The 112,626-nt window shown below is 69.0% G+C and carries 108 protein-coding genes (2 of these 108 cut by a window edge); 38 read left to right on the top strand and 70 right to left on the bottom strand.

The genetic code is table 11. From position 1 onward, the window contains the following. From ACZ7SW_RS22030 to ACZ7SW_RS22015, 4 genes are all read right to left on the bottom strand, one after another. On the bottom strand, positions 1 to 1,538 hold the 5' portion of the coding sequence (locus tag ACZ7SW_RS22030; protein ID WP_470232276.1) for a hypothetical protein. The gene continues 208 nt to the left of window position 1, outside the view; 1,538 of the gene's 1,746 nt are visible here — the first part of the coding sequence; it begins with the start codon at positions 1,536 to 1,538; its stop codon lies beyond the left edge, outside the window. A 182-nt stretch (positions 1,539 to 1,720) separates the two neighbouring features. Beyond that, positions 1,721 to 2,863 (bottom strand): bifunctional RNase H/acid phosphatase, encoded by a 1,143-nt coding sequence (locus ACZ7SW_RS22025; RefSeq protein ID WP_470232275.1) that lies wholly within the window; start codon positions 2,861 to 2,863, stop codon positions 1,721 to 1,723. Next, positions 2,860 to 3,597, bottom strand: a complete 738-nt coding sequence (locus ACZ7SW_RS22020; protein ID WP_470232274.1) for a zinc ribbon domain-containing protein — start codon at positions 3,595 to 3,597, stop codon at positions 2,860 to 2,862. The genes ACZ7SW_RS22025 and ACZ7SW_RS22020 overlap by 4 nt, the downstream gene beginning before the upstream one ends. Positions 3,598 to 3,614: 17 nt before the next feature. Then, positions 3,615 to 4,433 carry a Nif3-like dinuclear metal center hexameric protein gene (locus ACZ7SW_RS22015; protein WP_470232273.1) on the bottom strand — a complete coding sequence of 273 codons (819 nt, stop codon included), beginning with the start codon at positions 4,431 to 4,433 and terminating at the stop codon, positions 3,615 to 3,617. 326 nt (positions 4,434 to 4,759) lie between these two features. On the opposite strand from ACZ7SW_RS22015, the gene ACZ7SW_RS22010 reads away from it, so the two are divergent. From ACZ7SW_RS22010 to ACZ7SW_RS22000, 3 genes are all read left to right on the top strand, one after another. Further along, positions 4,760 to 5,221, top strand: coding sequence for a low molecular weight protein-tyrosine-phosphatase (locus tag ACZ7SW_RS22010; RefSeq protein WP_470232330.1), 462 nt, complete (start codon positions 4,760 to 4,762; stop codon positions 5,219 to 5,221). A 48-nt stretch (positions 5,222 to 5,269) separates the two neighbouring features. Beyond that, positions 5,270 to 6,100, top strand: coding sequence for an SURF1 family cytochrome oxidase biogenesis protein (locus tag ACZ7SW_RS22005; RefSeq protein ID WP_470232272.1), 831 nt, complete (start codon positions 5,270 to 5,272; stop codon positions 6,098 to 6,100). 67 nt (positions 6,101 to 6,167) lie between these two features. Next, positions 6,168 to 6,776: an FMN-binding negative transcriptional regulator gene (locus tag ACZ7SW_RS22000; RefSeq protein ID WP_470232271.1), complete on the top strand. Its 609-nt coding sequence runs from the start codon at positions 6,168 to 6,170 to the stop codon at positions 6,774 to 6,776. Between the two features lie 4 nt (positions 6,777 to 6,780). Here ACZ7SW_RS22000 and ACZ7SW_RS21995 read toward each other — a convergent pair whose 3' ends face one another. Both ACZ7SW_RS21995 and ACZ7SW_RS21990 read right to left on the bottom strand, forming a co-directional pair. Continuing rightward, entirely contained in the window at positions 6,781 to 7,680 is a 900-nt protein-coding gene (locus ACZ7SW_RS21995; RefSeq protein WP_470232270.1) for a cobalamin biosynthesis protein CobD/CbiB, read from the bottom strand. Between the two features lie 25 nt (positions 7,681 to 7,705). Then, the gene (locus ACZ7SW_RS21990; protein ID WP_470232329.1) at positions 7,706 to 8,389 is read right to left on the bottom strand and encodes a FadR/GntR family transcriptional regulator; all 684 of its coding nucleotides are present in this window, start codon (positions 8,387 to 8,389) and stop codon (positions 7,706 to 7,708) included. Positions 8,390 to 8,515: 126 nt separating this feature from the next. Between ACZ7SW_RS21990 and ACZ7SW_RS21985 the strand changes: the two genes are divergently transcribed. The 4 genes from ACZ7SW_RS21985 (at position 8,516) to ACZ7SW_RS21970 (ending at position 11,325) form a co-directional block, all read left to right on the top strand. Then, positions 8,516 to 9,010: a gluconokinase gene (locus tag ACZ7SW_RS21985; protein ID WP_470232269.1), complete on the top strand. Its 495-nt coding sequence runs from the start codon at positions 8,516 to 8,518 to the stop codon at positions 9,008 to 9,010. Then, complete coding sequence (locus ACZ7SW_RS21980) at positions 9,007 to 10,374, top strand: GntT/GntP/DsdX family permease (RefSeq protein ID WP_470232268.1); 1,368 nt, start codon at positions 9,007 to 9,009, stop codon at positions 10,372 to 10,374. The genes ACZ7SW_RS21985 and ACZ7SW_RS21980 overlap by 4 nt, the downstream gene beginning before the upstream one ends. A gap of 109 nt (positions 10,375 to 10,483) precedes the next feature. Beyond that, positions 10,484 to 10,825, top strand: coding sequence for an ArsR/SmtB family transcription factor (locus ACZ7SW_RS21975; RefSeq protein ID WP_470232267.1), 342 nt, complete (start codon positions 10,484 to 10,486; stop codon positions 10,823 to 10,825). Beyond that, positions 10,822 to 11,325: an SRPBCC domain-containing protein gene (locus ACZ7SW_RS21970; protein WP_470232266.1), complete on the top strand. Its 504-nt coding sequence runs from the start codon at positions 10,822 to 10,824 to the stop codon at positions 11,323 to 11,325. The genes ACZ7SW_RS21975 and ACZ7SW_RS21970 overlap by 4 nt, the downstream gene beginning before the upstream one ends. Before the next feature lie 433 nt (positions 11,326 to 11,758). On the opposite strand, the gene ACZ7SW_RS21965 is transcribed toward ACZ7SW_RS21970, so the two are convergent. Then, a complete protein-coding gene (locus ACZ7SW_RS21965) occupies positions 11,759 to 12,328 on the bottom strand; it encodes a Pycsar system effector family protein (protein WP_470232265.1) in 570 nt (189 codons plus the stop codon). Between the two features lie 146 nt (positions 12,329 to 12,474). Here ACZ7SW_RS21965 and ACZ7SW_RS21960 point away from each other — a divergent pair, with 146 nt between their 5' ends. Next, positions 12,475 to 12,942: a TIR domain-containing protein gene (locus tag ACZ7SW_RS21960; RefSeq protein ID WP_470232264.1), complete on the top strand. Its 468-nt coding sequence runs from the start codon at positions 12,475 to 12,477 to the stop codon at positions 12,940 to 12,942. A gap of 346 nt (positions 12,943 to 13,288) precedes the next feature. On the opposite strand, the gene ACZ7SW_RS21955 is transcribed toward ACZ7SW_RS21960, so the two are convergent. The 12 genes from ACZ7SW_RS21955 to ACZ7SW_RS21900 all read right to left on the bottom strand — a co-directional run bounded on the left by ACZ7SW_RS21955 (position 13,289) and on the right by ACZ7SW_RS21900 (position 27,712). Then, positions 13,289 to 14,269: an N-acetylglucosamine kinase gene (locus ACZ7SW_RS21955; RefSeq protein WP_470232263.1), complete on the bottom strand. Its 981-nt coding sequence runs from the start codon at positions 14,267 to 14,269 to the stop codon at positions 13,289 to 13,291. Next, positions 14,266 to 15,531, bottom strand: coding sequence for a 6-phospho-beta-glucosidase (locus tag ACZ7SW_RS21950; protein WP_470232262.1), 1,266 nt, complete (start codon positions 15,529 to 15,531; stop codon positions 14,266 to 14,268). The genes ACZ7SW_RS21955 and ACZ7SW_RS21950 overlap by 4 nt, the downstream gene beginning before the upstream one ends. After that, positions 15,528 to 16,418: a carbohydrate ABC transporter permease gene (locus tag ACZ7SW_RS21945; RefSeq protein ID WP_470232261.1), complete on the bottom strand. Its 891-nt coding sequence runs from the start codon at positions 16,416 to 16,418 to the stop codon at positions 15,528 to 15,530. Before ACZ7SW_RS21945 ends, ACZ7SW_RS21950 begins: the two co-directional genes overlap by 4 nt. Continuing rightward, positions 16,415 to 17,404, bottom strand: coding sequence for a carbohydrate ABC transporter permease (locus ACZ7SW_RS21940; protein WP_470232260.1), 990 nt, complete (start codon positions 17,402 to 17,404; stop codon positions 16,415 to 16,417). Before ACZ7SW_RS21940 ends, ACZ7SW_RS21945 begins: the two co-directional genes overlap by 4 nt. Continuing rightward, the gene (locus ACZ7SW_RS21935) at positions 17,401 to 18,777 is read right to left on the bottom strand and encodes an extracellular solute-binding protein (protein ID WP_470232259.1); all 1,377 of its coding nucleotides are present in this window, start codon (positions 18,775 to 18,777) and stop codon (positions 17,401 to 17,403) included. Before ACZ7SW_RS21935 ends, ACZ7SW_RS21940 begins: the two co-directional genes overlap by 4 nt. A 25-nt stretch (positions 18,778 to 18,802) precedes the next feature. Then, positions 18,803 to 20,032, bottom strand: coding sequence for an ROK family transcriptional regulator (locus ACZ7SW_RS21930; RefSeq protein WP_470232258.1), 1,230 nt, complete (start codon positions 20,030 to 20,032; stop codon positions 18,803 to 18,805). Positions 20,033 to 20,490: 458 nt separating this feature from the next. After that, positions 20,491 to 21,498, bottom strand: coding sequence for an NAD(+) diphosphatase (gene nudC / locus ACZ7SW_RS21925; protein WP_470232257.1), 1,008 nt, complete (start codon positions 21,496 to 21,498; stop codon positions 20,491 to 20,493). Continuing rightward, positions 21,498 to 22,889 (bottom strand): M16 family metallopeptidase, encoded by a 1,392-nt coding sequence (locus ACZ7SW_RS21920; protein ID WP_470232256.1) that lies wholly within the window; start codon positions 22,887 to 22,889, stop codon positions 21,498 to 21,500. Before ACZ7SW_RS21920 ends, nudC begins: the two co-directional genes overlap by 1 nt. Beyond that, positions 22,886 to 24,178, bottom strand: a complete 1,293-nt coding sequence (locus ACZ7SW_RS21915; protein WP_470232255.1) for a M16 family metallopeptidase — start codon at positions 24,176 to 24,178, stop codon at positions 22,886 to 22,888. The genes ACZ7SW_RS21920 and ACZ7SW_RS21915 overlap by 4 nt, the downstream gene beginning before the upstream one ends. Before the next feature lie 9 nt (positions 24,179 to 24,187). Further along, positions 24,188 to 25,708 carry a DUF2207 family protein gene (locus ACZ7SW_RS21910; protein WP_470232254.1) on the bottom strand — a complete coding sequence of 507 codons (1,521 nt, stop codon included), beginning with the start codon at positions 25,706 to 25,708 and terminating at the stop codon, positions 24,188 to 24,190. Continuing rightward, entirely contained in the window at positions 25,705 to 26,859 is a 1,155-nt protein-coding gene (locus ACZ7SW_RS21905) for a DUF2207 domain-containing protein (protein ID WP_470232253.1), read from the bottom strand. Before ACZ7SW_RS21905 ends, ACZ7SW_RS21910 begins: the two co-directional genes overlap by 4 nt. A gap of 4 nt (positions 26,860 to 26,863) precedes the next feature. Further along, a complete protein-coding gene (locus ACZ7SW_RS21900) occupies positions 26,864 to 27,712 on the bottom strand; it encodes an RDD family protein (RefSeq protein ID WP_470232252.1) in 849 nt (282 codons plus the stop codon). Between the two features lie 66 nt (positions 27,713 to 27,778). Between ACZ7SW_RS21900 and ACZ7SW_RS21895 the strand changes: the two genes are divergently transcribed. Further along, positions 27,779 to 28,783 (top strand): stage II sporulation protein M, encoded by a 1,005-nt coding sequence (locus ACZ7SW_RS21895; RefSeq protein WP_470232251.1) that lies wholly within the window; start codon positions 27,779 to 27,781, stop codon positions 28,781 to 28,783. A 708-nt stretch (positions 28,784 to 29,491) separates the two neighbouring features. Here the strand turns inward: ACZ7SW_RS21895 and ACZ7SW_RS21890 are convergent. Genes ACZ7SW_RS21890 through ACZ7SW_RS21870 form a run of 5 tightly spaced genes read right to left on the bottom strand, consistent with a single transcriptional unit; the run spans position 29,492 to position 34,996 of the window. Further along, positions 29,492 to 30,772, bottom strand: coding sequence for a DUF58 domain-containing protein (locus ACZ7SW_RS21890; protein ID WP_470232250.1), 1,281 nt, complete (start codon positions 30,770 to 30,772; stop codon positions 29,492 to 29,494). Next, positions 30,773 to 31,723 (bottom strand): AAA family ATPase, encoded by a 951-nt coding sequence (locus tag ACZ7SW_RS21885; RefSeq protein ID WP_470232328.1) that lies wholly within the window; start codon positions 31,721 to 31,723, stop codon positions 30,773 to 30,775. A gap of 11 nt (positions 31,724 to 31,734) precedes the next feature. After that, positions 31,735 to 32,874, bottom strand: a complete 1,140-nt coding sequence (locus tag ACZ7SW_RS21880; RefSeq protein ID WP_470232249.1) for a DUF4350 domain-containing protein — start codon at positions 32,872 to 32,874, stop codon at positions 31,735 to 31,737. After that, positions 32,871 to 33,506, bottom strand: coding sequence for a DUF4129 domain-containing protein (locus ACZ7SW_RS21875; RefSeq protein ID WP_470232248.1), 636 nt, complete (start codon positions 33,504 to 33,506; stop codon positions 32,871 to 32,873). Before ACZ7SW_RS21875 ends, ACZ7SW_RS21880 begins: the two co-directional genes overlap by 4 nt. Then, positions 33,500 to 34,996 carry a DUF7847 domain-containing protein gene (locus tag ACZ7SW_RS21870; protein WP_470232247.1) on the bottom strand — a complete coding sequence of 499 codons (1,497 nt, stop codon included), beginning with the start codon at positions 34,994 to 34,996 and terminating at the stop codon, positions 33,500 to 33,502. Before ACZ7SW_RS21870 ends, ACZ7SW_RS21875 begins: the two co-directional genes overlap by 7 nt. Positions 34,997 to 35,194: 198 nt before the next feature. Here ACZ7SW_RS21870 and ACZ7SW_RS21865 point away from each other — a divergent pair, with 198 nt between their 5' ends. After that, positions 35,195 to 36,382 carry a neutral zinc metallopeptidase gene (locus tag ACZ7SW_RS21865; protein ID WP_470232246.1) on the top strand — a complete coding sequence of 396 codons (1,188 nt, stop codon included), beginning with the start codon at positions 35,195 to 35,197 and terminating at the stop codon, positions 36,380 to 36,382. 145 nt (positions 36,383 to 36,527) lie between these two features. On the opposite strand, the gene ACZ7SW_RS21860 is transcribed toward ACZ7SW_RS21865, so the two are convergent. Together ACZ7SW_RS21860 and ACZ7SW_RS21855 are read right to left on the bottom strand one after the other, a co-directional pair. Then, entirely contained in the window at positions 36,528 to 36,998 is a 471-nt protein-coding gene (locus ACZ7SW_RS21860; RefSeq protein WP_470232245.1) for a hypothetical protein, read from the bottom strand. A 407-nt stretch (positions 36,999 to 37,405) separates the two neighbouring features. Beyond that, positions 37,406 to 38,488 carry a potassium channel family protein gene (locus tag ACZ7SW_RS21855; protein ID WP_344288523.1) on the bottom strand — a complete coding sequence of 361 codons (1,083 nt, stop codon included), beginning with the start codon at positions 38,486 to 38,488 and terminating at the stop codon, positions 37,406 to 37,408. A 106-nt stretch (positions 38,489 to 38,594) separates the two neighbouring features. Here ACZ7SW_RS21855 and ACZ7SW_RS21850 point away from each other — a divergent pair, with 106 nt between their 5' ends. Then, entirely contained in the window at positions 38,595 to 38,978 is a 384-nt protein-coding gene (locus tag ACZ7SW_RS21850) for a DoxX family protein (protein WP_470232244.1), read from the top strand. Between the two features lie 3 nt (positions 38,979 to 38,981). Here the strand turns inward: ACZ7SW_RS21850 and ACZ7SW_RS21845 are convergent, their stop codons facing one another. Both ACZ7SW_RS21845 and ACZ7SW_RS21840 read right to left on the bottom strand, forming a co-directional pair. Next, on the bottom strand, positions 38,982 to 42,380 hold the full coding sequence (locus ACZ7SW_RS21845) for an ATP-dependent helicase (RefSeq protein WP_470232243.1): 3,399 nt from the start codon (positions 42,378 to 42,380) through the stop codon (positions 38,982 to 38,984). Further along, on the bottom strand, positions 42,377 to 45,550 hold the full coding sequence (locus ACZ7SW_RS21840) for an ATP-dependent helicase (RefSeq protein WP_470232327.1): 3,174 nt from the start codon (positions 45,548 to 45,550) through the stop codon (positions 42,377 to 42,379). Before ACZ7SW_RS21840 ends, ACZ7SW_RS21845 begins: the two co-directional genes overlap by 4 nt. A 116-nt stretch (positions 45,551 to 45,666) precedes the next feature. Between ACZ7SW_RS21840 and ACZ7SW_RS21835 the strand changes: the two genes are divergently transcribed. After that, entirely contained in the window at positions 45,667 to 45,996 is a 330-nt protein-coding gene (locus ACZ7SW_RS21835) for an MGMT family protein (RefSeq protein ID WP_067585909.1), read from the top strand. 369 nt (positions 45,997 to 46,365) lie between these two features. Next, positions 46,366 to 47,187, top strand: coding sequence for a siderophore-interacting protein (locus ACZ7SW_RS21830; RefSeq protein WP_470232242.1), 822 nt, complete (start codon positions 46,366 to 46,368; stop codon positions 47,185 to 47,187). Here the strand turns inward: ACZ7SW_RS21830 and ACZ7SW_RS21825 are convergent. Both ACZ7SW_RS21825 and ACZ7SW_RS21820 read right to left on the bottom strand, forming a co-directional pair. Continuing rightward, a complete protein-coding gene (locus ACZ7SW_RS21825; RefSeq protein ID WP_470232241.1) occupies positions 47,184 to 47,990 on the bottom strand; it encodes a uroporphyrinogen-III synthase in 807 nt (268 codons plus the stop codon). The genes ACZ7SW_RS21830 and ACZ7SW_RS21825 overlap by 4 nt on opposite strands. Next, positions 47,983 to 48,960: a helix-turn-helix transcriptional regulator gene (locus tag ACZ7SW_RS21820; protein ID WP_470232240.1), complete on the bottom strand. Its 978-nt coding sequence runs from the start codon at positions 48,958 to 48,960 to the stop codon at positions 47,983 to 47,985. The genes ACZ7SW_RS21825 and ACZ7SW_RS21820 overlap by 8 nt, the downstream gene beginning before the upstream one ends. Positions 48,961 to 49,022: 62 nt before the next feature. Between ACZ7SW_RS21820 and ACZ7SW_RS21815 the strand changes: the two genes are divergently transcribed. From ACZ7SW_RS21815 to ACZ7SW_RS21805, 3 genes are read left to right on the top strand one after another with little or no spacing between them, the layout of a single operon-like run. Next, positions 49,023 to 49,418, top strand: coding sequence for a DUF3224 domain-containing protein (locus ACZ7SW_RS21815; protein WP_470232239.1), 396 nt, complete (start codon positions 49,023 to 49,025; stop codon positions 49,416 to 49,418). A 10-nt stretch (positions 49,419 to 49,428) separates the two neighbouring features. Continuing rightward, positions 49,429 to 50,547, top strand: a complete 1,119-nt coding sequence (locus ACZ7SW_RS21810) for a winged helix DNA-binding domain-containing protein (RefSeq protein WP_470232238.1) — start codon at positions 49,429 to 49,431, stop codon at positions 50,545 to 50,547. Between the two features lie 21 nt (positions 50,548 to 50,568). Beyond that, positions 50,569 to 51,519 carry a squalene cyclase gene (locus ACZ7SW_RS21805; protein ID WP_470232237.1) on the top strand — a complete coding sequence of 317 codons (951 nt, stop codon included), beginning with the start codon at positions 50,569 to 50,571 and terminating at the stop codon, positions 51,517 to 51,519. Here the strand turns inward: ACZ7SW_RS21805 and ACZ7SW_RS21800 are convergent. The 11 genes from ACZ7SW_RS21800 to ACZ7SW_RS21750 all read right to left on the bottom strand — a co-directional run bounded on the left by ACZ7SW_RS21800 (position 51,516) and on the right by ACZ7SW_RS21750 (position 65,816). Beyond that, a complete protein-coding gene (locus tag ACZ7SW_RS21800) occupies positions 51,516 to 52,121 on the bottom strand; it encodes a formylglycine-generating enzyme family protein (RefSeq protein ID WP_470232326.1) in 606 nt (201 codons plus the stop codon). The two genes, ACZ7SW_RS21805 and ACZ7SW_RS21800, sit on opposite strands and share 4 nt — an antisense overlap. 16 nt (positions 52,122 to 52,137) lie before the next feature. Beyond that, on the bottom strand, positions 52,138 to 53,265 hold the full coding sequence (locus ACZ7SW_RS21795; RefSeq protein WP_470232236.1) for a uroporphyrinogen-III synthase: 1,128 nt from the start codon (positions 53,263 to 53,265) through the stop codon (positions 52,138 to 52,140). Next, positions 53,262 to 53,594 (bottom strand): nitrite reductase small subunit NirD, encoded by a 333-nt coding sequence (gene nirD, locus ACZ7SW_RS21790; RefSeq protein ID WP_470232235.1) that lies wholly within the window; start codon positions 53,592 to 53,594, stop codon positions 53,262 to 53,264. The genes ACZ7SW_RS21795 and nirD overlap by 4 nt, the downstream gene beginning before the upstream one ends. After that, complete coding sequence (gene nirB / locus ACZ7SW_RS21785; RefSeq protein ID WP_470232234.1) at positions 53,591 to 56,095, bottom strand: nitrite reductase large subunit NirB; 2,505 nt, start codon at positions 56,093 to 56,095, stop codon at positions 53,591 to 53,593. The genes nirD and nirB overlap by 4 nt, the downstream gene beginning before the upstream one ends. A gap of 1 nt (position 56,096) precedes the next feature. Further along, the gene (locus ACZ7SW_RS21780) at positions 56,097 to 57,434 is read right to left on the bottom strand and encodes a nitrate/nitrite transporter (RefSeq protein ID WP_470232233.1); all 1,338 of its coding nucleotides are present in this window, start codon (positions 57,432 to 57,434) and stop codon (positions 56,097 to 56,099) included. A 26-nt stretch (positions 57,435 to 57,460) separates the two neighbouring features. Next, on the bottom strand, positions 57,461 to 58,885 hold the full coding sequence (locus ACZ7SW_RS21775) for an FAD-dependent oxidoreductase (RefSeq protein ID WP_470232232.1): 1,425 nt from the start codon (positions 58,883 to 58,885) through the stop codon (positions 57,461 to 57,463). Then, on the bottom strand, positions 58,882 to 60,918 hold the full coding sequence (locus ACZ7SW_RS21770; protein ID WP_470232231.1) for a molybdopterin oxidoreductase family protein: 2,037 nt from the start codon (positions 60,916 to 60,918) through the stop codon (positions 58,882 to 58,884). The genes ACZ7SW_RS21775 and ACZ7SW_RS21770 overlap by 4 nt, the downstream gene beginning before the upstream one ends. A 115-nt stretch (positions 60,919 to 61,033) precedes the next feature. After that, complete coding sequence (locus ACZ7SW_RS21765; RefSeq protein ID WP_470232230.1) at positions 61,034 to 61,831, bottom strand: TIGR02569 family protein; 798 nt, start codon at positions 61,829 to 61,831, stop codon at positions 61,034 to 61,036. Between the two features lie 456 nt (positions 61,832 to 62,287). Further along, the gene (gene moeZ, locus ACZ7SW_RS21760) at positions 62,288 to 63,469 is read right to left on the bottom strand and encodes an adenylyltransferase/sulfurtransferase MoeZ (RefSeq protein ID WP_470232229.1); all 1,182 of its coding nucleotides are present in this window, start codon (positions 63,467 to 63,469) and stop codon (positions 62,288 to 62,290) included. A 98-nt stretch (positions 63,470 to 63,567) separates the two neighbouring features. Beyond that, positions 63,568 to 64,749 carry a DUF3152 domain-containing protein gene (locus ACZ7SW_RS21755; RefSeq protein WP_470232228.1) on the bottom strand — a complete coding sequence of 394 codons (1,182 nt, stop codon included), beginning with the start codon at positions 64,747 to 64,749 and terminating at the stop codon, positions 63,568 to 63,570. Between the two features lie 80 nt (positions 64,750 to 64,829). Beyond that, complete coding sequence (locus ACZ7SW_RS21750) at positions 64,830 to 65,816, bottom strand: alpha/beta fold hydrolase (protein WP_470232227.1); 987 nt, start codon at positions 65,814 to 65,816, stop codon at positions 64,830 to 64,832. A gap of 108 nt (positions 65,817 to 65,924) precedes the next feature. Here ACZ7SW_RS21750 and ACZ7SW_RS21745 point away from each other — a divergent pair, with 108 nt between their 5' ends. Next, the gene (locus tag ACZ7SW_RS21745; RefSeq protein ID WP_067585865.1) at positions 65,925 to 66,548 is read left to right on the top strand and encodes a TetR/AcrR family transcriptional regulator; all 624 of its coding nucleotides are present in this window, start codon (positions 65,925 to 65,927) and stop codon (positions 66,546 to 66,548) included. A gap of 4 nt (positions 66,549 to 66,552) precedes the next feature. Then, a complete protein-coding gene (locus ACZ7SW_RS21740) occupies positions 66,553 to 67,227 on the top strand; it encodes an alpha/beta fold hydrolase (RefSeq protein WP_470232226.1) in 675 nt (224 codons plus the stop codon). 1 nt (position 67,228) lies between these two features. On the opposite strand, the gene ACZ7SW_RS21735 is transcribed toward ACZ7SW_RS21740, so the two are convergent. From ACZ7SW_RS21735 to ACZ7SW_RS21725, 3 genes are all read right to left on the bottom strand, one after another. After that, complete coding sequence (locus tag ACZ7SW_RS21735) at positions 67,229 to 68,809, bottom strand: ATP-binding protein (RefSeq protein ID WP_470232225.1); 1,581 nt, start codon at positions 68,807 to 68,809, stop codon at positions 67,229 to 67,231. Positions 68,810 to 68,908: 99 nt separating this feature from the next. Next, a complete protein-coding gene (locus tag ACZ7SW_RS21730; RefSeq protein ID WP_470232224.1) occupies positions 68,909 to 69,811 on the bottom strand; it encodes an alpha/beta fold hydrolase in 903 nt (300 codons plus the stop codon). Between the two features lie 34 nt (positions 69,812 to 69,845). Then, positions 69,846 to 70,754, bottom strand: coding sequence for an AurF N-oxygenase family protein (locus ACZ7SW_RS21725; RefSeq protein ID WP_470232223.1), 909 nt, complete (start codon positions 70,752 to 70,754; stop codon positions 69,846 to 69,848). A gap of 115 nt (positions 70,755 to 70,869) precedes the next feature. Between ACZ7SW_RS21725 and ACZ7SW_RS21720 the strand changes: the two genes are divergently transcribed. Together ACZ7SW_RS21720 and ACZ7SW_RS21715 are read left to right on the top strand one after the other, a co-directional pair. Further along, positions 70,870 to 71,667, top strand: a complete 798-nt coding sequence (locus tag ACZ7SW_RS21720; RefSeq protein ID WP_470232222.1) for a TetR/AcrR family transcriptional regulator — start codon at positions 70,870 to 70,872, stop codon at positions 71,665 to 71,667. 14 nt (positions 71,668 to 71,681) lie between these two features. After that, entirely contained in the window at positions 71,682 to 72,002 is a 321-nt protein-coding gene (locus tag ACZ7SW_RS21715) for a DUF4873 domain-containing protein (protein WP_470232221.1), read from the top strand. 70 nt (positions 72,003 to 72,072) lie between these two features. Here the strand turns inward: ACZ7SW_RS21715 and ACZ7SW_RS21710 are convergent, their stop codons facing one another. After that, entirely contained in the window at positions 72,073 to 72,303 is a 231-nt protein-coding gene (locus ACZ7SW_RS21710) for a DUF3107 domain-containing protein (protein WP_009072973.1), read from the bottom strand. Positions 72,304 to 72,406: 103 nt separating this feature from the next. Then, positions 72,407 to 73,096: a ferritin-like fold-containing protein gene (locus tag ACZ7SW_RS21705; RefSeq protein ID WP_470232220.1), complete on the bottom strand. Its 690-nt coding sequence runs from the start codon at positions 73,094 to 73,096 to the stop codon at positions 72,407 to 72,409. Between the two features lie 502 nt (positions 73,097 to 73,598). Here ACZ7SW_RS21705 and ACZ7SW_RS21700 point away from each other — a divergent pair. Both ACZ7SW_RS21700 and ACZ7SW_RS21695 read left to right on the top strand, forming a co-directional pair. Next, positions 73,599 to 75,224 carry a DEAD/DEAH box helicase gene (locus ACZ7SW_RS21700; protein ID WP_470232219.1) on the top strand — a complete coding sequence of 542 codons (1,626 nt, stop codon included), beginning with the start codon at positions 73,599 to 73,601 and terminating at the stop codon, positions 75,222 to 75,224. 777 nt (positions 75,225 to 76,001) lie between these two features. Next, positions 76,002 to 77,327, top strand: coding sequence for an Rv3212 family protein (locus ACZ7SW_RS21695; protein WP_470232325.1), 1,326 nt, complete (start codon positions 76,002 to 76,004; stop codon positions 77,325 to 77,327). Position 77,328: 1 nt separating this feature from the next. Here the strand turns inward: ACZ7SW_RS21695 and ACZ7SW_RS21690 are convergent, their stop codons facing one another. The 6 genes from ACZ7SW_RS21690 to ACZ7SW_RS21665 form a co-directional block, all read right to left on the bottom strand. Beyond that, positions 77,329 to 78,117, bottom strand: coding sequence for a hypothetical protein (locus ACZ7SW_RS21690; RefSeq protein WP_470232218.1), 789 nt, complete (start codon positions 78,115 to 78,117; stop codon positions 77,329 to 77,331). A 158-nt stretch (positions 78,118 to 78,275) separates the two neighbouring features. Beyond that, complete coding sequence (locus tag ACZ7SW_RS21685) at positions 78,276 to 79,124, bottom strand: RecB family exonuclease (RefSeq protein ID WP_470232324.1); 849 nt, start codon at positions 79,122 to 79,124, stop codon at positions 78,276 to 78,278. A gap of 78 nt (positions 79,125 to 79,202) precedes the next feature. Beyond that, complete coding sequence (locus ACZ7SW_RS21680) at positions 79,203 to 79,832, bottom strand: MarC family protein (RefSeq protein ID WP_344288575.1); 630 nt, start codon at positions 79,830 to 79,832, stop codon at positions 79,203 to 79,205. Position 79,833: 1 nt separating this feature from the next. Next, positions 79,834 to 80,697: a PHP domain-containing protein gene (locus ACZ7SW_RS21675; protein WP_470232217.1), complete on the bottom strand. Its 864-nt coding sequence runs from the start codon at positions 80,695 to 80,697 to the stop codon at positions 79,834 to 79,836. A 65-nt stretch (positions 80,698 to 80,762) separates the two neighbouring features. Continuing rightward, positions 80,763 to 81,323, bottom strand: a complete 561-nt coding sequence (locus ACZ7SW_RS21670; protein WP_037353298.1) for a PH domain-containing protein — start codon at positions 81,321 to 81,323, stop codon at positions 80,763 to 80,765. Positions 81,324 to 81,345: 22 nt separating this feature from the next. Next, positions 81,346 to 81,516 (bottom strand): hypothetical protein, encoded by a 171-nt coding sequence (locus tag ACZ7SW_RS21665; protein WP_470232333.1) that lies wholly within the window; start codon positions 81,514 to 81,516, stop codon positions 81,346 to 81,348. A gap of 182 nt (positions 81,517 to 81,698) precedes the next feature. Here ACZ7SW_RS21665 and ACZ7SW_RS21660 point away from each other — a divergent pair, with 182 nt between their 5' ends. After that, entirely contained in the window at positions 81,699 to 82,100 is a 402-nt protein-coding gene (locus ACZ7SW_RS21660) for an NUDIX hydrolase (RefSeq protein ID WP_470232216.1), read from the top strand. Positions 82,101 to 82,382: 282 nt separating this feature from the next. On the opposite strand, the gene ACZ7SW_RS21655 is transcribed toward ACZ7SW_RS21660, so the two are convergent. Next, a complete protein-coding gene (locus tag ACZ7SW_RS21655) occupies positions 82,383 to 83,486 on the bottom strand; it encodes a DUF2332 domain-containing protein (protein ID WP_470232323.1) in 1,104 nt (367 codons plus the stop codon). A 30-nt stretch (positions 83,487 to 83,516) separates the two neighbouring features. After that, on the bottom strand, positions 83,517 to 84,020 hold the full coding sequence (locus ACZ7SW_RS21650; protein WP_037815874.1) for a MaoC family dehydratase: 504 nt from the start codon (positions 84,018 to 84,020) through the stop codon (positions 83,517 to 83,519). 329 nt (positions 84,021 to 84,349) lie between these two features. On the opposite strand from ACZ7SW_RS21650, the gene corA reads away from it, so the two are divergent. The 4 genes from corA (at position 84,350) to ACZ7SW_RS21630 (ending at position 87,524) form a co-directional block, all read left to right on the top strand. Then, the gene (gene corA / locus ACZ7SW_RS21645) at positions 84,350 to 85,438 is read left to right on the top strand and encodes a magnesium/cobalt transporter CorA (RefSeq protein WP_470232215.1); all 1,089 of its coding nucleotides are present in this window, start codon (positions 84,350 to 84,352) and stop codon (positions 85,436 to 85,438) included. A gap of 195 nt (positions 85,439 to 85,633) precedes the next feature. Beyond that, a complete protein-coding gene (locus tag ACZ7SW_RS21640; RefSeq protein ID WP_470232214.1) occupies positions 85,634 to 86,287 on the top strand; it encodes a metallophosphoesterase family protein in 654 nt (217 codons plus the stop codon). Continuing rightward, complete coding sequence (locus ACZ7SW_RS21635) at positions 86,284 to 87,123, top strand: chromosome partitioning protein ParB (RefSeq protein ID WP_470232213.1); 840 nt, start codon at positions 86,284 to 86,286, stop codon at positions 87,121 to 87,123. Before ACZ7SW_RS21640 ends, ACZ7SW_RS21635 begins: the two co-directional genes overlap by 4 nt. 53 nt (positions 87,124 to 87,176) lie before the next feature. Then, entirely contained in the window at positions 87,177 to 87,524 is a 348-nt protein-coding gene (locus ACZ7SW_RS21630) for a ClpX C4-type zinc finger protein (protein WP_370940258.1), read from the top strand. A 103-nt stretch (positions 87,525 to 87,627) separates the two neighbouring features. Here the strand turns inward: ACZ7SW_RS21630 and ACZ7SW_RS21625 are convergent, their stop codons facing one another. After that, complete coding sequence (locus ACZ7SW_RS21625; RefSeq protein ID WP_378308481.1) at positions 87,628 to 87,822, bottom strand: PspC domain-containing protein; 195 nt, start codon at positions 87,820 to 87,822, stop codon at positions 87,628 to 87,630. Positions 87,823 to 88,610: 788 nt separating this feature from the next. Here ACZ7SW_RS21625 and ACZ7SW_RS21620 point away from each other — a divergent pair. After that, positions 88,611 to 89,516: a hypothetical protein gene (locus tag ACZ7SW_RS21620; RefSeq protein WP_470232212.1), complete on the top strand. Its 906-nt coding sequence runs from the start codon at positions 88,611 to 88,613 to the stop codon at positions 89,514 to 89,516. A 64-nt stretch (positions 89,517 to 89,580) separates the two neighbouring features. Here the strand turns inward: ACZ7SW_RS21620 and ACZ7SW_RS21615 are convergent, their stop codons facing one another. The 6 genes from ACZ7SW_RS21615 to ACZ7SW_RS21590 all read right to left on the bottom strand — a co-directional run bounded on the left by ACZ7SW_RS21615 (position 89,581) and on the right by ACZ7SW_RS21590 (position 95,911). Beyond that, positions 89,581 to 90,756 carry an ABC transporter ATP-binding protein gene (locus tag ACZ7SW_RS21615; RefSeq protein ID WP_470232211.1) on the bottom strand — a complete coding sequence of 392 codons (1,176 nt, stop codon included), beginning with the start codon at positions 90,754 to 90,756 and terminating at the stop codon, positions 89,581 to 89,583. A gap of 3 nt (positions 90,757 to 90,759) precedes the next feature. Then, entirely contained in the window at positions 90,760 to 91,602 is an 843-nt protein-coding gene (locus ACZ7SW_RS21610; RefSeq protein ID WP_470232210.1) for a carbohydrate ABC transporter permease, read from the bottom strand. Continuing rightward, positions 91,602 to 92,549 (bottom strand): carbohydrate ABC transporter permease, encoded by a 948-nt coding sequence (locus ACZ7SW_RS21605; protein ID WP_470232209.1) that lies wholly within the window; start codon positions 92,547 to 92,549, stop codon positions 91,602 to 91,604. Before ACZ7SW_RS21605 ends, ACZ7SW_RS21610 begins: the two co-directional genes overlap by 1 nt. After that, positions 92,546 to 93,865 carry an ABC transporter substrate-binding protein gene (locus ACZ7SW_RS21600; RefSeq protein WP_470232208.1) on the bottom strand — a complete coding sequence of 440 codons (1,320 nt, stop codon included), beginning with the start codon at positions 93,863 to 93,865 and terminating at the stop codon, positions 92,546 to 92,548. Before ACZ7SW_RS21600 ends, ACZ7SW_RS21605 begins: the two co-directional genes overlap by 4 nt. Before the next feature lie 249 nt (positions 93,866 to 94,114). Further along, positions 94,115 to 94,642 carry a YflT domain-containing protein gene (locus ACZ7SW_RS21595; RefSeq protein ID WP_470232322.1) on the bottom strand — a complete coding sequence of 176 codons (528 nt, stop codon included), beginning with the start codon at positions 94,640 to 94,642 and terminating at the stop codon, positions 94,115 to 94,117. 78 nt (positions 94,643 to 94,720) lie between these two features. Then, complete coding sequence (locus tag ACZ7SW_RS21590) at positions 94,721 to 95,911, bottom strand: acyl-CoA dehydrogenase family protein (RefSeq protein ID WP_378405902.1); 1,191 nt, start codon at positions 95,909 to 95,911, stop codon at positions 94,721 to 94,723. A 169-nt stretch (positions 95,912 to 96,080) separates the two neighbouring features. Here ACZ7SW_RS21590 and ACZ7SW_RS21585 point away from each other — a divergent pair, with 169 nt between their 5' ends. Then, on the top strand, positions 96,081 to 96,416 hold the full coding sequence (locus ACZ7SW_RS21585) for a DUF4190 domain-containing protein (RefSeq protein ID WP_470232207.1): 336 nt from the start codon (positions 96,081 to 96,083) through the stop codon (positions 96,414 to 96,416). Between the two features lie 58 nt (positions 96,417 to 96,474). Next, complete coding sequence (locus tag ACZ7SW_RS21580) at positions 96,475 to 97,056, top strand: DUF4190 domain-containing protein (protein ID WP_470232206.1); 582 nt, start codon at positions 96,475 to 96,477, stop codon at positions 97,054 to 97,056. Here ACZ7SW_RS21580 and ACZ7SW_RS21575 read toward each other — a convergent pair. Further along, positions 97,041 to 97,922, bottom strand: a complete 882-nt coding sequence (locus tag ACZ7SW_RS21575) for an SPFH domain-containing protein (protein WP_470232205.1) — start codon at positions 97,920 to 97,922, stop codon at positions 97,041 to 97,043. The genes ACZ7SW_RS21580 and ACZ7SW_RS21575 overlap by 16 nt on opposite strands. A gap of 95 nt (positions 97,923 to 98,017) precedes the next feature. Here ACZ7SW_RS21575 and ACZ7SW_RS21570 point away from each other — a divergent pair, with 95 nt between their 5' ends. Genes ACZ7SW_RS21570 through ACZ7SW_RS21555 form a run of 4 tightly spaced genes read left to right on the top strand, consistent with a single transcriptional unit; the run spans position 98,018 to position 101,943 of the window. After that, positions 98,018 to 98,914 carry an aminoglycoside phosphotransferase family protein gene (locus tag ACZ7SW_RS21570; protein ID WP_470232204.1) on the top strand — a complete coding sequence of 299 codons (897 nt, stop codon included), beginning with the start codon at positions 98,018 to 98,020 and terminating at the stop codon, positions 98,912 to 98,914. Positions 98,915 to 98,971: 57 nt separating this feature from the next. Then, positions 98,972 to 100,282, top strand: a complete 1,311-nt coding sequence (locus ACZ7SW_RS21565) for a magnesium transporter MgtE N-terminal domain-containing protein (RefSeq protein WP_470232203.1) — start codon at positions 98,972 to 98,974, stop codon at positions 100,280 to 100,282. Beyond that, positions 100,275 to 100,772 carry a DUF1003 domain-containing protein gene (locus ACZ7SW_RS21560; protein WP_470232202.1) on the top strand — a complete coding sequence of 166 codons (498 nt, stop codon included), beginning with the start codon at positions 100,275 to 100,277 and terminating at the stop codon, positions 100,770 to 100,772. The genes ACZ7SW_RS21565 and ACZ7SW_RS21560 overlap by 8 nt, the downstream gene beginning before the upstream one ends. A gap of 25 nt (positions 100,773 to 100,797) precedes the next feature. Next, positions 100,798 to 101,943 (top strand): Mrp/NBP35 family ATP-binding protein, encoded by a 1,146-nt coding sequence (locus ACZ7SW_RS21555; RefSeq protein ID WP_470232201.1) that lies wholly within the window; start codon positions 100,798 to 100,800, stop codon positions 101,941 to 101,943. 57 nt (positions 101,944 to 102,000) lie between these two features. Here the strand turns inward: ACZ7SW_RS21555 and ACZ7SW_RS21550 are convergent, their stop codons facing one another. The 5 genes from ACZ7SW_RS21550 to sigE form a co-directional block, all read right to left on the bottom strand. Next, on the bottom strand, positions 102,001 to 102,507 hold the full coding sequence (locus ACZ7SW_RS21550; protein ID WP_470232200.1) for a hypothetical protein: 507 nt from the start codon (positions 102,505 to 102,507) through the stop codon (positions 102,001 to 102,003). A 516-nt stretch (positions 102,508 to 103,023) separates the two neighbouring features. Further along, a complete protein-coding gene (gene tatB / locus ACZ7SW_RS21545) occupies positions 103,024 to 103,449 on the bottom strand; it encodes a Sec-independent protein translocase protein TatB (RefSeq protein ID WP_470232199.1) in 426 nt (141 codons plus the stop codon). Positions 103,450 to 103,547: 98 nt separating this feature from the next. Then, positions 103,548 to 105,080: a S1C family serine protease gene (locus ACZ7SW_RS21540; RefSeq protein WP_470232321.1), complete on the bottom strand. Its 1,533-nt coding sequence runs from the start codon at positions 105,078 to 105,080 to the stop codon at positions 103,548 to 103,550. A 343-nt stretch (positions 105,081 to 105,423) separates the two neighbouring features. Next, entirely contained in the window at positions 105,424 to 106,095 is a 672-nt protein-coding gene (locus ACZ7SW_RS21535) for an anti-sigma factor family protein (protein WP_470232198.1), read from the bottom strand. Then, a complete protein-coding gene (sigE, locus tag ACZ7SW_RS21530) occupies positions 106,092 to 106,706 on the bottom strand; it encodes an RNA polymerase sigma factor SigE (RefSeq protein WP_470232320.1) in 615 nt (204 codons plus the stop codon). The genes ACZ7SW_RS21535 and sigE overlap by 4 nt, the downstream gene beginning before the upstream one ends. 235 nt (positions 106,707 to 106,941) lie before the next feature. Here sigE and ACZ7SW_RS21525 point away from each other — a divergent pair, with 235 nt between their 5' ends. Beyond that, entirely contained in the window at positions 106,942 to 107,598 is a 657-nt protein-coding gene (locus tag ACZ7SW_RS21525; protein WP_470232197.1) for an O-methyltransferase, read from the top strand. Positions 107,599 to 107,619: 21 nt separating this feature from the next. Here the strand turns inward: ACZ7SW_RS21525 and ACZ7SW_RS21520 are convergent, their stop codons facing one another. After that, positions 107,620 to 108,810, bottom strand: a complete 1,191-nt coding sequence (locus ACZ7SW_RS21520) for an MFS transporter (RefSeq protein WP_470232196.1) — start codon at positions 108,808 to 108,810, stop codon at positions 107,620 to 107,622. Positions 108,811 to 108,873: 63 nt separating this feature from the next. On the opposite strand from ACZ7SW_RS21520, the gene ACZ7SW_RS21515 reads away from it, so the two are divergent. Both ACZ7SW_RS21515 and map read left to right on the top strand, forming a co-directional pair. Then, the gene (locus ACZ7SW_RS21515; protein WP_470232195.1) at positions 108,874 to 109,770 is read left to right on the top strand and encodes a LysR family transcriptional regulator; all 897 of its coding nucleotides are present in this window, start codon (positions 108,874 to 108,876) and stop codon (positions 109,768 to 109,770) included. Between the two features lie 82 nt (positions 109,771 to 109,852). After that, positions 109,853 to 110,641, top strand: coding sequence for a type I methionyl aminopeptidase (gene map, locus ACZ7SW_RS21510; RefSeq protein ID WP_470232194.1), 789 nt, complete (start codon positions 109,853 to 109,855; stop codon positions 110,639 to 110,641). A 38-nt stretch (positions 110,642 to 110,679) separates the two neighbouring features. On the opposite strand, the gene ACZ7SW_RS21505 is transcribed toward map, so the two are convergent. Then, positions 110,680 to 112,119 carry a leucyl aminopeptidase family protein gene (locus tag ACZ7SW_RS21505; RefSeq protein ID WP_470232193.1) on the bottom strand — a complete coding sequence of 480 codons (1,440 nt, stop codon included), beginning with the start codon at positions 112,117 to 112,119 and terminating at the stop codon, positions 110,680 to 110,682. 88 nt (positions 112,120 to 112,207) lie between these two features. Then, positions 112,208 to 112,375: a DUF3117 domain-containing protein gene (locus ACZ7SW_RS21500; protein ID WP_005155393.1), complete on the bottom strand. Its 168-nt coding sequence runs from the start codon at positions 112,373 to 112,375 to the stop codon at positions 112,208 to 112,210. A gap of 202 nt (positions 112,376 to 112,577) precedes the next feature. Here ACZ7SW_RS21500 and ACZ7SW_RS21495 point away from each other — a divergent pair, with 202 nt between their 5' ends. After that, a protein-coding gene (locus ACZ7SW_RS21495; protein WP_470232192.1) for an enoyl-CoA hydratase-related protein crosses the window boundary here: on the top strand, positions 112,578 to 112,626 show its start. 746 nt of this gene lie beyond the right edge of the window; 49 of the gene's 795 nt are visible here — the first part of the coding sequence; the start codon lies at positions 112,578 to 112,580; its stop codon lies beyond the right edge, outside the window.

Raw genomic sequence — 112,626 nt, 5'->3', positions numbered from 1 at the left:
TAGTCGCGGTCGATGCGCGGGTCGATGCTGATCTCGTTGCCGTCCGCCCACGGGCCCCACGAGTGGATGAAGGTCGGCTTCACCGTGTCGAAGACGTAGTCGCGCAGGCCGGCGATGTCTTCCTTGTGCGTGAGGTCCGCGATCGGCGCGTTGACCAGGCCCGCCATGTCGACCAGTTCGAGCCGGCTGGTCATCGACGAGCCGCCGAGGTCCGGCAGCAGCAGCGACGCGTGCTGCAGGCCGAGCATGTCCGCGTAGGTGTTGAAGCCGCGGCCGAACCGGTCGGCGATCAGGCAAGCCGGCACGGTGGGGCTCTTGATGAACTCCTCGTCGTGCTGCACGAAACCGATCGCCGACGGGACGGACGCGGCCACGAGCACGAGCGCTGCGAGGGCCCGCCAGCGCACCTGCGTCAGCGAACGCAGCAGCTCCGCGACGGCCATGACGCCACACAGCGTGCCGAGCACCCACACCGGCGTCGCGAAGCGGTACTGCGCCATCCAGTCCGGAACCATCACGCCGTACGCGATGACGCCGAGCGCGAGCGGCGTGACCAGCCCGATCAGCGGACGCCGCCACGGAGCCTTGACCAGCGCCCAGACGACCACGGCGAGCAGCACGAGCGTCAGCGCGATGCCCGCGTACTCCACCAGCTGGTGCGGCCGGATGATCGAGGCGAAGGTGGGCAGGCCCTGCTTCTTGGCGACCGACGGGTTGGCCAGCAGCCGGTGGAATTCCGTGTAGCGCCAGACGACGTAGCCGCCGAACAGCACGGCGAAGGCCGCGATGGAGACCAGTGCGGACCGGAGGCTGGGCCAGAAACCCTCGCGCTTCACGCCGAACAGCAGGACGATCGGGTACGCGCTGGCGTAGATCAGGCCTTCCGGCCGGGTCAGCGCGGCGGCCGCGACGAGCACGCCCGCGACGATCGCGACCTTGAACGACAGCGAGTTTTCCTTGCGCAGCGCGGTGAACAGCAACGCGGCGAGCGCGGTGGTGAAGAACGCGAACAGCGAGTTCTCGAGGCCGGAGACCACCCAGATCACGAACGACGGGATCGCCGCCAGCCCGAGGCCGGTGGCCAGCGTGATCGCCCACGCGTGCCTGCGGAACACCTGCCGGGCCACCAGGTGGCACAGCACCAGGATGCCCGCGGCGAAGAACAGGCCGAGCAGCTTGGGGAACAGCACGTAGTCCGGGATGCCGAACAGCAGGCCCTTGTCGAAGAGGCCGGCGACCTTGCCCAGCGCGAGCAGGATCATCCAGGTCGGGTCGGAGAAGCCTTCCACCGGCGGCGCGCCGGGGGCCAGCACCGGGCCGAGCCCGTCGGCGACGCTGCGCGCGTAGGAGAACGTGATGGCCGCGTCGTCGACGATCCAGTGCCCGTAGCGGGTGGCGTGCCAGGCGAGGGCGGCCACGCCGGCCAGCACCGCCAGCGTCGACGCCAGCCAGCTGAGCTTGAACCGTGCTGGCGGGTCGGTCGTCTCGTCCCCCGGCAGGTCGGGCTCGGATACTGCGGTGAGTGCGCTAGCCGTCATGTCCTCGTCACTGTTTCCACTTGCGGATTCTGCCGAAGAAACGCACGAGCCTGCGCCCCCCTTGAAGTCCCGGCCGGGACCTGCGCCGCGGCGCCGCGGTCGACACCGCACTCTAGCCAATACCTCATCCGGGGCGTTTCACACGTCATCCCCGACCGTGATCCACCTCACATCAGCCCTGTTCAGGACAGATGCGAGATGTCGTTGACCAACCGGACCGAGGCGTTGCCGTCCGGATAGAACTCGACGATCGACAGCGACGCCAGGTCGAGGTGCAGCCGGAACAGCAGCGACGGTCCGGCGTCGAGCCCCATCCGCAGCAGGGTCTTGATCGGCGTCACGTGGCTGACCACGAGGACCGTGCGCCCGTCGTACTGCTCGACCAGGTCGCGGCGGGCCGTGCCGACCCGCTTGTGGACCGCGTCGAAGCTCTCGCCGCCGGGCGGCGGGCAGGACGAATCGCTCAGCCAGCAGCGGTGCAGTTCCGGATCCCGTTGCGCGGCCTCGCCGAAGGTGAGGCCCTCCCATTCGCCGAAGTCGGTCTCGATGAGGCCGGGGTGCGTCTCGACCCGGCCGCCGAGCGCGTCGGCGACCGCCTGCGCGGTCTGCTTCGTGCGGATCAGCGGCGACGAGACGATCGGAGCCGGTTCGCCGTCCTCGCCGATCAGCCCCGGCATCGCGGCCAGCCGTTTGGCGGCCGCGGCGGCCTGGCTCCGGCCGTGTTCGGTGAGCGGGACGTCGCCGCGCCCGGAGTAGCGGCGGTCGACCGACATCTCGGTCTGGCCGTGGCGCAGCAGGAGCAGTTTGGTGGGCGTGCCGCGGGCTCCGGTCCAGCCCGCCGGGGACACCCGGTCCGATTCGGCGGCCTTGGCCTTCGGCCGCGCCGCGGCGACCGGGGCGGGCGAGGTGGCGCCGGACCCGGCGCTGTCCATCGCGACGTTCGCGAGCCGGTCGGCGTGCGAGTTCTCCGCGCGCGGGATCCAGGTGTAGTCGACCCGCTCGAAGCCCGCCGCGATCTCGCGCGCCTGCGCGGCCAGCGGCTGCAGCGCGGCGTGCTTGATCTTCCACCGCCCGGACATCTGCTCCACGACGAGCTTCGAATCCATCCGGACGTCCACAATGGACACTCCGAGTTCGGCGGCAGCGGCGAGCCCGGCGACGAGCCCGGAGTACTCCGCGACGTTGTTCGTGGCGATGCCGAGGTATTCGTGGCGCTGCGCGAGCACCTCTCCGGTGGCCGCGTCCTTCACGACCGCGCCGTAGCCCGCCGGACCCGGGTTGCCCCGGGATCCGCCGTCCGCCTCGACGATCGCCCGTTCGGTCACAGGCCCGACTCCAGCGTGCGGACCAGGATCGCGCCGCAGTTCTCGCACTGCACGACGCTGTCCTCGGCCGCGGTCTTGATCTCGGAGATGGCGTTGCGGTCGATATCCAGCTGGCACGCGCCGCACCGGCGGGCCCGCAGCAGCGCCGCGCCGATGCCCTTGTGATCGTAGACGCGGGTGTACAGCTTGAGCAGCGGCTCCGGGAAACGCGGCAGCAGCTTCGCGCGGTCTTCCTTGCGCCGCGCCTCGGTGGTGTCGAGGTCCTTGAACGCCTCGTCACGACGGGCCTTGGCCGCCTCGACCTCCTGCGCCGCCTTGTCGACCTCGGCGCTGGTGCGCTGCGCGTCCAGGCCCAGCGCCTCGCGCTGCTCCATCAGCTCCAGCAGGTCGTCCTCGAGCGCGCCCTTGCGGCGGCCGAGCGTCTGCAGCTCGTGCTCGACGTCGGTCATCTGCTTGGCGCTGACTGACCCGGATTCCAGCAACTTGCGGTCGCGGTCCTCGCGCGCCCGCACCGATTCGATCTCTTTCTCCTGCCGGGCGATTTCCCGGTCGAGGTCCGAGGACGCGGTCTGGACGGACACGAGCGCGTCGCGCTTCTCCCGGACGGTCTTCTCCCCGGCCTCGATCTCGGCGAGCTCGGGCAAGGTGCGGCGGCGGTGCGCGACGCGCGAAAGCTCGGCGTCCACCTTCGCGAGTTCGAGCAGCTGACGCTGGACGGCGGGGTCGGCCTTCACTGTGCTCCCTGATTTAGTTACTGGGCGGTAGCGCGGATGGTCCACGGGTCGGTGCACCGCGTGGAGACGTGAGCTTCGACGGTACCCGCAAAGGCCGCGCCGACAAGGGCCGAGGCCTGTCCGCACCACGGCCACTCGCTGGCCCAGTGCGTGAGACCGACCAGCGCGGGCACGGTTCCGGCGGATGCGAGGTGTTCGCCGGCCGGATGGTGGCGCAGATCCGCGGTCACGTACGCCTCGACGCCCTCGGCCGTCGCCTTCGCGAGATAGGAGTCGCCCGCGCCGCCGGACACCGCGACGGTGCGGATCGGCCGGTCCGGGTCTCCTGCCCCGAGAACCCCCGGCACGGTGGCGGGCAACGCGTCGGCGACCCGCTGGACGAACTGCGCGAACGGCTCGGCGGCGGGCAGGTGCCCGATCCGGCCGATCCCGGTGGCACCGCCCGGTTCGTGCGGGTCGAGCGGCCGGTCGACCTTGAGTCCGATGGCCTCCGCGAGCGCGTCGGACACACCGGGGTCGGCCGAGTCGGCGTTGGTGTGCGCGCAGTAGAGCGCGATGCCGCCGCGGATCATCCGATGCACGAGCGAGCCCTTGGCGGTGTCCGCGGGGACGCCGTGCACGCCGCGCAGCAACAGCGGATGGTGCGCGACGATCAGCTGCGCGCCGATTTCCTCGGCCTCGGCAAGCGTCTCCTCGACCGGGTCGACACAGAACAACACGCGACGCACGTCCTCGGCCGGGTCTCCGCAGACGAGCCCGACCGCGTCCCAGCTTTCCGCCAGACGGGGCGGGTAACTGCGTTCGAGGACAGCGATGATCTCGGCTAATGCAGGCACCTGGGGATCCTCGCACGATCGCTCTGGGGGACTGCGAAGCATGCCCGCGCCCTCCCACCGATGCTCGCTGACCCCGACGGGGTCAACCCTCCTGAGGTCTAGTCGGCGGTCAACGAGATTGAAGCCGAAGGCACGGCTGCTGAACCTGACCCTCGCAAACTTCGTCGGTCAGGAACGCGATCGCCGCAGCGTCGGGCTGAGCGTCGCGGCCATCGCCAGTTGCCTCGGCGAACCGCTGCAGTACCAGGGCCATTTCCCTTGCTCCCCACAACGACCAGGCGTTCAGCGACCCCACAGCTACGCTCCCGTGCGTGACGACCGAAAAAGTGCCCACGCTGGTCTTTGTCTGCTCCGGAAACATCTGCCGCTCCCCCATGGCCGAACTCGTCTTCCGCGAGAAGCTCGCCGACGCGGGTCTCTCCGACGCCGTGCGCGTGTCCAGCGCGGGCACCGGCCCGTGGCACGTCGGCGAATCGGCCGACCGCCGGGCGCGCGCCACGTTGAAGGCGCACGGCTACCCCACCGAGCACATCGCGGCCGAGGTCAGCGATGAAGAGCTCGAAGCCGATCTGCTGCTCGCCGCTGACGAGAGTCACCTGGGGTTCCTGCAGTCCCGCGTCGAAGACCCTTCGCGGGTGCGGCTGCTGCGCTCCTTCGACCCGTCCGCTCCGGAGGGCGCCGAGGTGCCGGACCCGTATTACGGCGGTGACGACGGCTTCGAGGACGTGCTCGGAATGATCGAGCGGAGCGTGCCGGGACTGCTCGACTGGGTCCGCGAACAGGCGTGACGTCCGGTCCGGGTGCGCGCACGGAACGCGACGGCCTACCGTAGAGGGGTGCGGTTGCGGTTTCTGCTCCGGCCGGGATGGCTGGCGTTAACAGTGGTGGTGTTCACCTTCGCCATCTGCTGTTACACGCTGCTGGCCCCCTGGCAGTTCCGCCGCGACGGCGAGCAGGTCACCCAGAACAACGCGCTGACCACGTCGTTCACCGCGAAGCCCGCTCCCGCGGCACAGCTGTTGCCGCCCGGGACGAAGCCGGACAAGAACACCGAGTGGCACCTGGTGTCGATCACCGGCACGTACCTGCCTTCAGCCGAGGTTGTCGCGCGGCTGCGCACTGTGCAGGGCCAAGGCGCGTACGAAGTCCTCACGCCGCTTCGCGCCACCGACGGCACTGTGTACCTCATCGACCGCGGCTACGTCGGGCTCAGCAGTGACTCCGGCGTGCTCCCGTACGCAGCAGCGCCGGGTGGACAGGTGACGGTCGTCGCGCGCGTGCGAAGCGACGAAACGGACCCGAAGAACCGCGAAGCGTTCGCCGACGCGTCGACGAACGGGAAGCTGCAGAGCTACACCGTCGACTCGCGCGTGGTCGCGAAGTCGTCTGGCCTCACCATCCGGCCCGGCTACTTCCAGCTCGACCAGAACCAGCCCGGCGTGCTCAGCCCGCTGCCGCTGCCGCAGCTCGAATCGGGCCCGTTCTTCTCGTACGCGCTGCAGTGGCTGGCGTTCGGCACGATGGCGTTGCTGGGCTGGCTGTACTTCACGGTCCGCGAGCTGCGTCCGGGCGGTGCGCTGACGACCGAGCGCCCGAAGGGCGGCCGGCGCAAGTCCGTCGCGGAGATGCTCGCCGAAGACGAGGACGAGTACACCCCGACCGCCTGAGTGGCCTGGTCGTTTCGCCGGAAAATGGCCCTTTGTGCGGGCCACTCGCGGCGCTGATACTGGTGGCATGCTGATCCACCCCTGGGACACCGCGGACGAGAGCGAATGGCGGGACTGGCTCGCCGGACACGACTTCGGCGAACTGGTCGCCGGCGGCCGCGGCCGTGATCTCCCGGTGGTGGTGCCGACGCACTTCGTCTTCGACGGCGACGCGACCGTCCGCCTGCACCTCGCCCGGCCGAACCCGGTGTGGCCGCTGCTGGAGGAACACCCGCGCGCCCTGCTGACAGTGACCGGCGATTACACCTACATCCGGTCGGACTGGAACACCGCCGACGACCCCGCGCTCGGCGTGCCCACTTCGTACTACGCGAGCGTCCAGCTGGCCTGCGACGTCCGGCTCGTCGACGATCCGGAGGAAAAGGCGGCGCTGCTGAACCACCAGCTGGCGCACTTCGAGCCGGACGGCAAGCGCACTCCAGTGTCCGCTGTGGACGCTCCGGATCGGCGGCTGCTGCCCGGGATTCGCGGCATCGAGCTGACGGTGACCGAGGTGCGGGCGAAGTTCAAGTACGGCGGGAACAAGAAATCCGAGGACCGGCAGCGGATCGGCGCACTGCTGTCCGAAAGGGACGGTTTCAACGACGCGGAAGCCATCGCCCACCTGAAACCCTGACGGCTCAAGGGTTTCGGCGGCGCACTCCGGTCAGGACCGCCAAAACCACCGACGTCCCGGCGGCCAGCCAACCGACCACTCGGGACAGCTCCACCGCACGCATCACATGCCCGGCGTCCGGATTCCGGCCCACCCCCAGCACCGGCAACTCCACGACGCCCTGCGGATACTCAGTCCGCCCGCCGACGCGAATCTCCAACGCCCCAGCGAAAGCCGCCTCGACCCGACCGGCGTTCGGGCTCGGATGCGCGATCGTGTCGCGCCGCCAAGCCCGCCACGCGCCACCGGCGGAACCGCCGACAACTGGCGCGCCCAAAACGGTCAACGCAGCCGCCACGCGGGTCGGCAGAAGGTGGACGAGTTCGTCGAGCCGGTCGATCGCCCAGTGCCCGGGAAGCAGACGGCGCAGCAGACCGATCGTGCGCGCCGCGAGCAGTCCAGGCACGCCAGCGACCGCGCCCCACAGCAGCGGCGTGACGACCACTTCGGACGTATTCTCGGCCAGAGTTTCCACGGACGCCCGGGAAAGCCCGATCGTGCTGAGACCATCGGTGACGCGCGGGTCCAGTTCGGACAGTGTGTCGCGCGCGGGCTCCAGACGGCCCTCTTCGAGATCGCGAGCCAGTTCCGTGCCCTGCGTGGCCAACCCCGCCGCGCCGACGACCGCCCAAGTCGCGACCGCCGTCGCCGTCGCCTGCAGCACCGGGCTGCGTCGGCCGCTGCGCTCGACCAGCACTCCGGCGGCCACTGCGGCACCAGCGATTCCCAAACCGGCCGCGCGCCGGGAACCGGTGGCCGTGACCACCTGGCGGAAGGCGGTGACGGGCGGCCGTCGCCGCGGATCGCCGAGTGCTCCGTCGGCGGCCAAACCGAGAATCAAGCCGATCGCGCGCGCCGCGCTCACCTGTAGCCCCCCGAACGTGGACGATTCAGCCGCCGAGATTACTCGACACCGCGGCGGCGATTTCGTCGCGTGCCTGCTCCACGATGTCGCGCATCGCGCGTTCGGCGCGCACCGGCTCGGCCAGGTCGATCGCCTCCGCCACCTCGATGTGCAGCGCGACCGCCTCGGGCTGCGGTTCGTCCGGCATCAGACCGTGCTCGGTACGGCCGGCGAGCACTTCGGCGACCACTGAGGACAGCTGCGCGAACATCGGATTCCGCGAGGCGGACAGCAGCAGATCGTGGAAGGCGACGTCGTGGCCCAGGAAGGTGTCGAGATCACGGGCGCGCGCCGTTCGCTGAAGATGCACCGCCAGCGCGCGCAGCCGCCCGCGCTCCTCCGGGGTCGCCCGGATCGCGGCGAACCGGGCGGCGCACGGCTCGACGGCGGAGCGGAGTTCGGTCAGCGTGCGCAGCGCGGTCGCCCGGTCAGCGCCGTCGAGCTGCCAGCGGATCAACCTCGGGTCATAGTGGTTCCACTCGGCCGGCTCGCGGACGGTGACCCCGACGCGGCGGCGGCTGCTGGTCAACCCCATCGTCTCGAGGACCCGGACCACCTCGCGGGCCACCGTCCGCGAAGCCCCGTACCGCTCCTGCAGCTCCTCCGAGCGCAACACCGCGCCCGGCGGCAGCTCGCCGCTGGCGATGGCCGCGCCGAGCTCGTCGAGCATCTCCTCGTGCCGATCATTCCCCACTGGCTTAACTTAACCCTCTGACTCGATTAAGTACTACTTCTTCTTGATTAAGTAGTACTTTTGAGTTTGACTCTCCAAGGCACAAAGACGTGGGAGGTGCGCATGGCAGTCATCGTGGTGATGGGCGTATCGGGCTCGGGCAAGACGACGGTCGGCAAGGCGGTCGCGGAGGAGCTCGGCGTCGAATACGCCGAGGCGGACACCTTCCACCCGCGAGCCAACATCGAAAAAATGACCGCGGGCCATCCGCTCACCGACGAAGACCGGGAGCCGTGGCTGGCCGCGATCGCGTTGTGGATCGCCGAGCACCAGGACAGCGGCGGCGTGGTCAGCTCGTCCGCGCTGAAGCGGCGTTACCGCGACGTGCTGCGCGGCGGCTGGGACGTGTGGTTCCTGCACCTGAACGGCACGCGCGACGTGCTCGCCGAGCGGATGAAGACCCGCACCGGCCACTTCATGCCGGTCTCGCTGCTCGATTCCCAGCTCGCCGACCTCGAACCGCTCGAGCCGGACGAGCCGGGCGAAACATTCGACATCAGCCGTCCCCCCGCCGACCTCGTCAAGTCGGCTCTCACCGCGTACCGGGAGCGCGCATGAGCACCCTCGCCGCCGGCTGGACCGGCCACGACACCCGGCTGATCCTCGCCACGGTGCTCGCCATCGCCGTGATCGTGGTGCTGATCAGCAAGGTCAAACTGCATCCGCTGCTCGCGCTCACGCTGGGCTCCGGCGTGCTCGGCCTGGTCGCCGGGATGCCGGTGGACAAACTGCTGAAGAGCTTCACCAACGGCGTCGGCAGCACCGTCGCCTCCGTCGGCGTGCTGATCGCTTTCGGGGCGATGCTGGGCAAACTGCTCGCCGATTCCGGCGGCGCGGACCGGATCGTCGACACCGTGCTCGGCCGGGTCCGCGGCGGCGGGCTGCCATGGGCGATGGCGCTGGTGGCCGCGCTGATCGGGTTGCCGATGTTCTTCGAGATCGGCCTCGTGATGCTGATCCCGGTGGTGCTGCTGGTCGCCAAGCGCAGCGGGAAACCGGTGCTGCTGCTGGGAATCCCGGCACTGGCCGGACTGTCGGTGCTGCACGGCCTGATCCCGCCGCACCCCGGCCCGCTGGCCGCCGCCGGTTCGCTGAACGCCAACGTCGGCCTCACCTTGGGGCTGGGCCTGCTGGTCGGCCTCCCCACCGTGATCATCGCCGGTCCGCTGTTCGGCCGCCTGGCCGCGAAGATGGTGCCCGACGCCGAACCGCCCGCCCGGCTGGTCCCGGAATCCGAGGGCACCGACGAAAAGCACCGTCCGAGCTTCTTCGCGACGCTGTGCACGGTGCTGCTGCCGGTCGTCCTGATGCTGGCCAAGGCACTCGCGGACATCTTGGCGGACAAGGGAAACCCGGTCCGCCGAGTCCTCGACTTCATCGGCGACCCGCTCGTCGCGCTGCTGCTGGCGGTCCTCGTCGGCATGGTCGTGCTGGGCCGCCCGGCGCGGCTGAACCGGGAACGGCTGTCGTCGATCATCAGCGATTCCCTCGGCCCGATCGCCGGGATCATGCTGATCGTGGCCGCGGGCGGCGGGTTCAAGCAGACCCTCGTGGACGCCGGCGTCGGCGACGTGATCACCAGCCTCTCCAAGGGCGCGCACCTGTCCCCGCTGCTGCTCGGCTGGCTGGTCGCGGTGGCGATCCGCCTGGCGACGGGTTCGGCGACGGTCGCGACGGTCTCCGCCGCGGGCATCGTGGCCCCGCTGGCCGCGACGCTGGACCCGACGCACAACGCGCTGCTGGTGCTGGCCATCGGCGCCGGGTCGCTCTTCTTCTCGCACCTGAACGACGCCGGGTTCTGGCTGGTCAAGGAGTACTTCGGGATGTCGGTCGGGCAGACGCTGAAGAGCTGGTCGGTGATGGAAACGGTGATCTCGGTGGTGGCGATCGCGCTGATCCTGCCGTTGGGAGCGCTGCTTTAGCGCTCCGCACCAGCGCTCGGACCTCCGGCCGCCGGGCTTCACCTCGCGTGGAGCCCGGCGGCCGTTCGCTTGGTTGACATGTGACCTTTTGGTCACCTATTCTCGGTGCGTGCCCGACGAGGACCTGGTTTTCAAGGCTCTGGCGGATCCGACCCGCCGGTTCCTGCTCGACCTGCTCTACGCGCGTGACGGCCGCACGCTCACCGAGCTGGAGTCCGAAGTGGACATGTCCCGGTTCGGGGTGATGAAACACCTCAAATTGCTCGAGGAGGCCGAGCTGGTCACCTCGCGCAAGGAGGGGCGGGAGAAGCGGCATTTCCTGAACCCGATCCCGATCCGGCAGATCCACGACCGCTGGATCGACAAGTACACCGCACACCACACCTCGGCGCTGCTGGACCTCAAGGCCCGGCTCGAAGCCGAAAATCCCCAGAAGGAGCCAGAAAAATGACCGAGACCGTGCAGATCAACCGCGTCTACATCAAGGCGACCCCGCAGGCGGTGTGGGACGCCATCACCAAGCCGGAGTGGACGCAGAAGTACGGCTACACCGGATTGGCCGAATACGACCTCAAACGCGGCGGCAAGCACCGCACCAAGCCGACCCAGGAGTTCATCGACTCCGGCTTCACCAGCGATCTCCTTGACGGCGAAGTGCTCGAGGTCGATCCGCCGCGCAAGCTGGTGGTCACGTGGAAACTGCAGATGGACCCGAGTCTCCTCGCCGAGCCGTACACCACGGTCACCTACGACATCGAGCAAACGCAGACCGCCGGCACCCGGCTGACCGTCACCCACGACGTCACCGGCGCGCCGAACCACGCGGCGCTCGTTTCCGGCCAGCACGAGGACGTCAACGCCGGTCCGGGCGAGAACGCGGGCGGCGGCTGGGCATGGATCCTGTCCGACCTGAAGTCGGTTCTGGAGACCGGCAAGGGAATCGCGGCCTGACCCGAGGTGGGGGTGGCTGCTCGCTTGGGCAGCCACCCCACAGCAAGGCAGGACCCTTGCTTCCGCAATGCTGGAGCGCGCTTGCTCGCCTGACACGACTAAAGCACCCGGGGTTTGCCATCGGGAAAATGACTGTCCGTCAGCCAATAGCCCACGCCTAGACCCTGTTGAAGTCACGCCGGTTGCTGGTGAAACCGAAGCCGGAGCGTGGCCGTGGCCGTGGCCGTGGCCGTGATAACGACTACGCAAGACTGGACCGATATTGTTGCCACACAGACGGGTCAGCCATTCATCTGCACAAGATCGCCAACCATGAACCACCCTCAACCACACTACGACGCTTCCGCCCGGGTCGACAACAGGAAACAAACACATGGAAGCTGTCGACAAACGCCTAAGTCGCTAATTCGCGCCTGTTACCCGCAGCATCGATTTATTTTTGGAAGAACAGCAAAACCACAGCGATGCACAGGAAGAGCAAAGCGCCAGCCCTGAACGAATGTATTCCATGCCTCAGGTATTTATGTCGACGCTTATGCTGAAGTATCGCAGTCCACAGCTCAGCTGTCGCATTACTGCAAATCTCTTCACGCTCGAGCGAGTCAAGCTTACTTGCAAAGTCGCTAAATCCATCAACCGAACGCAGCGTGTCGCCCCAATTGAAGGCGAACCGGCTTGGTATTTCCTTCACGTGCAGCTGTCGCGTTGTCCGCCATGCAGCAACAGCATTAGTGCAAGATGCTACCGAGATCGCGTTTGACACGATAGAAAAAGTCGCGAGAATTCTCATAGCCCAAGCGGCCGGTTGGGCAACACCTGAATTTTGCAGCAAACTATTCACGAGCAGAATAGTTCCAGCCAACAGTGCAGCATTGGCACTCAGGAGAACGGCAGCCCGCGAGGACGTTGAAGACCGGAGGCGGTCATAGCGGTCGATGTGCCACTGCAGCAGTAGCAACCTTTCATCGACCCCTGGAGGCGTGGGGGCCGTCGATTCGGTCATCAGTCGTCCATTCGGCCGAGGCGCTAGCAGTACGAGTCTTCCAAGTTTGGGACGGGCTCCTGCGAGCTGAGATCATACCGTAGGCTCAAGCTAGTGTGTACACTCTATTCAACCCGATGCGACCGACAAGCGATTGGCCTATTTCTTTGACGAAGATATTCATCAACTATCGACGGCTTGATGACGCTTATGCGGCAGCTTTTCTCGATGATGCACTTTCGCGAATATTTGGTGAAGACAGGGTCTTTCGCGCAGGCAGATCAATACCCGCAGGGGCGGACTATGAAGAATACATAAATGCTGCCGTTGACGAATGTGTGGCGATGCTGGTCGTTGTGGGTCCGGGGTGGACTGGCAAGTTCTCCGAGGACGGCAGCCTTGACTGGGTGCACACCGAGATAGCCAAGGCGCTAGCGCGAAAGATTACGGTGATACCGATCTTGCTGTCAGGAGTGTCGAGAATAGATGCAGAAGATTTACCAGGTGATGTTTCCAGAATTTCCAGGTTTCAATACATGCGATTCGACTATCGAAACACCAAGCAAGATATCGAATATGTTGCTTCCGAGCTTCGCAGGGCAATACCGGCATTGAATGACAAGGCTTCAATATAGGATATTGTTCCAGCTTCACGAGCTAGCTAGCGGATTAGTGCTGTCGCGGCTTCGGACTCTTCCGGGCGGAAAATCTTCGATTGCGGTGACGTTCCTGCCGCAGCTTCTACGGGACGTGTTTCTGAACCGCACCGCGTCGAAGCTTGCGGCGGGCCGAGAGGGCGAAAGACGTCTCGGCCAGTGGTCACCCAGCTAAGCAGCACAGCCCAAGACTCCTGGCGAGTTGCCGGATAGGAGCAGGAACTGATTAAAAAAAGCCGCTTAACCTGGTCCCTCACCCCAAGTCAAGCGGCATCTGCCGGTTAGCAGGACTGACAGGTTTTCATCTGCGCCCATTGGTCTTCGATCACGCGCGTTGCGTCGCGGCCTTCAGCGCAGCTTTGGCCGACTCCGACGCACCGAGTTTGTCCAAACCGAACAGTGCGGCTCCGACCACCGGGTTCACCTCCACCACGCGCACCTGCGCCCGCGGTGCCACCTTCAGGCAGCGCCGTTCGATGTCCGCGATCACCGGCTCGCCGACGCCGGTCAGCACGCCGCCGCCGAGGATGACCTCGGGAGCGGACGTCGTGAGGTCCAGGCGGCGCATGATCGCCGCCACCAGCAGGCTCACTTCTTCGGCGAACCGCGTCACCACGTCCTGCGCGACCTCGTCACCGGACGCGGCCACCTCGAACAACAGCGGGCAGAGACCGTGGATCGAGGCGGCGTCGATCTCCTCGAAGTGCAAGCCCTGCACCACATCTAGCAGCGTCGAGGCGCCGAAGTACTCCGCCACCGCCGATTCCAGCGCAGTTCGCGGACCGCGACCGTCTTCCGCGCGGACCGCCCACCACAGGGCCTCCTCGCCGAGCCGGTAACCGCCGCCCCAGTCGCCGGAAACCTTGCCCAGCGCGGGAAATCGATACGAACGGCCGTCCGCGGCGAAGCCAGCACCGTTGATACCGGCGCCGCACACCACTGCAACCCCGGTGCCGTCGGAACTTCCGGCTCGCAGCAGCGCGAGCACGTCGTTGCCGACGTCCAAAGTGGAACTCCAGCCGCGGGCCGACAAAGCCCGGTGCAGCGCCTCTTCTTCCCGGGGGAAGTCGAGGCCGGCCAGGTAGGCCGAGGTGTGCACGGCGAACGGCGGCTCGGTCGGCAGCCCGTCGGCGCGGAGGGCTTCCTGGACGAATTCCTCCAGTGCGGCAACGCATCCGTCGACACCGACGCGCTGGGGAGAAACGCCGGGGCCGCGAGAGGCGCCGAGCACGACGCCGTCCCGCGAAACCACCAGCACCTCGGTCTTGCTGTTCCCCCCGTCGATCGCGACGACGGTGTCGCTCATGCCCGCGCCCAGGGCAGGAAATCCCGGTTGCGTGCGACGAGTTCGTCCGCGAGCTGGTCCGCCTTGGTGTACTGGCCGACCAGCGGGTGCGCGAGCAGCGCGTCCGCGACCCGGTCCCGGCCGCCCTTGATCGCGGCGTCCAAAGCCAGGTACTCGTACGCCGTGACACCGGCGATGAGTCCGGCGAACCGCGGGTCGACCGGGGTCTGCGGGATCGGGGTCGCGCCAGCCGAATCCACAGTGGACGAAACCTCGATGACCGCGTCGTCCGGCAGGAAATCGAACGTGCCGTTGTTGCGGACGTTCACCACGTGCTCCTCGGCGCCACCCCCGGAAGTGAGCGCGTGCACGAGCTGCACCGCCGCCTCCGAGTAGTACGCGCCGCCGCGCTTCTCCAGCGACTCCGGCTTCGTGACCTGCTCCGGGTCGAGGTAGATCTTCAGCAGTTCTTCCTCGACGTCGCTGACCACCTCGGCGCGCGGACGCTCGGCCTGCTGCTTCGCGACCTGCGCGTCGTGCGAGTAGTAGTACTTGAGGTAGTACGACGGCACGGCCTGCATCCGCCGCATCCACTCGACCGGCACGCTGACCTCTTCGCCGAGGTATTCCGCGTGCTGCGCGAGGAGTTCCGGCAGCCGGTCGACGCCGTCGACCAGGACACCGCGTTCCCAGCTCAGGTGGTTCAGTCCAGTGTGGACCAACTTGACGTCGCCGGTCGAAGCGCCGAGCAGCTTCGCGAACTTGCGCTGCAGGTTGATCGCCACGTTGCACAGGCCGACCGCCCGGTGGCCCTCCTGAAGCAGCGCGCGGGTGACGATGCCGACCGGGTTGGTGAAGTTGACGATCCAGGTGTCGTCACCGGCGACCTTGCGCACGCGTTCGGCGATGTCGAGCACCACCGGCACCGTGCGCAGCGCCTTCGCCAGGCCGCCCGCACCGGTCGTTTCCTGGCCGACACAACCGCACAGATGCGGGAACGTCTCGTCCGAGGCGCGGGCTTTCTGCCCGCCGACGCGCAACTGGATGAGGACCGCCGACGCGCCGTCGACGCCCTCCTCCAGATTCGCGGTGGTGCGCACGCGGGCCGAATGTCCCGCGTGGTTCAGCAGCCGCTGGCTGAAATCGCCGACCGCTTCGACCCGGTAGGCGTCCGGGTCGATCAGCACGATCTCGTCGACGTCGAGCGAGGCCCGCCGCCCGGCGATGCCGTCGATCAGCTCCGGCGTGTAGGTGGACCCACCGCCGACCACTGCCAGTTTCATCCCTTGACTCCCGTGAACGTGATGCCCTTGACGAACGACTTCTGCGCGAACACGAACAGCACGATCACCGGCAGCATGATCAGCGCGGTGGCGGCCATCGTGAGGTTCCATTCGACGTGGTGCATGCCTCGGAAGGACGCGATCGCCAGTGAAAGCGGCCAGTTGTCTTTGTTCTCGCCGGTGTAGAGCAGCGGCCCGAAATAGTCGTTCCAGGTGAACAGGAAGCAGAACATCGCGGTGGCCGCGATCCCCGGCTTCGCCATCGGGATCAGCACCCGCGTGAGCACCCGGAACTCGTTGCAGCCGTCGATCTTCGCCGCTTCGAGGTAGTCCTTCGGAATGGTGAGGAAGAACTGCCGAAGCAGGAAGATCGAGAAGGCGTCGAAGAAGAAGTACGGAACGATGAGCGGCACCAGCGTGCCGGTGAACCCGAGCCGCACCCACAGGTCGTACAGCGGAACGACAGTGACCTGCGGCGGCAGCATCATCGCGACGACGACGAGCATGAAGCACAGGTTCTGCCCGCGCCACCGCAGTTTCGCCAGCCCGTACGCCGCCGGGATCGCCGAGAGCAGCGCCCCGACCGTCGCCAGCGCCGAGTACAGCAGGCTGTTGCCGAAGTACTCCAGCAGCGGGGCCTTCTTGAACACCTCGATGAAGTTCTCGAAATGCCATTCCGTCGGCCACAGGCTCGACGTCATCGCCTGGTCGCTCTTCATCACCGAGGTGAGGAAGACGAACAACAACGGCAGCATGAAGATCATGCCGAGCGCGATGCCGACCGCGTGGGTGGCCACAAAGGACAGTTTCTTGTCCCAGCGCCGCTTGAACTTCTCCCGCGGATGCACCGGAGCGGCCGGACGCGGCGGTGCCGAAAGCGTCGTCATGCCCCGTCCTCCTGATGTTGCGTCTTACGCATCTGCCGCACCAACAGCCAGGTGAACCCGGCGGAAACCAGGAGCAGCAGCACGGCCATCGCCGCCGCGTAACCCATGTTGAAATACCGGAAACCCTGTACGTACAACCAGATCGGATACGTCAGCGTCGAGTTCTCCGGCGCACCGATCAGTTTCGAGTTCCCGGCGACGTCGGCCGTTCCCGCCGAAGCGGACGACGCGACGATCGCCTGGGTGAAGAACTGCAGCGCGTAGATCATCGAATTGACCACGCCGAACAGCAGCACCGGCGAGATCGACGGCAGCGTCACGTGCCAGAACCGGCGCACCGGACCGGCCCCGTCGAGTTCCGCGGCCTCGTACTGCTCCTGCGGAACGTCCAGCAACGCGGCCAGGATGATGATCATCAGTTCGCCCGAACCCCACAGCGCGAGCAGGGTCAGCGCGGGCTTCGACATTTCCGGGCTGTTGAACCACAATCCGCCCTCGATGCCCACCAGCCGCAGGAATCGGTTCACCGGACCGAATTCCGGGTTGAACACGAAGACGAACGCGAGCGTCGCGGCCGCGGGCGGGGCGAGCGCGGGCAGGTAGCAGAGCGTGCGGACGAGGCCGACGCCCGACTTCAGCCGCGAAATCACCGACGCCACGCCGAGCGAGAACAGCACCCGGCAGACGGTCAGGATGATCACCAGCCACAACGTGTTGTACGCGGCGGTTTTCACCAGCGGTTCGCTGGTGAACATGCGCACGTAGTTGTCGAACCCGATCCACTGTGGAGGGTTGATCAGGTCGTAGCGGGTGAACGAGTAGAACAGCGTCGCGCCGAGCGGGTAGGCGAAGAAGATGAGGAACCCGAGCGTCGCCGGCGCCATGAACCAGAACACCGTGCGCCTGCGCTTGGCCCGGGGAGACCCCCTCCGCGCCTGGTTCGGCGCGGAGGGGGTTCCGGGTTCCGCCGCGGTCAGCGTGGTCATCCGCCGGCGCCCTTCTGCGCCAGTTCGTCGTTGATCTGCGCGTCGACCTTCTTGAGGCCCGCGTCCAGATCGGGAACCGACCCGGCCTGCCACTTCTCGGCGAAGTCGTTGACCGCCTTGAGGAACGCGTCGCCGATCGGCGTGGTCGGGTTGGCGACCAGCTTGCCGCTGTTGTAGATGTCGGTGAAGGTCTTGAACTGCGGCGGCATCTTCAGATTCGGCGAGTTCAGCGAATCCTTGGTGCTGGGCACGTTGTTCAGGCCGTTGGCCATCTCGACGAGGGTGTCGGTGTCGAGCGAGGCCTGCTTGATCAGCTCCCACGCCGCGCCGGGGTTCTTCGCGCCCTTCGGGATCGCGATGATCGTGCCGGTGCCGAACCCGCCGCCGTACTGGCTGGCCAGGCTGTCGAGCACGGGCGCCGGGGCGGTGCCGTAGTCGAGCGAGGGCACCTGGTCCTTGATGAACGCGGTCCGGAACTCGCCGTCGTAGATCATCGACAGCTTGCCGGTCTGGAACCCGTTGTCCTTCGAGTACTCGTCACCGAGGCCGGCCTTGAACTTCTCGACCTTCTCGTGCCCGCCGTAGAAGTCGATGAGCTTCTTCTGGAATTCGAACATCTCCTTCCAGCCGGGGCTGGAAGCGAGCGACGATTTGCCGTCCGGACCCATGAACTTGGCCCCGAAGTTCGGCGCCCAGTACTGCGCCTGGTTGGCGTAGAACGGCATCGACGGCAGGAAGCCCGCGGTCTTGATCGAACCGTCCGGGTTGAACTCGGTGAGCTTCTTGACGTCCTCGAACAGTTCCGTGGTGTTCTTCGGCGGGCCGGCGATGCCCTTGGCCGCGAACTGCGTCTTGTTGTAGAAGAATCCGTACACGTCGGCGAGCATCGGCATCGCGCACCGCTTGCCCTGGTACGACGTGTAATCGCGGACCGCCTGCGGGATCTGCTCGAGATCGACCTTGTCCCGCTCGATGTAGGGTTTCAGGTCCTGGAAGCTGCCGGTCGAGCACCACGCGCCGAGGTTGTCGGTGTAGAACGAGATCGCCACGTCCGGCGGGTTTCCGCCGCGGATCGACTGGGTGAGCTTGTCGTCGTCCTGGTTCCCCTCGTGCTTGATGGTGATGTTGGGGAACTTCGCCTTGAGCTTGTCCAGCGCCTTCGTGACCACGCCGTATTCGCGGTCGGTGAACTTGCTGTAGACGGTGATGGTGAGCTTGTCGTCCTTGTTCGGCGGGGCGGCGGCGTCACCGCCGCCGGCGGGCGCGGCGGCACCGCACGCGGCGGTCGCCAGCAGCGTGCTCGCCGCGACGGCGCTGAGCAGCAGAGAACCGCGCCGGCGCGGGATCCTCCGGATGCGGGTGGGAGCGGACATGAACCCTCCTGTCCTTCGGGTGGGTCTACTCGGTCGGGGACGGGGCTTGCTCTCCGGCGGACCGACGCGGCCCGAGGAGCGTGGGGGTGACGACGCCGAAGACGTCTTCACGGGCGGTGGCGAGCGCGGACTGCAGCGCACCAGCGCGCACCGCGTTGCCCTGCACCGAAGCGACGCCGACGGGCGTGCGCGGCAGGACCAGTTCGTGCAGTTTTTCCGCGACGATCCCGGCGAACTCGTCGCCGCCGGCGCGGCTGGTCTCGCCGCACAGCAGGATGAGCTGCGGGTCGGCGACCGCGACGAGGCTGGCGACTCCGCTGGCGACGCGGCGCGCGAGATCTTCCAGAAACCCTTGGTGTGCCGTGTGTCGTGCCTGAGTGACGGCGTCCCATCCGCTGTCCGCGGAGATGCCGTGCGCCTTGGCGAGCCGGATGATCGCGGACGAATCGACGAGATTTCCGTACCGCGCACCGGCGGTCGGCCAGCTGTCGCCAGTGTCCACAGTGGCCGGATCGGGAACGCGCATCCAGTCGATCTCGCCGCCGCCACCGGTCGCGCCGCGCAGCAGCCGCCGTCCGATGACGACCGCGCCGCCGACGCCCTCGGACAACCAGACCAGCACGAAGTCGTCGACGTCCTGCGCGTTGCCGACGGTCATTTCCTCAACCGCGACAAGGTTCACGTCGTTTTCGATCTTGACCGTGACGCCGAGTTCGTCGCTCAGCCGCGCCGGTACGTCGAACCCGAGCCAGCCCGGGATGTGCGGGGCCGAGGACAGCAATCCGGTGCGCGGATCGAACGCGCCCTGCGCACCGATGACCACATTGGCCAGATCGTCGAGCTGCATGCCCGCGGCCTTGGTGACCCGGCGCAGCGCCTGCCCGAACGAACCGACCACGTCCGCGCCCTCGGCCACCGGAAGCTGCACGCGGTACTCGGCGAGCACCGCCCCGGCGACATCGGCGACCACGAAGTCGGCGACCTGCGGGGTGAGATCGACGGCGGCGACGTGCGCGAGACCGCCGTTGACCGCCCACAGCTGAGCGCGCGGTCCGCGGCCGCCGCCCGCGCGTTCTCCGGCTTTGCCGACGAGATTGTCCTGCTCAAGCCGGGTGAGCAGCTGCGCGGTGGCGGGTTTGGACAGCCCGATGGCGGCCTCCAGTTCGGCCCGCGTGAGCGGCCCGTTCCGCAGCAACGCCTCGATCGCCGCGCGGTCGTTCATCTCGCGCAACGTTCGCGGACTGCCGGCTCGCACCTGGCTGCTCCTTTATTAGGAAACTTTACAGACGGTTTTCCGGGACTGTAGTGAGCGCGGACACACGCCGTCAATGGGCTAGAGAAACGGCGGGGTAACGGCTTGATACCGCGGGATGTCGGCGACCGGCACAGGGTGACCGGGCGAGCGCGGACCGTACGCGGTCCAGACCAGCCGAGAGGGGTGGTCCGGGATTTTCCGGGACGCGGCGGCTCGGAGCCAGCTACGCGTTCAGGCTGCGCGGCGAAGGCCGACGGCAGCTACGTGGTTGAGCAAAACTTTCCCGGCCAGCTGCGGGGCCCGTGCGTCGGACCAGCGGGCAGCGATGGTCCGGGAATCCCGGGACGCGGTGGCTCGAAGCCAGCTACGCGACCAAGTCGTGCGGCAAAACCGACTGCAGCTAAGCGATGTTTCCGGGAGCAGGTGCGGGCCCAGCGATCCAGGCCCGCACCTGTCCGTCATTCCTCGGCTTCCGCCCAGGCCTTCAGCATCACCCGGGCGATCGACGAATTCCCCGGCAGCAACAGATTCGACGCGCCGCCGGCGATCGGCGTCGGCACTCCGGTCCCGGCGTTCCGGAACGCGGTCCGGACCTCCTCCCGGGACACCCACAGCGCTTCCTCGATCTCGCCCTCGGCCGGGACCAGCGGCGCGTCGCGGTCCGCGCGCGCGGTGAAGCCCAGCATGATCGAGCGCGGGAACGGCCACGGCTGGCTGCCGAGATACCGCACGTCCCCCACCTCGATCCCGGCCTCCTCGCGGATTTCGCGGACGACGCAGCCCTCCAGGGACTCCCCCGCCTCCACGAATCCGGCGAGCACCGAGTACCGGTCCGGCGGCCAGATCGGCTGCCGGGCGAGCAGCACGTGCGAGCCGTTGACCCCGTCGAGGTCGTGTACCAGGCAGATCACCGCCGGGTCGGTGCGCGGGTATTCCTCGTGTCCCTTGGCTTCGCAGCGGCTGGCCCAGCCGAACTGGATCAGCTGCGTCGGCGAACCGTCGCGGGTGCAGAAGCGCGACTGCCGCCGCCAGTGCCGCAGGGCCTGCGCGGTGGTGAACAGCCCGGCCGACGTGTCGTCCAGCTGTTCGCCGTATCCGCGCAGCTCGACCCAGATTTCGCCGTTGGCGCGCGGTACTTCTTCGATCACGCCCCAGCTGCCAGCCAGCCGCACGGTGTCGACGTCGCCTTCGATGCTGCCGGGCAGCGACCAGTAGTCGACGTCTTCCCATTCGCCGAGAAACACCGCGTCGGCGGGCGGTTCGGTGCCGAAGTCCATCGCCTTGCGGGTGGCCAGCGCGGAACCGCCCTCGACGACCGGCGTGCGGCCGGTGTCGTCGAGCAGCACCACGCGGGCTTCCGACCATTTCGCGGCGAGCCGCTCCGGGTTGGTGCGCAAGGTTTCCTGACGGTCCACTGTGGAACGCGACAGGGTCGGCAGTGCCCCCAGTTCGAACCGAACGCTCATCAGTCCTTCTCGCTTGCCGAAACTCCGAGCGCGGCCAGCTTCGGCGCGAGCAGGTCCGCGTCGCCGACCACGACGCCGGTGAACCGGCCCGGCGCGAAGAACTCCGCCGCCGCTTCGGCGATCTGCTCCGCGGTAACGGCCGCGAGCCGCTCCGGGTGGCTCTGCAGCCACTCGATGCCGAGGCCGTTCGACGCCAGCGCCATCAGCTGCCCGGCCAGCCCGCCCTGGGAGGACGTGCCGGTGACCAGCGAGCCCATCGCGTACTGCCGCACCGATTCGACCTCTTCGGCAGTCGGCGGCACGGTGCCGAGCCGGAACAGCTCGTACCGGGTTTCCAGGTACGCCGCCGCGGTGACCTCGTTGGCCGTGTCCGCGTCCACATTGACCACCGCGCTGTCGCCGGTGAACTCGAAGCCCGAGTGCGCGCCGTAGGTGTATCCCTTGTCCTCGCGGATGTTCTCGACCAGCCGGGAGGAGAAGTAGCCGCCGAACGCCAGGTTCGCCAGCTGCAGCGCCGGGTACCGCGGATCGGTGCGCGGCACCGTCTGGGCGGACAGCCGGATCTGCGACTGCACGGCGCCGTCGCGCGGAACCAGCAGGACGTTGCCGCCGGTCAGCGCGGGCAGCGGCGGCAGCACCACGGCCGAACGGTCGGACTTCCAGCCACCGAGCGCGCGCTCCAGTTCGGCCGGAATCGCTTGCGGGTCAAGGTCTCCGACCAACACGAGCACGGCACCGCGCGGCAGCACCGAAGCGTTGTGCAGCGCGCGCACCTGCTCGGCGGTCACCTCGGCGACGTCCTCCGCCTGCGGAACCTCGCGGGTCACCGGGTGGTCGCCGTACCGGTGCTTCTGCAGTGCTTCGCGCGCGATGGTGCGCGGCTGCGTCCGCGACACCGCGATGCGCTCGATCAGCCGCTCCCGCTCGCGCGCGACCTCCGCGTCGCCGTACGTGGCGCCGGTGAGCACGTCACCGAGTACGTCCAGCAGCGTCGGCAGGCCGTCGGACAGCGCGGTGCCGCCGAAGTACAGCCGCTCCGGGTCCACGCCCGCGCTGAGGTCGCCGCCGATCAGCGCGACCTCGGCGTCGATTTCCACCCGGTCGCGCCGCGCCGTGCCGGTGAGCACGGTCTCCGCGAGCACCTCCGCGGTGGCCGCGTGCATCCGGTCCTCCCCCGCGAAGGGGATCCACAGCCGCAGTTCGACCATCGGGACGCTCGCCTTGCGCACCGCGAGCACGCGCAGCCCGTTGGAGAGCGTCGTGTCCACATGGGACAGATCGGCGGCGGCGCGCTGGTGGCCCAGTTCGGGCAGCGGACGCGGTCCGGTGGCGGTGCGGCCGATCTCCTCGGCGCTGCGGTGTGCGGCTTTGACCTGTTCAGCCGAGGTCACTGTTCCGTCCCTTCGGTGCTTGCGGGCTTCACGACGAGCACGGCGCGCGCGTCCGGGCGCAGCGCCTTCGCCGCCGCCGACACAGCCTCGCCGGAGACCGCGGACAGGCGGTCGGCGAGCTGGTAGACCAGCGACGCGTCGCCGTAAAGCAGTTCGAACGCGCCGAGCGCCAGCGTGCGCGACACGAGCCGGTCGTGCTCCGCGTGCAGGCTCGCCGCCCAGCGCGCGGTGACCTTCTTCAGTTCCTGCTCGTCCGGCGGCGTGGACGCGAGCTTCTCCAGCTCCTCGTCCAGCGCGGCGAGCACGCGCTCGCGCGGCACCTCCGGCGGGTGGATCGCGGTGATGGTGAAGGTGTCCGGGTCGCGCGCCTCGAACGGGCCGAACAGCCCGGCCCCCGCGCCGATGTCGACCACCAGCGGTTCGACGTGCACGAGCCGCTGCTGCAGCCGCGAGCCGTCACCGTCGGTGAGGACGCCCGCCAGCACCAGGTACGCGAGGTAGCCGTCGAGGTCGTTGATCGGGTCCGGCATCCGGTAGCCCACCGCCAGCGCGGGCAGCGGCGCGTGCGCGTCGGTGTGCTCGCCGAGCAGCTGCGTGGTGGGCAGCGGTTCGGCGAACGACGGACGGACTGGAGCCGGCCGGTGCGGGACGTCGCCGAAGTGCTTCTGGACGAGCGCCTTCGCGTTCTCCACCTCGAAGTCGCCGGCGACGGTCAGCACCGCGTTGGCCGGGGAGTAGAAGGTGTCGAAGAAGGCGGCGCAGTCGTCCAGCGTCGCGCCCTCGAGGTCTTCGAAGGCGCCGTAGCCGTCGTGCGCGTTGGCGAAGGTGGAGTACAGCACCGGCGGCAGCAGGATCCACGGGAATCCGCCGTACGGCCGGTTGCGCACGTTCAGCCGGATTTCCTCCTTGACGACCTCGATCTGGTTCGCCAGGTTCTCCGCGGTCAGCTTCGGCGCGCGCATCCGGTCGGCTTCGAGGAACAGCGCGCGTTCCAGCGCGGCCGCGGGCAGCACCTCGTAGTAGTCGGTGTAGTCCGGGTGCGTGGAACCGTTGAAGGTGCCGCCGCTGGACTGCACGTGCCGGAAGTGCGCCAGTTTCTCCAGGCTTTCGCTGCCCTGGAACATCAGGTGCTCGAAGAGGTGCGCGAAACCGGTCAACCCCTCCGGCTCGGAACGGAAGCCCACGTCGTAGTGCACGCTGACCCCGACCACCGGCGCGGTCGGGTCAGGAGCGAGCACCACGCGCAGACCGTTGTCGATCGTGAAACGGAAGAGCTCGGGATCGGCCATGCCTCCACCCTACGCAGGCGCGGGCGTCTTGGGCTCGTCCGGTCGGAGGTGCCTCGCGCTCTCGAACGCGACCGTCAGTGCGGCCACGAATCCCCTGGTCCGCACCAATGGCACAGCGTCCTCGCCGGAGGCGCCGTACCAGTACGCCGACAGCGAACAAGCGTTAACTAGCCAAGCGTCTGCTTCGCCCAGCGCGTACGCGTACGGGAGCGCGCGAGAGGCGAGCAGCTCGTCGTCCGGAGCCTCCATCGTGCGCAGCTGTGCGTTGAGACCGAGAAGGCGGTCTCGGAGGTCTAGGCCTGTCTTCGTCCGCTCCGGTAAGAGGTGGGCAGCTGCCGTCACCGCGACGCCGGTGGCGAGAAGCACCAACCCGAGTTGTGCGTAACCGACGGTGAAGGCCAGCAGGATGGTGAGGAAGACGCCGTACCCGCATAGCCGCGGACTGATCTTCGACAGTCGCTTCGGAAAGAGCCAGCCTCGACGGACCGTGTCGGCGACTAGCTCGCGTACGCCTGCTTCGCGGACTTCGGCGAGCGTCGCGGCTTCGCCCGGCACAGCGGCTGCGTACACCGCGCGCTCGAAGACGGTCAGGTGTTCGTCGGGCGGGTTGCGGCGTACGAGCACCCAGCTGTGTGGGCCGTCCTCGGTGACCCATAGATAGTTACGGACGCATAGGTCGAGCACTGTCGCGGCTAGGTCGACCGAACTGACGCGTCCGGTAAGAAGCAGTCCTACGTGTCCGGGGAGCACGCCTTCCGGAGAAGAGAAGCGGCCGTTGTCGAGTAGCTGCACGGGGGCGGCGCGACCGGGCTGTTGGTCGCGTCGGCGACGTACGAACACCGCGATGGCACCGGCGATCGACAGCACGGCGAAGGCCAGCCATGCCCACCACACTGGTGCGGTCGCGGCGAAGGGGCCGGTGGGGATGAGCTTCTCTGTCGCGGCGACTGTGCCGCCAGGGAGTTCGGCGGTCAGCTGTACGCGTGAGCCGGGCGGAAGGTTCGGTACGGAGACGCGGGTCAGACCGGAGTGGTCGATTTGCGCGGCGCCGCAGCGTGACGTCGAGTCGGGCGGACCGGCGAGGCAGCTGAGCGCGTCCGGAATGGCGGGCGCGGCGAAGGTCGCGCGGACCAGTTCGAGGCGGGTGTCCCAGCCGCCAGCGACGTCCCAAGTGACGTGCTCGACGCCGAGGCTCGTGCCGACCGCACCGTCCACTGTGTACCGAAGCACGGACGTTCCGCCGCGCAGGTAGAAGGTCACCTGGTCGTTTCCTGATTCGGCATTGCCCGCGCCTTCGATGCTGATGTCGCGGATGCCGAGCACGCGGGCGTTGGCGCGCAACGGGATAGTGCGGGTCATCGAGGTATCGCGCGGCACTGAGACTGCCTCGGTGACGGACAGACTGCCGTCGCGCTGGGCCTTCAGCGCGACTTCGACACTCTGCGGCAGACCTGGCAGCGACGGTTGGTCCTGTGCCGAGGCTGGACTTGCGCAGAGGAATGGGATCGTCAGCAAGGCGGCGAGTTTCATTGCGCGGACACCACCGAGCGCCGTTCGGCGATCGCTTGGATCGCGTCGATCTCGGTCGCCAGCGAGGATTCGACGCGTTCGCCCGGAGTGCCCAGCGCTCGGCCGCGGCGGGTTTGGGGCGGAACCAGCGGAGCGGCGGCGAAGGTGGCGAGCCCGGCGATCAGGAGCGCGACACCGATCAGTGCCTCGCCGACCGTGCTGACCAGGACGACGGTGAGCACGATGCCTGCGGTGGCCAGGATGAGCCCGGCTCGGCGGACGTAGGGTCGCCGCTCGGACAGCCAGCCTTGCCGGTGCGCTTCGGCGTCGAGAAGGGCTTGCAGCTCAGCCTGATCCGGCCGCGCGGCAGCGAGCGGACCTGGCGGGAAGGCGGCTTTGACGGCTTGCTCGAACGGCGTGAGCGGATCGGCTTCGCCGTGGGCGACCTGGCCGTCGTCGATGTGCAGATGACCGCGGGCGACAAGATCGAGAACGGTGCCGGTGAGGTCGAGTTCGCCGCGCGCGACATACGCGAGGTACGCAGGCGGCACCCCGGGAGCGGGCTGACCGGTGCGGCGGCGCAGCAAGCTGGCCCCGATGAGCAGGTACAGCACCAAAACCAGGCCACCGAGGACAGTCGGAAATCCGGGTGCGAAGACAGCCAACGGCCCAGTCGGCACAAACCGGGCATTCTCCGGCAACGGCCCGGTTTGGACGGCTAGGTCGATTCGATCCCCTTGGCGCAGGACATTCTGTTCCGCATGCGCTCCCCCGCCGCGCAGTTCGGAGAAAGTGCACTGCCGGGACGAACCCGGCTGACCGGCGTAACAGTCCGCTGTGGACACTCCAGGCGCGCTGAAGGCGGCGGTGACCCGGTCGAGCGCCCGGTCCCAGCCGCCAGTGAGCTGAAACCGCACCTGTCCGCCAGCGGCGACCGCACCGTCCACTGTGTACGTCACGGTGGCTGGACCGGTGACCGTGACCGTCGTTCCGTTGGCACTGGCGGCCCCGGAAACATGCAGGTCAGTGACCGAGTAGAGCCGATCTTCGTCGTCGGTGACGGGCACGCGCTCGGCGATCCGATGGACGGCGCGAGCGTCGGTGACGACGCGCTCGATGACCGTGAGCTGACCGTCCTGGGCGGTGGTGACGGTGACGTCGTCGGCGAGCATGCCCTCAGCTCGGCGGGGTGAAGGGATTGTCGGACCGCGGCGGTGCCGGAGGCGGAACCGGCGGCGGCGCGTAGGCAGGCGGGCCGTACTGCATCGGCGCGAGCCGGGCGTGGTCGCGGTTGCGGCGTTCGGCCAGCACCGCGGTGAGGAAAATCCACGGCGGCATCCCGTGCGGCAGCGGCACCCCGATCTCCGCCGAAATCTGCTGTGCCAGGCCGAAGCCGAGCGACGCGGCCGCTTCCGGGCGCAGGTCGTGGTAGCGGCCGAGGTACTGACGGGCGGCCATGGCGAGGTCGTCGGTGAGTCCGCTGAGGTCGAAGTGCGCGGCCCACGCTTCCAGACCGGGCGGCACCACGAGAATCGCCTGCGCGGACTGCGGCACGCGTTCGCGGATCACCAGGGTGCCCGCGAGGTAGTCGCCGACACGGCGGCCGTTCGACGACGTCAGCGACACGATGACGGCCACCGCGCCGAGGAAGCCGAGCGCCCAGAAGTCGACGAAGAAGCCGGCGAGCGCGCGGGTCAGCGCGTGCCGGAAGCTGATCGGGCCGCCGTCGAGGCGCACCACGCGCAGGCCGAGCGCGAGTTTGCCGAGCGAACGGCCGCGGCTGAGCGTTTCGAACAGCACCGGGTAGCCAATGACGACCAGCACGAACGCGGTCAGCATCAGCGCGACGGTGAGCGCGGAGTCGAACGACCCGGCGGTCAGCATCAGCATGACGAGCACCAGCAACAGCAACGCGGCCTGGACGAGGACGTCGAGCAGCATCGCGACCGCGCGGCTGGCGAGCTTCGCCACCCGCAGATCGAGGACGACGGCCTCACCGGTGACGAGATCGGACTCTTCTTGCACGAGGCCAGCGTAGAGCGCGGGCGCGCATGCCGGTGCCTCTATCCTGACGGACGAGGGAGGTGGCCGGTGGACGTCGATGTGTTCGTCGCGGCGCACAGTGCCGAATGGAGCAGGCTCGGCGAGCTCGCCGGACGGCGCAGGCTGACCGGCCAGGAGGCGGACGAGCTGGTCACGCTGTATCAACGCGCCGCCACGCACCTGTCGATGATCCGCTCGACCGCGCCCGACCCGGCCCTGCTGGCCAGGCTGTCGGCGCTGGTCGCCCGCGGCCGTTCGGCGGTCGCCGGCTCGCACAGCCCGGCGTGGCGCGAGGTCGGCCTGTTCTTCACCCACCGGTTCCCGGCCGCGGTGTACCTGAGCCGGCGCTGGTGGATCCCGGCGGCGCTGCTGTCGGTCGCGGTGATGGCGGTGCTGGGCGTGTGGATCGCCGGCGACCCGCAGGTGCGCGCGTCGCTGGTGTCGCCGGACGAGGTGCACGCGATGACCGCGCCGGGCGGCCAGTACGAGACGTACTACTCGACCGGCCCGGCGGCGTCCTTCGCGGCGAAGGTCTGGACGAACAACGCGTGGGTGGCGGCGACGTGCCTGTTCCTTGGCGTCGCGCTGGGGCTGCCGGTGATCGCCGCGCTGTGGATGAACTCGCTGAACGCCGGGATCGCGATCGGCCTGATGTCCTCGGCCGGACGCGGCGATGTCCTGCTGGGCCTGCTGCTGCCGCACGGTTTGCTGGAACTGACGGCGGTGTTCATCGCGGCCGGGACCGGGCTGAAGCTCGGCTGGACGGTGGTGGACCCGGGACGGCGATCGCGAAGCGCGGCGCTGGCCGAGCAGGGCCGGTCGGTGGTGGTGATGGCGCTGGGGCTGGCGTGCGTGCTGCTGGTGTCGGGAGTGATCGAGGCGTTCGTGACGCCGTCGGGCTGGCCGACGTGGCTGCGGATCGGGATCGGGGCGGTGGTGGAGCTGCTGTTCCTGACGTACGTGTTCACGCTGGGCCGGCGAGCCGCGCTGGACGGCGAGACCGGGGACGTGGACCGCCGAGCCGCTGGAGACGCGCTGCCGGAGGCTGGGTAACGGTCAGCGGCCAGTCGCGCGGGATCGTCGGGAGGGATCAGCTCGGCGGCTTGGACGTCGTTGAGGTTCTCGACCGAGTCCAGCAGATCGTCGGGCACCGGGTGTTGCGCGACGAAGGCCATCGCCTGTTCCTTCGCCGCCGGGTCCGCGGATTCGAGCTGGCCGATCAGGGCGCTGCTTTCGCGCATCACCCGAAGCGCCAGCTCGTGGCGGCGCGCGTGGAGGTCGAGTTCCGCCCTGGCCAGCTCGAGCCGGTGCTGCTGCCAGGTCATGACCATCTTGAGCAACTGCTGCAACGCGATGAGCGCGGCACCGGTGTAGGCGACCGGAGAGGACGCCCGCGCCACCTCGGCGAGCACCACCTGCCACGGGCTGGCCATGGACATCCGGGCCACCCGCAAATCCGCCGCCCAGCCCTCCTCGCTCCGCGGCACCGCGCCGCGCCACAACTCAGCCCGGCGCGGTATCCGATCCTGCCGGTAATAGAGGTAGCGCTCGGCGTTCGGCATGCTCGGCAATGCCACCAGCATCCGGGCCTGTCTCGTCAGCGCCCGCAAGGCGACGGTATTCCGCTCCACCGCTTCCAAAGCGGGCTGGGCCCCGAGGTCGACCGCGACGAACAACAGCTCAGCGCCGGTGCGCGCCCCGGAGTCAGCGTCGATAGTCACTCGCTTCATCCTGCCGCACCCAATCGCGGCCGGGTACCGCTTACAGGCGTCCCGCCGCCTTCAACGCCAGGTAGCGGTCGGCGAGAGCAGGCGGCAATTCCTCCGGAACCGCATCCACCACGCCGACCCCGTGCCGCGTCAGCCAAGCCACCGACGACTCCCGGCCCGCCAGCGCGCGTTCCGCCGCGGCAGCGTCGTAAACCGCCTCCGCCGAGCCCCGCGAAGCCGCCATTTCCGCGACCCTCGGATCCGCCACCGACGCGACCAGCACCTCGTGCCGAGCCGTCAACGAACCCAGCACCGGGAACAGGCCCTCCTCCAACGGCGCCGGTTCCAGCCCGGTCAACAGCACCACCAACGCCCGCCGCCGGGTCCGCCGCAGCACCTCCGCCACCATCCCCCGCGCGTCCGTCTCCACCAGTGACGGTTCGATCGTGGCCAGGGCGTTCACCAAAGACGGCGTCGAAGCGTTCGGGACGGAAGCCCGCACACGACGGTCGTAAGCCACCAGATCGACCCGGTCCCCGGCCCGGGAAGCCAACGCGGCCAGCAAAAGCGCCGCGTCCATCGCCGCGTCCAGTCGCGGTGCGTCGCCGACCCGTCCAGCCGAGACACGGCCGGTGTCCAGCACCAGCACCACTTGCCGGTCGCGTTCCGGACGCCACGTTCGCACCATCACGTCCGAAGCGCGGGCCGTCGCACGCCAGTCGATCGACCGGACGTCGTCGCCGATCACGTATTCGCGGAGGGAGTCGAATTCCGTTCCCTGGCCCCGGATCAACACGGCATTGCGGCCGTCCAGCTGCTGCAGCCGAGCGAGCCGCGAAGGCAGGTGTTTGCGGCTGTGGAACGGAGGCAGCACGCGAACCGCCCACGGCACCTCGTGCGAACCCTGCCGCGCGGCCAATCCCAGCGGGCCCACCGCGCGCACGGTCACCCGCGCTGCGATGCGGTCGCCGCGGCGGGTCGGGAGCAGTGGCGTGACGAGAGCACGCCGTTCGCCCGACGGAACCACCAACGCGTGCCGGTCGTCGGCACCGGCGCTCGGCGGCCAGGCGTCGCGCAGGGAGCCGCGAACGGTGCGCCCGCCGGGGTTCGTCACGGTCAGCGTGACTTCGGCAGGTTCCCCCAGCCGGACGGAAGTGGTGCCACTGCGCGAAAACCGCAGCGCTCGCACACTCCCGGCCAGCACGAGGTCCACGACGACCAGCACCAGCAGCACCGCGAGCACAATCGCGACGCCGGTGCCGGACGGGAACAGCAGCCCGACCACCAGCGCCCCGAGGAGCGCCAGCAGCCCGAGCCGCCCGGTGACTGCCATCTAGCGCGGCACCGGCACGGAGGCCAGCACCCGGTCGAGGACGCCGTCCGCGGTCACGCCTTCGAGTTCGGCTTCGGGCCGCACGTCGAGACGGTGCCGGAGCGCAGGACGGGCGAGCGCTTTGACGTCGTCCGGCGTCGCGTAATCCCGTCCGGACAGCCAGGCCCACGCGCGCGTCACGGCGAGCAAAGCCGTTGCGCCACGCGGAGAAACACCGATGCGCACCGCCGGGAGTTCACGCGTCGCGCGGCAGAGGTCGACGACGTAGCCGATCACTTCCGGGCCGACTGTCACCTTCGCGACCGCTTCCCTCGCGGCGGCGAGCTCCGCCGCGCCAGCGACCGGACGCACACCTGCGGCGGTGAGGTTTCGCGGGTCGAAACCCTGTGCGTGCCGCCAAAGAATGCCGATTTCGTCCTCACGCGACGGTGCCGGCATGGTCAGCTTCAACAGGAACCGGTCCAGTTGCGCCTCGGGCAACGGGTAGGTGCCTTCGTACTCCACCGGGTTCTGCGTCGCGATCACCACGAACGGATCCGGCAGCGGCCGCGAAGTGCCGTCGATCGACACCTGCCGCTCCTCCATCGCCTCCAGCAGCGACGACTGCGTCTTCGGCGGCGTCCGGTTGATTTCGTCCGCCAGCAGCAGATTCGTGAACACCGGGCCTTCGCGGAAGGAGAACTCGCCGCTGTGCGCGTCGTACACAATGGACCCGGTGACGTCGCCCGGCATCAGGTCCGGCGTGAACTGCACGCGCGTCGTCTTCAAGTCCAGCGACGCCGCCAAAGCCCGCACCAGCAACGTTTTCGCGACGCCGGGCACGCCTTCCAGCAGCACGTGCCCCCGGCAGAGCAGCGCGAGGATGAGCCCGGTGACGGCCGCGTCGTTGCCGACCACGGCCTTCCCGACCTCGGTGCGCAACGCGATCAGGGCCGCCCGCGCGTCCTGCATCTGTTCGGTACTCAAGAACGCTCCACCTCTCGTTCCACCGCGTCAAGTTCGTCCGCCAGCCGCACCAGCGCCGCCTCATCGGACGGCGACGGGCCGTACAGCACCGCCCCGACCTCGTTCGGCGCCCGGCCGGTCCGCGCGCTCACCGTCTCCACCACTGCGGGCGGGCCGGCGTCGCGCGGCAATCCCAATCTCTTCCGCAACCGCGTCCTGGCCGCCTCGCGCAAGGTTTCCGCCGCGTGCCCGGTCGCGCCGCCCCGCCGGTACAGCCGGGCCCGGCCCTCCGCTGTCTCCGCCGACCGCACGACCACCGGCAGCGGTTCGCGCACCACCGGACCGAGCCGCCGCGCGCGCCACAGCGCGAAAAGCACGATCGCGATTCCCGCGGTCAGCGCGCCGTAGCGCCAGCCAGGCGGGATCAGGTCGACGAACGGCTTCTTGTCGCCAGCCAGCGCGGGGTCCTCTGTGGACGGTACGTACCAGGTCAGCTGCCGGTGATCGCCGAGAAGCCGCATGCCGAACGCCGCGTTGCCTTCCTTGGCGATCTGGTCGTTGGTGAACGCGTCCGCGGCGCCGAGCACAGTCACGGTGCCGGTCCGGTCGGCCAACTGCACGAAACTCGGTTCGCCACCGTCGCGGTAGCAGGTCCGCGCTGTCTTGTCGTCCGTGCGGTAATGGCGTCCGCCGAGCGTGACCGATCCCGCGCTGACCGCCGCGCCGACCGTGCAACCCGGTTGCAGCGTAAGGACATCTCCCGTTCCCGTCGGCGAAACCGTCGGCGCGGCCATCCCGAGCGCAGTCGATCCGGGCGCGATGAGAACGAGGTGCGCGACCCGGCGGCGCAGATCAGCCAACCCGTTCGTCGGCACCAATTGCGGAGCGGTGATCAGCAAAGTTCCGCTGTCGGCGGCTTCGCGTGCCTCGGCGAGCGAATGCACCGCACGGATTTGAACGCCTTCCTGCTCCAGCAAATGCGCGAGGGCGTGGCTGCCGCGCGGTTCGTAGGAACCGGGGTCGAATTCGCCGCTGGTCTGCTCGCCGCGGCTGAGCACAATGGCCAGCGCGACGAGCACGATCAGCAGGAGAATCGCCAGCGGGATCCGGGCGCCACGCCAGATTCGGCGCAGATCCGGCGAAACAGCTGTGCTCATGCGTCCGCCAAAACCGGTCGCGCACGACGGACGCGTTCGTCCAATTCGGACAAACCGCGGTAACCGGCTTCGGTACCCGGCCGCCCGCCGTAGTGCACGTCGTCGAACTGCCGCGCGGCGGCCGTGAGCTCAACGGCGAGGTCCGGCAGGAACCTTCCGGCTTCGGCAACCGCCTCGTCCGCGGTCCGGCCCGAGCGGACGTCGAGCAGCGCGCGCTCTTCCATCCCCCGCACGAGCGCGCGGAACCGGTCCCGCACCGCGTCGGCGAAATCGCCGCGAGCGGCGGCTTCCTCGGCGGCTCTCCGGTACTCGTCGGCGGTTTGCCGCCGTCCGCTGAACACCTCGCCGGACGTTTTCGCGGACCGGCCGACCTTGCCCACCCGCAGCCGCACGACCACGATCAGCACGATCACCAGCGCCAGCACCAACAACAGACCGAGCGGGCCGCCGGGCACTCCGGACAACGAGTCCAACAGCTCGGAAATCCGCTGTCCGAGCCACTGCCAGACCCGCTCGAGAAAGCCCGGCTGCGCAGCCGCATAGGCCGGGTCGGTCAGTTCCTGGACCGCCCGCAGCCGGGCCGGGTCCCGGTCGATGTCGACCGGGACGTCGGCGAGAAAACCGATCACCACGCCTGCTGCGGCGGTTGCGGCGGCTGGATGCCCGCCGCCCTGGCCAGTTCGATGTCCATGCCCTCGCGGCGCATCCGCTGATCGATGTAGAGCACCACGGTGACCAGCGCGGTGAACGGCATGACGATCGTCTCCGCGATCACCTTGCCCACCGACTGCAGCACCAGCCCGCCGGTCGTCACCTTCGGCAGCGTCGCCTGCGGGTCGAAGATGCCGGTGAACGCGCCCGAGCCGAGATTGAACGGAATGCCGATGATCGCCGAGATCAGCCAGCTGATCACGCCCGCCAGCAGCAGAATCCCGAACACCCGCCAGAACATGCCCGCCACGAGCTGGCGCGACCGCGTGAACGCCTGTCCGATCGTGCCGCGTTCCAGCACCAGCGCGGGACCGGCGAGCGACCAGAACACGTACGGCAGCACGGCGGGCAGCAGGCAGAACGCCGCGGCGACGATCGTGGCCAGCGTGTACAGGATGGTGACCGCCAGCAGCGGCAGCAGCCGCGGCGCGGCCTCGCGCATCGCCGAACCGAAGTCGACCGAACGGCCGAGCACCGCCTTGCCCATCACCACGGTGAGGAAGCCGGTGAGGAAAGTCTGCGCCAGCATGGAGATCACCAGCACCGGCAGCAGCGAGGTGAGCGTGGAGCCCAGCAGGCTGTAGAGCGCGTCGAGCTGCTGTTGCTGCGTCGCGGCCGGGCCGAGCTGGGTGACCCGGTTGAAATCGGGCACCAGCCACAGCGACGCGGCGAGGTTCAGCCCCGCCGAGACCACCGCGACGATCGCGGACACCCCGAGGATCAGCAACGGGTACCGGCGGATCGCGGTGATCGCGCCGTCGAGGATGTCGCCGACGTTCAACGGGCGCAACGCGATCACGCCCGGTTTGCCCAGCCCGTTCGGACTCCAGCCGGCACCGGGACGGCCGCCGCCGGGGTACTGCGGAAGCGGTTGCTGGCCCGGGGATTGCCATTGACCGCCGCCCGCGGGAGGCGGCGTCGCGCCGGGCGGAGGGAACGCGCCGGGCTGCTCCGGAGTGGCGCCAGCCGGGTTCGCGCCGCTCGGAGACGAAAACACCCCGGCCGAGGTTTCGCTGCCTGGTGCCGCGCTTGCCGGATTCTCACCGGCCGAAGGCGAAGCCGCGCCAGCCGGGTTCTGCCCACCTGGCTGCGCCGTCGAGCCAGCCGGGTTCGCGCCAGCCGGACTTGCCCAGCCCGGCTGCGGCGTCGCGCCAGCCGCGTTTTCGCTGGCAGGCGACGGATTCGCGCCAGCCGGACCGTCCGAGGCAGCCTGGTGCTCCCCGGACGAAGCGGAGTTTTCGCTGGCGGACGACGAAATTCCGGCGCTCGTGCCGGACGGCGAGGACGAGGTGTCCGTTTCGCCGGTCTCCGGCGGAGTGGCGGCGGACGCGCCCGGGTCGGGGCTCGCGAAGCCCCGGCTCGGCGTAGGCGTGTCGTCCCCCGGCCCGGGCGAACCGGGTGAGTTTGTCATCGGAGCCCCTCGTTTGCACGGCCCTGCGGTTGCTGCCGTCACTCTTCCAGAGCCGTCCGCACCCGGCCAGACCTGGGGGGACGTCCGGGCGCGGAGGCAGTCCGGCGAAGTGCTGCGGCGCGCCGGGCATCCCCCGATATGCTGAACGGCAAGCCGGGGGACGCCCGGCCCGCGCCGAGACCCACCGGGACTGCCCTGATGACGCAACCGCCCTACGGCCAGGTGCCGCCACGCGGGACCGTTCAACCGCCGCCGGTGCCGGGTCAAGGACCGGTGCCGCCGGGCCAGTACCCGGGTCAGGCGCAAGGTCCGTACCAGGCACAGCCGGGACAAGGGCCGTACCAGGGACAGCAGCCGCCGTATCAGGGCCCGCCGCCGCAGGGGCCGCCGTGGCAGCAGCCGCCGCCGTCCTATCCGGTGCCGCCGCGCAAACCGACCGGTCTGATCGTCGGCCTGTGCCTCGGCGCGGTCGCGGTGCTGGCGCTGGGCGTCGTGGCGATCGTTTCGCTGAACCGCGGGTCGGGTCCGAGCAACGCGGGCTACCAGGCCGCGCCGCCCTCGCCGACGTCCGCCTACGAACTGCCGCCCACCAGCGGCTCGTCCACCGCTTCGAGCGCGCCGACCAGCCCGACGGAAAGCCCGAGCACCTCCGCCAGCGCGGGCCCGCACAAGATCCTCAAGCTGGCCGACCACCCGATCCTGCAGGACCGCAACGCCGGTCTCCAGAATCTCGTCTGCAATCTTCCGCAGTGGACGAGCACGCAGGACGGCGCGGAAGCGTTCTTCACCGCCGCGAGCAAATGCCTCGACGCGGCGTGGGGCCCGTTCCTCGAGTCCTACAACCTGCCGTTCACGCCGCCCGCGCTGCACTTCCCGACCGGGCCGAGCTTCGACACCGAATGCGGCACCATCCAGGTCGGCATCGCCACCGCGGCGTACTACTGCGAGAACAACCTGTACGTCCCGTTCAAGGGCCTGCAGACCGACCAGTACGGCAACAACCCCGGGGTCTACCTGGCACTGTTCGCCCACGAGTACGGCCACCACGTGCAGGAAGTCGCGGGCATCATGGACGCCGCGTGGCAGAAGATCTACGCGGCGGGCCAGAACAGCCCCGAGGGCCTCGACATGTCGCGCCGCAAAGAACTACAGGCGCAGTGCTTCTCCGGAATGTTCCTCGGCGCGCACGTCGACCGCGGCGGCACGGTCACCCGCGACATGTACAACAAGGCCTGGAACGACCAGGAAACTCGCGGCGACAACACTTCCCGCAGTCACGATCACGGCACCAACGCGCACTACGCGCAGTGGTGGCGCGCCGGGGCGAAGGACAACCGGATCGCGGACTGCAACACCTTCGCCGCGTCCGCGTCGGACGTCAGCTGAGCTGGGTGCCACTGCGTTCGTAGTGGTTCGGCCTGGAAGGCTGTCTCCGGCGCGGGATCGGCACTACGGATGTAGTGGTTCACTGATTGCGCTGGATTTTGGCGCCGCGGCTGTAGTGATTTGACCAGCGCGGCCGGTGCGCGCGTCAGCTGAGCAGCGCGAGCTTGCCCGGACCGCGGATCACCAGGTAGGCGTACATCCCGCCGCAGAAGCAGGCGAACACCAACAGCGCCAGCGCGATCGGCGCGCGCAGGTCCTGCGAGCCCGCCGAGGTGTCCGGAGCGGTGACCGAGACGACGCCGCTGTCCGGAGCGTCGTCCGGGACCAGCACCTGGAGGTGCTCGTCCTTGCCGTGCCCGCAGCTGTCGAGCGAGCCCTGCCGCGGTTTGCCGCCGAGCTGGAACGAGACCGATTCGGCCGCCCCGGGAACCGAGCAGTCGACGGCCTTGGTGATCTGGGCGTCCACCGGCGCGCCCGCGGACTTCGCCTGGATGCCGAGCAGCCCCGGGCCGGCGAGCCACGCCAAGACCACGACGAGCACCCCGGCCGCGATCGGGATGCCCACCTGCAGCCACCGCTTGACGGGGCTCTTATGCGGAGGGTCGGAAACCTGCACGACGCTATGCTTCCAGATGCCGGGGGCAAAACCCAGTGAGGTGCCCGCGCACGGGGGACCTCGCCCGCCACCGCGCCCGTCACCGCGTGCGCCGCCACGTGCGCTACCTGCGCCAGCCGCCTCGCCCGTCACCGCGTGCGCCGCCGCGCCCGCCACCACGTGCGCCACCGCGCCAGCCATCTCGCCCGTCACCGCGTGCGCCGCCGCCCGCCCGCCGACCGGCCTGGCCCGAATGCCCCATTGAGTGCATCCCACGCACCCACTGAGGTTTTCTCAGCAGCAGCGGTGTGCGGCCCTGCTCCCGCAGCCGTCCGTGAAGGGCCGCCTGAGGGAATCAGATTCCCTCAGGCGGCCCTTCACGGACCTCCACAGCGCCGGACCGGAACCAGCCCGAACCCGGGCACACCTCAGCGTTCGATGTGATCGACCTGCGTGACCTTCTTGACGTACAGCAGCCGGTCCCCCGGCTCCAGCGCGTCCGCCTGCGGAGCGTCCACCCGGTAAAGCACCCCGTCCCGCACCACGCCGAGCACCGTGTCCGGCAGGTGCCGGGGCGATCCGCCCTCCTCGCTCGGCTCGATGGCGCGTTCGGCGATCGCCAGTCCGGATTCCGGCGTCAGCAGGTCCTCGACCATGTCCACTACAAGCGGAGTGGATGTCGCCATCCCGAGCAGCCGCCCCGCGGTCTCGCTCGACACCACGACCTGGTTCGCCCCGGACTGCTTCAGCAGGTGCACGTTCTCCGCCTCGCGCACCGACGCCACGATGTGCGCCTTCGGAGCCAGCTCGCGCGCGGTGAGGGTGACCAGCACGGCCGTGTCGTCGCGGTTCGGCGCGACCACCACGGCGCGGGCGTGCTGCACGCCCGCGACCCGCAGGACGTCCGCCCTGGTCGCCGATCCGTGCACGGTCACGAGGCCGAGCGCGCTCGCCGCGTCCAGCGCCTGCTGGTCGGTGTCGACGACCACCACGCGGTTGGCCTGCACCTCCTCGTCGCCGAGCAGCGCGTTGACCGCCGAGCGGCCCTTCGTGCCGAAACCGACGACGACGGTGTGGTCACGCACCTTCGTCCTCCACTTCTGGATTTTGAACGCCTGCCGGGAGCGCTCGGTGAGCACTTCCAGGGTGGTCCCGACGAGGACGATGAGGAAAAGGACCCGCAGCGGCGTGATCACGATGACGTTCACCAGCCGCGCGGACGCGGTGGCCGGGGCGATGTCGCCGTAGCCGGTGGTCGAGAGGGAAACTGTCGCGTAATAGAGCGAGTCGAGCAGCGAGAGGCCGTCGCCGTTGGCGTCGCGGTAGCCGTCCCGGTCGAGGTAGACGATCAGCACCGTGGCGAGCAGCGCCAGCAGCGCGCCGATGATCCGCTTGACGATCGCCCGCATCGGGCTGACTGTCAGCTCCGGCATCCGGATCACGCCGACGAGCTCGTGGTCGGGCCGGTCGTTCAACCGGACGTTCAGGGGCAGCCGTTTCAAGGCCTTCATGCACCGGCTCCCCGCGCGCGTTCGGCGTCACTCACAGCCGGGAGGATAACCCAATCGGAGCACCCGCACACCCGTCACGGCGATCATGCTGTGGCAGGCTTGCCGCATGTCCGAGCCTCGCGCGTCGCAACGTCCGGCCCATCTTCTCGCCGCTCTCCTCGCCGGGGCGGGCGTCCTGCACTTCGCCCGGCCGAAGCCGTTCGACGCGCTGGTCCCGAAGGAGTTGCCCGGTGACCGGCGCACCTGGACCTACGCCTCGGGCGCCGCCGAGTTGACCGTCGCCGCCGGGATCGCGTTGCCGCGCACGCGTCGGCTGGGCGGGCTGGCGGCGGCGCTGCTGTTCGTCGGGGTGTTCCCGGGGAACGTGAAGATGGCGCTGGACTGTCAGCGACGCGGCCGTCCGGCGCGTGATCGCGCGGTGGCGTGGCTGCGGTTGCCCATGCAGTGGCCGTTGGTGAGCTGGGCGTTGACCGTCCGCGATCGGGCCTGACTCCTACTCCTGAGGAACGTTGCGCAGCAAGGCGCGCAGGCCTTCCGCGTCCAGCAGATCGGCCGGGCGCAGCGTGTGTCCAGATCGGACATAGTGGAAGGCCGCGCGCACCCGTTCCACCGGGACCTTCTTCAGCGCTGCCCACGCCAATCGGTACGCGCCGAGCTGAACGGCCAATGCCGGCAACCGTTCTTCGGACGGGACGGAGCCGGTCTTCCAGTCCACCACTGTCCAGCCGCCGTCGGGATCCGCGTACACCGCGTCCATCCGGCCGCGCAGGGTGATGCCTTCGACGTCCGCGGAGAACGGCACCTCGACGGCCACCGGGACGCGGTCGGACCATTCGCTGTTCTCGAAAGCTTCTTGCAGGGCTTCGAAATCGGTGTCCGGAGCCTCGCCGACGTCGGCCGCGCCGGGAAGGTCGTCGATCTCCAGCAGCCGGTCGCCGGAGAAGCGTTGCTCCAACCAGCTGTGGAATGCGGTGCCGCGGCGAGCGAAGGTGTTGGGCGGCAACGGAAGCGGGCGACGCAGGCGTTGCGCCAGCGCGTCCGCATCGGACGCCAGGTCCACCAGCTGGCTCACGCTCAGCTGCGCGGGCAGCGCAACACGATCCACTGTGGACTGTGAGCGGGCGCGTTCGGCGAGGAGAACGTCGGTGTCGGCGGCCCAGCCGTCCGGGTCTTCCGGGTCGATGACGTCCTCGTCGTCTTCGAAGTCGTCTGGCAGGTACTCCTCTTCGTCCTCGGGTTCCGGCGGCAGCGGGATTTCGTCGTCGTCGGCTGCCGGGAGAGGTTCCGCTTCGGGTTCCGGCTCGGATTCGGCCTTGGCCTCCGGCTCGGGTTCTTCTTCCAGGGCGGCCATTTCCGCCCGCAGCAGATCCACCCCGGTGGCGACGCCGGACCGCCGGTCGCCCAGCGGATCCACCGGCCACTTCGCCGTCCGGGAGTCCGCGACCAGCGGGTTCTCCTCGCCCTCGGCCGGTTCCTCCGCCCAGACGTCCACCACGCCCAGCGGCGGATCGGACTCGCCCATCACCTCGGCGATCTCGGACAAGAAGATCGACGGCCCTTTAGCGCGCGTGCTGCTTTCGTTCCACCAATGCCCGGAAACGAGCAACGCGCGCTCCGAACGGGTCAGCGCGACGTAACACAACCGTCGTTCCTCGTCGGCCTCGCGCGCGACGAACCCCTCCTCGTGCAGTTCCAGGGCTTCCTGCACTTCCTTGCGGTCATAGCCTTCCGCGACCTGCAGCTTCGGCAGGTCCGCCGCGTCACCGCGCAAATGCGCGGGCAGCGCGGTAGAGGTGCGCAACCACGACGACGAACGCCGCTTGCCCGGAAACACCTCGGCGACCAGATGCGGAACAGCTACGACTTCCCATTCCAGCCCCTTGGCCGAGTGCACAGTGAGCACCTGCACGCGGTCCGGAACCACCTGCACCTCGCCGGGCGTCAGACCGTCTTCCGCGTGCGCGGCGGTGTTCAGGTAGTCCACAAAGGACAACAGAGTCGCGGTCGGCGCGGTCTCCGCGTAATCGGTGACCACCTCAGCGAACGCGTCCAAATGCGCGCGGCCGGCCGATCCTGGACGGGCGAGCGATTCGACATCCAGCAACATCGTGCGTTCGACGTCCGCCACCAATTCCGGCAGCGATTGATCCAACCGGCGCCGCAACGCGGTCAATTCCGCACCCAGCCGGCGAATTCGGCGGTACCCCTCCGCGGAGTAACGCTCGGGCGCACCGGGTTCGTCGACAGCGTCGATCAGCCCGGCCTGTTCCGCGCGTTCGGCGACCAGCTCCGGTTCCTCGCCCTCCTGTGCACGCGGCTCGGGCGAGGTGAGTTCGTTGGCCCGCCGCCACAACGCCGCGACGTCGGCCGCCGCGATCCGCCAGCGCGCACCCGTAAGCAACCGAGCCGCCGCGCTGCCGGCCAGCGGATCGGCGAGCACGCGCAGCGTGGAAACTAGGTCGGCGACCTCCGGTTCGTCCAGCAATCCGCCGAGTCCCACGACCTCCACTGGCAGCCCGCGCATCCGCATTTCCGCCGCGATCGGGGCCATGTCCGCACGTCGGCGCACCAGCACCGCTGCGGTCGGCGGCTTGCCGGTCTCCTCTTTCTCCGCGTGCCAGCGCCGCGCCATCGCGTCGGCGACCCACTCGCGTTCCGCGCGCACATCCGGCAGCAACGCGACCGCGATGTCCGCCGGACCGGCACCGTCGCGCGCCCGAAGCCGTTCGACGCCGAGCCCGCGCTGCCGCAACGGTTCCGAGATCGCGTTGGCCAGCTCCAGGATTTCCGGCGGATTGCGGAAGCTCGTGAGCAGCCCGAATTCGTGCGCGGTCTCCAGCCGTTCCTCGCGTCGGCGTGGGAAGTCCGTAGTGAACCGGGGCAGGTTCGCCGCGCTCGCACCGCGCCAGCCGTAAATCGCCTGCGCCGGGTCGCCCACCGCGGTCACCGGCATCGGCGGATGATCCACGCCGCCGAACAACGACCTCAGCAACACTCGCTGTGCGTGCCCGGTGTCCTGGTATTCGTCCAGCAGCACGGCCCCATAACGCTCGCGCTCCCCCGCGACCACCGCCGGATATCCGTCCGCGAGCTGCGCGGCCAGCGACATCTGGTCCGCGAAATCCAGCGCGCCTTCCGCGCGTTTGCGCCGGTGGTAATCCTCGACCAACGGCAGCAACGCGAGCCGAAACCGTTGCGCTGCCAGCACGTCCTGCAGCTTCACCGGCAGCGACGCGCGCTGCCCTTTCGCCCGCGGAGCGTTTTCGATGACCTCGCACAGCCATTCGGTGTACTGCCCGAGCTTTTCCGTCGAGATCAGATGCTCGCCAAGTTCACCGGCAAGCGCGAGCAACTGCGCGGTAACCGTCGGCGGTACGCGGTCAGTGTCCAGGTCATTGTCCCAAGTGGACACCACCCGATGCGCCAGCTGCCACGACGAAGTCTCCGACAACAACCGGACGCCAGGCTGCACCGGAAGCCGCAACCCGTGTTCCGACAGCAACCGTCCTGCGTACGCGTGATAGGTCAGCACAGTCGGCTCACCCGCGACCACAGTGGACCGCAACGCGCCTGACGGATCAATCCGCTCCAGCAGCCCCGAACCAGCGAGCCGCCGCAGCCGCGCCCGGACCCGCTCGCCGAGCTGACGCGCGGCTTTCCGGGTGAAGGTCAGGCCGAGCACCCGCTCCGGGCTCACGATTCCGTTGGCCACCAGCCAGACCACGCGCGCGGCCATGGTTTCGGTCTTCCCCGCGCCCGCGCCCGCGACGACCAGCGACGGCTCGACCGGCGACGCGATCACGGTCGCCTGCTCGGGCGTCGGACGGTGCAACCCCAGTGCGTCAGCGATTTCCGCGGGTCCGACGGGGTTGGCGAGAACCACCGGGCTCACGGTCCGGTCACCTGACGCCCTTCCGGACGCAACGGGCAGCAACCGCGCGCCGGGCACCGGTCGCAGTCGGCGTTCTCGTGCGCCTGATAGTCCGGACCGACCGCGGCGGCCGCGGCCGACCGCACGAGTTCCAGCCACTCGCGTCCGCTGTCCTCGTCCATCGGCGGCTGATCCCGTTGCGTAGCACCGGTTTTGTTGTTCCCCTTGGCCACGTAGACGAGTTTCGCGCCGCCGGGCGTGTTCTTGCCCTCGACCGCGCCCAGCAACACCGCCAACTGGTACGCCGCGAGCTGCGGGTGCTTTTCCGCGTCCGCGCCGGACACCGGAACCTTGCCGGTCTTGATGTCCACGATCACCGGACGGCCGTCCTTGTCCATCTCGACCCGGTCGACGCGCCCGCGCAGCAGCACGCGCACCTCTTCGTCGCCCATCGGCAACTCGACCTCGATGTCCTGCTCGACCCCGGCTTCAATCAGCTCCTGCCGCGACTTTTCCAGCCACGACACGAAGTTGCGCAGCATGAGCTCCACCCGGGACCGTTCACGCCGGGAAAACCACGGCGCGCCAGCGTCCACCCGAACCCACGCTTCGTCCAGCGCGGCCTGGATCTGCTCCTCGGTACTTCCGCCCGCGATCGCCTGCGCCAGGCCGTGCACGAGAGTTCCGGTCACCGCCGCCAACTGCGCCGGATCGCTGCCGCCGTGCCGTTCGATCAGCCAGCGCAGCGGGCACTTCACCAGAATCTCCACAGTGGACGGCGAGATTCGCATGAGGTCGCCGGGCCCATGCACCGGATCCTCGGTGGACGCTTCCATCAACCCGTACCAAGTGTCCGGATGCGCACCTGGCACCCCAGCGGCGGCCAGCCGGGCAAGCTGCTTCGCCGCCCGCTGCCGCCGCTCCGGGTCCGACTTGTCGTCGCACACGACCTCGCGCAGCTCGCCGACCAATTCAGCCAGCACGAGCGATCGGCCCGGCGGCTTCATCCGGGAGTCGAGCATGCCGTCGTCGGCGCCGTTCTCCTCAAGGTCGTCGAGAAATCGGGACGGCTGCTCGTCTTCCCCGGCCACCGCGGTCACCAGCAGAGTCCGGCGCGCCCGGCTCGCCGCGAGGTAGAACAACCGCCGCTCCTCGGCGAGGATCGGCGCGATCGCGGACACCTTGTCGTGTTCGTCCACTCCGGACAGCAAGTCGACTAGCCGCTCCACGCCCAGCAGCGATCCGCGCAGCCGCATATCAGGCCACGCGCCCTCCTGCACTCCGGCGACCGCGACGACCGTCCACTCGCGACCCGCCGACGCGTGCGCGGTGAGCAGCGAAACCCCTTCACCCGGAATAGCCGCCGGAGCGAGCGTGTCCCCCGCGATGTTCTGCGACGACAGGTAATCCGCGAACGCCGCGACACTCGCCTTCGGCAACCGGTCGGCGTAGCGGCCCGCCGAATCGAACAACGCCACCACGGCGTCCAGGTCACGGTCAGCCTGCGCACCCAGCGAACCGCCGCGATCCACCAACCGCAGCAACCGTTCCTGCTGTCCGCTTGCCTGCCACAGCTCCCACAGCACCTGCTCGACGCTTTCACCACGGCTCACCGCCTGGTGCGTGACGCTCAGCAGCTTGCCGACCCGACGGACCGGCAGCGCCTCGTTGTCCGCAAGACCGACGAGGATGTCCCCGCCCCGCAACGCTTCCACGAGCAGTTCGTCACTCGACCGCTGCCCGCCGCCAGCCAGCTCCAGCCGCCGAAGACCACGTCGCAGCCGCCGCAACGCCAACGGATCCGCCCCGCCAAGCGACGAGGACAGCAACATCTCCGCGATGTCGACGTCCAGCAGTTCCGGTTCCGCCGCGATCCGCAACACCGCCAGCAACGGCCGTACCGCGGTGTGTTTCGCCAACGGCAATTCCTCGGTAGCCGAGCCGATCGGCACGCCCGCCGCACGCAACGCGCGTTGCAGCACAAGGAACGTCCGTGCCGGAGACCGCACCAGCACCGCCATCTCCGACCACGGAACCCCGTCGACGAGATGCGCCCGGCGGAGCTGATCAGCAATCCAGCTCGCCTCCGCCGCCGGGGTCGGCATCAGCCGCACCCGCACCTTGCCCCCGCGTTTCCCTTGCGGGGTAACCAACTTCCGATGCGCCGAAGCACCAGGCAGCGTCGCACCGAGCTTCGCGACCGCCGCCCGGACAGTCGGAGCGAGCCGGTGCGACGCGGTCAGCATGACCGTCCGGTCGCCGTCATTGTCGGAATCGGCGAACAGTTTCGGGTCCGCGCCACGGAAAGAAAACACCGACTGGTCCGGATCGCCGGCCACCACGAACTCCTCCGCGGTGTGCCCGATCGTGCGGATCAGCTGCACCTGCAACGGATCCAGGTGATGCGCGTCGTCCACGAACAAATGCCGCACGCGGCCCCGTTCACGCTCGCGCAGCTCCTCGTCGTCCTCCAGCGCGAGCAACGCCGACGTCACCAGCTCGGCCGCGTCGAGCGCGGGAGCGGCGGGCAGGCCGAGCGCGTTTCCGCCAGCCCCCTGCAGCTGGGTGACCTCCTCGTACTGCGCCCAGAACTGCCCGGCGGCGACCCATTCCTCGCGGTCCTGGCGATGGCCGAGTTCAGTCAGATCCTCCGGGCCGAGCCCGCGCTCGGCCGCCCGCATCAGCAGGTCGCGCAGCTCCTCGGCGAACCCCGGCACGGTCAGCGCGGGACGCAACTGCTCCGGCCACCCGGTCGCGCCCTCCTCCAGGTCGCCCTCCAGCAGCTCACGCACGACCACGTCCTGCTCCGCCCCGGCCAGCAACCGCGGCGGCGGCAGTTCTTCGGCCCGAGCTTCCAGGCGCAGCAAGGAAAACGCGTACGAATGCACTGTGCGCACAAGCGGTTCACTCACCGTGCGCGGCAGCGAAGACTCCTGATCCGGGTCGGACACGAGCCGTCGCGTGAGGTCAGCCCGCAATGCGTCCGCCGCGCGGCGGGACGTCGTGAGCAGCAGCACGCTCTCCGGATCCGCCCCCTCCGCGATCCGGCGCGCGGCGGCGCTGGCGAGCAACGCCGTCTTGCCGGTACCCGGGCCGCCAAGCACGCGGCGGAATCCAGAAGGAGCCGACAGCAGCCGTCGAGCGTCCTCGTCCCAGGTGAACGTGGGTGCGGCGGGGACCGGCGGGCGCACCAGCCGCGCCTGTCCGTTCCCTGCTCTCCGCACGTGCACATCAGCGATGGAACCATGCCCGCTCACCCGGGTGGCGCACCGGCACACCCCTCGGCGGGACTATCATCTGCCGGGTCATGAACGACGAACTGCACGAGCGGATACGCGCAGTCATCGCCGACGTACCCGCGGGGACAGTCGCGACGTACGGCGACGTCGCAGCGCTCTCCGGTGCTCCCTCTCCGCGCATGGTCGGCCGCGCCCTCGCCGAGGACGGCCACGACCTGCCCTGGCACCGCATCCTCCGCGCGAACGGGACTCCCGCGCCGCACCTGCTGCACGAACAGCTGGAGCGGCTGCGCGCGGAGGGCGTGCTGGCGGACGGGGAAAAGGTGGACCTGCGGAAGTACCGCTGGCGTCCGGACGGGGACGAGCCTGGCGAGGATGAGCCCCCCGGCTTGTTCTAGAGCTTCCAGAGGACGGCACCCGCCCACCCCACCGCGCGACCGAGAGGTCCGTGAGGGGAACCCTCACGGACTCTGATTCCCTCAGGGTTCCCCTCACGGACCTCCGCCCGAGCACCGCTCATGAGCTGCCACGGTGCTCCGGCTCGGCACTCGACCGGGATGGCGTCGCGCCCGCGGCCAGCACCTCGGCGGCACCAACGACAGCGCCCTCGCCACAGCGCCCTCGCCACAGCGCCCTCGCCACAGCGCCCTCGCCACAGCGGCCCCGCGAAAACACCCTCGCGACGGCACCCTCGGGCCGAAAAGCGTGGCGTCCGCCATCCTCCCCAGGCATAGCCCGCCCCGTGCATTTTAGGTTAGCCTCACCTCATGAGCGTCCTGACTTACCACCCCGGCAGGGTCACCGCGGTCCGGCGGGTCACCCCGCACATGGCTCGGGTCACGTTCGACTGCCCGGGTCTCGCGGCGGCCGGCCCGGCGGCGCCGGACGCGTACGTGAAGGTGTTCTTCCCGCTGCCCGGCGACGAGGAGCCGCACCTGCCACCCGCCGAGATGGGCGAGGACGACGTGCTCTCCTGGTATCGCCGGTACCTCGCGATGCCCGACGACGTCCGGCCGCCGATGCGGACGTACACGGTGCGCGCGGCACGTCCGGAGAGCGGCGAGGTGGACGTCGACTTCGTGCTGCATGAAGAGAGCGGCGGTCCGGCTTCGGCGTGGGCGGGGCAGGCGGAGGTCGGCGGCCGGGTCGCGTTCCTCGGGCCGCACGGGTTGTACGACGTGCCGGACGGGACGACGTGGCAACTGCTGGTCGGCGACGAGACAGCGTTGCCGGCGATCGGCGGGATTCTCGAGCGGCTGCCGCAGTCGGCGCGCGCGTCGGTGTACGTCGAGATCCCGGACCGCTCCGAGCGACAGACCTTCGAGACCAACGGTGCGGTCGAAGTGCACTGGGTGGTCCGCGGTGCGCGTACGCACGGCGAAGCGCTCGTAGATGCCGTACGCGCGGCGGAGTTGCCTAACGGCACGCCGTACGCGTGGGTTTCCGGCGAAGCAGGCGTCGTGAAGCTCGTTCGGCGACACCTTGTCCGCGAGCGCGGCTTCGAGAAGACCGCTATCTGCTTCACCGGCTACTGGCGGCAAGGCCTCAGCGAAGAAGCCGCGGGACGACAGCAGGCCGAAGCGTCCTAACCGAGCTTCGCGACCACTAGCTTCACCAACGCGCCCAGCCGCTGACGCTCCGGCTGTAGCGTGCTGATTCCGGCTGCCTCCAACGGCGCTGCGGTCACCGGACCAACGCACGCGCAGACGACCGTGCCACCGCGCAGGGTCTCGCGCAGCTCCGCGCCGCGACCGGATTCGTCGGCGAGCGTCAGGAAGTTCGTCGCGGCCGGGGCACTGGTGAACACCAACGCGGCCAGCTCTCCGGACAGCACTTCGTGGATCAACGAGTACACCGGCTCCGGATTCGGCGGCGTGTGCCAGCGGTAGGGCTGCACCGCGAGCACCGACGCCCCCGCCGCGGCGAGCGGAACGGTGAACTCCGGCAGTGGCGCGCCGTGCAGTTGCAGCGCCACTCGCTCGCCGTCGACACCCGCGGCGGTGAGCGCGCCGAACAGCTCGTCGTTGGTCTCGCCGGGCGCGGAGTACTCCTCGCGCAGACCGACGCCCCGCACTGCGCCGACCGCTTTCGGCCCGCGCGCGAAGATGCGCGACCCGGCCAGCGAGTCCAGCAGCTCCTGGCGAAGACCCCAGCCTTCGGCGGCGTCGAGCCAGCCGCGGAACCCGGCCCCGGTGGTGACCGCCGTGAGGTCGATGGGCGCGGCGAGGACGGCTTCGGTGCCTCGGCGCAGTTCCGGATCGTCGGCTAGCGGGATGATCGTGATTGTCGGCGCGTGCCGCACTTCGGCGCCGTGCCTGAGCAGCGCGCCGATCAGGTCGTCCGCGCGCCGTTCGGCTGTGACACCGATCCGCACGCCGTCCAGCTCACCCATACGCCTGTCCCATCTCCCGGATCGCCGCCGCCAGTTCCGTCCGCAGGTCCTCCGGCGCGAGCACTTCCAGATGCGGCCCGAACCGCAGCAGTTCGCCGATCGCCGGTTCTCCCGGTTCGACCGGCAGGTCGATCGTCAACCATCCGTCGCCGTCCGGTTCCGCTCCGGCGGCGACTGCCTCGCGAAGCGCCCGGGCGCCGACACTGCCCGCGTAGAACGGTACGAGAGCTTGGGCGCGCGGCGAGAGGCGCACTGTCGCCTTTCGGGGGTACATCCGGCGTTCGAACTGCTCGGACCACTCCTGCCAGTAACCGGCGAGGTCGAATTCCGCCGGTCGCTCGAACTCCTCGCCGAGGTCGGTCAGCTCGTGGATGCGCGAAATCCGATAGGTGCGATCGGTCCCCTCGCACCGCGCGGCGAGGTACCAGTTGCCCGCTTTGAGGATCAGGCCGAGCGGCTCCAGCACCCGTTCGACCTCGCGCTGTCCCCACCGTTCGTACCGGACGCGGATCCGCCGCGCGGACCACACCGCGTCGGCGACCGCGGACAGCGTCGGCAGGCTTTCGATGCCGCGATGCCAGCCGGGAACGTCGAGGTAGAACCGTTCCGCGACACGACCGGCGCGGCTGCGCAACTCCTGCGGCAACGCCGCGTACAGCTTCAGCTGCGCGGCCGCCAGCACTGTGCCGAGCCCCAGCTCAGCGGCCGCTACCGGCAGCCCGGCGAGCGCCAGCGACTGGGCTTCGTCCTCGTTGAGGCCGGTCAGCCGGGTCCGGTAGCCGTCGACGAGCTGGTACCCGCCGCTGCGGCCGCGGTCGGCGTACACCGGCACCCCCGAAGCCGACAGCGCTTCGATGTCCCGGTACACCGTCCGGACCGAAACCTCCAGCTCAGCGGCCAGTTCGTCGGCGGTCATCCGGCCGCGGTTCTGCAGCAGGAGAAGCACGGTGAGCAAACGGCCGGCACGCATGCGCCAAGTATGACTGAAATACCTGACACAAGATGGCAGGTATGGCTGATTGACTGCTCCGCATGAACACGTTTGGCATGACGAAGTGGGAAGAGCACGTGGCGAGCGGCGAGGAGGGCGGCCCGCGCGTCGCGTACGTGCACGCCGCGATGGAGTACTCGGGCCTGATCCAGGGTGCGGCCACCGGCGACTACCTGCTGTACTACCCGGGCGAGGGCTACGACGGCGGCGCGACCACGTCGCCGGGCTACGACCGGTTCGAGGGCACAGTCGACGGTCGCGCCGGAACGTTCGTGGTCCGCCAGGAGTGGAGCTTCGACCCGAAGAGCATCAGCTCGACCTTCGAGGTCGTGCCGGGCTCCGGAACTGGCGACCTGGCGGGCATCGGCGGCACCGGCACGGTGCACGGCGTGCTGGGCGAGCCGACCGTGTCGTACACCTTCGACTACACGCTCTGAAGGAGGCCGGATGCTGGAGGTGTCGCGCGAACAGGCGCTGGCGTACCGGATCGCCGAGCAGGGGCTGCATCGCTCCGTCGCCGATCCGTACGACCTGCCGCTGCTGGACCTCGGCCTGCAGGACAGCATGCGCGACACCGCCGCGCTCTCGTTGACCGCGCGGATGCCGGATCCGGTCCCGCCGGAGTCTCTTGTGGACGATCCGCGGCTCGCCCTGGTGTGGTCGCACCGGGGCGCGCCGCATTTCCACCGGCGCGCGGATCTGCCAGAGCTGACCGCCGCCTTGGTGCCGGTCGACGATCCGGACGCACTGGCCCGGATGTTGTGGCAGAAGAAGGATCTAGAGGCCGCCGAGGTGTCCCCTGTGGACATTGTGTTCACCACCGCGCGGGCGATTCGCAAAGTGGTCACCAAGCCGATGACCAAGGGCGTGGTGAGCGGGGAGATCACGAAGCTGTTGCCGCCCACGTTCAGCCGCTGGTGCCGTCCTTGCAATGCGACGCACGTCCATGAACAGCTCATGCGAATCGCCTCTCTGCACGGCGGTGCGCGGCTCGAAGCCGGGCAATCTCCGGCGACGCTCGCGCCGTTGGAGGATCGCGGACGGATGTCCACGCGTCCGGTTCCGACGGCGGTTTCGCGAGTTCTTGAGCAGTATCTGCGCTTCAACGGGCCCGCGACACAAGGCGACGCGGCCGGTTTTCTCGGCACCGCGAAGACTTGCGTCCGCGACACCTGGCCTTCCGCCATAACCGAGGTCAAAGTGGACGGTCGGCGGGCATTCATCCCGACTGATCGTTTGCCCGCGTTGGAGAACCCGCCGTCGGCTGCTGGCGTACGCCTGTTGCCGCCGCTCGATCCGTACACGCAGGGCCGCGACAAAGCCGTACTTGTGCCGGACAAAGCGCGGGCCAAAGAGGTGTGGAAAATCATCGGCAGCCCCGGTGCGTTATTGGTCGACGGCGAGATTATGGGTACCTGGCGCATGAAAGCGTCGGGCAAACGCCTGGCCTTCACGCTCGCCGAATTCGATCCGCTCCGCCGTGCGGACCGCGAAACCGCCGAGGACGAGGCGGCGCGGGTCGCGTCCGCCCGGGGCTACCAGGACTTTTCCGTGACGTGGGCTTGACCGGCGAGCTAGAGTCCTGACGTGCTGAAATGGCTGCTCGACTCAGACCCGACGCTGCGCTGGCAGGTCGAACGGGACTTAGCGGACGCGCCGCCCGAAGTCTGGACGGCCACCCGGCACAAGATCGCGACCGAGGGCTTCGGCGCGCAGCTCCTCGCGCGCCAGGACCCGGACGGACAATGGGCCGGCGGCGCCTTCTTCCCGGCACAATTCAAACCCGGGCCGGACACTGGACAGCCGTGGACGGCCACCACGTGGTCGCTCAACATGCTGCGTGAATGGGGGATGGATTCCGCGGTGCTGCGCGAACGCCGCACCGCGGAATTGATCGCCGAGAATTCCCGGTGGGAATACCACGATCTGCCGTACTGGGACGGCGAGGTCGACGTCTGCATCAACGCCTGGACACTCGCGAACGGCGGCTGGCTCGGCGTCGACGTCTCCCGGCTCGCCCACTGGTTCCCCGAGCATCAACTGGCCGACGGGGGCTGGAACTGCGAATGGGTCGAGGGGTCGAAGCGTTCGTCCTTCCACTCGACGCTGAACGCGGTGAAGGGCCTGCTCGCCTACGACATCGCGACCGGGGGCACCGACGAGACGCACGCCGCCCGCCGGGCCGGCGAGGAGTATCTGCTGGACCGCCGGCTGCTGTACCGGCTCTCGACCGGCGAGCAGGTGGCGTCCTGGGTGGATCATTTCGCGTATCCGGTGCGGTGGCACTACAGCGCGATCAACGCGGTCGAACACTTCCGCGAAGCCGCCATCGTGGACGACATTCCGCCCGACCCGCGGCTCGCCGACGCGGTGGAACGGGTTCGCGCCGCCCGGCGGCCGGACGGAACCTGGCTGCAGGACGGCCGGCTCAGCGGCGACATGTGGTTCGAGGTCGACGTCCCGGCCGGGGAACCGTCGAAATGGCTGACGCTGTACGGCACCCGGATTCTGTCCTGGTGGGACTCCGCGCAGTCCTAACCGGTCCGTGCGACCCGGAAGCCGACGTCGTCCACCCGGAACGTCGGGTGGCTCCGGCGGCGCACCGACACCCGGACGCTCCAGTGTTCGTCCGCCCAGCCGCCGCCCTTGAGCACTCGATACTCGCCGTATACCGCCGGATCGTAGAGATCCCAGCACCAATCCCAAGTGTTGCCGAGCAAATCGTAAGCGCCCCAAGCGTTCGGACGCTTCTCGCCGGCTGGATGCAGCTGGCCGCCGGAGTTTCCTTCGTACCAGGCGATCTCGTCCAGCTCTCCGTACCTGGGGCCTTCGGTGCCAGCGCGGCAGGCGTGTTCCCATTCGGCTTCAGTGGGCAGCCGGTAGCCGGAGGCGGCCCGGTCCCACTCGACCTCGTCGCCGATCAGGTAGGCGGGCGACAATCCGTCGCGTTCGGACAGTGTGTTGCAGAACCGCACAGCGTCCAACCAGGACACCTCGACAGCGGGCAGATCCCCGTCGCCGCCGTATTCCTCCTGGGTGACCGGGATCGCGCCTAGCTCGAACGCGGGCACGTCGACTGTCCAGCTGCGTTCTGTCCGCCGGTCGGTGAGCGTCACCGTTCCCGGCGGAATGGGGACCATTCGCACCAGGCCGAGGTTAGTCGATCGACCCTGGGGTGTCGCCGGGATTCACCGCCAGCCGATAGCCGCGCTTGACCACCGTCTGCACTACGCCGGCACCGCCGAGAGAGGTCCGTAACCGGCCGATCGCCGTCTCCACCGCGTGTGCCTCGCCACCCGACGGAAGCTCAGCGGACAACTCCCGGCGCGCGACCACCCGGCCAGGTTGTCGCGCGAGAGCGCGCAGCAGCGCCATCGGGGCCGGAGCGATCTCGCGCCATTCGCCGTCCACCAGCGCCCCGGTGCCGCGGACCTGCAGCACATGGCCTGCGGCATACAACGTCGGCGACGCCGTGACCAAGGTGTCGGCGACGGTTCTCGCCAGCGCGCCGATCCGCGACCGTCTCGGTTGGACAGTCGGAACGCCCAGCGAGGCGAGCGGTGCGGCCGCGATCGGGCCGACACACGCCACGACCACCCGGTTGCTCAGTACCTCGATCAGCGCACCGAGACGACCAGTCCTCCGCGCCATCGCGACCGTGGACGCGGCAGCGGGCGCGCTGGTGAACGGCAAGGCGTCGATCGTTCCTTCCAGAACCGCGTCCAGCAGCCGGTCGAGCGGTCCCGGGTCGGCCGGAGCCACCCAGCGGTACACCGGGATCTCGATCACCTCAGCCCCCGCCTGCCGAAGGGCCTCCGCGAAGTACGGCAGCGGTTCGCCGTGCAGCTGAAGCACGATCCGTCGTCCGTCCACTCCGGACTCCGTCAGGTATTGCAACAGCTCGGCGCTGCTCTCCGACGCGGGCGAATAGTCCTCCGCCAACCCCGCTGTCCGCACCGCTCCGGCGGCCTTCGGACCGCGAGCCAGCAACGACGCGTTCGACAGGTGGTCGAGCACCTTCTCGCCGAGGCCCCATCCTTCCGCGGCCTCGATCCAGCCGCGAAAGCCGATCCCGGTCGTCGCCACCACCATGTCCACCGGCGACTCCAGCAGCCGCATCGTCGCCGCGTGCAGCTCGGTGTCGTCAGCCAGCGGCACGATCCGGATCGCCGGTCCATAACGGACGGTCGCACCCTGGCGCACAAGCAGCGCGCCCAGCTCTTCAGCTCGGCGCGCTGCCGTGATTCCCACCGTGAACCCGGCCAACGGCCGGACGTCCGTCACGGCGAGCCCACCTCGATCACCCCGTCCCGTACGCGAACCGGATACACCGGCACCGAAACTCCGTCCGCGTCGAGACACCGCCCGCTTCGGAGGGAAAATCGTTCCTTGTAGACCGGCGACGCGACCACCGGTTCTCCACCGGTGTCGCCGACAATCCCCCGCGACAGCACAGCCGCTCCGCTGCAGGGATCCCAATTGGACAGTGCGTACCAGCCGTCGCCGGCGTGGAACACCGCGACCTGCTGGCCGTCGACCAGTGCCGCGGCCCCGGAGAACTCCGGGATGTCCGCGGCCGCGCACACCGCGGTCCAGGATGAGGTCATGGTCATCGCCGCACCTCCGGAATTCCCAGTAGCACCGGGATCTTCTGCTCCCGCTCCGCCCGGAAAGAGATCGACGGATCCGGCGTCCCCGGCGCGTTCACGAACGAACTGAACCGCGCCAGCTTGTCCGGATCCTCCAGCACACCGCGCCATTCGTCGGTGTAGCCCTCGATGTGCTTCGCCATCGCCGCGTCCAGGTCCTCGCAGATGCCGAGGCTGTCGTCCACGATCACCGCGCGCAGGTGATCGAGCCCGCCGTCCAGTTCCTCGATCCACGGTGCCGTGCGCTGCAGCCGATCCGCGGTGCGCACGTAGAACATCAGGAACCGGTCGATCGTGCGCACCAGGGTTTCGGTGTCCACATCAGACACGAGAAGTTCCGCGTGCCGGGGCGTCGCTCCGCCGTTGCCGCCGACGTAGAGGTTCCACCCGTGTTCGGTGGCGATCACGCCGAAGTCCTTGCCGCGCGCTTCGGCGCATTCCCGCGCGCACCCGGACACTCCGGCCTTGATCTTGTGCGGTGACCGCAGGCCGCGATACCGCAGCTCCAGGTCGATCGCCAGCCCCACGCTGTCCTGCACGCCATACCGGCACCAGGTCGAACCGACGCAGGATTTGACCGTCCGCAAAGACTTTCCGTACGCGTGCCCGGATTCGAAGCCCGCGTCGACCAGCCGCCGCCAGATCTCCGGAAGTTGGTCCACAGTGGCCCCGAACAGGTCGATCCGCTGCCCGCCGGTAATCTTCGTGTACAGCCCGAAATCCTGCGCGACCTGAGCGATCACCATCAGTTTCTCCGGCGTGATCTCTCCGCCGGGAATTCGCGGCACCACTGAATAGCTTCCATTGCGCTGCATGTTCGCGAGGAACCGGTCATTCGTGTCCTGCAGTGCCGCCTGCTCGCCGCCGAGGATGTGCCCGTTGCCCAGCGTCGCCAGGATCGACGCCACCGCGGGCTTGCACACCGCACAACCGGTCCCGGTGCCATACCGGCTCACTATCTCGCTGAACGTCGTCATCCGCGTCGCCCGGATGATCTCGAAAAGCTCCGCACGAGACTGCGTGAAGTGTTCGCACAACGCCTTCGACTGCTCGACACCACAAGCGTTCAGCAGCTTCGCGAGCATCGGCACGCATGAGCCACAGGACGTCCCCGCCCGCGTGCACGACTTCAGCTTCCCGACCGAATCGCAGCCGTCCTCGGTGATCGCGCGGGTCAACGCGCCCTTGGAAACCCCGTTGCACGAACAAACCTGCGCCTCGTCCGGCAACGCGTCCACGCCGACCGCCGCGCCGCCGCCAGTCGGCGCGAGCAGCGCACCCGGGTCTGCAGGCAGCGGACGCCCGACCAATGCCCGCAGCGTGTTGTATTCCGCCGCGTCGCCGACCAGGACCCCGCCGAGCAGCGTCCGGCCGTCGTCAGTCACCACGAGCTTCTTGTACGTCCCAGCCACGGCGTCGTTCACCGCGACTTCCAACGATCCTTCGGTGGCCGCGTGCGCATCGCCGAAACTCGCGACGTCCACACCCATCAGCTTCAGCTTCGTCGCGGTGTCCGGCTCGGGGAAGCTCGCCGTGGTGCCGGTGAGCTGCGCCGCGACCACCTCCGCCATTGCGTACCCCGGCGCGACGATTCCGTACACGCGGCCCTCGACCGCCGCGCACTCGCCGATGGCGTAGACCGCTGAGTCGCTAGTGCGGCACATCGCGTCGACCAGCACGCCGCCGCGCTCGCCAACGTCCAAACCGGACTCCCGGGCCAGATCGTCCCGAGGCCGAACGCCAGCGGAGAAGACCACCAGGTCGACGTCCAGCTCCGTGCCGTTGCCCAGCCGGGCCAGCAATCGCGAGCCGTCGGACTCGATCGCGTCCGTAGAGGTTCCCGTGTGGACGGTCACGTCGAGGTTCGCGATGAGGCGTCGCAACAGACCGCCGCCGCCATCGTCGACCTGCAGCGGCATCAACCGCGGTGCCATCTCGACCACGTGCGGAGACAAACCCAGGTCCCGCAATGCCTTCGCCGCTTCCAGGCCGAGCAAGCCACCGCCGATCACCATCGCCGCCCGGCGGCCGCGCCCTTGCCGCTCCGCCGCCGCACGAATGGCGTCGAGGTCTTCGATCGTCCGGTACACGAAGACGCCGGGCAGGTCCCGCCCCGGCACTGGCGGTACGAACGGACGAGAACCGGTCGCCAGCACCAACGAGTCATACGGCTGCACGTGCCCGGTCGCCGTCGTCACCGTCTTGGCTTCGCGATCCACCGAAACGACGACCTCGCCGAGGCGAAGCTCGACCGCGTCGTCTCCGGCGTAGTCCGATCCCGGCAACGCCAACGCCGCTGGATCCCAACTGTCCACATAGGAGGTCAGTGCGACCCTGTCGTATGCGGGCCGGTTCTCCTCGCCGAAGACGACCACCCGCCATTCGCTCGCCGGGTCCGCCGCTCGAAGTGCCTCCACGAACCGGTGCGCGACCATTCCGTGCCCGGCGACCACCACTGTAGGCATTTCAGACCTCCGCTCCCGCCAACGCCACCTGCGCGCGCACAGCCGGCTTGCGCAGATAGCCGAACCACGTCACACCCACGCACACCGCGTAGAAGACCAGGAATCCGACGAACGCCGGAACACCGCTGTGCGCGGTGGCGAACGACTGCCGGAACGCGAGGTTGATGAACAACCCGCCCAGTGCGCCGATCGCACCGGCCAGTCCGATCAGCGCTCCGGACAGCCGCCGCGCATTGCGCAATTCCGCCGCCTCGTCCGCACCGGCCTGAATCGCCGCCCGCGCCTTCACCTGGAAGATCGCCGGGATCATCTTGTACGTCGACCCGTTCCCGACTCCGGTGAGCACGAACAAGACGATGAACGCGGCGGTAAACGTCGCCAGTGAATTCGCCGAGGAAGCCAGCACCAGCACCACGGTCGCCAACGCCATGGCACCGAAGGTCGCGAAGGTGACGCGGCCACCGCCGATGCGGTCCGACAGCCACCCGCCGATCGGCCGCGACAGCGATCCCAGCAGCGGACCGAGGAAGGTCACCGCGGCCGCCTGCAACGGTGTCCGACCGAACTGGTTCTGCAGCACCAAACCGAAGGCAAAGCTGTAGCCGATGAAAGAACCGAACGTGCCGACGTACAGCAGCGACATCACCCAGGTGTGTCCATAACGGACTACTTCGCGCATTGCCTTGGTGTCACCACGAACGCTGGCCAGGTTGTCCATGAACAACGCGGCGCAGGTCGCGGCGATGACGATCAAGGGGAGGTAGATGTAGAGCACCAATCGCGGCGCTGTCGCACCCGCGGTGCCGATGACGAGAAGGCCGACGAGCTGGATCACCGCGACGCCAAGGTTTCCGCCACCGGCGTTCAGTCCGAGCGCCCAGCCCTTGTGCCGCTCTGGGTAGAAGGTGTTGATGTTCGCCATCGAAGACGCGAAGTTTCCTCCGCCAACCCCGCCGAGCGCCGCCATCAGCACGAACGTGCCGAGCGAAGTACCCGGGTGCAACACGACCGCGGTCAGCACTGTCGGGATGAGCAGCAGAAGCGCGCTGATGACTGTCCAATTGCGACCGCCGAAGCGCGCGACCGCGAAGGTGTAGGGAATGCGCATGATCGCCCCGACCACCGTCGGCGTGGAGACGAGCAGGAACTTGTCCGCCGCGCTGAACCCGTACGCCGGGCCCATGAACAGCACCACGACTGACCACAATGTCCAGATCGAGAAGCCGATGTGTTCGGAAAACACGGAAAACCACAGGTTGCGCCGGGCGACGCGCTTGCCGGTCGTTTCCCAGAACTCGTCGTCCTCGGGATCCCAGTGCTCGATCCAACGGCGGGTCATGGCGTCCTCCTTGTTACCGGGGGCGGTCATTGCGCGGCCAGCCAGTCCGCGACCGCGCCGACGGTGTCGCGGCAGCTGCCGCATCCCGTGGTGGCGCGGGTAGTGCGGGCGAGTGCGGCAGCGTCGGTGGCGCCACCCCGCCAGGCTTCGATCAGCCGGCCTTTGGTCACCGCGTTGCAGCGGCAGATCACTGTGGACGAAGGAAGATCGGCCGGACTCGCCGCCGTCGGCGCGCCCGCGGGCAACGCGCGGCCGAGCAGAACCGCGAGCCGATCTTCGGGGACGGGCGTGCCCCGGTCGTGCAGCTGCGTCACGGTCGCCGCCGCGTCCGGCAAGCCGAGCAGGATCGCGCCGGTCACTCGGTCGCCGCGCACGACGAGTTTGCCGTACCGCCCACCGGACGGATCGTCGAAGGTCACGACCTCGGCAGCCTCGTCCTCGCTGGTCACTTGCGTTTCGCCGAGTGCGGCGAGATCGATGTCGCGGGCTTTGAGCCGGGTTACCGTGCGAGTGCCGCGATACCGCGCCGTGGCGTCCGCGCCGGTGAGCAGGTCCGCCAGCACGGCCGCCTGTTCCCACGCGGGTTGCACCAATCCCGCTGGCGCGCCTGGGTGGCGTGCGCAGTCGCCCAGCGCGTGGATCCGGCCGTCGCTGGTCCGGAGCAGATCGTCCACCAGGATGCCGCGGTCCACTTCGAGTCCGGCGGCTTCGGCGAGCGACGTCTCCGGGCGCACCCCGGCCGCGACGACCACGAGGTCGGCGGGAACGAAGCTGCCGTCGTCGAGTTTGAGACCGTCACCGGGAAGGTGCCGAGCGGCGGTCACCTCGAACCGGAACGTGACGCCAAGCTCCGCCAACCGGCGCGCCAGCACTCGGCCGGCCCCGGAATCTAGTTGCCTTTCCAGCACATGCGGCTTCGGGTGCACCACTGTCACGTTCGCGCCGCGACCCGCCAGCCCCCGTGCGGCCTCCAAGCCGAGCAGCCCGCCGCCGAGCACCGCGACCGGTGCGCCCGGACGTGCGGCGTCCACGATGCGCGCACAGTCGTCCAGCGTTCGGAACGCCACCACCTCCGGCCCGAGTTCGAGCCCTTCGACCGGCGGCAGCCAGGGCGCGGCTCCGGTCGCGAGAACGACAGCGTCGTAAGGAAAATCCTCGGTTTCCGTACAGACGACTCGTCGTGCCAGATCGATTCGAGTCACCCGTGTTCCGAGCCGCAGGTCGACCCGCGTCTGCTCCGCCCACTCGGAATCGTGCAGCCGCACCGTTTCCGGGTTCATCCCACCAGCGACCACGGTGGACAGAAGCACCCGGTTGTAGGCCGGATGCGGCTCTTCGCCGAGCACGGTCAGCCGTACCCGGTCCGCTTCCGGATCACGCCGCCGGATCTCGTCCGCGAGTCGCGCCCCGGCCATCCCGTACCCGATGATGACGACGTTCCGCGCGCTCATGCTTCCGCCCTCGCCAACGACACCGCGCACACCTTGAACTCCGGCATCCGGCTCACCGGGTCGAGCACCGGGTTGGTCACCAGATTCGCCCGCGCCGCACCGGGAAAATGGAACGGAAGGAAAACGAGGTCCGCCCGCATCGACGGCACGCACCGGACCCGCGCGACCGTCTCCCCGCGCCGCGACCGCACCACCGCGTGATCGCCGTCGGCCAGCCCGGACCGTGCCGCGGTGTCCGGATGCACCTCGACGAACACCTCCGGCACGACCGCCGTCAACTCCGCGATCCGGCGAGTCTGCGCACCGGATTGGTAATGCTGCAGGACTCGTCCGGTCGTGGCCTGCAACGGAAACGTCTCGTCGGGCAGTTCGGCGGGTCCACTGTGGTCAACTTCCGCGAACCGGGCTCGTCGGTCCGGGTGCGCGAATCCGTCGAGAAACATTCGCGGCGTGCCTGGGTGCTTCTCGTCCAGAACCGGCCAGTGCAACGCTTCCCCGGACCGCAATCGTTGATAGGTCACGCCGGAGTAGTCCGCAGCTCCGCCCTTCGACGCGGCACGCAACTCCTCGAAGACCTTCGCCGCGTCGTCGGGAAACCTCTCGGCCGGTTGTCCAATTCGGACTGCGAGTTCCCTCAGGAGCGACAGATCGCTGCGTACTCCGTCCGGCGGTTCGATCGACTGCTGCCGCAGCAGGACCCGGCCTTCGAGGTTGGTCAGCGTGCCTTCCTCCTCGGCCCATTGCGGCACCGGGAAAACCACGTCAGCCAGTTCCGCGGTTTCCGACAGGACGAAGTCCGCCACCACGAGAAGATCCAGCCCAGCCAACCGGTCCTGCACGCGAGCCGACCGGGGTGCGGACACCACCGGATTGCTTCCGAAAACCAGCAACGCCTTGATCGAATCCCCCAGCGCGTCGAGCAACTCGACCGCCGACCGGCCCGGCCCTGGCAGGCTTTCCGCTGGCACGCCCCAAACCCCGGCCACGTGCGCCCGCGCCGCCGGGTCGTCGATCTTGCGGTAGCCCGGAAGTTGATCCGCCTTCTGCCCGTGCTCGCGTCCGCCCTGGCCGTTGCCCTGGCCGGTCAGACAACCGAACCCAGATCCGGCCCGGCCGGGCAATCCCAACGCGAGCGCGAGATTGATCCACCCGCCGACGGTCGCGGTGCCGGACGCGTGTTGCTCCGTCCCGCGCCCGGTCAGTACATACGCGTTGGCCGCCCGCGCCAGCATTTCCGCCGCCCGGCGCTGGTCCGCGGCCGCGACCCCGGTCACCCGCTCGGCTCGCTCCGGCCACCACGTCGCGGCGATCCGCCACATCTCATCGAACCCAGTCGTCCGAAGATCCACATAGGACTTGTCCAGGTGTCCCTCGGCGACGACCGCGTGCAGAATTCCCAGTGCCAGCGCGAGATCCGTGCCTGGTGCCGGTGCGAGATGCAAGGCGGCGCGCTCGGCCGTCGGAGTACGGCGCGGATCGATCACGATCAGTTCCGCGCTATCCAGGTGCTGCATGAACGGCGGCATCGTCTCGGCCGGGTTCGCTCCGGCGAGCAGGACGACGTCCGCGCCCGCGAGATCAGTGACAGGGAACGGAAGTCCGCGGTCGACACCGAACGCGCGGATCCCGGCCGCGGCGGCGGAGGACATGCAGAATCGTCCGTTGTAGTCGATTTGGGAAGTTCCGAGCGCGACCCGGGCGAATTTCCCGAGCAGGTAAGCCTTTTCGTTGGTAAGACCGCCCCCGCCGAACACCGCGACCGAGTCCGCGCCGTGTGTCCCTCGTGCGGTTCGCAGCCGCGCCGCGACGAAATCCAGTGCCTCGTCCCAGGAAACCGGCTGCAGTTCGCCGTCCCGGCGAAGCAACGGCGAGGTCAGTCGTGCGCCGGATTCCAGCAGCGAACCCGCTGTCCAGCCTTTTTGGCACAAGCCGCCCGCATTGACCGGGAAATCCCTTGGGGTGACCCGGGTCTCAGCCAGGCGCATCCCGCACTGCAAGGCGCAGTACGGGCAATGTGTGTCGACGTGCGGCACAGGCGCTCCTCGGGTCGGCGATGACCCGACGGTAAGGACGCCGTGTTACCTCAAAGTGCCGGAATGTTTCGGGGAGTTGACATTGCCCGCCGTCACGCCGAGGGCGCGCAGTGAGTCAGAGGATCGCGCTGACCTCGCGGGCCGCCGCGCGCAGGCCGTCCAGAGCGGCGTTGGTGGAGCGCGGATCGAGTGCGTGCGAGGCCAGGCGGAAGAGGATGGCGCGCAGCAGGAGCTGGGGCCATTCCGGGAGGTGCGCCCAGCGTTCCAGGAGGGCGCCGGTGGCTCCGCCCCAGATCAGCGAGTCGACCGCGGCGATCGCCGCACCCCATTCGCCTGGGCGGTAGTACGGGACGAAGTCGACCACGCCGGGGGCCGCGTCGCCGTCGAAGAGCAGGCCGGCGAGGAGTTCGCCGTGGGCTGCTTGGTGCGGGAGTTTGATCGGACGGCGGGCTGGGGCGAGGATTTCGAACCAGCGGCCGCCTTTTTCCTCGGGAAGGGGGCGGTCTTGTTCTTCCCAGGCGATTCGGTCGGCTATCGCATCTCGGTCGTCGCGGGAGGAGAGGAAGTCCGGGCGGGGCAGGGCCGCGGTGGCTCGGTGCAGGCGGACTGCGGCGAGGACCGCTTCGTCACAGCGGTGTTCGGTGGTGCCGGGGAGGTAGCGCCAGGCTGACCAGTCTCCGACTATCCAGCGGCCGTCTCTTGAGCGGACTGGTTTGGCGATGCGGAGGCCTGGGTCGTCGGCGAAGTCCAGGGCTCGGGCGGTCCATAGGGCTTGGGAGCGGTCTTCGACGCGTTTGAAGACCACGTCGTTGCAGCGCCAGGTTTCGGAGTCCGGGAGGAGGGTGATGGCGTCGGCGTCGCTGCCGAACGCGGAGCAGACGCGTTCGGAGGGACGTTCGAGGGTTGACCGCACAAAGGGGGAGGTTACCCCGGGGTGGGTGGGGTTATTGGGGAGACTCGCTGGTCATGGGCGGGGTCTCGTTTCTTGGGCTACGGCTCGTCGCCTGGCGGCGACATTGCTGCGGTGTTGCGTGGGGCACCCCGAAGCTTGATTGCGATGACGGTCTGAGGGTGCTTGTCAAGGCGGGAAAGATGCCTTGACAAGCACCCTCAGACCGCATTTTGGCTTCGTATCGGGGTGCGGGGGTGGTGTGGGTGCGTGGATTCGTTGGGTGCGTTGGTGGCGGTTTCGTGAGTGGGCTAGCGCTCCAATGTGGCGTTCGGTGCATCTCACGCGCCTAATGCCACGTTGGGGCGCGTCCCTCGCGGACTTGCGCTGGTCGTGAGGGGAACCCTGAGGGAATCAGAGTCCCTCAGGGTTCCCCTCACGGAGCATTGCCGTTGGAAAGCCGGAAGTTTCGGGACCGGGTCAGTAAGTCGGCAGGCTTGGGTCGATCTGCCTTGCCCAGGCCAGGACTCCGCCGCCCAGGTGGGTGGCGTCCTTGAAACCTGCCGCGTGCAGGGCGGCCAGTGCCTCTGCCGAACGGGCGCCGGACTTGCAGTGCAGGACGATCGGCTTGTCTTGCGGCAGTTCCGCCAGCGCTTCGCCCGACAGGATCCGGTCCTTCGGGATCAGCGTGGCGCCCTTGATGTTGACGATCTCGTACTCGTGCGGCTCGCGGACGTCGATCAGGGCGAAGTCCTCGCCCGCGTCGAACTTGGCCTTGAGTTCCGCCGGAGTCAGGGTGCTGCCGGAGGCTGCCGAGGCGGCCTCGTCCGATACGACGCCGCAGAAGGCTTCGTAGTCGATCAGTTCGGTGATCTTCGGGGTCTCCGGGTCCTTGCGGATCTTGACCTCGCGGTACTTCATCTCCAGCGCGTCATAGGAGATCAACCGCCCGAGCAGCGGTTCTCCGATGCCGGTGATGAGCTTGATCGCCTCGGTCACCATGATCGAGCCGATCGACGCGCACAGCACGCCCAGGACTCCGCCTTCGGAGCAGGACGGGACCATGCCGGGGGGCGGCGGCTCGGGGTAGAGATCCCGGTAGTTGAGACCCTTGCCGTTCGGGGCGTCCTCCCAGAAGACGCTCACCTGGCCTTCGAACCGGAAGATCGAACCCCACACGTACGGCTTGCCGAGCAGCACCGCGGCGTCGTTCACCAGGTAGCGCGTGGCGAAGTTGTCGGTGCCGTCGACGATCAGGTCGTACTGGCCGAAGATCTCCAGCGCGTTCGCCGATTCGAGGCGCTCGGTGTGCAGGTGCACCTTGACCAGCGGGTTGATCTCGGCGATCGATTCCTGCGCCGACGCGGCCTTGAGCTTGCCGAGGTCGGACTGGCCGTGGATCACCTGGCGCTGCAGGTTGGATTCGTCGACGACGTCGAAGTCGATGATGCCGAGCGTGCCCACGCCGGCCGCCGCCAGGTACAGCAGCGCCGGGCTTCCGAGGCCGCCCGCACCGATGACCAGGACCTTCGCGTTCTTCAGCCGCTTCTGCCCGACCACCCCGACGTCCGGGATGATCAGGTGACGGCTGTACCGGGCCACCTCTTCCTTGGTGAGCTCGGCTGCCGGCTCGACGAGCGGCGGCAGTGCCGTGTCTGACATCGGGTCCTCCATACTCGCGCGGGTCGCGTAGTCGATCCCAGTATGTTCAACGCCCGCCCGCAAGGGAGACTTCCCTGCTCTCAGATCGTGGGACGTTGTTACTGGCCCGGCGGAGTCGGGTTCGGCCACGCGTTCGGCTTGCACACGTGGTGGTCCGCGGCGACCTTGCCCTTGTCGCCGCCGGGGATGTTGTTGAGCATCGCGACGTAGTCGTCGGCCACGCCGAACGACTGCTGCATCATCACCGGCGCGGGCTGGTCGTTTCCGGGGCAGCCAACGTGGTTGTTGCCCAGTGCGTGCCCGACCTCGTGGTTGATGGCGTACTGCCGGTACCCCGTCATGTCCGAGCCGTAGACCTTCGCGCCGCGCGACCAGCGGGCCAGGTTGATCAGCACCCGGCCCATGCTGCGCCGGTAACAGGAGGCCTCGAATTTGATCTGGAAGCCGCACGCGTCCGGCCGGTGCGTGGTGTCCGGCGTGGTGAGGCTCACCCGGAAACTCGGATTCGGATAGCTCGCGTCGACCCGCTGCAACCGGATCTCGCCGTTCCAGGTCCAGCTGCGCGGATCGGACAAGATGCCCTGCACCGCGGTGCCGAAGCTGTCGTCGCCCGCGTAGCTGGCCGGGTCGATGCCGTCCTCGACCTCGACGGTGTAGGTGTAGAGCTTCCCGGACTTGCCCACGACGTCGCCGGACCCCTGCACGACGTGCCAGGTGCCCTTGCCGGTCTGGGTGAAATTGCCGCCGGACGGCAGGTCAGCGGTGGGCACGTTGAGGTTCACCGGCTGCGCGGGGTTCTCCGGGATGCCGCCGCCACCGTCGATCGCCCCCGAGGCCGAGTCGCCGGACGCGACCTCGCCGCCGCTGGCCGCGGTACCGGCGTCGGACGGGCCGGAGGCGGTGTTGACCGCGACGAGCACGGTGATCACGGCCAGGATCGGCAGCGCGTACACGCGCCAGCCGTAGGTCTTCACGAACCGGCCGAACGGCGACTGCTGCTTCTTCTTCGACGCCGGGCGCTTCTCGGCGTCGTCCTTGGGTTTCCAGGCGGCGGCGAGCGGCTCCGCGCTGGTACGGCGTCCGCCCGGCCGGTACCGGTCCTCGCCCACGCGCTGGGCGGGCTTGCGCGCGGGCCGGTACTGGCCGACGCGCGGCGAATCGGACTCCGGATCGCCGGAACCGGAAGAACCGGAAGACGCCGAAGACCCGGAACGCCGGGCCGACCCGGCGGTCGGGCCCCGCCGGTCTTTCGCTCGCGCGTCCTGCTTCAGCCGGTCCACCGATCCAGGGTGCCACACGGCGGCGACCTTCTCGGCAGCGACTGGCGGGCTCCCCGGCGATCCGCGGTCCCCCGTTCGGGCTACCAGGAGCCGGTGTCCGCGCCCTCCCACAGACCGAGCACGGCCCGCGCGACCACCTGCGGACGTTCCATCTGCGCGACATGCCCGGTGCGCGGGAGGACCAGCATCCGGGCGTGCGGAATCGTCTGCGCGGTCCGCGGCGCGCGCTTGACCGAGATCACCCGGTCGTGGAGTCCCCAAACCACCAGCGTCGGAGCCTGGACCTGTTTGGCGACCGACCACAGCGACGCGGCGCCGAGCGCGGTCCAGCGCCGGAAGATGCCGAACGTGCTGCGTTCCATCGCGGCCAGCGCCCACGGAAAGCCGGCGCGCGCGGCGTGTTCCTCGACCAGTTCGTCCAGCCGGGCGTCCGGGAACCGCGACGGATCGTGGAAGCACAGCTTGATGACCTGCGCGGCTCGTTCGCGAGCGGTCATCCCGGCCATCCGGCGACGCACCCGCGCCCCGACTACCGGGAGGTAGGCCAGCGCCATCAGCGGATCGGACAGCCGGCGCGGGTCCGGGCGGCGGTCCGGCATCGCCGGGGAGATCAGGGTGAGAGTTCTCACCAGCTCCGGCCGTCGCGCCGCGAGCAGCAGCGAGATCGCGCCGCCCATCGAGTTGCCGAGCAGATGCACCGGTTCGCCCAGCCGCTCCAGCCTGTTCGCGATGACCTCGGCGTGGTCGTCGAGCCCGAAGGCGAACCCTTCCGCCGGTTCCGAATAGCCGAATCCGGGCAGGTCAACGGCCTGTCCGGAAGCGGTCGGGGCGAGCAGCGCGGCGAGGTCGGTCCAGTTCGTCGACGATCCGCCGAGCCCGTGCACGTACACCGCGGGCGTCCCGTCCGGGCCGGGCGTGTGCCGGATGTGCAGGCCGTCTTCGACCGTTCCCGGCCAGGCAGGCAGCGCCCCGTCGAGCGGCGGAAGGGGCGTAGTCGACAATGGCACCTGGGTCACCGGCGGGCGGACCGCCGCCGCGGCCGTGGGGCGGGAGGTCGTGGTCGTCACGAGTCCAGGATGCCTGACCCTTGGCATTTCGGGCGTACCCACGAGTAATGTCAGGTTCACTTCACGAGGTGGTGAACCCGCCCGGCGAAGGCTGCGGACGGAGGAAGAATGACGGAGATGGCGCGACTGCAACGAGGCGTCCGGTTGCCCAGGACCGAGCGCCGGGCCCAGTTGCTGACTGCCGCGCAGCGCGTCTTCGCCGAGCACGGCTACCACGCGGCGGCGATGGACGAGATCGCCGAGGAGGCCGGTGTCAGCAAGCCGGTGCTCTACCAGCACTTCCCCGGCAAGCTCGACCTGTACATCGCGCTGCTGGAAAGCCACGTCGACGACCTCGTCGGCCGGGTGCAGGGCGCGTTGAACTCCACCAGCGACAACCGGCAGCGCGTCCCGGCCACGGTCGGCGCGTTCTTCGACTTCGTGAACAACGACGCCGGCGCGTTCCGCATGGTCTTCGAATCCGACCTGCGCGGCGAGCCCGCTGTGCAGGAGGCGGTCGACCGCGCGACCTCGGCCAGCGTCGAGGCCATCACCGAGACGATCACCTCCGACGCCGGGCTGGACGAGGAGAAGGCCCGCCTGCTGGCCGTCGGGCTGGTCGGGATGAGCCAGGTGAGCGCCCGCTACTGGCTGCAGCACAACCAGTCGATGAGCCGCGAGGACGCGGTGGCGCTGACCGCGAACCTCGCGTGGCGCGGCATCGGCGGCGGGTTCCCGCTCAAGGACAACTGACTCCGTGCGCGTAGTCGCGGTGCCCGGCACGCTGTGCAGCCCGCGGATCTACGCACCACTGGCGGCCGCGCTGCCCGACGAGCTGGACGCGGTCGACTGGATGACCGCACCTGGTCCGTGGCGGATCGAAGACGTCGCGGCACGAGTCGCTGACCGGATCGAGCAGCACGGCGGCCCGGTCACACTGATCGGGCACTCCACTGGCGGCTGTATCGCGGCTTTCGTCGCGGCCACCCGGCCGGACCTGGTGTCCGCGTTGCTGCTCGCGAACACCGGCGCGCACATGCGCGGCCACGGCGACGTCGACCGGATCCTCGCCACGATCGCCTCCGCCTGGGGTCCCGACCTGCACGCGGGCGTACTCGACCGGTCCTTCGCCGTCCCGTTGCCGCCGGACCTGCGCGCCGAACTGCTCGGCTACGCCGCCCGGGTCCCGGCCGAAGCCGCGCTGGAAGTCTTGACGAGCCAACGGGATCTGGACCTCACGCCGCGACTGGCGTCGATCCGCTGTCCGGTCACGGTGCTGCACGGAATCCGCGATCAGGCCCGCACTCTCGCCGACGCCCAGCACCTCGTCGACCACCTGCCGGACAGCGAACTCGTCACCGTCGAGACCGGGCACTCCCCGATCTGGGAAGACGTCCCGGCCACCGTCGCCGCCCTCGAACGACTTCGCTAGCTCACTCGCGCGGTTTTCGCTGGCGTGGCACCGATCTCGCCGCTCCGGGCAGTTCGACCAGCAGCTGCTCGAGATGGTCCGGCAGCGCGCCACACGGATCGATCAGCCAGGCGTCGGATTTGCTTCGCCTGGACGGTTGTTCCCCGTCAGACAACAAAGCGACGTAGCAGCCGTAGTCGATGGCGAATCCGTCGTAGAGCGTTCCCGGCCGCTTTCGGCTGACGATGCCGCGCCGTACCAGGTGAACGAGCCGGGCGTCGTACAGATCGCGCATGGCCGGATCGTGCGCGCCACCGGAGTGTTCGAGCAGGAAAGTCCGGGAACGGCGACGGCCCACCACCTCGTCGACGAGCCACCGAAGCGTCGTCAAGGCCGGTTCGTTCCCGTCGATGGCGGCGTATTTGTCGCGCAGATACCAATCCTGTGCGGCCTGCCGGACGTGCCGGATCCCGATGGTCGCCGTGTTCGCGTGCTGCGCGGCCAGCGCGGCGATGTTGATCGCGTCCCGGGGCACGCCCTCGGCCGCGTGCACGAGTTCGGGAAAAGCGGTCCGGCTGAACGCGGTGGCCACGAATTCCGCGGGGTCGTCGGTCACCGGCATCCGCGGTCGTACGTGATTGAGGAAGAGTTCGGCGAAAAACTGTCTCGACTGGCTTCGCCCGTGGTCGAACAGGAGCACGTCGTCGAAGCTGACCGCGGAGGCCGCGTCCGCGCCGACCTCGATGCCGACGTAATCGCCTTCGCAGCCCGGTTCGCGGAACCGCGACCGGCGTTCCATCGCCGCGATCTTGACCGTCGCCCCGCGCGTCGGGAGCACGCTCCGGCGCAGCAGATCCGCCAGCAACGGTTGCAGTTCAAGGGGAATCGAACTCCACTCGTCCAGCAACAGCCACAGCCGGGCCGGAGCCAGCGCGGCCGTGATCCGCGCCAGCGCCCGGCTGAGCGGCCCGAAAATGACCTGGTGATACTCGATCCCGGTGCGCCGCAAGCGATCTGACGCGGTGACTGAATGACGGCTGCTGCCGGATATCTTCACTTCACCACGCGGACCGCCCGGCCCCCAGGACGCCGACGCCCCGGCACCGGTCGCCTGCTCCGCGGAGCCCCCGACGGTCGTCTCCCGCTCGACATTGCCGACGACCTCGACCGTCGTCGCCGCCTCGGTCAGCTCGTCCAAGCCCTGCAGCAGGTCTTCCTGGTGGGAAACCCTGGTCTCGATCGCCGTGGTCAGCAGCTGTTCGTGCACCGCTTCCAGCGTGTCGACCAGCAGCTGAGTGCCCCGAAGCGGCACCGGCAGCTGCTGATTCGCGTAAAGGCCGCTGGTGGAACCGATCGTGCGCAGATCCAGGTACACCGCGACGTCGTGGGTTTCTTCGACCAGATCGGCCAGGTACAGCAGGGCGTGCGTTTTGCCGGTGCCGCGGCGGCCGTAAAGGATCTGATGGTCCGCGGAATGCAGCATCGCCGAGAACGACCCGGCCACCACGAAGGTTTTGGCAAGCGTATGCCGGTCCACGCTCTCCGCCCGCCGGGAAATCGCCATCAGGCTCCGGTTGACGTGCGCGCTCAGCGGCTGGCCCATGCCCGTCCTGTTCCGTCGGCGACATCCCAACCACCCAGCGTGACAGCGCCGGGCGGCCGGGAACAGCCGACAGTCAGGTACGAGCGCGAACGCGCACGGTCACGAAACCCGCAGCAAGGCCCCGATTCGCACCGCGACCTCGCCCGCCCGCTCCTGCGGCAGCATGTGCCCAGCACCGGGGAAACGGACAAACTCCGCGTCCGGCAGCTCGTCCGCGATCACTTTCGCGTGCGGAAGCGGACAAAGCCGGTCCTTCTCCCCCGCCAGCACCACGGACGGGGTACCGCGCAAGGCCGCCAGCGCGACGCGGCAGTCGTGCGTCGAAATCGCGTCCTGGAACGCGCCGAGGCTCGCCGGATGCGCGCACAACAGCTGATCCGCCACGAGCCGAAGGTCCGCGCGGCGCGGGTGGTCGCCGAAAACGAGGAACCGCGCGCCCGAACGCACCATCGCCGGGCTCAACGGCAGCCGCTCGCCTTTGCGATGCGACAACGCTTTCGCCAGCCGACGCTCGAACCGCGCGGAGAACTGGCCCGCCATTCCGGGCAGTCCCAACGTGATCCGGTCCATCTGCCCCGACGACGTCGCCACGAACGCCGCACCGACGACCCGGTCGCGGACCAGTTCGGGATGCCGTTCGGCCAGCGCCATCATGGTCATGCCGCCCATCGAATGCCCGGCGAGCACCAGCGGACCCGACGGCACGCGAGCGGCGATCAGCTCGGCCAGATCGTCGGCCAGCTGCGGAATCGTCCCGGTTTCCTTGGTGGCGGCGGCGGAACCGCCGTGCCCGCGCAGGTCGTAGCGCAGCGTCCGGACGCCAGGGCCGAGATGGTCGACGACGGCGTCCCATGTGCGGTGGTCCTGCGTCCAGCCGTGCACCAGCACGAGCGTCACCGCGGCGTCGGCCGGGCCGCTCATCTCGACGTGCAGCGCACAGCCGTCACTGGTGACGAACCGGTGTTCACGGGCCGGATTCCGCAGCCTTTCGACGGTAGTCATTTCGCCTCCGCGGGAAAAAGTACGTCGGCGGTAGTCACTTGCCCTCCGGAAGCAGGAAAGACTTGCGCCAGAACGGTTTCCCTGGCAACCCGACCAGACCGGACTCCTGCAGGAACGGCATGATCTTCTCCCCCGCCCACGCGATCGTCGCGCGCCAGTGCGGGTTGTTCAGCGCCGTCTCGACGCCCTCGCGCGGCCGGATCCCGACCGCCTTGTAGACGTTCGGGTTGATGAACGCCCGCGTGACGAAGTACGAGATCAGCGCGATGCTGAACTGCTGGTAGGCGACCTCCGCGCGGCCGAGTTTCGCCATGCCGCGAGTGACTTCCTCGCGGGCGAAGGTGACGTGCCGCGCCTCCTCCAGCACGTGGATCCGGTTCACCATCCGGACCAGCGGCTGGATCTCCTCGTCGTTCATCTGCTCGCGCTGCAGCCGGTCGAGCACCTCCTCGGCGACCAGGATCGCGCCGTAGCGCGCCGGGCCGTAGGAAATGGTCGGCATCAGCTTCGCGAACCGGCGCAGCACCGGCACCGGACCGTAGGTCGGGCAGCCGATCCGCGCGGACATCCTCGCGAACATCGTGGAGTGCCGGCATTCGTCGGCGATCTCGGTGAGCGCGAACTGCGCGTGCGCCGTGGTCGGGTCCTGTGCGTAGACCTCCTTGAGCAGCATCTGCATCAGGAGGATCTCGAACCACAGTCCGGTGGTCGCGATGCTGGCCATCTCGTGTTTGCCCAGCTCGATCCGCTGCTCCGGGCTCAGCCGGTCCCACAGCGGAGTGCCGTAGAGCGACGAGCGCTCCGGCAGGATGTACCGCTTGCCCTCGACCAGCGGCGCGTCCCAGTCGATGTCGACGTCCGGATCGTAGAACTTGTTCGCCGCCGACTTCAGCAACCGCTGTGCCGTCGCTTCCCGGTCGGTCACCTTGAGCGTCCGCGTCATCATCAGCCCCTTCCAGCGCCTGACTCGCCGTTGAATCGAGAAGCCGCGTCCCGCTGCCGCCACGGGCTCTGTGCTCCAGAACATGTAACCCGTGGTAACAGTTACCTCTGGTAGCATGACCGCCGTGATCGAACGTGTCAAGCGCTCCAGCAAGCAGTCCGGCAAGCAGGCGGCCGACACCGGGAAAGACACCGCGGGAACCGGTGACGCCCGCCGCGATCGCTGGCGCAAGCACCGCATCGCGCGCCGCGCGGAATTCGTCGAAGCCGCTCTGCGCGCGCTCGACGCGCACGGTCCAGACCTCGGCATGGAGGACGTCGCGGCGGAAGCCGGCGTCACGAAACCCGTGCTGTACCGGCATTTCGAGGACAAGGCCGACCTGTACGTCGCACTCGGCCAGCGCGGCACGGAGATCCTTTTCGAACGGCTGATCCCGGCGATCAACGCGGAACTCGCGCCGGTGCCGCGGATCCGGATGGCGCTCGACGCGTTCTTCGGCGTCATCGAAGAACATCCGAACCTGTACCGCTTGCTGGCACACGGCGGGCTGCCGGGCAAAACCACCGATTCGGACGTGGTCGCGGAGGACAAGGAGGTCATCGCGACCGCGCTGACCGCGTTGCTCGGCGACTACATGCGGATGTTCAACATGGACTCCGGCGCGGCCGAACCGTGGGCGCACGGGATCGTCGGCATGGTCCAGAGCACCGGCGAATGGTGGCTGGACCGGCGTTCGATGGGCCGCGATTCGGTGGTCGAGTACCTCACCCAGATCATCTGGGCGGCGATCGACGGGCTCACCCGCCAGCAAGGCGTGGTGATCGACCCGAACCTGCCGCTCGAGGAGAACAAGGTCGTCCAGCTCGGACGCACCGAGAACGACACCGCGGACGCCGATAGCGACGCAGGCTGACGAGAGGACCCCGGATGAGCGACGAAGACGGCTACACGGGCTCGGCGACGCTGGTCGTCGACGGCACGGAGATCACCGCGGACGTCGATCTGCGCGGCTATTTCCAGCCGATCGACGGTTACTACCACTGGTACGGCCGTGTCGCCGCGGACCCGAAGCTGGCCGAGACGGTCGGCGGGCGCAAGAAGGCGTGCGAAGTGCGGATCGCCGAGCACACCTCCGAGGGCGAGCTGTCCGACCCGGACCCGTGGGGCCGCTACCGGCTCACCGGCACGTCCACTCCGCCGTTCTCCGTCCCGAAAACCCTCGCCGAGGTCGAAGAAGCCACCGCCTGACCAGGCCGCACAACGCGAGAAGGCCGCTCCGGAAGCGATCTCCGGAGCGGCCTTTCGCGTACTGCTGGGCTCAGTCGCCGACGCCGAACCCGACCTTGCGGACGTCGGACGGGGCGATCTCGACGTACGCGATGCGGTCGGACGGGACCAGGTACTTGCGGCCCTTCTCGTCGTTGAGGCGGAAGAGCCCGTCACCGGCCGTCAGCGCCTCGGCGACCAGCTTCTCCACCTCTTCGGGAGTCTGGCCACTGGACACCACCAGCTCGCGCGGCGTGTCCTTGATGCCGATCTTGACCTCCACGTGGGACCTCCGCTGAAAACTCGTTGTGACTACGCCCGGCAAGGCTAACCGAAGCGGGCCGCCCCGGTGGCGTGCGACCAGCGGGTGATTCGCGACCACCCGCTCAGCCCAGCCCCAGCGCCTGCATGCGTTTGGTGTGCCCTTGCTGCAACCGGCGGAACAGCGCGCCGATTCCCGCGAGATCGCCGGACCCGGCGACGATCAGTTCGGCCAGGCCGTCGCGTTCGGCCACCACGTACTGCGCCTGGGTGAGGGCCTCGCCGAGCAACCGCCGCCCCCACAGCGCGAGCTTGTCGCGGGCCTTCGGATCGGCCTTGATCCCGGCCGCGACTTCGCGCTCGGCGAACGCCGAATGCCCGGTGTCGGCGAGCACGGTGAGTACCAGCTCCTTGGTCTCGGGGTCGAGCCAGTTCGCGATCTCGCGGTAGAGGTCGGCCGCGAGCCCGTCCCCGACATACGCCTTGACCAGCGATTCCAGCCACGATTTGGGCCGGGTGGAGCCGTGCCACGCGTCCACTTGCGACACGAAAGGCGCCATCGCGTCCTCGACCGCGACGCCGTTCGCGGCCAGATGCTTCGAAAGCAGATCGAGGTGCCCGATCTCCGCGGCGGCCATCGAGGCGAGCGCGGCGCGCCCGGCGAGCGTCGGCGCGCTGCGGGCGTCCTCGGCCATCCGGTCGAACGCGGACAGCTCCAGGTAGGCGATCACGCCGAGCAGATCGACGACGCCTTCGCTGATCGCGGGGGAAGAGGATGCGGACACTGCGGGCCTGGCTTCGACGGGGTCGGTCACGGCGACGAGGGTATCGCCGAACCACAGGCCCGCGCCGTGAAGAGACCGATCCCACGCCGCGCCGCCGCGCCCGGTATTCCCTGGAAAACACCTGACCAGGTACAGTGGGGTCGGATAAACAGAGCTTCGCCGTGCCGGACCGCCCTTTTTCGAGGGGTCCCTGGAGCGGCGGGAACCAGGCGAGCGGCCGGTGCCACCAGGGCGACCGGGGTTCGCCGCAAGTGTGCGTGCACGCCTCCTAGCGGCATTCCCGGGAGGGCGGCTCCGACACCACTGGCCTCCTCAGTCGAGGCGCAGGTGCGAGTCAGGCCCCCGGTCGAGTGTCGAGTGACAACCCGGCCTGTGCGCGCTGGTCACGAGAGAGGCGATCACCCTGACCGCAGAACAGTCCACAACCGAACAGACCGAAACCGCGCAGGCCACCGCCGCTGTCGCCCTCGAGCACAGTGAGAACGGACCGGCCGCGCTGGACACGTCGCACCCGCTTCAGGCCGGTGCCCCGGTGACCGAAGAGGCGCCGACGTTCGAGTCCTTCGGTGTGAAGCCGGAAATCGTCAAAGCGCTCGCCGAAGCGGGCATCGAGCACACGTTCGCCATCCAGGCGCTCACCCTGCCGCTGGCCATGGCCGGCGACGACCTCATCGGCCAGGCCCGCACCGGCATGGGCAAGACGCTCGGCTTCGGCGTGCCGCTGCTGCACCGCGTCGAGGTGCCCGGCGACGGCACCCCGCAGGTGCTGGTCGTGGTGCCCACGCGCGAGCTGTGCGTCCAGGTCGCGAACGACCTCAAGGGCGCCGGGAAGCACCTGGGCATCCGCACGCTGGCGATTTACGGCGGACGGCCGTACGAGTCGCAGATCGAGGCGCTGCGCAAGGGCGTCGACGTCGTCATCGGCACTCCTGGCCGGCTCCTCGACCTGGCCGAGCAGCAGCACCTGGTGCTCGGCAAGATCCGCGGGCTCGTCCTCGACGAGGCCGACGAGATGCTGGACCTCGGCTTCCTGCCGGACATCGAACGAATCCTGCGGATGGTGCCGGACGAGCGGCAGACCATGCTGTTCTCCGCCACGATGCCGGGCCCGATCATCACGCTCGCTCGGACGTTCCTGAGCCAGCCCACGCACATCCGTGCCGAGGAGAACGACGCGGGCGCGATCCACGAGCGCACCGCGCAGTTCGTCTACCGGGCGCACTCGATGGACAAGATGGAACTGATCGCGCGGGCGCTGCAGGCCGAGGCCCGCGGGCTCACGATGATCTTCAGCCGCACCAAGCGCACCGCCCAGAAAGTGGCCGACGACCTGGTGGAACGCGGTTTCGCGGCCGCCGCGGTGCACGGCGACCTCGGCCAGGGCGCGCGCGAGCAGGCGCTGCGCGCGTTCCGCTCGGGCAAGGTCGACGTGCTGGTTGCCACCGACGTCGCGGCGCGGGGCATCGACATCGACGACGTCACGCACGTGATCAACTACCAGTGCCCGGACGACGAGAAGACCTACGTGCACCGCATCGGCCGCACCGGTCGCGCGGGCCGCACGGGCGTCGCGATCACCCTCGTCGACTGGGACGAGATGCCGCGCTGGAAGCTGATCTCCGACACGCTGAACCTCGACCTGGCAGAGCCGGCGGAGACGTACTCGTCGTCGTCGCACCTGTACAGCGACCTGGGCATCCCGGAGGGCACGAAGGGCCGCCTGCCGCTGTCGAAGCGCACGCGGGCCGGTCTGTCCGCCGAGAAGGAAGAAGACCTGGGCGGCAAGCGCCGAGGCCGTCGCGGCTCTTCCGGACCTTCCTCTTCGGACTCTTCGGCTTCTTCGGCGGCGGAGGAAGAAGCCCCGCGCAAGCGCAACCGGGCCCCGCGCAAGCGGACCCGCGGTGGCGCCCGCTCGGCCGCCGCCATCGAAGCCGCTGACGCCGCCGCCCCGGCTTCGTCCGGTTCGGACCAGCAGGAAGAGCGCCCCCGGACCCGCCGCCGCACCCGCTCGGGAGCCGACGCGACCGGCCCGGCGACCTCCGCCGGCAACGCCACCCCCGCGACGACGTCCGACTCCGGCGAGACCGGAGACCGCCCGGCACGCCGCCGCCGTCGCCGCCGTCCGTCCGCATCTGATACACCTGCGTCGGCAGACTGAGCGACACACCGGGGAGTCAGTTACGTGAACGACCACGGGAACGGCACCGACGAAACGCCCCCCGAACCCGGATCGAACGTAGCGGGCACTCCCGCGAATCCCGACGAACGCCCCCGGCCGGATATTCCGGCCGGGGCGCCCGTCTCGGATGAGGGTGCTGGCTCGGGACCGGCTGTTTCGGCAGCTGGTGCCGGGGACGAGCCGGTTTCGCCGACCGGAACGATGCCTGCGGACCGGGATGCGGCCCCGTCGGCGACCGACGCCGGGCTGCGGGCTCCCGGCGGATCGACGGAGAAGGCTTCCGCCGAACCGGCTCCCCCCGTCGCGAACCCAGCACCGCTGACCTCCGACAGCCAAGCTGACGCGACTTCCCCCGAGCCTGCCCCCCTCGCCTCGCTGACCCCCGACAGCCCTGCCGAGAAGGCTTCCGCCAAACCTGCTTCCCCCGCCGCGAACCCAGCTCAGCTGACCCCCGACAGCCAAGCTGACGCGACATCCCCCGAACCCGCTCCCCCCGCCTCGCCGCCCCCCGGCAGCCAGCCTGATGCGACTTCCCCCGAGCCGCACGAGGCCGCTGCTGGCCCCGCTGTGCCAGCTCCGGGCAGCGCTGTCGGAAACGCTTCCACCGCTGACCCGGCCGTTCCCGGCTCGCAGGCAGCGGCCCCCGGCACCCCAGCCGCCGAAAAGACTTCCGCCGAGCCCCCCACGTCGGCTCCCCGGCACGCGAGCACCAGCGCCGAGATCCCGCCGGTCACTCCCGAGGAGCAAACCGGCCCCATCGCGCGCGTCGCCGACGCCGGGGTCACCAGCACCCCCGCCGAGCCCTACGGTTCCGAAAACCTCCTCCCCCGCCGGTCCTCCGCGGATCCCGTTGCGCCGCCGGGGAAAGCCCGCCGTTCGCCGTGGAATCGAGGGCGGGACCGGGTGATCGCGGGGGCGATCGTCGTCGTGGTCGCAGTGGTCGCCGCGATCGTCGCCGGCACGAGCGACAACCTCCACACCAGCCGCGCCCTGGCAGAGCCGCCACATGCGCTCCCCACGCCGCCGACCGCTGTGCCGGGGTCGATGACGCAGCTGTGGCAGGCCCCGAGTTCCGCGACCCCCGTCCCGATCGGACAGTCCGACACCGTCACCACCGCGGACGGCAGCGAGGTCGCCGGTCGCGATCCGCTCACCGGGCAGATCCGCTGGCACTACACCCGCGAAAACCTGCGACTGTGCACTGTGGACGCCGCCTGGGGCCGGGTGAACGCCGTGTACCACAAGACAATGGGCTGCAGCGAGGTCACTCAGCTCGACCCCGCCACCGGCCGCATCACCGCGCAGCGCAACGGCGACGCCGAACTGGGCACCCGCCTGGTCAGCGACGGCAGCCACGTCACGACCACCGGCAAACATCTCCTCGACACGTGGCGCGACGATCTCGTGAAGAGCATGGAGTACGGCAAAGTCCCGTTCCTGCAAAATGCGAACAAGCAACCGCGCCCCAACTGCACTTACGGAACCGTAGCAGCGGCCACCGACAAAATCGGCGTGATCGAACGCTGCCCCGGCGACCGTACGGATCGGCTGACCGTCTACAAGGCGACCGCCGAGCACGAGGACGAACCGAAGGTCACCTACACCGCCCTGCTGGCAGGCAAGAGGGCCCGGGTGATCGCGATGTCGGGCGACCTCACCGGCGTCCTGCTGCCGGACCAGAAGCTGTACGTCGTCTACGGCGCGGACGGTTCGCAAAAAGCCGCCTACCCCATGGATCTCCCCGCTTCGGACGTCGCGACCGATCCGGTCGGCGGCACCGAAGCGACAACCCGCACCGCGGCCGGGATGTATTGGTACACCGGCTCAAAAACCGTCGCCCTGTCCCGAGACGACCTCTCGCCCCGCTGGACCCTGGACGGCACGCTCGGCCCGGGAATCACCTTCGCGACCCAGCTGGTGGTCCCGATCCGCGGCGGTCTGGCCGTGCTGAACGAAACGAACGGCGCAACGCTACGCACAGTCGGCGTCGACCGCGGCACCTACAGCGGCCCAGTCCGCCTCACCGCTCTGGGCCCGGTGCTGCTGGAACAACGCGGCCCGAACGTCGCCGCTCTGCGCTGACTCAGAACCACCACAACACGCAGAAACTCGCCACCGCGACGACCAGCACCCCAGCCCCCGCCAACGCCGCCACTTTCCCGACCCGACGGTCGGCGATCCGTTGCAGCGCAAGCACAATCACCGCGGCGACCGGATGCCCGACCAGCTTGAGCACACCCGGTCCGGACGCCCCGTTCACAAGACACAACACGCCGACCACCAGCACCCCGACGGCCAAGACTGCCATCCCCGCGGCGACCGACCCGGTGAACCCTCGCCACCACCGTCCACGAGGCTTCCGCCGCGCGGCCGATTCGCGGCGGTCAAGTGTCGCCTCGCCGTGGGTCACGCTGGCTTGCTCGGCTGTTTCATGGATAATCGCAGCCGCGCCACTCATCTCCGCGGCGTTGTCCTCCCGCGCCAAACCCCGCGACGCCACAGCCGCGCGCCTCTTCGCCGCAGAATCAGCTCCGGCACAGTCCTCGACCGCACGGCCGCCGTTCGCAGTGGTGCCACCGGTCAATGTCGCACCACCACGCACCTCGGCACCATCGCCGTCCAACGTCTCGACGTCGCCCGCGCCAGCACCGTCCAAACTCACGGCGTCGCGCGCACCCGCACCATCGCCGTCCAACCTCGCGGCCTCGCGCACGCCCGCACCGTCGCCGTCCAACCTCACGACGTCCCGCGCACCCGCACCGTCGCCGTCCGCATGAGCATTCCGAGCCGCACCGACCGCGCGGGCGCTGCTGCTCTCAGCACTACGGTCGTCGCGAACCTCGCCCTGTCCAGCGGCAAGATCCTTAGTCACCGCAGCAGAATCTTTCCCGGCGGCTCGGCGAACACTCGCGGCACCGCGACCCCGGCCGGCCCCACGCGCCCGCGCGTCAGCCGCCTCGTTACGGGCCGCTTCCTCGATCTCCGGTGCCGCCACGATCCTCGGGTCCAATCCACGTCTCGGGAAATCCCCTACGGCGCAAGCAAATCCCACGGTTGCACGGCAGGGGCTGTCTGCTGTCCCGCCACGCAGCTCGGGCGGAAGTCGCACCATGCGCAGCGGCGGTCGGGGCGGGCGGGGAACAACGTGTCTCCGTCGCCGCCTGCCTCAAGGGTATCTGCTGCCAACCGCAAATCTCCGGCGGTCTCCTCGGCGCGTTCCAGGTGCCGCCGCAAGGTTTCCGGCGTGTGTTCCGCCGCGGCGATCGTGCCGGACGGCAAATGGTGCAACTCGACCTTCGTGCACGGCATGCGCAAAGTGCGCGTAGAGGCGACGGCGTACATCGCCAATGCCTGCGACGCCCTCGCCTCGTGTTCGTCCGGCGCGCGGCGACCGGTTTTGTAGTCCACGATCACCAGTTCGCCGCCGCGCTGGTCAATACGGTCGGCTCGGCCCTCGATGATCATCGTCGGACGGCCGCCGGTGGTGCTGACCGGCGCGGACACCCAGCGTTCCAGGCCTACCGGATCGTCGCTGACGTCGTTGTCCTCCACGTACTCCGCGACCCAGCCCTTCGCTCGCGCCCGGTATCGCGCGGCCTGGTCGTCGTCGGCGAAGCCGGCGTCCTTCCAGTGCTCCGACACCAGCGCGATCGCGCGCTGCGGCGTCCGTTTCGCCACTGGCAGGTCGAAAAGCGCCCGCAACGCGTTGTGCACCACTGCGCCCAGCGTGCTGTGCGCCCACGGCCCGGTGCGCTGCGGCGTCGGCCGGTCCAGATAAGCCAGCCGGTACCGGCGCGGACAATCGTCGAAGGTGCTCAGCCGCGCCGGCGAGACCTTGGTGAGCCGCTGCGGTTGCTCGACGCCGAAGTCGAACCCCATCTGTTCTTTCACGCCGCCCCTTCCATCGACGCCCACGCTACGCACCCCCACCGACACTTTCCGGCGCAGGCCCGGCGGCTAGCCGCCCGCGATGAAGCCCTGCACCGAATTCGCGACCAGCTCGACCGCGATCGCGGCGAGCAGCAGGCCGGCGATCTTCGCCAGGAGCGTGATGCCGCTTTCCTTGATCAGCCGGATGACCACGCCGGAAAACCGCATGCAGGTGTACAGCACGAAATGCACGGTCACGATCGCCAGCGCCAGCGCGATGTAAGCGCCCAGATGCCCGTCAGCCTGGCGGACGAACACGATGGTCGCCGCGATCGCGCCAGGACCGGCTAACAGGGGCGTGCCAAGGGGAACGAGGGCGACGTTGACGTCCTCGGCTGCCTCGGGCTCGTTGCTGCCCGCGTTGCCCATGAGCAGCTGCAACGCGATCAGCAGCAGAAGCAGACCGCCCGCGCCCTGAAGCGCGGGGATGCCGATGCCCAGATACGCCAGGATCGCCTGCCCGGCCACCGCGAACAGCGAGATGACCAGCAGCGACACCAGCACCGCCTGCCGGGCCGCTTTGACCCGCGTGGCCATCGGTTTGCGGCCGACCAGGCTCAGGAACACCGGCACCGTGCCCGGCGGGTCCATGATCACGACGAGGGTGATCGTCGCGCTCATGAAGAGCTTCGCGTCGAAGAAATCCGAGACGGCCATCTCAGCCCTTCACCACTTGGAAGCCGGTCGCCCGCCCCACCAATTCCTCCAGCTGGTCCGGTTCGGTCGTTTCCTGGCCGAGCCCGATGGTCTTGTTCGTGCCGTGGTAATCGCTGGACCCGGTGCGTACCAGGCCCAGCTCGTCGGCCAGCTCGCGGGTGCGCACCCGGGTCGCCGGATCGTGGTTGGGATGGTTGACCTCGACGCCGGTCAGTCCGCGAGCGGCCAGGTCGCGCAGGGTGTCCTCGCTGATCGTCGCGCCGCGGCTGAAAGCGAAGGGGTGCGCGATCACGGTAACCCCGCCGGCCGCGGTGACCATGTCAATCGCTTCCTCGACCGGAGTGTCGCGGCGCGCGACGTAGTAACCGCGGCGGCTGTGCAGGTAGTCGCCGAACGCCTCGTCGACGGAGCTGACCAGCCCGGCGCGGACGAGCGCCTGCGCGAGGTGCGGGCGTCCCGCGGGCGAGTCCGCGGGCAGCAGGCTCAGGATTTCGTCGGCGTCGACCGGGAGGCCGTCGGCGGCCATCCGCTCGGCCATCCGCCGCAACCGGGTGCGCCGTTCGACGCGCAGCCGTGTCTGTTCCGCGACGATCGCGGGCGCGGCCGGGTCGAAGAGGTACGCGAGCAGGTGCACGCTGATCTCGTAACCGGTGTCCGGGTCGATCGAGACCGTCGACAGCTCCGCGCCCGGCACGAGCGTCATCCCGGCGGGCAGGGCCGCGGCGGCCGGTTCCCAGCCCGCGGTGGTGTCGTGGTCGGTGATCGCGACGACGTCGAGACCGGCACGCGCGGCAGCGCCGACGAGCTCGGCAGGGCTGTCGGTACCGTCGGAGGCCGTGGAGTGGGCGTGCAGGTCGATGCGCATCGGACCTATTCTCGACGATGCGCTGCGTCACCTCGGCGCCGGGACCAGTGCCGACGCGCTCGGGGTCAGCCGACCGGCTTCTTGCCCCGCGCCGCGCGCTGTGCCTTGATCATCGAGAACCGTTCGGCCTGCTTCTGCTTGTCGCCGAAGACGAGCTCGGAGATCGTGTCGTAGAACTCCTCGGGCCGCGGCAGGTAGTCGATCCGGTTCAGCGCCTGGATCTGGCCAGCCGATTCGACGACCATCGTGCCGTAGCCCAGCATCCGGCCCCAGGCCGAACGCTGGTAGGTGAGGTCGGTGACCTTGCTGATCGGCATCATCAGCACCTTGGTGGTGAAGACGCCGGTGGTCATCACGAACCGTTTGTCGGTGACGACCAGCCGTTCGACCCACCATTCGATGATCACGTAGGCGAACCGCAGCACCACCGCCAGCGCGACGTACCAGAGGATGTTCTGCACCACCCACAGCGAGGGCGGCAGCAGATACGACACCAGCACGCACACGATCAGCAGCGCGGCTGCCTCGAACGTGTCCCAGAGGAGCACCGCCCAGTGGCGGCGGATCCGGATGACCCGCCGCTCGGTGTCGAGGAGGTACTCGTCAGGGTCGCGTGGCGCGAACATGGGTCGAGGGTATCCCCTGTCCTCAGTGGAAGACGTTGCTGACGAACGTGATCACCGATTCGGCCGAGCTGCGGAGGAAGTCCACGATGTTGCTGACAAGACCAGCAGCATGGCCCGGCTGAGCGATCACGAAGAACAGCACCAACGCGATACCCACGAGTCCCGCAAGCTTCTTCGCGTTCACAGCGATCAATCCCGTCTCTTCCATGACACCCGGAAAACTGACTTTCTACGTTGTACCGCACTGACCACTCATGCGGGAGGAAAGTCCCGCGCATGGGTCAGCCAGGCGCTCGAAGTGTACCGTACGGCTACTCTCCGTGTACAGGTTCCCGAACGCTAGGGGGCACGACCGGGGTCGGATACCTTCGCGGCATGGCTCCCCTCGAGCGCTGCGTCGGCGGCATTGTGTTCGACGACCAGGGCAGACTCCTGCTCATCCGGCGCGTGAACGAACCCGGCAAGGGCCGGTGGTCACTGCCTGGCGGGCGGGTCGAACCGGGCGAAACGGACCACGAGGCGGTGGTCCGGGAACTCCGCGAGGAGACCGGGCTGGACGTGAGACCGCACACATTGGCCGGTTCGGTCGTCCACGGCGTCTTCGACATCCACGACTACGAATGCACGTGGACCGGCGGAATCCTCACCGCGGGCGACGACGCCTCCGACGCGCGATGGGTCAACTCGGCCGAACTGGTCAATTTAGACGAAGCGGGCCACCTGGTGGACCAGCTCCTAGTGACCCTGCGTGACTGGAATGAGTTGCCGCGCGCGTAACTCGGAGGGGCCATTTCCGCATTGCCGGCAGCGGCTCCCGCGATTCGGAACGCATTGCGGAGTTGTCGGAAAGTTTCCCCATCGTTCAAGCATCCGCGATGAGCACGGAAAATGCGCGGAACGCGTATTCGATATCGCCGGACGCGCATCGGTTCCGGCGTCGCGGGCGCGGCGCGACGGTGTGACTGATGGGGTGAATGTGACACAGGTTACGCACGGCGCCGAGGGCTGTCGTGCGTGGCGACCACGGTTCTCATCGCGATCGCCACGCACGAGACAGGTTCACGGCAGCCAGGTCATCCGCTGGCCGTGCGGTGCCGTCCGGGCCAGCGCGCGGGCCTCGGGTTCCCCGTTCACCCAGGTCGTCAGCCCGAGCACCGCCATCGCGGGCCCGTCCGAGTCCGAGGACAGGTCTTCCCGCCCAGGCAAAACGGTCTCCAGCCCAGCCCGGTAGAACTCCTGGCTCACCCACCACACCGGCCGGGCCGAGGACAGCCGCGCCAGCTCGGCCACGAAGTCCGCTCGCCGGTCCCCGAGATACGCCAGCGCGTGGCTCGTCAGCACCACCAGCGGCAGTTCCTCGGGCAAGCGCGCGGCAGTCGACGCCAGGTCGTCCACCGCGTCCCCCGCGATCAGCTCCGGCGCGTGCTTCCGCTGCTCCGCGGCAGCCGTGCGCAGCAGACGGATGCGATCGACCTGGTCGGCCCAGACGCACGCCTCCAGCCACGCCAGCTCGTCCTCGTCCGAGAGGTCCACCGGAGCCCGGTCCAGACCCGCTCGGGCCGCGACAGCCACCTTCTTGGGCAGCTTGGGCAGCTTCGCGCCGTCCGCGACGTCGATCGCGCAGTGCAGCCCGACCGCGGCCTTCGCCGGACCGGCCGTGAGCTGCTCCCCGCCGTCGCACTGATAGCGATAGCCGAACCGGTCGAGCCCGAGCAGCAATCCCGCACTGCAGCCGACTTCGAGCAGCGCGATCTTGCCGCCCGCTTCCTTCGCCGCCGCCGCGAGAGCCGGGTACAGCAGCGCGGCTCGGCGCACCTCGTTCGTCTGCGTGTAGCGCGTCGAGATGATCTCGCGGGCCTGATCCGCGCGCTCCAAGAGGAACGAGCGGAACAACGGCCACGTCTCGCTGTCGACGCCGTCGAAACCGCCGACCGACGGGTAATACCGCGACAGCGGATGAATCGGATCCGCTTGCACCAGCCGGTGCGCCGCAGCGAACAGCAAAGTGCCGCGCGCTTCGCCGCCGCGAGCGTCGGTCAGCAGCGCGGCGACGTCGTCGTCCTCGGCCGCGTGCGTGGCGAGGTGGTCATACAGCGGCGAAACCCCGCGCGCCTCCACCTCGGCGAACCTGCGCAGCGTCTGCTTGATCTTCTCCAGGGCGATGGCCACCCGTGCTCCCCTTCGGCGGATCGATCACTCGTGCGGCGTCGGACGGCCGGGCTGCTCCCCGCCGCGGGTGTCGCCGTAGGACCGCTTCGGCACCATCACTTTGCGCCGGAAAATGCACACGATGGTGCCGTCCTGTTTGTACCCTCGCGTCTCGACGTACACCACTCCCCGGTCGTCCTTGGACTTCGACGGGGTCTTGTCGAGCACCTCGGTCTCGCCGTAGATCGTGTCGCCGTGGAAGGTCGGCTTCACGTGCTTGAGCGATTCGACCTCGAGGTTCGCGATGGCCTTCCCGGACACGTCGGGCACCGACATGCCGAGCAGCAGCGAGTAGATGTAGTTGCCTACCACGACGTTCTTGCCGAAATCGGTCGTCTCGCCCGCGTAGTGCGCGTCCAGGTGCAGCGGGTGGTGGTTCATCGTGATCAGGCAGAACAGATGGTCGTCGTATTCGGTGACGGTCTTGCCGGGCCAGTGCTTGTAGACCGCGCCGACCTCGAATTCCTCGTAATACCGGCCGAATTGCACGCTTGCGCCTCCTGTCCGGGTAACACCTGCCGAACCAGGTGCGACACGTATCCGTGGTGAGGAGTACCCTCGACCATCGGTGATCGCGCGTCAACGCGACCCCTGCCACTTCGCACGCCTTGGCGTGCCCCGGCCGAAAGGAGGTGAGGAACCACCCATGAGCAGTGGTGATAGTCCGCTCCCTAGTAGTACGTGCGTTCCCGCCCCGCCGGCCGGCCTTTTCCGCTCCTGGTAGGCCCGCGTCCGGGAACCCACGGTGCCGCCGGACGGACCCCGCGGTCCGCCTGGCCGTCGTCTTCGTGCTTCACGACGCCTGCCCAGGAGAACCCATGCCTGCCATTCCCTCGCTAGGCGGCCTTCGCGGCCGCGGCAACAACCGGGCCAAGGCCAATCTCGAACGGCCGATCCCGGTGCCGCTGTCGGCCTATGTCGTCGATTGCGCGGTGTATGTCGACGGCAAGCGGCTGCCCGGGCGCTGGACGCACGCCGAGGCGATCCGCGAGGTCCGCAAGCGGCACGCGGGTTTCGTCTGGATCGGCTTGCACGAGCCCGATTCCGACCAGATCCAGGGCATCGCGGACACCTTCGGCCTGCACGAACTGGCCGTCGAGGACGCGCTGGAGGCGCATCAGCGGCCGAAGCTCGAACGCTACGACGACACGCTGTTCCTGGTGCTCAAGACAGTCCGCTACGTCGAGCACCAGTCGCCGACCACGGCGAACGAGATCGTGGAAACCGGCGAGCTGATGGTGTTCCTCGGCCGCGATTTCGTGATCACCGTCCGGCACGGCAACCACTCCGGCCTCGCCCGGCTGCGCCGCGACCTCGACGACGACCCGGAGCGGCTCGCCCTCGGCGCGGCGGCGGTCGTGCACGCGATCGCCGACCACGTGGTCGACCACTACCTGGAGGTCACCAGCCGGATCGAGGCGGACATCGACGAGATCGAGGCGCAGGTGTTCGCGCCGCGTTCGTCGGTGAGCGCCGAGCAGATCTACCTGATGAAGCGGGAAGTGCTCGAACTGCGGCGCGCGGTGGTCCCGCTCGCCACGCCGGTGTCGCGGCTCGCCGAGGGCTACACGCGGCTGGTGCCGGACGAGGTCCGCTCGTATTTCCGCGACGTCGCCGACCACCTCGCGACGGTGTCCGAACGCGTGGCGGCGTTCGACGAACTGCTCAGCACCCTGGTCGACGCGACAGTCGCGAAGATCTCGCTGCAGCAGAACACCGACATGCGCAAGATCACCGCGTGGGCGGCGATCATCACGGTGCCCACGATGGTCGCGGGCATCTACGGCATGAACTTCGACTACATGCCCGAACTGCATTGGCAGTTCGGCTATCCGATCGTGGTCACGATCATTCTCGCGATCTGTCTGCTGCTGTACCGAATATTCCGGAAGAACGGCTGGTTGTAGCCGCCCTCGCGGTCCCCTTTTCTTCCCCCGGTCGCAGGAGGTTTGTCTCGTCATGTCCCGGTTGCTGTCCAACCTCAAGTTCTGGGCCCTCGCCCTCTGCCTCATCTGGATCGTCGGCATCGTCGCGATGATCGCGCTCAACCCCGGGTTCGCGCACGGCATGAAGTGACGCCGCGTGCGCCGTAACCTTGGCGCATGCCGAAAGCGCTGGTGGTGGCCGACGAGGCCGACGAGCGGCTGTGGACCCCGGCGGTCCGCTCGCTGCGGGTCGACCTCGTCGTCGCCGCCGGCGATCTGCCGTTCGCGTATCTCGAGTTCCTCGCCGGCATGCTCGACGTGCCGTGCGTGTTCGTTCCGGGCAATCACGATCCGGACCTGAGCGGCTTCACCCGTTACGGCGGACTGTCCATGAAGGACGGTTTCCCGGCCGAATGGCCCGGGCCGACCGGCGGAATCAACGCCGACGGCCGGATCGTCGACGTCGCCGGGCTGCGCATCGCCGGTCTCGGCGGTTCGATCCGCTACCGCGACGGCCCGAACCAATGGACCCAACGCCAGCAGGCGCGCCGGGCCCGGCGGCTGGAGCGTCGTTTCCGGTGGCGGAAATGGCGGGACGGCAACGGAATCGACATTCTGCTGACGCATTCCCCGCCGCGGCGTCTCGGCGACCGAGAAGATCCGCCGCACCAAGGTTTCACCTGCCTGCACCGCACGATCGAAACCCTGCAGCCGCACTGGCTGCTGCACGGACACATCCATCCGCACGGCGAATCGGTGCCCGACCGCGTGGCCGGCCGCACCCGGATCCGCAATGTGGTGGGCTATCAGGTGATGGAGTTCCCGCGATGACCCGACCGACCGGTTTCCCGCGCGCTGACGCCGAAAACGACTTCCTGCGAGCCCGGCGGCGGCAAGTGCTGTCCCGGCTTTCCACGTGGCTGCGCCGGGAACCCGACGACGTCAACATCATGCTGCCGTTCCACGAAGTGGTGCAGGCACTCGGTTACGTCAGCGAGGCGCGGATCGGGACGCGAGTGATCACTTTGGACTCGATCGTCGGCACCGTGGACCGGAGCCGCGACTTCGACCGTCGTTTTCGCCCGACGTCCGCCCGCGTCCGGCAACGCTGGGAACGACTCGCGCTGGCCGCCCGCCGAGGCGAGGCGATCCCGCCGATCGAGGTGTATCGCATCGGCGAACTGCACTTCATTATCGATGGCCACCACCGGGTTTCGGTCGCCTTGGCGCAGGGACTGTCCACAATAGAAGCTTCGGTGACAGCCGTGCGCACCAAACTGAACCCGAGCGGCATCCGGTATCGCGGCGACCTGATCGTGAAGGACTACCGGCGGCTGTTCCTGGAACGAGTGCCGCTGTCCGGACATGCCCGCGCTTCGGTGCTGATGACGGATCCGTGGAACTACGCGCAACTCGGCGAGCATGTCGAAGCGTGGGGTTTCCGGCTGATGCAAGACGAAGGCCGGTTCACCGACCGCGCGACCGTCGCGCAACGCTGGTTCGACGAGGAATTCACCCCGGTGGTGGCGATGCTGCGGCAAGCCGACCTGATCGGCGACCGCACCGAGGCGGAGGCGTACCTGTGGGTCGCCTGCGAGCGGTACCGGCTGATCCGGACGCACCGCTGGGACGAGGAGGTCATCGAAACGCTGCGCTCCCAGCAGTGACTTGTCAGGCCGCTCCTGACGTGTCAGGCTAGCCCTGACACCGGGAGGTTCTGATGACTTCGTACTGCTCGTTCTGCCTGAAACCGGCCGATGAGGTGGCCAAACTGATCGCCGGCTCCGGCGTCTACATCTGCGACGGCTGTGTCGGACTGTGCGGACAGATCCTGGCCGGGGAACACGAGCCGGGGACGCCTGAGGTGACGCTGTGGGAGCGGAAATCGGACGAGGAGATCCTGGAGAGCATCCCGCGGATGGCGAAGGTCAGCGCGCAGACGGACGCGCGGATCCAGGAACAGGTGGATTTGCTGCGCACTCGCGGGGTGGCGTGGGCACGAATCGGCGAGGCGCTCGGCGTCACTCGGCAGTCGGCCTGGGAGCGGTTTTCCGCCGAGCGGAAATGAGACTGGCCCCCTTCCGTTTGGTGGCGGAAGAGGGCCGATCGATCTCAATTGGTTCGCGGTGGTTTCGCGGCGGGCGAGCCGTCCAGGCGACTCGCCCGGCGGATCAGTCGCTGGGGATGATGGCCCACAGGATCAGGTACGCGACGAACTGCGGCCCCGGCAGCAGGCACGACAGCAAGGCGAGCACCCGGATCTTGCCCGGCGTGGTCCCGAAGCGACGGGCGAGCCCGGCGCAGACCCCGCCGATCATGCGCCCCTCTCGCGGCCGGCTCAGCCGGTGGGTGACAGGTGCGGTCATCGTGTTCCCCTCCCGTTTGGGTTCGTACCTCCATGTCACCACGTCCGGAGCCGGGGCACATCGCTCCGCGGGACGATCCGGACCCCTAAGGGGGTGGGGTTCCGGGCCGGGGAGGAATCGGGGTTGGGGTGGGAACTCGCAGGTCAGGATTGTTTGACGGCGGAGTTCGGGTCATGGGGACCTGGTCGGGCGCACGGATCCGGGCGAGGTTCGGCCAACGCCCGTTCCCGCTGAGGTCGGCCCGCTTACGCTGATTCCGGGCACTGTTCGGCTGCTGCCTTTCCCGACTGCGGTCAGGCCGCAGCCACCGCTCTCAAGCACTGCACGGCCACCGCCCTCTCCAACCGCGAGCAGCCCACAGCCACCGACTCCGGGCACCGCCCACTCCAACGCGAGCAGCCCACAGCCACCAACTCCGCGCACCTCGCAGCCACCGCCCTCCCCAACCGCGGTCAGGCCGCAGCACCGCTCACAAGCGTTGCACGGCTAACGCTCTCCCAACCGCGACCAGCCCGCAGCCGCCGACTCCGCGCACCACTCCAGCCAACGCCCTCCCCAACCGCGACCGGCTCGCGACCGCCGATCCCGCGCACCGCGGACCTCAACCCGCCCACCCGCGCACCACAGCCCCGAACCGGCCGACGCGGCCCCTCTCATCTCGCCATGCCCGTCCCGCGCCGACATCTCCCCTCCCCAGAACCTCCCCGACCAGCGGTGATGACTCAGCGAAGTGTGGGATTTCGCGGCGGGGGCTGGATTTTTCGCCACTCACGGTGATACTGCACCCCGTGCGTAACCCACTCGGAGTCCTCGCGGTCGGCTGTTCGGTGCTCCTCGCCGCGGGCGTCGGATGTTCCGCGGAGTCCGCCCCAGCGGAGCAGGCGCAGTCCACCCCGGTGCCGCTCACCGCGATCGCGGCGCTCGGGGACTTCGCCACGCTCGATTACTGCAGTCTCCTCGACCCGAAGCGGCTCAAGAACACCACTGCCGACACGCCCGATTCCTCGTTCACCGCGTGCCAGACGGACTTCGTCCAGTCCGGGCGGCCCAGGACGGTCACCGTCGGCCCGCTCGCGGCTGATCGCGATCCCAACATCAAGGCCTACGATTACCCGGGCAAGGTGCCGGACGGCGTTTCCGTGCAGCAGGCCGGTTTCGTGCCGCAGAGGTCGTGCGGGCGGGCGATCACGTTCGCCGACGGGGTTCGGCTGGCTGTTTCGATCACCGACGGGGACGATCGCGGCAGTGCGGAAGAGCGGTGCGCGGCGGCGGACGACGTCGTCGGCGGGGTGCTCGACGCGGTGACCGGCAATCGGGTGCGGCATCCGCAGTTGCCGGACCGGTCCTGGGGGCGGGTGGATTCCTGCGCGATTCTCAGTGCGTCCGGGGCACAGGGCGGCGACGCCACCGCCGGGATCGCCGGGCATTCGTGCATTCTCGACAAGGTGAGCCTGGAGTTCGCGGTGGTGCGGCAGGCTCCGGCGGGGCCGTCGGAAACGCTCGGCAACCGGATGGCACGGGTGGCTGCCGACGGGGCGTTTTGCCGGGTCCGGACGGTGCAACCCTCCCCGGCCACCGCGGGACGCGCGGAGCAGGCGACGGTGAGCGTGGTCGACACCAGCGGTGCGGGCGGCGAGGCGGCTTGCCCGGCCGCGCGCGCCGCTGCCGCGACGGTCTTCTCGCGGATCCCCTGAACGTCCGTGAAGGGCTCCTTGAGGGAATCTGATTCCTTCAAGGAGCCCTTCACGGACCGATGGCTCAGTCGGAGTAGGTGAGGTTCCGGCCGTCGGACGGGTCGAAGAGTTTCACCTTGTCCGCGTCGAACGAGATCTGCAGGTCCTGGTTCTCCGCGGCGGCCGATTCTGCCGACAGCCGGGCCACGATCAGCGATTCCGCGCCGGGGACGTCGGCCGAACCGCTGTCCGCGGCCAGTTCCGCCAGGTCTGCCGAGCTGGCGACCCCGCCGTCCACGGTGAAGTGCGCGAACTTCTCCGAACCCATCGACTCCAGCACGTCCACGTGCGCGGTGAAGCTCGCGCCCTCCCGGCCCGGTTCGGCCAGTGCGGCGTCCTCGAAGTGTTCCGGGCGGATGCCCATGATCACCTCGCGCGGGGCGTTCGCCGCTTCGGCCATCCGGCGGATCCGGTCGGTGAGCGGGGTGGTGCCCAGCGGGCTGCGCAGCTGCCCGTCCTCGAGCGTCGCGGGGACGAAGTTCATCGACGGCGAGCCGATGAATCCGGCCACGAAGAGGTTCGCCGGGTTGTCGTAAAGGAACTGCGGCGACCCGATCTGCTGCACGTAACCGGCCCGCAGGACCACCACGCGGTCGCCGAGGGTCATCGCCTCGGTCTGGTCGTGCGTCACGTACAGCGTGGTCGTGCCCAGCTGCTTCTGGATTTTCGACACCGAGGTCCGCATCTGCCCGCGCAGTTTGGCGTCCAAGTTGGACAGTGGCTCGTCCATCAGGAACGCCTTGGGGTTGCGGACGATCGCCCGGCCCATCGCCACCCGCTGCCGCTGCCCGCCGGAAAGGTTGGCCGGTTTGCGGTCCAGATGCTGGGTCAGGTCGAGGATCGTCGCCGCTTCCTCCACTTTGGACCGGACGATCTTGTCGTCCACTTTGGCCAGCCGAAGCGGGAACGCCATGTTCTCCCGCACGCTCATGTGCGGGTACAGCGCGTAGGACTGGAACACCATCGCGATGTCCCGGTCCTTCGGAGCCTTCTCGTTGACCCGCTTGCCGTCGATGCGCAGTTCGCCCGAGGAGATGTCCTCCAGCCCGGCGACCATGTTGAGCGTGGTCGACTTCCCGCAGCCGGACGGGCCGACGAGGATGATGAACTCGCCGTCGGCGATCGTGATGTCCACTTCGGACACCGCGAGCGCGCCGTCGGGGTAGCGCTTGGAAACCTTGTCGAGAACGATTTCAGCCATGGGTCAGCCCTTCACCGCACCGGACGTCAGCCCCGCCACGATGCGACGCTGGAAAAACAACACGAACAGGATGATCGGCACCGTGATCACGACCGCGGCCGCGCACACCTGGCCAGTCGGGTCCTCGAACTGCGAGGACCCGGTGAAGAACGACAACGCGGCGGGCACCGTGCGCGACGCCTCGGTGGACGTCAGCGAGATGGCGAACAGGAAGTCGTTCCAGCAGAGGATGAACACCAGGATCGCCGTGGTGAACACGCCCGGCGCGGCCAGCGGCGCGATCACCTTCCGGAACGCCTGGGCCGGCGTCGCGCCGTCCATTTTCGCCGCCTTTTCCAGCTCCCACGGGATTTCCCGGAAGAACGCGGACAGCGTGTAGATCGACAGCGGCAGCGCGAACGTGATGTAGGGCAGGATCAGCCCCGGCCAGGTGTCGAAAAGGCCGAGCCCGCGTTCGATGTTGAACAGCGGGGTGACCAGCGATACCTGCGGGAACATCGCGATCAGCAGGGAAAGCCCCACCAGCACCTGTTTCCCGGGGAAATCCAGCCGGGCGATCGCGTACGCCGCCATCGTGCCCAGCACCACCGCGATGACCGTGGAGATCACCGCGATGCCGATCGAGTTCACCAGCGCGTGCAGGAACTCCGTGGTCTGGAAAATGTCCGCGTAGTTCTTGAGCGTCCATTCCACCGGGATGAAATTGCCGTCGGTGAGCGTCGCTTTCGTCTTGAACGACAGCGAAAGCACCCACAGCACCGGGACGATCGCGAACACCAGCACCAGGATGTCCAGCAGGCCCCAGCCGACCTTGCGGCCGGTGGTGGCCGCACCTCCGATAGCCATCAGCGCTTCCCCCCGTCGTCCGTGCCGGGCGCGGCGGTGCCGAACACCTTGATGAAGAGGAACGCGATGATCGCCACCGTGATGAAGATCAGCACCGCCATGGTGGAGCCGATCCCGAGGTTGAGCCCCTTGACCAGGTTGTCGTAGGTCTGCATGGACACCGATCCGGTGTCCTGCGCGCCGCCGGTGAGCACGTAGATGTTGTCGAAAATGCGGAACGCGTCGAGCGTGCGGAACAGCAGCGCGACGAGAATCGCCGGTTTCATCACCGGCAGCATCACCTTGGTGAACCGCTGCCACGCGGTCGCGCCGTCCATCGCCGCGGCCTTCAGCAGGTCGTCGGGCACCAGCGCCAGCCCGGCCATCAGCAGCAGCGCCATGAACGGCGTCGTCTTCCACACCTCGGCGAGAATGATGATGAACAGCGACGGCCACTGGTCAGTCAGCGGCGCGACCCCCTCGCCCAGCGCGTTCGCCAGGTACCCGGTTTTGGGCGTCCACGCGAAATACCACGAGAACGCGGCCACCACGGTGACGATGCCGTACGGGATCAGCGCGACGGTGCGCACGAGCCCGCGACCGACGAGCGTGCGGTGCATGATCAGCGCGAGCCCCATGCCGAGCACGAATTCGATCGCCACCGAGACCACGGTGAGGAACATCGTCGTGCCGAACGCGGTCCACCAGTAGGAATTCGTGAGCACCGCGGCGTAATTGGAGAATCCGATGAACTCGTGCTGAGACGGGAACCGCAGGTCGTAGCGCTGCAGCGAAAGCCAGACCGAATAGATGATCGGGTACGCGGTCACCGCGATCATCACGAGGAACGCGGGCGCGCACAGCCACAGCCCGAGCCGTCGTTCCGCCTTCTTGCCCTCGGAAAGCGCGGGCTTTCCCTTGCGGTGCGCCGCTTCCTGAGTGGTCGCGGCGGGATCCTGGACGGTCACGGGATCACTCCCTTCGACTGGAGCGCGTCATCGAGCTGTTCCCGCATTTTCTGCGCGGTCGTCTGCGGGTCGATCGCCGACGGCGGGGAAAGGATTTTCGACATCACCGTGGACAGGTTCTGGTACACCGGCGTGAGCGGCCGTACCGCGGCGGTTTTCAGCGCCGACAGAATGGAGTCGCGCATCGGGTACTTCTGGGCCATGTTCGGGTTGTCCGCCGAAACCGGCTTCGCCGGGTCCACCGGGATGTCGTCGTGGTACACCGACTCGATCGTCGGCGGCACCCCGTCGTTGATCGCGGACACCTTCTGGTTTTCCTTGCTGCGCAAGCACAACGCCGCTTCATACGCTTCGGGCTTGTGCTGCGAGTAGGCACTCACCGCCAGATCGAACCCGCCGATCGTGCTCTTCGACGGAATTCCGGGCTTCGCCTGCGGGTACACCGTCCACTTGAAGTGCGACAGGTCCTTCGGCTTCTCCTCGGCGTAGGAGGCGTAGACGAACGGCCAGTTCAGCTCGAACGCGGCGTCTCCGCGCTGGAACGTCTGCCGGACGTCGTCCTCCTTCTGGTTCGTCAGCGACGGGTCGGTGATCCCCGACGACGTGATCTTCTTCAGCAGCTCCAGCGCCTGCACCGCGCCCTCGTCCATCACCACGGATTTCCCGTCGTCGGACAGGATGTGCCCGCCGAGCGATTCGACCAGCGTGTTGTAGATGACGACCAGGCCCTCGTACTGCGCGCCGGTGAACACGACGGAATGCGGTTTGTGCTCGCTCTTGAGCCGCTGCGACATCTGCATCATCTCGTCCCACGTCTTCGGCGGGGTCGGGGTGATGCGGTCGTCGTACCAGAGCAGCTGCACGTTGGTGTTCTTCGGCGCGGCGTAGAGCTTTCCTTGATACGTCGCGGTTTCCAGCGGACCTCGCAGCACGCCCTCGGACGCGGCCGTCTTGTTCTGCCCGGTCCACTCGTCGACCCAGCCCGCCTCGGCGAACTCCGAGACCCAGGTGACGTCGAGGCCGAGCACGTCCATCGACGTGTCGCCCGCCGCGAGCCGGCGAGCCATCTGGATCCGCTGGTCGTCCGAACCGCGCTGCAGCTTGTTGTAGACGATCCGGTACCGCCCGGCGGCGGCCTTGTTGCAGTTGTCGACGACCGTCTGGAAATGGTCCTCCGGGGAGTAGTAGACGTTGACCGTCGCCCCGGAATCCGTTCCGCAGCCTGCCACCAGGCCGCTGCTCACCAGGCCCGCGGCGAGCAGTGCCGCCGCGCGCGTAGGTCCTCGTTTCTTTCCGCTGGGCCGTTTCTTCCCCATCCAAGCCTCCTCGCCCTGTGCACACGGCACCCTCCGGCGCCGCCCCCCAGACAGCACGCCGCGACGAGGCGGACCCGAGCCAGCACCCCGACGTGCCAGTTGCCGGCAGGCCGCGCTGGAGGACACGACCGGCCAACCGGTGTCGGACAACCTATGCCCGGCGATCACCCGCCGCAAGCAGGGTCGGTAACGATTCAGCCAGGTGCGCGCGAACCATCGGAAGGACGGGTGAAAAAGTCGCGCCGGTCTTCACGCCGTGGCGGGCGGCGGCCGCAACGCCAGCTTCGCGAGCAGCTCGCGCCCCTGCTCCGCGCTGCGCGGCTGGCACAGCACGTCGTACCGGCCGGCGACGAGCTGGCTGGCCGACGAGAAATCCCTGCGCCCGCGCGACGTGCGGTACCCAATCGCCGAGAACGCCAACCCGGACAGGACACCGAGCACCAGCCCGGTCAGCAGCTGCAGCGTGAATCCGCCCTGGTTGACGAACATCCCCAGCAACAGTCCCGCGAACAGGCCGAACCACGCGCCCGACATCGCGCCCGCGGCGAGCACCCGGCCCCACGACAGCCGTCCGATGACGCGTTCGACCAGCATCAGGTCGACGCCGACGATCGTCACGTCGGTGACCGCGAACTCGCTTTCCGCCAGGAAATCGACCGCCTGCTGCGCCTCGCCGTAGGTCGAGTACGACCCGATCGGCCAGCCGGTGGGCGGGGTCGGGAGCCGCGGCGGCCCGGCCGCGCCCTGACCGCCACCAAAGGGACTGCTCACCATCATCACCTGCGCACTCGTCCGGTCCGAGGGCTCTATCTTGTCAAGAACCGGCGGAGCGCGCGAACTCCGGCGAAACGCGGGTCAGGCTTTGTAATCCCGCAGCAGGCCGCGGCTGATGATGGTTTTCTGGATTTCGCTGGTGCCCTCGCCGATCAGCAGGAACGGGGCCTCGCGCATGAGACGCTCGATCTCGTATTCCTTGGAGTAGCCGTAACCGCCATGGATCCGGAACGCTTCCTGGGTCACCTCGGCGCAGTACTCGCTGGCGATCAGCTTCGCCATCCCGGCCTCGACGTCGTTGCGGGCGCCGGAATCCTTCAACCGGGCGGCGTTGACCATCATCAAGTGCGCGGCCTCGACCTTGGTCGCCATCTCCGCGAGCTTGAACGCGATCGCCTGGTGCTGCGCGATCGGCTTGCCGAAGGTGGTGCGCTGCTGGGCATAAGCGATCGCCAGCTCGAACGACCGGATCGCGATCCCGCACGCGCGCGCGGCGACGTTCACGCGGCCGACCTCGACACCGTCCATCATGTACGAGAAGCCCTTGCCCGGAGCCTCTCCCAGCACCTTGTCCGCGCCGATCTTGAAGCCGTCGAACACCGCTTCCGTGGTGTCGACGCCCTTGTAGCCCATTTTGTCGATCTTGCCCGGAATCGTCAGTCCCGGAAGCACCTCGCCGAACCCGGACGGCTTCTCGACCAGGAACGTCGTGAGGTTCTGGTGCGCCTTCTCCGCGCCCTCGTCGGTCTTCACCAGCAGCGCGATCAGGTTCGACGAACCGCCGTTGGTCAGCCACATCTTCGCGCCGTCGATCACGTAGTCGTCGCCCTCGCGCTTAGCGCGGGTCTTGATCGCGGCCACGTCCGAGCCAAGATCCGGTTCCGACATCGAGAACGAGCCGCGGACCTCGCCGGTCGCCATCCGGGGCAGGAAATGCTGCTTCTGCTCCGGCGTCCCGTGTTGCTTGATCATGTGCGCCACGATGAAGTGCGTGTTGATCACGCCGGACACGCTCATCCAGCCGCGCGCGATCTCCTCGACCACCAGCGCGTAGGTCAGCAGCGATTCCCCGAGGCCGCCGTACTCCTCCGGGATGGTGAGCCCGAACAGGCCCATCTCCTTCATGCCCTCGACGATCTCCGCCGGGTACTCGTCGGCGTGCTCCAGCGCCTGCGCGTGCGGGATGATCTCCTTGTCCACGAACGACCGCACCGTGGACAGAATCTCCTGCTGCACATCGGTCAGGCCGGCGGTCCGGGCGAGACGGGCCATGAGCTCAGCTCCTCACTGCGGGCGACGCCGGCTCCCGGCGCTGGGGTTACCGGGGAGTATGACTGGTTCGCGCCCGAGCGGCTATGAGGGTGCTCACGCCAGGCCCCGGTTTCCCCCGTTAAGGTGCGGATAAGGTGCTGATCCACCCGAAACCGCGAGAAGGATCCCGATGAGCGAGGGCAGCGACGAGCCTGCTGGGCGCGACGGCTACGAGCACCCGTCGTACGAGCACCAGCCCTATCCGCCGCGAGGCCCGTCGGCGGGCGCGGGGCTCGCGCTCGGGTCGCTGGTGTGCTCGATCGCCGGGTTCGTGCTGTGCGCGCCGATGGCCATCGCGGGGATCGTGATGGGGCACATCGCGTTCTACCGGGCCCGGCGCGGACGCGGCACCGGCGGCGCGCTGGCGGTCGCCGGGTTCGTGATCGGCTACGGCGCGCTGATCGTCTGGAGCATCGCGCTCCCGCTGATCTGGCACGCGCTGGCCCAGTCCGGCGTTTTCGGCTGATGCCGCCGCGATTCCCGGTAGCGTCGTCCTTCGAACCCGGCACCCCGAGGGAGCCCTCATGACCACTCCGCCCGACCGCGAACCGGCGGCCTACGAACCGCCGCCGACCGCGGATCCCGCTCCGTACGAGCCGCCGGCCACCGGCGAACCCGCGCCGTACGAGGCCCCGGCGGACGCCGTCTCGTCCACTTCGGAGGCTGACCCGCTGGTTCCCCCGCCGGGCTGGACCGCACCCGACCCCGGCCCGGTCGCGCAGCTGCCCGGCGAGCAACCCGCTCCCGCCGTACAGCCGTATCCCGTTGCACCGCAACCAGATCCGTTCGCGCCGCCGCCCGCGTACCAGGCGTTCCCGGCTCCGCCGCCCTATGGCGCGGCCTACCAGCCGTACGCGAACAACACCGACACCGGGCTCGCGACCGGCGCGCTGGTGTGCTCGTTGCTCGGTCTGGTGACGTGCGTCCTCGCGGTCCCCGGTCTCGCGATGGGGCACGTCGCGCTGTCCAAGGCCGGCCGCAACGAAGCAGGCGGACGCACCATGGCGCTGTCGGCCGTCGTGCTCGGCTACGTGGCGGTCGCGCTGTGGGTCGGTTTCTTCGTGACGCTGCTGGTCCTCGGCTTCAACGGCTACCTCGACCGCTGATCGGGCAGGTCGCTCGCCTCGACCTCGGGCGGAGCGGCATGCCCGTTGCTGGTCTCTTCTGAAGTCGACGGCGATCGCGGCTCCGGCGGCGTGGCCGCGGCCGGTTTCGCCGGAGAATCGGTCCGCGCGTCCAGGAACCGCAGCAGCTCCACCGGGAACGGCAGCACCAGCGTCGAGTTCTTCTCCGCCGACACCTGCACCACCGTCTCCAGCAGCCGCAGCTGCAGCGCCGCCGGGGTATCCGCCATCGCCGCGGCGGCCTGGGCCAGCTTGTGCGAGGCCTGCAGTTCGCCGTCCGCGGAGATCACCCGCGCGCGGCGTTCGCGTTCGGCCTCGGCCTGTCGCGACATCGAGCGTTTCATCGACTCCGGCAGCGCGACGTCCTTGATCTCCACCCGGTCGATGTGGATGCCCCAGCCCAGCGCCGGGCTGTCGATCAGCAGCTCGAGGCCCTCGTTGAGCCGTTCGCGGTTCGACAGCAGATCGTCAAGGTCGCTCTTGCCGATGATGGACCGCAGCGACGTCTGCGCGACCTGGCCGATCGCCGACCGGTAGTCCTGCACGTGGACGGTGGCCAGCACCGGGTCGACCACCTTGAAGTACACGACGGCGTCCACCCGGACCGTGACGTTGTCCCGGGTGATGCCGTCCTGCGCGGGGATCGGCAGCGTCACGACCTGCATGTTCACCTTCTGCATGCGGTCGGCTACCGGCAACAGCAGCGCGAGCCCCGGATCGCGGACCTGCGCGCGCACCCGGCCGAAACGGAATACCAGCCCGCGTTCGTACTGCTTCACCACGCGCACCGCGGAGGCGAGCCACACCCCGCCCACGACGACCACTGCGCTGACAATCTCGACGATCATGGCAGCTCCCGGGTTCGCCAAACCCCCTTTCCGTTCACTGTACGCGCGCCGGACACCCCCGGAAACGGTTTGCGCCACCGACCAGAATAGGCGTTGTGACCGTTTTGGAAATCCCGCCTGCCTTCGCCGAGCGCGCTCCCAAGGTGCTGGGTCCGGAAGCCGTCCCGTGGCTCGCCTCGCTGGCGCAGCGGTACGCCCGGAAGTGGGAGCTGGAATTCGAGGACACCGCCCGGCACGGCTACGTCGGAGTCGTCCAGCCCGCTCGGCGCGCGGACGGTTCCCGTGTGGTGCTCAAACTCGGCTGGGTAGAAGAAGAATCGCGCGACGAGCCGCTCGCACTGTCCACATGGGCCGGTCGAGGATCGGTGCTGCTGCACGAATCCGCGCCCGAGGACGGCGCGATGCTGCTGGAGCGGCTCGACGACAGCCGGACCCTCGACGGCGAACCGCTGCTGCCCGCCGTCGAGATCATGAGCGAACTCGCCCGGCGGCTCGCCGTGCCCGCGCCTGCCGCGCTCACCCGCACGCTGTCCGCCGTCGCGGAGGAACTGCTGGAAGAACTGCCCAAATCCTGGCAGGAACTGGGCGAACCGCTCCCCCGCCGGGAGCTGGACGCCGCGCTGGAGGTGTGCCGCGATCTCGGTCCGGAAGCGGGTAACGCACTGGTGAACGAGGACTTGCATTACGAGAACGTGCTGTCCGGCACCCGCGAACCGTGGCTGGTGATCGACCCGAAGCCGCTCGCCGGCGACCTCGAATACGGCGCGCTTTCGGTGCTGTGGAACCGGTTCAGCGAATCCACACTGGACACGAAGCTCGCCGCGAGCGGTCTGGACCGCGACCGCGCCAAGGCGTGGACGCTCGTCCGGGCGGTGCAGAACCGGCTGTGGCACGCCCAGGATCTGGTCGATTTCGGCGGTTTGGACGAGGACGACGACGGCCCGTCCGCCGAAACGCTGCCCGCGCTGACCCGATGGGCGCTGCTTGGCTGAGAATTCGCCGAGCCACGGCACGAGCGCGCACCGGCGCCAGCCGATAGTGTCGGCGCCATGGCAGGCACAAACCGGGTTTACGCAGCACAGCTCGCGGGTCTGCCGGTGTTCGGGCCCGACGGGGAATCGATCGGAAAGGTCCGCGACGTCGTCGCCGGCCTGCGGCTGGACCAGCAGCCGCCGCGGATCCTCGGCATGGTCGTGGAGCTGGCGACCCGGCGGCGGGTTTTCGTCCCGATGCTGCGGGTCACCTCGATCGAACCGAACGCCGTGACGCTCGCCACTGGTTCGGTCAACATGCGGCATTTCCACCAGCGGCCCAACGAGGTCCTGGTCTGCGGGCAGCTCCTCGACGCGCACGCGACGCTCACCGGCGCGGAAACCCGCGTGACGGTGGTCGACGCGGCGATGGAGCCGACCCGCACGCGGGACTGGGTGCTGGCGAAGCTCGCCGTCCGCGAGCGCTCGACCCGGCTCACGCTGGGCCGCCGGCGCGCCGCGATGCAGGTGCTGCCGTGGAGCGAGGTCTCCGGGCTCGGGCTCACCGACCTGACCGGACAGCCGCAAGGCGCGGGCCAGCTGCTGATGCTGTTCGACACGATGCGCGCGGTCGACGTCGCCGCGACAGTGCGCGACCTGCCGATCAAGCGCCGCCACGAGGTCGCCGACGCGATGGACGACGAGCGGCTCGCGGACGTCATCGAGGAACTGCCCGAGGACGACCAGAAGGAACTGCTGTCCTACCTCGCCGATGAACGCGCGGCGGACATCCTCGAGGCGATGAACCCGGACGACGCGGCCGACCTGCTCGCCGAACTCGCCCCGGCTGAGCAGAGCCGCCTGCTGGAACTGATGGAGCCGGAGGAATCCGCGCCGGTCAAACGGCTGCTGGCGTATTCGTCGGACACCGCGGGCGGCCTGATGACGCCGGAGCCGGTGGTGCTGACGCCGGACGCGACGATCGCCGAGGCGCTGGCGCACATCCGCAACGCCGACCTCCCCGCCGCGCTCGCCAGCATGGTGTTCGTGTGCCGTCCGCCGACCGAGACGCCGACCGGCAGGTTCGTCGGCGTCGTGCATTTCCAGCGGCTGCTGCGCGAACCGCCCGCCGAGCTGGTGGCCAGCGCGGTGGACACCGACCTCACCGCGCTGCGCCCGGAGGCGACGCTGTCCGAGGTCACCCGGTATTTCGCGGCGTACAACCTGGCGTGCGGCCCGGTCGTCGACGCCGAGGACCATCTGCTCGGCGCCGTCACCGTCGACGACGTGCTCGACCATCTGCTGCCCGACGACTGGCGCGAAACCGGCCTGCACGACGTCACTGATAGCGCCGACGGCGCTGTTCTAGAGGAGGCCGACCGTGCCTGAACTCAGAACCGGTCGCAGGCTCGACCAGCCGCGCGGGCAGGCCCGCCTGCGGCTGAACATCGACCCGGACACCTTCGGCCGCTTCACCGAGCGGATCGCGCGGTACCTCGGCACCGGCAAGTACCTGTTCTGGCAGACGCTGATCGTGGTCGTCTGGATCTCGCTGAACATCGCCGCGACCGCGCTGCAGTGGGATCCGTACCCGTTCATCCTGCTCAACCTGGCGTTCTCGACGCAGGCCGCGTACGCCGCGCCGCTGATCCTGCTCGCGCAGAACCGGCAGGACGACCGGGACCGCGTGTCGCTGGAGGAGGACCGCGCGCGCGTCGCGCAAACCAAGGCGGACACCGAGTACCTCGCCCGCGAACTGGCGGCGCTGCGGCTGGCCGTCGGCGAGGTCGCGACCCGCGACTACCTGCGCAGCGAACTCGACCGCCTGCGCGACGATCTCGACGTGGACTCCAAGCCGCGCAAGGCCAAGCAAAGCTGAACTGGGCAGTACGTACGATGGAAGCGTGACTGGTACACAGCAGCTCCCCAGCGTCGACGACGTCCGCACCGCGCTGAAGGACGTGTACGACCCGGAAATCAAAAAGCCGATCACCGACCTCGGCATGGTCAAGGACGTGGCGGTCGGCGACGACGGGGTGGTCGACGTCGGGATTTACCTCACGGTCGCGGGCTGTCCGCTGAAGGCGACGCTGACCGCGGACACGAAGAAGGCCGTCTCGAAGCTCCCCGGCGTCGCCGACGTGCGGGTCGAGCTCGACGTGATGAGCGACGAGCAGCGCACTGAGCTGCGCAAATCGCTGCGTGGCGACGCGGCGGAGCCGGTGATCCCGTTCGCGCAGCCGGGTTCGATGACGCGGGTCTACTGCGTGGCGTCCGGCAAGGGCGGCGTCGGCAAGTCGTCGGTGACGGTGAACCTGGCCGTGGCGATGGCCGAGCGCGGGCTGTCGGTCGGCGTGGTGGACGCGGACATCTACGGCCACTCGGTGCCGCGCATGCTGGGCGCGCGCGAGAAGCCGACCAAGGTCGACACGATGATCATGCCGCCGCAGGCGCACGGCGTGAAGGTGATCTCGATCGGCATGTTCACGCCGGGCAACGCCCCGGTCGTGTGGCGCGGCCCGATGCTGCACCGCGCGCTGCAGCAGTTCCTCGCCGACGTGTTCTGGGGCGACCTGGACATCCTGCTGCTGGACCTGCCGCCGGGTACCGGCGACATCGCGATTTCGGTGGCGCAGCTGATCCCGAACGCGGAAATCCTCGTGGTGACCACGCCGCAGCAGGCCGCCGCCGAGGTGGCCGAGCGCGCGGGCGCGATCGCGATGCAGACGCGGCAACGCGTCGCGGGCGTCATCGAGAACATGTCGTGGCTGGAAACCCCGACCGGCGAACGCATCGAGGTCTTCGGCGCGGGCGGCGGCCAGACGGTCGCGGATTCGCTGTCGAAGTCGGTGGGTTCGACGGTGCCGCTGCTGGGCCAGGTCCCGCTGGACCCGCGCCTGCGCGAACAGGGCGACGAGGGCACGCCGATCGTGCTGGCCGAACCGGACGCCCCGGCGTCACTGGTGCTGAAGGACGCGGCGAAGCAGCTGTCGGTCCGGGCGCGCGGTTTGGCCGGGATGATGCTGAACGTCAGCCCCGCCGGTCGCTGACCCCGGGCGCAAAAAGAGGCGCGCACCTTTCGCGGGTGCGCGCCTCTTTTTGTGCGCTTAGGAGGCGTGCACGGTCACCAGGAGGGCACCGGACTCGCGAACCGTCACCTTGGTGTCGCCCGGCTTCGTCACCGACCAGTCAATGTCCTCGGGCTTCTTCGCGGACACGTCAGCCGACTTGTCGGGCAGGCCCTCGACATCGATGTTCTGCGACTGGTCGGACGTCACCTTGATCTTCACCTTGTTGCCGACCTTGACGTCGACGACCCCGGCCGGCGGCGTGACCTTCCCGCCCTGGTAGGCGACGGTGATCAGCACATCGACGCCTGCCTCGCCGGTCTGCGCGCCGCGCTTGACGTTCGGCTGCTCACCGGTGGCGCCGCCGTTCCCGGGAGCGCTCGCCTCGCCGCTCGACGGAGCCGACGAGGACGGCATCGCCGGGGCGGGCACCGAGGTGTAGGTGGCGGGGGCCTTGGTGCTGGGCTCGTCGTCGGCACTGCACCCGGCGACGGCGAAGGCGGCCGCAGCGATCGTTCCGGCCAGCGCAGCCGCACGGCGTGACATATCGGGAACCTCCAGGGTCGGTTGAGCTGATGCCCTGAGGCTACCCAGCCTGATCAGCGCGTCGCGCGTCGGCTTGGCCCGTCGGCGATCGCGGTTCTTCACCGGTGGCGCCGCGGCCTAGCGGTCAGGTGGTGTCCGGGTCGACCGGCGGACGCTCGCACGGCTTCGGCTGCGGCACTGCGGCCTGCGGCTTGGTGGAAGCGAATCCGAACTCCGACGAGCAAACGCTGCGCGACAACCCGCTCCGGATCGAGAACGCGCAGGCCACGCAGGTCTTCGAACCGTTCGCGCAACTAGCCGCACGCCGGTCGCGCGCGGCGATCGCGGTTCTTCACCGGTGGCGCCGCGGCCTAGCGGTCAGGTCGCGTCCGGGTCGACCGGCGGACGCTCGCCCGGCTTCGGCTGCGGCACTGCGGCCTGCGGCTTGGTGGAAGCGAATCCGAACTCCGACGAGCAAAAGCCGCGCGACAACCCGCTCCGGATCGAGAACGCGCAGGCCACGCCGCACCCGAGCGGTCAGGTGGCGTCCGGATCCACCGGCGGACGCTCGCCCGGCTTCAACGGCTCCGGCTGCGGCACCGCGGTCTGCGGCTTGATCGTCGGAGCGCCATTGGACCCATTCCCATTGGACCCGTTGAGCTCGTTCTTGAACCCGTTCAACCCCAGCGGATCCGAGTCGCCGTCGAACAGGTGCTGGGCGACGACCCGTTTCGGGTCGAGATTGCGCAGGCCTCGGAGGTCTTCGAGGGGTTTGCGCAGCTGGTCGAACTCCGGACCCATCTCCTCGCGCAACTGCTCGCGCGCGCCGGTCGCGAAGTCGCGTGCCTTGCGGACGCTCTTCGCCATCCAGGCCGCCGCTTCGGGCAGCCGTTCGGGTCCGAGGATGAAAAGCCCCGCGATGATGAGCACGAGGATCTCGCCCCAGCCGACACTGTCGAACACCCGTGAAACCTCCGCTCGGTGCTGCCCCGCCCAAGACTACCCGGGCCGTTTCGCGTCCCGGCAGGCCCGAACGTCGCACGGCAGCTTAAGAACGGGTGTCAGTCCGACCCGAGCGTGACGTCCACCACCAGCAGCGCGCCGTCGCGGGCCAGCTGCACCGGGACCACCTGGCCGGGGTCGTGGCTGCGCACCGCGACGGTCAGCTCGGCGGAGTCGCGCACGACGTGGTCGCCGATCTTGGTGATCACGTCGCCTTCCTTGATCCCCGCGCCCGCGGCCGGACCGCCCGGCGCGACGTTGCGCACCTGCGCGCCCATCGTCGACGAACCGGCGACCGTCGAGGCCGCGTTGATCCCGATGTCGGCGTGCTTGACCTTGCCGTCCTTGATCAGCGCCTTGGCGATCTTGATGGCGTAGTCGCTGGGAATGGCGAACCCGATGCCGATGCTGCCGCCGTCCGAACTGGACGAGCGGATCGCCGAGTTGATCCCGACCAGCGCCCCGGTCGAGTCGACCAGCGCACCGCCCGAGTTGCCGTGGTTGATCGCGGCGTCGGTCTGGATGGCCGAGTAGGTGACCGGAGCCGCCCCGTTGTCGCCGCCCGCGGTGACCGGCCGGTCGAGCGCGCTGACGATGCCCGAGGTGATCGAGTTCTGCAGCGCCAGCGGCGAACCGACCGCGATCACCGCGTCCCCGACCTGCAGCGCGGACGATTTCCCGACCTGCATCACGACCGGGTTCGTCACGTTGACCTTCACCACGGCGAGGTCGGTTTTCTGATCCGAGCCAACGACCTTGGCCTCGGTGCGGGTCCCGTCGTTGAACACCGCGGTGATCTTCGTGGCCGCGTCGCCGACCGCGGTCGCGACCACGTGCTCGTTGGTGAGGATGTATCCCTGCGGGTCGATGACCACGCCCGAGCCCTGCTCGCCGCTGTCCGCTCCGGGCTTGACCACCTCAAGCGAAACCACCGCGGGCGACACCCGCCGCGCGATGTCCGCGAGCGACCCCGGAGGCCGCTCCTTGGCCGCGTCCGCCTCGGAAATCGTGGCACTGCCGGTCAGCGAGGACCCGGTGTCCCCGACCCACCAGCCGACCAGCCCGCCGACCGCGCCGATCAGCAACGCGACGACGCCAAGCAGCGCCAACGCCTTCGGCTGCACCCGCCGCCCGAACAACACCTCGGGCAAGCTCAACTGCGCCCCGCTGGGCAGCTTCGGCTTCTCGCCCTCGTCGTCCTCCGGAGCCACCGCGGGCCCACCCAACACGGCCCCGGCCGCCGGATCCCGCCAAGGATCGCTGGCATCAGTCCACAACGGATCTTCCGCCGCGCCATTCTCCCCGGAGGCCTCGAGCGGCCGCTGCAACCGCACACCCTCAGCTCCCGCAGGCCGGCTGAACGCCTCCGCGAGAGATTCGGGCGTCGGCGGCGCGAGACTGAGCTTCTGCTGCCCGTTCCCGTTGGACACCGGGGTGTAGAGCTTGTCGAACGCCCCCTCCACCCCGTGCGGACGCCCGAAGACAGCCGCCTGCTGCTGATCCACCGCAGGCCGCTCAAGCGGCCGAGGACCCAACCGGTCCGTTCCGACGGCACCGGACTGGTCAGAATTAGCGTTCGGCTGGTCGGTCATCATTCCCCGGGAGCGTTCAGTAAGGCTGGGAGTCGACGATACCCAAGCCTAGGGAGAGTGTGCCCAGACCGCAGTGAAATGCCTGTTGCCTGCCCCACCAGGACCACCACCCAAGGCAACCAGCACACCCAACCCAGCCCAGCACCCAGACCCAGCCCAGTACCCAGACCCGGCCCTGCACCCCGATACGAAGCCAAAACACGGCGCGGAGGTGCTTGTCAAGGCATCTTTCCCGCCTTGACAAGCACCTCCGCGCCGTAGTCACAATCAGCTTCGGGGTGCCCCCACGCAACCAAGCGAGGCGCAATGTCGCCGCCAGGCGACGAGCCCCTCCACTCAAAACCTACCGAGCCGCGACAGCAGCCCCAGCCCGAACCACCCCAGGCTCAACCTCGGGCTCCGGAGCCACCGACTCCGCCCCACCGGCCTTAGGCACATTCATCTGCGCAGGAAGCAAATTCGCGTTGGGCACCCGAACCGGCCCGGTCCCCGTCGACCCTTCCCCGCTATCCGCCGAGGTCCCGACGAGCGCGAGCGCGCTCAGCACGAGCCCGGACACCACGACCCCGGCCCCTTGCGCCGCCCGTTTCCGGCTGAATGCGAACCGACCGCCGCCGAGCACGTTCGCCGACTGCCCGAGCGGCGCGGTTGTTCCCAACGGCGCGGCACCCCCGAGCACCCCGGCGTCCCGCAGCCCGGCCACGCGCTCCGGCCGCTGGATAGCCACCAGCTGACCGTCGGCGGTGACCGCGAGGTTGTCCGGCGCGCCAGGCAGATCAGTGTGTTCCGGAATGGACCGGAGGCTGGCCAGGAAGCCCGCCGACATCGACGGCGCACCCGCGTCCTTCACCGCGGCGACGGCCTGCCGCTGCGAGGTCACCTCGGCCGCGCAGTCCGGGCAGCGCGCGACATGCGCGAGCGCCCGGTCGTGGGCGACGGGCGTCAGCTCGCCGTCGACCAGTGCGACTACCGCGTCGGGCATGAGGTGGGATTCGGCGAAACGCCAGCCGGTCATACGGACACCTTCGCAGATTCCTCCCGGGTCGCGCGACGGCGCTCAAGCGACGCGCGAAGCGCCGAGCGGCCGCGGTGGATACGGCTGCGCACGGTGCCGAGCTTGACGCCCAGCGTCGCGCCGATCTCCTCGTACGACAGTCCTTCCACGTCGCACAGCACGACCGCGGCCCGGAACTCCGGGGGCAGCTCGTCGAGCGCCTCCTGCAGATCCGGGTCCAGGTGGGTGTCGCTGTAGTGCTGCTCCGGGCTCGGGTCGTCGCCGACGATCCGGTCGGTGTCCTCGGGCAGTCCCTCCATGCGCACGCGCGAGCGGCGGCGCGCCATGTCGAGGAACAGGTTCGTGGTGATCCGGTGCAGCCAGCCCTCGAACGTGCCGGGCTTGTACGACGCGAGCGACCGGAAGACGCGGATGAACGTCTCCTGGGTCAGGTCCTCGGCGTCGTGCGTGTTGCCGGTGAGGCGGTAGGCGAGCCGGTACACGCGGTCGGCGTGTTCGCGCACGACCTCGTCCCACGAGGGCGGCGTCCAAGCCGTCTCGGCTGCGTCCACGGTCACCGGGGCGGCTTCCGGCAGTTCGGCGTTCTGCATCAGGGGAGCAGGCACCTCCATCTGGGTCAACTCCTCTTCACCTCTGCCAACGCGGGCCGGGCACACGGTGTTCCCGTGTGGTTGAGACTCAGTCTGCCGAGCTTCCTTATGGAACTCATGAGACCGATCTGAGAGCAGCCTGAGAAGTTGGCCGGCGAGGGCCTTTCCAGGGTTTTCGCGGGCTTTCCCCCGGGCCGGAAGGCGCTTACCAGGGAGCCTTCGCTGATTTATCGACAACCAGCGCTAACCTTCGCGCGTGAGTTCGGGGACAGAGGCGGCGGCCGAGACCGGGGCGGTCGGCGCCGAGCAGGTCGACGGGTACCTGCCCGACGACGACGTGCTGACCGCGGCACGGCTGCGCGCGGTCGACCTCGGTTGCGCCCCGCTGGCCCCTGGAGCAGGCACGACGCTGCGTTTTCTCGCCGCGACGGTCGCTGCGAGGGCGGTCGTGGAGGTCGGCACCGGATCCGGCGTGAGCGGGCTGTACCTGCTGCGCGGGATGGCCGCCGACGGCGTGCTGACCTCGATCGACGTCGAGCCGGAGTATCAGCGGGCGGCGCGCAAGACCTTCCTCGAAGCGGGCTATCCCCCGGGCCGGATGCGGCTCATCGTCGGCCGCGCGCTCGACGTGCTGCCGCGGCTCACCCCGGGCGGCTACGACCTGGTGTTCGTCGACGCCGCGCGGATCGAGTACCCCGGCTACTACGAGCAGGGCGTGGCGCTGCTGCGCCGCGGCGGGGTGATCGTGTTCCACCAGGTCCTGGCTGGCGGGCGGCTCACCGACCCGTCCCGGCGCGACCCGGAGACGATGGCGCTGCGCGAGGTCGCGCGCGCGGTCCGCGAGGACGACCGGTTGATCCCGGCGCTGCTGCCGGTCGGCGGCGGGCTGCTGGTGGCCACGGCGTGCTCGTGAGCAGCGATCACGGTTAGACGCTCACGACCCCACCAGCACCCGCTCAGCACTCCGCACCCGCGTGCCCACCGAGACCGCCGCCACGGCCAGCCCCAGCCACACCACGACGGCCACGATCAGCCAGCTCCACCCGGCCCGCCCGTAGACGACGCTGCCGACCCCGCCGCCGATGCTGCTGCCCAGGTAGTACATGAGCATGTACAGCCCGCCGACCTGGCCGCGCGCGTTCTCCGGGGCCTCGGCCGCGGCCCAGCTGTTCGCGATCGAGTGCGCGGCGAAGAAGGCCGTCGTCAGCACGAGGAAGCCGACGACGATCAGCGGCAGCGAGTCCGGGATCGTCAGCAGCGCGCCGACCGCGGTCAGCAGCAGCACCCCGACCAGCGCCTGCCGGCGGCCGAGCCGCGCGGACAGCCGGTTGGCCGTGGCCGACGAAACCGAGCCCAGCGCGTACGACACGAACACCAGCGACGCGATCGCCGGTGACAGGTTCAGCGGCTCGCCGGTCAGCCGGAACCCGGCGGCGTTGTACAGCGCGACGAACGCCCCCATGGCCAGCAGCGCGACGGCGTACTGCGCGAGCAACACCGGCCGCCGCACCGCGATGAGCAGGCCGACGCCGATGTCGCGCAGACCTTGCCGCTCCCCCGTCTTGACCGGCGAAGGCGGCAGCATCACCACCGTCACGACCGCGCAGACCAGCGAAACCCCCGCCACCACGTACAACGCGCCGCGCCAGCCGAACGGACCGGCAGTGAACCCGGTGGCCAGCCGTCCGGTCATGCCGCCGATGGTGTTGCCCGCGATCATCGCCCCGACCGCGGCCGCGACGCCGGTCTTCCCGAGCCGTTCCACGAGGTAAGCCGTGGCTACGCCAGGGAATCCGGCGATCGCGACGCCCTGCACCGCGCGCAGCACCAGCAGCAGCGAGTAGTCCGGCACCAGCGGCAGCAAGAGCCCGAGCACCGACGAGAGCACGACGGACGCGATGATCACCGGCCGTCGCCCGACCACTTCGGACAACGCGGCGATGGGCAGCACGGAGATCGCCAGCACACCGGTCGCCACGCTCACCGCGAGCGCCGCGCCGCCGGGATCGAGGTGGTACTGCCCGGCGAGCTGCGGCAGGACCGCTTGCGGAGCGTAGAGCAGGGCAAACGACGTGAAACCCGCGGCGGCGACCGCGACCTTGACCCGGCGGGCGGAGGAGAGCATGAGCTTGAAAGTAAGCCTGGCTAATCAATACGTCTAATACGTTGATCTGCCATCATTCATACCGTGCCGAATGAGAACCTTACCGCGCAGCTCGTCCCGCACCTGTCTCTGCTGGCCACACTGCGGAGCACCGGAAACGTCACCCGCACGGCCGAGATCCTCGGAGTGCCGCAGCCCACAGTCAGCAGGCGGCTGGCCGCGCTCGGACAAGCCCTCGGCGCGCCGCTGACCGTGCCCGAGGGCCGAGGCGTCCGGCTGACCCGCGCCGCCGAACTCCTAGCTGACGCCGCCGAACGCGCATTGCCCGTGGTCGACGCCGGAGTCCGTCTCGCCCGCGAGGAGATCGAACCGGCGAGCGGCCGGGTCGTGCTCGGATTCCTGCATCTGCTCGGCCGTTCGCTGGTGCCGGGTTTGCTGCGCGCGTATCGCGAACAGGCCCCGACCGCCCGGTTCTGTCTCGTGCAGGGTTCGCTGCAGGACATGGTCGACCGGCTCGTGTCCGGCGAACTCGATCTCGCCCTGCTCGCACCGGTCGTCGAGGACGAGCGACTGGAGACGGCCGTCCTCGACCGGCAGCCGATCCACCTCTCGGTTCCCGCCGGACATCGACTGGCCGGACGACGCAGCGTGCGCGTGGCGGAACTGGCCGACGAGCCGTTCGTACTGCTCGAACCCGGCTACGGCCTGCGAAGGATCACCGACGACCTCTGCGCCGCCGCCGGCTTCACGCCGAAGGTCGCCTTCGAGGGCCAGGAATCCGACACCGTCCGCGGGCTCGTCGGCGCAGGCCTGGGCGTCGCGCTCCTGCCGCGCTTCGAACCCGGTTCCCCGGCCGGCGTCGCGGAGGTGCCGCTGCACCCGCCGGTCCACCGGACGATCGGGCTCGCCTGGCGTGCCGGGGAGCCGCTTTCTCCCGCCGTTCAAGCGTTCCGGGACCACGTGCTCGGCATGCCGGACTAGCGGCCAGGGTGGTATTTGTATCCCGGTACCGTGCTACCGTTTCCGGTATAGAAATACCGGAACTTGAGGACGCGAGGTAGTCGTGATCGAGCTGAAGACGCCTGCGGAGATCGACCGCATGCACGTGACCGGGCGGTTCATCGCCGAGGTGCTGACCGAGGTCGGCAAGCTCGCCGACGTCGGCGTGAACCTGATGGACCTGGAGCACCACGTGCGCGGCATGATCAAGCGGCGCGGGGCCGTCTCGTGCTACTGGGACTACGCGCCGTCGTTCGGCGAGGGCCCGTTCCGCAACGTCATCTGCCTGTCGGTCAACGACGCCGTCCTGCACGGCCTGCCGCACGACTACACCCTGCGCGACGGCGACGTGCTCACCGCGGACATCGCGGTCACCATCGACGGCTGGGCGGCCGACTCCGCGCGCACGGTCATCGTCGGCACGCCCGCCGAGGAGGACCAGCGGCTCATCCGGGCCACCGAGGAAGCGCTGGAAGCGGCGATCGAGGCGTCGCGGGCGGGCAATCGGCTGGGCGACATCTCGGCTGCGATCGAGGCGGTCGCGACCGGCTACGGCTACCCGGTCAACACGGAGTTCGGCGGGCACGGCATCGGCCGCACCATGCACGGCGACCCGCACGTGTCCAACCGCGGCAAGGCGGGCCGAGGCATGAAACTCCGGCCGGGCCTGACGCTCGCGCTGGAACCATGGCTCGCGCGCACGACGGACAAGATCGTTTACGACCCGGACGGCTGGACCATCCGTTCCGCGGACGGTTCGCGTACCGCGCATTCGGAGCACACGGTGGCGATCACGGACGGGGAGCCGATCGTGCTTACCCGCCGCGAGGAAGAGTCGGCGGGGAAGAAGTAGCTGGGCTGCCGCGGCGACACCGCCGCGGCAGAAACCGGCTAGCTGCCGTAGGAAGCCGCGAACTCCACCAACGTCCGCGCCGCGAACCCGGACGCGCCGGGCACCACGTCGTCGTACGCCTTGTCCGCGCGCGCCGGGCCCGCGATGTCCAGGTGCGCCCACGGCAACCCCGCCGTGAACTCGCGCAGGAACAGCGCCGCCATGATCCCGCCGGGGCCTCCGGGAGCCTGCCGGACGTCTCCCAGCTCGCCCTCGACGCCGGTCGCGTAGTCCTCGACCAGCGGCATCCGCCACCACGCCTCGCCAGCGCGGGCACCGGCCTCGATCACCCGCGCGGCGAGGTCGTCGTCGGTCGCGAAGACGCCGCCGGTGCGCACGCCCAGCGAGACCTTCATCGCGCCGGTCAGCGTGGCCGCGTCGACGATCAGGTCCGGCTTGAACTGGGCGATCCCGTACGCGAGCGCGTCGGCCATCACCATCCGGCCCTCGGCGTCGGTGTTGCCGACCTCGGTGGTCTGGCCGCCGTAGTGCCGCACGATGTCGCCCGGCCGGTACGAGCCGCCGGAGACGTGGTTTTCCGCCGCGGGCACCAACGCGGTGACGCGCACCGGCAGCTTCAGCTCCGCGATCGCGCGCATCGCGGCGATCACGGCCGCGCCGCCCGCCATGTCGGTGCGCATCAGGTGCATGCCGTCGGCCGGTTTCAGCGAAATGCCGCCGGTGTCGAAGGTGATCCCCTTGCCCACGAACAGCAGGTGCTTCGTCGCTCCGCGCGGACGGTGCGTCATTTCGATCAAGCGCGGCGGCGAAGCCGAACCGGAACCAACCGCCAGCACTCCGCCGAACCCCTTGTCGGCGAGCCACTTCTCGTCTCGCACGGTCACGTCGACAGTGCTGCCCAGCACCTTCGCCGCGGTGTTCGCCAGCCACGCCGGGTTCTTCACGTTGGACGGCGTGTTCGCGAGATCGCGCGTAAAGGCAGCAGCCGCCGCGAGAATGCGTACGCGCGCGATTGCGTCTGTGTACGCGGGCACGGCGCGCTCATACGCGACAACGAGGCGTACGGCGGGCACGGGAGGCTTCGGCTCTGTCGTGGTGACCACGAACCGGTAGCCGCCAAGCGACAGTCCAACCGCGAATTCGGCGGCGTGCTCCGCTGTCGAGTCTTCGGGCAGTACGACCTGGACTGTCCGGATCGGACGGTTCTCGGCCGCTTCGCGCATCGCGCGCGCCAACGCGGCACCGGTCCGTCGAAAGTCCTTCGGCGTGCCTTCGCCGATACCGGCGACCCAGCGCGGACCATCGCCGTCTTCGGGCACTTCGCGCACTTCGGCGGTGCGTCCGCTCGACCCGTACGCTGCGCCTTCCTCCGCCTCGGCCGACGCGACCAGCAGTGCTCGCGGGACTCCGCGGCGCGTCGCGGCGACGACCTCGATTTCGGGCAGCTTCGTGGGAACGGGTGGTAGCGAGTTACGCACAGCGAGCAACCTTAGGGCGCAGACGAACCGACCCCGGCCTCCAAGAGGAGACCGGGGTGCACAGTGGACAGAGCGGGGAGAGCGCAGGTCAGCCAGTGACCTCCTGCAGCGCAGCGCCGAGGTCCTTCGCTTCCTCCGCGGAGAGCTCGACGACCAGCCGGCCGCCACCCTCCAGTGGCACCCGCATGACGAGGCCCCGCCCCTCCTTGGTCACTTCGAGGGGACCATCTCCGGTCCGGGGCTTCATGGCCGCCATAGCGTGCTCCCTCCGTCTCAACCGGCGCGCCCGGGTCGCGCACTCCCATGCCAGCCGGGTCTCGTCCCCCATTGTCCCTCATCAGCGCCCGGGCGCGAACGCGGACCGATCATTTGCCGCCGCATCGGTGCTGGTATGCCGCCCGCCGAGGGTGCGAGACTCAGTCCCGAGAACCCGAACCGCCGCTTCCGAGGAGCATTTCGTGACCACATCCGACGTCCTGTTGACCGCCGACGCCGACGGCGTGCGCA

It is taken from the genome of Amycolatopsis sp. NPDC114484, assembly GCF_055633755.1.
The sequence above is the reverse complement of the archived record's forward strand: the minus strand, read 5'-3'. Positions and strand labels throughout refer to the sequence as shown.

Excerpts from the sequence above, each read along its gene's own strand:
- ACZ7SW_RS22000 (WP_470232271.1), top strand. The coding sequence starts at position 6,168 with ATGCTGATCCACCCCTGGGACACCGCGGACGAGAGCGAATGGCGGGAC.
- ACZ7SW_RS21990 (WP_470232329.1), bottom strand. The coding sequence starts at position 8,389 with ATGCTCGACGAGCTCGGCGCGGCCATCGCCAGCGGCGAGCTGCCGCCG.
- ACZ7SW_RS21985 (WP_470232269.1), top strand. The coding sequence starts at position 8,516 with ATGGCAGTCATCGTGGTGATGGGCGTATCGGGCTCGGGCAAGACGACG.
- ACZ7SW_RS21980 (WP_470232268.1), top strand. The coding sequence starts at position 9,007 with ATGAGCACCCTCGCCGCCGGCTGGACCGGCCACGACACCCGGCTGATC.
- ACZ7SW_RS21970 (WP_470232266.1), top strand. The coding sequence starts at position 10,822 with ATGACCGAGACCGTGCAGATCAACCGCGTCTACATCAAGGCGACCCCG.
- ACZ7SW_RS21965 (WP_470232265.1), bottom strand. The coding sequence starts at position 12,328 with ATGACCGAATCGACGGCCCCCACGCCTCCAGGGGTCGATGAAAGGTTG.
- ACZ7SW_RS21955 (WP_470232263.1), bottom strand. The coding sequence starts at position 14,269 with ATGAGCGACACCGTCGTCGCGATCGACGGGGGGAACAGCAAGACCGAG.
- ACZ7SW_RS21950 (WP_470232262.1), bottom strand. The coding sequence starts at position 15,531 with ATGAAACTGGCAGTGGTCGGCGGTGGGTCCACCTACACGCCGGAGCTG.
- ACZ7SW_RS21945 (WP_470232261.1), bottom strand. The coding sequence starts at position 16,418 with ATGACGACGCTTTCGGCACCGCCGCGTCCGGCCGCTCCGGTGCATCCG.
- ACZ7SW_RS21940 (WP_470232260.1), bottom strand. The coding sequence starts at position 17,404 with ATGACCACGCTGACCGCGGCGGAACCCGGAACCCCCTCCGCGCCGAAC.
- ACZ7SW_RS21935 (WP_470232259.1), bottom strand. The coding sequence starts at position 18,777 with ATGTCCGCTCCCACCCGCATCCGGAGGATCCCGCGCCGGCGCGGTTCT.
- nudC (WP_470232257.1), bottom strand. The coding sequence starts at position 21,498 with ATGAGCGTTCGGTTCGAACTGGGGGCACTGCCGACCCTGTCGCGTTCC.
- ACZ7SW_RS21915 (WP_470232255.1), bottom strand. The coding sequence starts at position 24,178 with ATGGCCGATCCCGAGCTCTTCCGTTTCACGATCGACAACGGTCTGCGC.
- ACZ7SW_RS21910 (WP_470232254.1), bottom strand. The coding sequence starts at position 25,708 with ATGAAACTCGCCGCCTTGCTGACGATCCCATTCCTCTGCGCAAGTCCA.
- ACZ7SW_RS21905 (WP_470232253.1), bottom strand. The coding sequence starts at position 26,859 with ATGCTCGCCGACGACGTCACCGTCACCACCGCCCAGGACGGTCAGCTC.
- ACZ7SW_RS21890 (WP_470232250.1), bottom strand. The coding sequence starts at position 30,772 with ATGGCAGTCACCGGGCGGCTCGGGCTGCTGGCGCTCCTCGGGGCGCTG.
- ACZ7SW_RS21885 (WP_470232328.1), bottom strand. The coding sequence starts at position 31,723 with ATGCAGGACGCGCGGGCGGCCCTGATCGCGTTGCGCACCGAGGTCGGG.
- ACZ7SW_RS21880 (WP_470232249.1), bottom strand. The coding sequence starts at position 32,874 with ATGAGCACAGCTGTTTCGCCGGATCTGCGCCGAATCTGGCGTGGCGCC.
- ACZ7SW_RS21870 (WP_470232247.1), bottom strand. The coding sequence starts at position 34,996 with ATGACAAACTCACCCGGTTCGCCCGGGCCGGGGGACGACACGCCTACG.
- ACZ7SW_RS21865 (WP_470232246.1), top strand. The coding sequence starts at position 35,195 with ATGACGCAACCGCCCTACGGCCAGGTGCCGCCACGCGGGACCGTTCAA.
- ACZ7SW_RS21855 (WP_344288523.1), bottom strand. The coding sequence starts at position 38,488 with ATGAAGGCCTTGAAACGGCTGCCCCTGAACGTCCGGTTGAACGACCGG.
- ACZ7SW_RS21850 (WP_470232244.1), top strand. The coding sequence starts at position 38,595 with ATGTCCGAGCCTCGCGCGTCGCAACGTCCGGCCCATCTTCTCGCCGCT.
- ACZ7SW_RS21835 (WP_067585909.1), top strand. The coding sequence starts at position 45,667 with ATGAACGACGAACTGCACGAGCGGATACGCGCAGTCATCGCCGACGTA.
- ACZ7SW_RS21830 (WP_470232242.1), top strand. The coding sequence starts at position 46,366 with ATGAGCGTCCTGACTTACCACCCCGGCAGGGTCACCGCGGTCCGGCGG.
- ACZ7SW_RS21825 (WP_470232241.1), bottom strand. The coding sequence starts at position 47,990 with ATGGGTGAGCTGGACGGCGTGCGGATCGGTGTCACAGCCGAACGGCGC.
- ACZ7SW_RS21820 (WP_470232240.1), bottom strand. The coding sequence starts at position 48,960 with ATGCGTGCCGGCCGTTTGCTCACCGTGCTTCTCCTGCTGCAGAACCGC.
- ACZ7SW_RS21815 (WP_470232239.1), top strand. The coding sequence starts at position 49,023 with ATGAACACGTTTGGCATGACGAAGTGGGAAGAGCACGTGGCGAGCGGC.
- ACZ7SW_RS21810 (WP_470232238.1), top strand. The coding sequence starts at position 49,429 with ATGCTGGAGGTGTCGCGCGAACAGGCGCTGGCGTACCGGATCGCCGAG.
- ACZ7SW_RS21800 (WP_470232326.1), bottom strand. The coding sequence starts at position 52,121 with ATGGTCCCCATTCCGCCGGGAACGGTGACGCTCACCGACCGGCGGACA.
- nirD (WP_470232235.1), bottom strand. The coding sequence starts at position 53,594 with ATGACCATGACCTCATCCTGGACCGCGGTGTGCGCGGCCGCGGACATC.
- nirB (WP_470232234.1), bottom strand. The coding sequence starts at position 56,095 with ATGCCTACAGTGGTGGTCGCCGGGCACGGAATGGTCGCGCACCGGTTC.
- ACZ7SW_RS21780 (WP_470232233.1), bottom strand. The coding sequence starts at position 57,434 with ATGACCCGCCGTTGGATCGAGCACTGGGATCCCGAGGACGACGAGTTC.
- ACZ7SW_RS21775 (WP_470232232.1), bottom strand. The coding sequence starts at position 58,885 with ATGAGCGCGCGGAACGTCGTCATCATCGGGTACGGGATGGCCGGGGCG.
- moeZ (WP_470232229.1), bottom strand. The coding sequence starts at position 63,469 with ATGTCAGACACGGCACTGCCGCCGCTCGTCGAGCCGGCAGCCGAGCTC.
- ACZ7SW_RS21745 (WP_067585865.1), top strand. The coding sequence starts at position 65,925 with ATGACGGAGATGGCGCGACTGCAACGAGGCGTCCGGTTGCCCAGGACC.
- ACZ7SW_RS21735 (WP_470232225.1), bottom strand. The coding sequence starts at position 68,809 with ATGGGCCAGCCGCTGAGCGCGCACGTCAACCGGAGCCTGATGGCGATT.
- ACZ7SW_RS21730 (WP_470232224.1), bottom strand. The coding sequence starts at position 69,811 with ATGACTACCGTCGAAAGGCTGCGGAATCCGGCCCGTGAACACCGGTTC.
- ACZ7SW_RS21725 (WP_470232223.1), bottom strand. The coding sequence starts at position 70,754 with ATGACGCGGACGCTCAAGGTGACCGACCGGGAAGCGACGGCACAGCGG.
- ACZ7SW_RS21720 (WP_470232222.1), top strand. The coding sequence starts at position 70,870 with ATGACCGCCGTGATCGAACGTGTCAAGCGCTCCAGCAAGCAGTCCGGC.
- ACZ7SW_RS21715 (WP_470232221.1), top strand. The coding sequence starts at position 71,682 with ATGAGCGACGAAGACGGCTACACGGGCTCGGCGACGCTGGTCGTCGAC.
- ACZ7SW_RS21685 (WP_470232324.1), bottom strand. The coding sequence starts at position 79,124 with ATGGGGTTCGACTTCGGCGTCGAGCAACCGCAGCGGCTCACCAAGGTC.
- ACZ7SW_RS21680 (WP_344288575.1), bottom strand. The coding sequence starts at position 79,832 with ATGGCCGTCTCGGATTTCTTCGACGCGAAGCTCTTCATGAGCGCGACG.
- ACZ7SW_RS21675 (WP_470232217.1), bottom strand. The coding sequence starts at position 80,697 with ATGCGCATCGACCTGCACGCCCACTCCACGGCCTCCGACGGTACCGAC.
- ACZ7SW_RS21670 (WP_037353298.1), bottom strand. The coding sequence starts at position 81,323 with ATGTTCGCGCCACGCGACCCTGACGAGTACCTCCTCGACACCGAGCGG.
- ACZ7SW_RS21660 (WP_470232216.1), top strand. The coding sequence starts at position 81,699 with ATGGCTCCCCTCGAGCGCTGCGTCGGCGGCATTGTGTTCGACGACCAG.
- corA (WP_470232215.1), top strand. The coding sequence starts at position 84,350 with ATGCCTGCCATTCCCTCGCTAGGCGGCCTTCGCGGCCGCGGCAACAAC.
- ACZ7SW_RS21640 (WP_470232214.1), top strand. The coding sequence starts at position 85,634 with ATGCCGAAAGCGCTGGTGGTGGCCGACGAGGCCGACGAGCGGCTGTGG.
- ACZ7SW_RS21635 (WP_470232213.1), top strand. The coding sequence starts at position 86,284 with ATGACCCGACCGACCGGTTTCCCGCGCGCTGACGCCGAAAACGACTTC.
- ACZ7SW_RS21630 (WP_370940258.1), top strand. The coding sequence starts at position 87,177 with ATGACTTCGTACTGCTCGTTCTGCCTGAAACCGGCCGATGAGGTGGCC.
- ACZ7SW_RS21625 (WP_378308481.1), bottom strand. The coding sequence starts at position 87,822 with ATGACCGCACCTGTCACCCACCGGCTGAGCCGGCCGCGAGAGGGGCGC.
- ACZ7SW_RS21615 (WP_470232211.1), bottom strand. The coding sequence starts at position 90,756 with ATGGCTGAAATCGTTCTCGACAAGGTTTCCAAGCGCTACCCCGACGGC.
- ACZ7SW_RS21610 (WP_470232210.1), bottom strand. The coding sequence starts at position 91,602 with ATGGCTATCGGAGGTGCGGCCACCACCGGCCGCAAGGTCGGCTGGGGC.
- ACZ7SW_RS21600 (WP_470232208.1), bottom strand. The coding sequence starts at position 93,865 with ATGGGGAAGAAACGGCCCAGCGGAAAGAAACGAGGACCTACGCGCGCG.
- ACZ7SW_RS21595 (WP_470232322.1), bottom strand. The coding sequence starts at position 94,642 with ATGATGGTGAGCAGTCCCTTTGGTGGCGGTCAGGGCGCGGCCGGGCCG.
- ACZ7SW_RS21590 (WP_378405902.1), bottom strand. The coding sequence starts at position 95,911 with ATGGCCCGTCTCGCCCGGACCGCCGGCCTGACCGATGTGCAGCAGGAG.
- ACZ7SW_RS21585 (WP_470232207.1), top strand. The coding sequence starts at position 96,081 with ATGAGCGAGGGCAGCGACGAGCCTGCTGGGCGCGACGGCTACGAGCAC.
- ACZ7SW_RS21580 (WP_470232206.1), top strand. The coding sequence starts at position 96,475 with ATGACCACTCCGCCCGACCGCGAACCGGCGGCCTACGAACCGCCGCCG.
- ACZ7SW_RS21575 (WP_470232205.1), bottom strand. The coding sequence starts at position 97,922 with ATGATCGTCGAGATTGTCAGCGCAGTGGTCGTCGTGGGCGGGGTGTGG.
- ACZ7SW_RS21565 (WP_470232203.1), top strand. The coding sequence starts at position 98,972 with ATGGCAGGCACAAACCGGGTTTACGCAGCACAGCTCGCGGGTCTGCCG.
- ACZ7SW_RS21550 (WP_470232200.1), bottom strand. The coding sequence starts at position 102,507 with ATGTCACGCCGTGCGGCTGCGCTGGCCGGAACGATCGCTGCGGCCGCC.
- ACZ7SW_RS21540 (WP_470232321.1), bottom strand. The coding sequence starts at position 105,080 with ATGACCGACCAGCCGAACGCTAATTCTGACCAGTCCGGTGCCGTCGGA.
- ACZ7SW_RS21535 (WP_470232198.1), bottom strand. The coding sequence starts at position 106,095 with ATGACCGGCTGGCGTTTCGCCGAATCCCACCTCATGCCCGACGCGGTA.
- sigE (WP_470232320.1), bottom strand. The coding sequence starts at position 106,706 with ATGGAGGTGCCTGCTCCCCTGATGCAGAACGCCGAACTGCCGGAAGCC.
- ACZ7SW_RS21520 (WP_470232196.1), bottom strand. The coding sequence starts at position 108,810 with ATGCTCTCCTCCGCCCGCCGGGTCAAGGTCGCGGTCGCCGCCGCGGGT.
- ACZ7SW_RS21500 (WP_005155393.1), bottom strand. The coding sequence starts at position 112,375 with ATGGCGGCCATGAAGCCCCGGACCGGAGATGGTCCCCTCGAAGTGACC.